General features: G+C 58.1%; 94 protein-coding genes and 4 pseudogenes. 50 read left to right on the top strand and 48 right to left on the bottom strand.

The window, feature by feature from the left end; all coding sequences use genetic code 11:
• Positions 1–282: 282 nt before the first annotated feature.
• The 6 genes from AACY18_RS19485 to AACY18_RS19510 form a co-directional block, all read right to left on the bottom strand.
• Positions 283–621: a HopJ type III effector protein gene (locus AACY18_RS19485; RefSeq protein ID WP_339432018.1), complete on the bottom strand. Its 339-nt coding sequence runs from the start codon at positions 619–621 to the stop codon at positions 283–285.
• Entirely contained in the window at positions 614–910 is a 297-nt protein-coding gene (locus AACY18_RS19490; protein ID WP_339432019.1) for a DUF1244 domain-containing protein, read from the bottom strand. The genes AACY18_RS19485 and AACY18_RS19490 overlap by 8 nt, the downstream gene beginning before the upstream one ends.
• 100 nt (positions 911–1,010) lie before the next feature.
• Positions 1,011–1,382 carry a dihydroneopterin triphosphate 2'-epimerase gene (folX, locus tag AACY18_RS19495; RefSeq protein ID WP_339432020.1) on the bottom strand — a complete coding sequence of 124 codons (372 nt, stop codon included), beginning with the start codon at positions 1,380–1,382 and terminating at the stop codon, positions 1,011–1,013.
• A complete protein-coding gene (folE, locus tag AACY18_RS19500; protein WP_339432021.1) occupies positions 1,383–1,943 on the bottom strand; it encodes a GTP cyclohydrolase I FolE in 561 nt (186 codons plus the stop codon).
• A 21-nt stretch (positions 1,944–1,964) separates the two neighbouring features.
• Positions 1,965–2,675 (bottom strand): dihydromonapterin reductase, encoded by a 711-nt coding sequence (gene folM / locus AACY18_RS19505; RefSeq protein ID WP_339465820.1) that lies wholly within the window; start codon positions 2,673–2,675, stop codon positions 1,965–1,967.
• Between the two features lie 110 nt (positions 2,676–2,785).
• Positions 2,786–3,361, bottom strand: a complete 576-nt coding sequence (locus tag AACY18_RS19510) for an antibiotic biosynthesis monooxygenase (protein ID WP_221730008.1) — start codon at positions 3,359–3,361, stop codon at positions 2,786–2,788.
• A 213-nt stretch (positions 3,362–3,574) separates the two neighbouring features.
• On the opposite strand from AACY18_RS19510, the gene AACY18_RS19515 reads away from it, so the two are divergent.
• Positions 3,575–4,534 carry a MerR family transcriptional regulator gene (locus tag AACY18_RS19515; RefSeq protein ID WP_339465822.1) on the top strand — a complete coding sequence of 320 codons (960 nt, stop codon included), beginning with the start codon at positions 3,575–3,577 and terminating at the stop codon, positions 4,532–4,534.
• Positions 4,535–4,552: 18 nt separating this feature from the next.
• Here the strand turns inward: AACY18_RS19515 and AACY18_RS19520 are convergent, their stop codons facing one another.
• On the bottom strand, positions 4,553–5,158 hold the full coding sequence (locus AACY18_RS19520) for a hypothetical protein (RefSeq protein ID WP_339432025.1): 606 nt from the start codon (positions 5,156–5,158) through the stop codon (positions 4,553–4,555).
• A gap of 72 nt (positions 5,159–5,230) precedes the next feature.
• Positions 5,231–5,689: a PAS domain-containing protein gene (locus AACY18_RS19525; RefSeq protein ID WP_339432026.1), complete on the bottom strand. Its 459-nt coding sequence runs from the start codon at positions 5,687–5,689 to the stop codon at positions 5,231–5,233.
• Between the two features lie 153 nt (positions 5,690–5,842).
• Here AACY18_RS19525 and AACY18_RS19530 point away from each other — a divergent pair, with 153 nt between their 5' ends.
• Positions 5,843–6,298 carry a flavodoxin gene (locus tag AACY18_RS19530; RefSeq protein WP_339432027.1) on the top strand — a complete coding sequence of 152 codons (456 nt, stop codon included), beginning with the start codon at positions 5,843–5,845 and terminating at the stop codon, positions 6,296–6,298.
• Here AACY18_RS19530 and AACY18_RS19535 read toward each other — a convergent pair.
• Complete coding sequence (locus AACY18_RS19535; RefSeq protein WP_339432028.1) at positions 6,288–7,175, bottom strand: LysR family transcriptional regulator; 888 nt, start codon at positions 7,173–7,175, stop codon at positions 6,288–6,290. The genes AACY18_RS19530 and AACY18_RS19535 overlap by 11 nt on opposite strands.
• A gap of 95 nt (positions 7,176–7,270) precedes the next feature.
• Here AACY18_RS19535 and AACY18_RS19540 point away from each other — a divergent pair, with 95 nt between their 5' ends.
• From AACY18_RS19540 to AACY18_RS19580, 9 genes and pseudogenes are all read left to right on the top strand, one after another.
• The gene (locus AACY18_RS19540) at positions 7,271–7,657 is read left to right on the top strand and encodes a CidA/LrgA family protein (protein WP_339432029.1); all 387 of its coding nucleotides are present in this window, start codon (positions 7,271–7,273) and stop codon (positions 7,655–7,657) included.
• Positions 7,647–8,334, top strand: a pseudogene (locus tag AACY18_RS19545) (LrgB family protein). Before AACY18_RS19540 ends, AACY18_RS19545 begins: the two are co-directional and overlap by 11 nt.
• Before the next feature lie 131 nt (positions 8,335–8,465).
• A complete protein-coding gene (locus AACY18_RS19550) occupies positions 8,466–9,248 on the top strand; it encodes a class II aldolase/adducin family protein (protein WP_339465824.1) in 783 nt (260 codons plus the stop codon).
• Entirely contained in the window at positions 9,248–10,150 is a 903-nt protein-coding gene (locus AACY18_RS19555) for an alpha/beta fold hydrolase (protein ID WP_339465825.1), read from the top strand. The genes AACY18_RS19550 and AACY18_RS19555 overlap by 1 nt, the downstream gene beginning before the upstream one ends.
• Before the next feature lie 157 nt (positions 10,151–10,307).
• Positions 10,308–11,219 carry an SDR family oxidoreductase gene (locus AACY18_RS19560; protein ID WP_339432032.1) on the top strand — a complete coding sequence of 304 codons (912 nt, stop codon included), beginning with the start codon at positions 10,308–10,310 and terminating at the stop codon, positions 11,217–11,219.
• Positions 11,220–11,734: 515 nt separating this feature from the next.
• Complete coding sequence (locus AACY18_RS19565) at positions 11,735–13,528, top strand: DUF1302 domain-containing protein (RefSeq protein ID WP_339465826.1); 1,794 nt, start codon at positions 11,735–11,737, stop codon at positions 13,526–13,528.
• Positions 13,529–13,551: 23 nt separating this feature from the next.
• Positions 13,552–14,919 carry a DUF1329 domain-containing protein gene (locus AACY18_RS19570; RefSeq protein ID WP_339432034.1) on the top strand — a complete coding sequence of 456 codons (1,368 nt, stop codon included), beginning with the start codon at positions 13,552–13,554 and terminating at the stop codon, positions 14,917–14,919.
• A 139-nt stretch (positions 14,920–15,058) separates the two neighbouring features.
• Complete coding sequence (locus AACY18_RS19575; RefSeq protein ID WP_339432035.1) at positions 15,059–17,617, top strand: LuxR C-terminal-related transcriptional regulator; 2,559 nt, start codon at positions 15,059–15,061, stop codon at positions 17,615–17,617.
• 175 nt (positions 17,618–17,792) lie between these two features.
• Positions 17,793–20,186, top strand: a complete 2,394-nt coding sequence (locus AACY18_RS19580) for a dermonecrotic toxin domain-containing protein (RefSeq protein WP_339432036.1) — start codon at positions 17,793–17,795, stop codon at positions 20,184–20,186.
• 7 nt (positions 20,187–20,193) lie between these two features.
• Here AACY18_RS19580 and AACY18_RS19585 read toward each other — a convergent pair whose 3' ends face one another.
• Positions 20,194–20,991 carry an IclR family transcriptional regulator gene (locus AACY18_RS19585; protein WP_339432037.1) on the bottom strand — a complete coding sequence of 266 codons (798 nt, stop codon included), beginning with the start codon at positions 20,989–20,991 and terminating at the stop codon, positions 20,194–20,196.
• A 163-nt stretch (positions 20,992–21,154) separates the two neighbouring features.
• On the opposite strand from AACY18_RS19585, the gene hmgA reads away from it, so the two are divergent.
• Genes hmgA through maiA form a run of 3 tightly spaced genes read left to right on the top strand, consistent with a single transcriptional unit; the run spans position 21,155 to position 24,415 of the window.
• Positions 21,155–22,459, top strand: a complete 1,305-nt coding sequence (hmgA, locus tag AACY18_RS19590) for a homogentisate 1,2-dioxygenase (RefSeq protein ID WP_339432038.1) — start codon at positions 21,155–21,157, stop codon at positions 22,457–22,459.
• A gap of 3 nt (positions 22,460–22,462) precedes the next feature.
• Complete coding sequence (fahA, locus tag AACY18_RS19595; RefSeq protein ID WP_339432039.1) at positions 22,463–23,767, top strand: fumarylacetoacetase; 1,305 nt, start codon at positions 22,463–22,465, stop codon at positions 23,765–23,767.
• A 12-nt stretch (positions 23,768–23,779) separates the two neighbouring features.
• Positions 23,780–24,415, top strand: coding sequence for a maleylacetoacetate isomerase (gene maiA / locus AACY18_RS19600; RefSeq protein WP_339432040.1), 636 nt, complete (start codon positions 23,780–23,782; stop codon positions 24,413–24,415).
• A gap of 99 nt (positions 24,416–24,514) precedes the next feature.
• Here the strand turns inward: maiA and AACY18_RS19605 are convergent, their stop codons facing one another.
• Positions 24,515–25,318 (bottom strand): SirB1 family protein, encoded by an 804-nt coding sequence (locus AACY18_RS19605; RefSeq protein WP_339465827.1) that lies wholly within the window; start codon positions 25,316–25,318, stop codon positions 24,515–24,517.
• Between the two features lie 185 nt (positions 25,319–25,503).
• Between AACY18_RS19605 and AACY18_RS19610 the strand changes: the two genes are divergently transcribed.
• Positions 25,504–26,523, top strand: coding sequence for a Glu/Leu/Phe/Val dehydrogenase family protein (locus AACY18_RS19610; RefSeq protein ID WP_339465828.1), 1,020 nt, complete (start codon positions 25,504–25,506; stop codon positions 26,521–26,523).
• Between the two features lie 145 nt (positions 26,524–26,668).
• Here AACY18_RS19610 and AACY18_RS19615 read toward each other — a convergent pair.
• Positions 26,669–26,923 (bottom strand): annotated as a pseudogene (locus AACY18_RS19615) (YebG family protein); the annotation flags it as partial.
• A 286-nt stretch (positions 26,924–27,209) separates the two neighbouring features.
• Here AACY18_RS19615 and AACY18_RS19620 point away from each other — a divergent pair.
• Both AACY18_RS19620 and AACY18_RS19625 read left to right on the top strand, forming a co-directional pair.
• Complete coding sequence (locus AACY18_RS19620) at positions 27,210–27,533, top strand: phosphate-starvation-inducible protein PsiE (RefSeq protein WP_339465829.1); 324 nt, start codon at positions 27,210–27,212, stop codon at positions 27,531–27,533.
• 64 nt (positions 27,534–27,597) lie between these two features.
• Positions 27,598–28,044: a phosphate-starvation-inducible protein PsiE gene (locus AACY18_RS19625; protein ID WP_339465831.1), complete on the top strand. Its 447-nt coding sequence runs from the start codon at positions 27,598–27,600 to the stop codon at positions 28,042–28,044.
• Between the two features lie 103 nt (positions 28,045–28,147).
• Here AACY18_RS19625 and AACY18_RS19630 read toward each other — a convergent pair whose 3' ends face one another.
• The 4 genes from AACY18_RS19630 to AACY18_RS19645 all read right to left on the bottom strand — a co-directional run bounded on the left by AACY18_RS19630 (position 28,148) and on the right by AACY18_RS19645 (position 31,466).
• Positions 28,148–29,500: a tetratricopeptide repeat protein gene (locus AACY18_RS19630; RefSeq protein ID WP_339465832.1), complete on the bottom strand. Its 1,353-nt coding sequence runs from the start codon at positions 29,498–29,500 to the stop codon at positions 28,148–28,150.
• Between the two features lie 83 nt (positions 29,501–29,583).
• On the bottom strand, positions 29,584–29,763 hold the full coding sequence (locus tag AACY18_RS19635) for a hypothetical protein (RefSeq protein ID WP_339465834.1): 180 nt from the start codon (positions 29,761–29,763) through the stop codon (positions 29,584–29,586).
• A gap of 15 nt (positions 29,764–29,778) precedes the next feature.
• Positions 29,779–30,270: a hypothetical protein gene (locus AACY18_RS19640; protein ID WP_339465835.1), complete on the bottom strand. Its 492-nt coding sequence runs from the start codon at positions 30,268–30,270 to the stop codon at positions 29,779–29,781.
• A complete protein-coding gene (locus tag AACY18_RS19645) occupies positions 30,270–31,466 on the bottom strand; it encodes a hypothetical protein (RefSeq protein WP_339465836.1) in 1,197 nt (398 codons plus the stop codon). The genes AACY18_RS19640 and AACY18_RS19645 overlap by 1 nt, the downstream gene beginning before the upstream one ends.
• A gap of 294 nt (positions 31,467–31,760) precedes the next feature.
• Between AACY18_RS19645 and AACY18_RS19650 the strand changes: the two are divergent.
• A pseudogene (locus AACY18_RS19650) lies at positions 31,761–32,024 on the top strand (phosphate-starvation-inducible PsiE family protein); the annotation flags it as partial.
• On the opposite strand, the gene AACY18_RS19655 reads toward AACY18_RS19650, so the two are convergent.
• Both AACY18_RS19655 and AACY18_RS19660 read right to left on the bottom strand, forming a co-directional pair.
• Positions 32,021–32,338, bottom strand: coding sequence for a DUF3509 domain-containing protein (locus AACY18_RS19655; protein WP_221729982.1), 318 nt, complete (start codon positions 32,336–32,338; stop codon positions 32,021–32,023). The pseudogene AACY18_RS19650 and the gene AACY18_RS19655 sit on opposite strands and share 4 nt — an antisense overlap.
• Before the next feature lie 258 nt (positions 32,339–32,596).
• On the bottom strand, positions 32,597–33,973 hold the full coding sequence (locus AACY18_RS19660; protein ID WP_339432044.1) for an L-serine ammonia-lyase: 1,377 nt from the start codon (positions 33,971–33,973) through the stop codon (positions 32,597–32,599).
• A gap of 135 nt (positions 33,974–34,108) precedes the next feature.
• On the opposite strand from AACY18_RS19660, the gene AACY18_RS19665 reads away from it, so the two are divergent.
• The 8 genes from AACY18_RS19665 (at position 34,109) to AACY18_RS19700 (ending at position 42,299) form a co-directional block, all read left to right on the top strand.
• A complete protein-coding gene (locus AACY18_RS19665) occupies positions 34,109–35,059 on the top strand; it encodes a LysR substrate-binding domain-containing protein (RefSeq protein ID WP_339432045.1) in 951 nt (316 codons plus the stop codon).
• Positions 35,060–35,255: 196 nt separating this feature from the next.
• Complete coding sequence (locus tag AACY18_RS19670; RefSeq protein WP_221729979.1) at positions 35,256–35,660, top strand: HPF/RaiA family ribosome-associated protein; 405 nt, start codon at positions 35,256–35,258, stop codon at positions 35,658–35,660.
• Between the two features lie 226 nt (positions 35,661–35,886).
• Complete coding sequence (locus AACY18_RS19675) at positions 35,887–36,192, top strand: DUF3649 domain-containing protein (RefSeq protein WP_339432046.1); 306 nt, start codon at positions 35,887–35,889, stop codon at positions 36,190–36,192.
• Positions 36,189–37,775, top strand: a complete 1,587-nt coding sequence (locus AACY18_RS19680; RefSeq protein ID WP_339465837.1) for a PepSY-associated TM helix domain-containing protein — start codon at positions 36,189–36,191, stop codon at positions 37,773–37,775. The genes AACY18_RS19675 and AACY18_RS19680 overlap by 4 nt, the downstream gene beginning before the upstream one ends.
• On the top strand, positions 37,775–38,101 hold the full coding sequence (locus tag AACY18_RS19685) for a DUF3325 domain-containing protein (protein ID WP_339465838.1): 327 nt from the start codon (positions 37,775–37,777) through the stop codon (positions 38,099–38,101). Before AACY18_RS19680 ends, AACY18_RS19685 begins: the two co-directional genes overlap by 1 nt.
• Before the next feature lies 1 nt (position 38,102).
• Positions 38,103–38,669 carry an RNA polymerase sigma factor gene (locus AACY18_RS19690; RefSeq protein WP_221729975.1) on the top strand — a complete coding sequence of 189 codons (567 nt, stop codon included), beginning with the start codon at positions 38,103–38,105 and terminating at the stop codon, positions 38,667–38,669.
• The gene (locus AACY18_RS19695; RefSeq protein ID WP_339465840.1) at positions 38,666–39,655 is read left to right on the top strand and encodes a FecR family protein; all 990 of its coding nucleotides are present in this window, start codon (positions 38,666–38,668) and stop codon (positions 39,653–39,655) included. Before AACY18_RS19690 ends, AACY18_RS19695 begins: the two co-directional genes overlap by 4 nt.
• Positions 39,656–39,869: 214 nt before the next feature.
• Positions 39,870–42,299, top strand: a complete 2,430-nt coding sequence (locus AACY18_RS19700) for a TonB-dependent siderophore receptor (protein ID WP_339465841.1) — start codon at positions 39,870–39,872, stop codon at positions 42,297–42,299.
• 120 nt (positions 42,300–42,419) lie between these two features.
• Here AACY18_RS19700 and AACY18_RS19705 read toward each other — a convergent pair whose 3' ends face one another.
• Positions 42,420–43,295 carry an AraC family transcriptional regulator gene (locus AACY18_RS19705; RefSeq protein WP_339432050.1) on the bottom strand — a complete coding sequence of 292 codons (876 nt, stop codon included), beginning with the start codon at positions 43,293–43,295 and terminating at the stop codon, positions 42,420–42,422.
• A gap of 139 nt (positions 43,296–43,434) precedes the next feature.
• Here AACY18_RS19705 and AACY18_RS19710 point away from each other — a divergent pair, with 139 nt between their 5' ends.
• Entirely contained in the window at positions 43,435–44,337 is a 903-nt protein-coding gene (locus AACY18_RS19710) for a DMT family transporter (RefSeq protein WP_339465843.1), read from the top strand.
• Between the two features lie 20 nt (positions 44,338–44,357).
• Here AACY18_RS19710 and AACY18_RS19715 read toward each other — a convergent pair whose 3' ends face one another.
• The 3 genes from AACY18_RS19715 to AACY18_RS19725 all read right to left on the bottom strand — a co-directional run bounded on the left by AACY18_RS19715 (position 44,358) and on the right by AACY18_RS19725 (position 47,043).
• On the bottom strand, positions 44,358–44,867 hold the full coding sequence (locus tag AACY18_RS19715; protein WP_339465845.1) for a DUF2165 family protein: 510 nt from the start codon (positions 44,865–44,867) through the stop codon (positions 44,358–44,360).
• 144 nt (positions 44,868–45,011) lie between these two features.
• Positions 45,012–45,986 carry a 2-hydroxyacid dehydrogenase gene (locus tag AACY18_RS19720; RefSeq protein ID WP_339465846.1) on the bottom strand — a complete coding sequence of 325 codons (975 nt, stop codon included), beginning with the start codon at positions 45,984–45,986 and terminating at the stop codon, positions 45,012–45,014.
• Positions 45,987–46,668: 682 nt separating this feature from the next.
• Positions 46,669–47,043, bottom strand: coding sequence for a DUF6124 family protein (locus AACY18_RS19725; protein WP_339432054.1), 375 nt, complete (start codon positions 47,041–47,043; stop codon positions 46,669–46,671).
• Between the two features lie 16 nt (positions 47,044–47,059).
• Here AACY18_RS19725 and AACY18_RS19730 point away from each other — a divergent pair, with 16 nt between their 5' ends.
• Positions 47,060–47,353, top strand: coding sequence for a hypothetical protein (locus AACY18_RS19730; protein ID WP_339465848.1), 294 nt, complete (start codon positions 47,060–47,062; stop codon positions 47,351–47,353).
• A gap of 96 nt (positions 47,354–47,449) precedes the next feature.
• On the opposite strand, the gene AACY18_RS19735 is transcribed toward AACY18_RS19730, so the two are convergent.
• The gene (locus AACY18_RS19735) at positions 47,450–48,418 is read right to left on the bottom strand and encodes a LysR family transcriptional regulator (protein WP_339432055.1); all 969 of its coding nucleotides are present in this window, start codon (positions 48,416–48,418) and stop codon (positions 47,450–47,452) included.
• 194 nt (positions 48,419–48,612) lie between these two features.
• On the opposite strand from AACY18_RS19735, the gene AACY18_RS19740 reads away from it, so the two are divergent.
• The 4 genes from AACY18_RS19740 to AACY18_RS19755 all read left to right on the top strand — a co-directional run bounded on the left by AACY18_RS19740 (position 48,613) and on the right by AACY18_RS19755 (position 53,528).
• On the top strand, positions 48,613–50,112 hold the full coding sequence (locus tag AACY18_RS19740) for an efflux transporter outer membrane subunit (RefSeq protein WP_339465850.1): 1,500 nt from the start codon (positions 48,613–48,615) through the stop codon (positions 50,110–50,112).
• A gap of 138 nt (positions 50,113–50,250) precedes the next feature.
• The gene (locus AACY18_RS19745) at positions 50,251–52,443 is read left to right on the top strand and encodes an FUSC family protein (protein WP_339465852.1); all 2,193 of its coding nucleotides are present in this window, start codon (positions 50,251–50,253) and stop codon (positions 52,441–52,443) included.
• Positions 52,433–52,633, top strand: coding sequence for a DUF1656 domain-containing protein (locus AACY18_RS19750; RefSeq protein WP_221729964.1), 201 nt, complete (start codon positions 52,433–52,435; stop codon positions 52,631–52,633). The genes AACY18_RS19745 and AACY18_RS19750 overlap by 11 nt, the downstream gene beginning before the upstream one ends.
• A 25-nt stretch (positions 52,634–52,658) precedes the next feature.
• Entirely contained in the window at positions 52,659–53,528 is an 870-nt protein-coding gene (locus tag AACY18_RS19755) for an HlyD family secretion protein (RefSeq protein WP_339465853.1), read from the top strand.
• Positions 53,529–53,618: 90 nt separating this feature from the next.
• On the opposite strand, the gene AACY18_RS19760 is transcribed toward AACY18_RS19755, so the two are convergent.
• The 3 genes from AACY18_RS19760 to AACY18_RS19770 all read right to left on the bottom strand — a co-directional run bounded on the left by AACY18_RS19760 (position 53,619) and on the right by AACY18_RS19770 (position 56,193).
• Positions 53,619–54,620 carry a sel1 repeat family protein gene (locus AACY18_RS19760; RefSeq protein WP_339432059.1) on the bottom strand — a complete coding sequence of 334 codons (1,002 nt, stop codon included), beginning with the start codon at positions 54,618–54,620 and terminating at the stop codon, positions 53,619–53,621.
• 248 nt (positions 54,621–54,868) lie between these two features.
• Positions 54,869–55,693 (bottom strand): SDR family oxidoreductase, encoded by an 825-nt coding sequence (locus tag AACY18_RS19765; protein ID WP_339432060.1) that lies wholly within the window; start codon positions 55,691–55,693, stop codon positions 54,869–54,871.
• A 35-nt stretch (positions 55,694–55,728) separates the two neighbouring features.
• A complete protein-coding gene (locus AACY18_RS19770; RefSeq protein WP_339432061.1) occupies positions 55,729–56,193 on the bottom strand; it encodes a multidrug transporter in 465 nt (154 codons plus the stop codon).
• Between the two features lie 314 nt (positions 56,194–56,507).
• Between AACY18_RS19770 and AACY18_RS19775 the strand changes: the two are divergent.
• Positions 56,508–56,696: pseudogene (locus AACY18_RS19775) on the top strand (RHS repeat-associated core domain-containing protein); the annotation flags it as partial.
• Between the two features lie 495 nt (positions 56,697–57,191).
• Here AACY18_RS19775 and AACY18_RS19780 read toward each other — a convergent pair.
• The 13 genes from AACY18_RS19780 to yaaA form a co-directional block, all read right to left on the bottom strand.
• On the bottom strand, positions 57,192–58,643 hold the full coding sequence (locus AACY18_RS19780) for a mannose-1-phosphate guanylyltransferase/mannose-6-phosphate isomerase (RefSeq protein ID WP_339432062.1): 1,452 nt from the start codon (positions 58,641–58,643) through the stop codon (positions 57,192–57,194).
• Between the two features lie 125 nt (positions 58,644–58,768).
• A complete protein-coding gene (locus tag AACY18_RS19785) occupies positions 58,769–59,425 on the bottom strand; it encodes an alginate O-acetyltransferase AlgF (RefSeq protein ID WP_339432063.1) in 657 nt (218 codons plus the stop codon).
• A 14-nt stretch (positions 59,426–59,439) separates the two neighbouring features.
• On the bottom strand, positions 59,440–60,615 hold the full coding sequence (locus AACY18_RS19790) for an alginate O-acetyltransferase (protein WP_339465854.1): 1,176 nt from the start codon (positions 60,613–60,615) through the stop codon (positions 59,440–59,442).
• Positions 60,616–60,625: 10 nt separating this feature from the next.
• A complete protein-coding gene (locus tag AACY18_RS19795) occupies positions 60,626–62,191 on the bottom strand; it encodes an MBOAT family O-acyltransferase (RefSeq protein ID WP_221729956.1) in 1,566 nt (521 codons plus the stop codon).
• Between the two features lie 132 nt (positions 62,192–62,323).
• On the bottom strand, positions 62,324–63,448 hold the full coding sequence (locus tag AACY18_RS19800) for a mannuronate-specific alginate lyase (RefSeq protein ID WP_339432065.1): 1,125 nt from the start codon (positions 63,446–63,448) through the stop codon (positions 62,324–62,326).
• 8 nt (positions 63,449–63,456) lie between these two features.
• Positions 63,457–64,917, bottom strand: coding sequence for an alginate O-acetyltransferase (locus tag AACY18_RS19805; RefSeq protein ID WP_339432066.1), 1,461 nt, complete (start codon positions 64,915–64,917; stop codon positions 63,457–63,459).
• A gap of 10 nt (positions 64,918–64,927) precedes the next feature.
• Positions 64,928–66,499 (bottom strand): mannuronan 5-epimerase AlgG, encoded by a 1,572-nt coding sequence (gene algG / locus AACY18_RS19810; protein WP_339465855.1) that lies wholly within the window; start codon positions 66,497–66,499, stop codon positions 64,928–64,930.
• 26 nt (positions 66,500–66,525) lie between these two features.
• Entirely contained in the window at positions 66,526–68,013 is a 1,488-nt protein-coding gene (locus AACY18_RS19815) for an alginate export family protein (protein ID WP_339465857.1), read from the bottom strand.
• A complete protein-coding gene (gene algK, locus AACY18_RS19820; RefSeq protein ID WP_339432069.1) occupies positions 68,010–69,515 on the bottom strand; it encodes an alginate biosynthesis TPR repeat lipoprotein AlgK in 1,506 nt (501 codons plus the stop codon). Before algK ends, AACY18_RS19815 begins: the two co-directional genes overlap by 4 nt.
• 15 nt (positions 69,516–69,530) lie before the next feature.
• The gene (locus AACY18_RS19825) at positions 69,531–70,700 is read right to left on the bottom strand and encodes an alginate biosynthesis protein Alg44 (RefSeq protein ID WP_339432070.1); all 1,170 of its coding nucleotides are present in this window, start codon (positions 70,698–70,700) and stop codon (positions 69,531–69,533) included.
• Positions 70,701–70,735: 35 nt separating this feature from the next.
• Positions 70,736–72,217, bottom strand: coding sequence for a mannuronan synthase (gene alg8, locus AACY18_RS19830; RefSeq protein WP_339432071.1), 1,482 nt, complete (start codon positions 72,215–72,217; stop codon positions 70,736–70,738).
• An 85-nt stretch (positions 72,218–72,302) separates the two neighbouring features.
• Entirely contained in the window at positions 72,303–73,619 is a 1,317-nt protein-coding gene (locus AACY18_RS19835; protein WP_339465858.1) for a nucleotide sugar dehydrogenase, read from the bottom strand.
• 811 nt (positions 73,620–74,430) lie between these two features.
• Positions 74,431–75,210 (bottom strand): peroxide stress protein YaaA, encoded by a 780-nt coding sequence (yaaA, locus tag AACY18_RS19840; protein WP_339432073.1) that lies wholly within the window; start codon positions 75,208–75,210, stop codon positions 74,431–74,433.
• A gap of 198 nt (positions 75,211–75,408) precedes the next feature.
• Between yaaA and AACY18_RS19845 the strand changes: the two genes are divergently transcribed.
• From AACY18_RS19845 to AACY18_RS19870, 6 genes are all read left to right on the top strand, one after another.
• Positions 75,409–76,533 carry a polysaccharide deacetylase family protein gene (locus AACY18_RS19845; RefSeq protein WP_339432074.1) on the top strand — a complete coding sequence of 375 codons (1,125 nt, stop codon included), beginning with the start codon at positions 75,409–75,411 and terminating at the stop codon, positions 76,531–76,533.
• A 348-nt stretch (positions 76,534–76,881) separates the two neighbouring features.
• A complete protein-coding gene (locus tag AACY18_RS19850) occupies positions 76,882–78,276 on the top strand; it encodes a PhoH family protein (RefSeq protein WP_339432075.1) in 1,395 nt (464 codons plus the stop codon).
• 235 nt (positions 78,277–78,511) lie between these two features.
• Positions 78,512–78,985 (top strand): cyclic pyranopterin monophosphate synthase MoaC, encoded by a 474-nt coding sequence (gene moaC / locus AACY18_RS19855; RefSeq protein ID WP_221729944.1) that lies wholly within the window; start codon positions 78,512–78,514, stop codon positions 78,983–78,985.
• Complete coding sequence (locus tag AACY18_RS19860; RefSeq protein ID WP_339432076.1) at positions 78,982–79,224, top strand: MoaD/ThiS family protein; 243 nt, start codon at positions 78,982–78,984, stop codon at positions 79,222–79,224. Before moaC ends, AACY18_RS19860 begins: the two co-directional genes overlap by 4 nt.
• A gap of 3 nt (positions 79,225–79,227) precedes the next feature.
• Positions 79,228–79,680 (top strand): molybdopterin synthase catalytic subunit MoaE, encoded by a 453-nt coding sequence (moaE, locus tag AACY18_RS19865; protein WP_339432077.1) that lies wholly within the window; start codon positions 79,228–79,230, stop codon positions 79,678–79,680.
• 278 nt (positions 79,681–79,958) lie between these two features.
• Complete coding sequence (locus AACY18_RS19870) at positions 79,959–80,735, top strand: ABC transporter substrate-binding protein (protein WP_339432078.1); 777 nt, start codon at positions 79,959–79,961, stop codon at positions 80,733–80,735.
• A gap of 124 nt (positions 80,736–80,859) precedes the next feature.
• On the opposite strand, the gene AACY18_RS19875 is transcribed toward AACY18_RS19870, so the two are convergent.
• The 5 genes from AACY18_RS19875 to AACY18_RS19895 form a co-directional block, all read right to left on the bottom strand.
• Positions 80,860–81,486: a helix-turn-helix transcriptional regulator gene (locus tag AACY18_RS19875; protein ID WP_339432079.1), complete on the bottom strand. Its 627-nt coding sequence runs from the start codon at positions 81,484–81,486 to the stop codon at positions 80,860–80,862.
• Positions 81,487–81,563: 77 nt separating this feature from the next.
• Positions 81,564–82,706, bottom strand: coding sequence for an NAD(P)/FAD-dependent oxidoreductase (locus tag AACY18_RS19880; protein WP_339465859.1), 1,143 nt, complete (start codon positions 82,704–82,706; stop codon positions 81,564–81,566).
• A gap of 149 nt (positions 82,707–82,855) precedes the next feature.
• Positions 82,856–83,800 (bottom strand): ornithine cyclodeaminase family protein, encoded by a 945-nt coding sequence (locus AACY18_RS19885; protein WP_339465860.1) that lies wholly within the window; start codon positions 83,798–83,800, stop codon positions 82,856–82,858.
• A 137-nt stretch (positions 83,801–83,937) separates the two neighbouring features.
• Complete coding sequence (gene rhlB, locus AACY18_RS19890; protein ID WP_339465861.1) at positions 83,938–85,416, bottom strand: ATP-dependent RNA helicase RhlB; 1,479 nt, start codon at positions 85,414–85,416, stop codon at positions 83,938–83,940.
• A 96-nt stretch (positions 85,417–85,512) separates the two neighbouring features.
• Positions 85,513–86,169, bottom strand: coding sequence for an alpha/beta hydrolase (locus AACY18_RS19895; RefSeq protein WP_339465862.1), 657 nt, complete (start codon positions 86,167–86,169; stop codon positions 85,513–85,515).
• Positions 86,170–86,635: 466 nt separating this feature from the next.
• Between AACY18_RS19895 and AACY18_RS19900 the strand changes: the two genes are divergently transcribed.
• The 4 genes from AACY18_RS19900 (at position 86,636) to AACY18_RS19915 (ending at position 90,797) form a co-directional block, all read left to right on the top strand.
• Entirely contained in the window at positions 86,636–87,667 is a 1,032-nt protein-coding gene (locus AACY18_RS19900; protein ID WP_221729935.1) for an amino acid ABC transporter substrate-binding protein, read from the top strand.
• A gap of 65 nt (positions 87,668–87,732) precedes the next feature.
• Positions 87,733–88,914: an amino acid ABC transporter permease gene (locus AACY18_RS19905; RefSeq protein WP_339432084.1), complete on the top strand. Its 1,182-nt coding sequence runs from the start codon at positions 87,733–87,735 to the stop codon at positions 88,912–88,914.
• Positions 88,915–88,924: 10 nt separating this feature from the next.
• Positions 88,925–90,022 (top strand): amino acid ABC transporter permease, encoded by a 1,098-nt coding sequence (locus AACY18_RS19910; protein WP_339432085.1) that lies wholly within the window; start codon positions 88,925–88,927, stop codon positions 90,020–90,022.
• 10 nt (positions 90,023–90,032) lie between these two features.
• Positions 90,033–90,797, top strand: coding sequence for an amino acid ABC transporter ATP-binding protein (locus tag AACY18_RS19915; protein ID WP_221729932.1), 765 nt, complete (start codon positions 90,033–90,035; stop codon positions 90,795–90,797).
• Positions 90,798–90,854: 57 nt separating this feature from the next.
• On the opposite strand, the gene AACY18_RS19920 is transcribed toward AACY18_RS19915, so the two are convergent.
• Complete coding sequence (locus AACY18_RS19920; RefSeq protein WP_339432086.1) at positions 90,855–91,343, bottom strand: type II toxin-antitoxin system MqsA family antitoxin; 489 nt, start codon at positions 91,341–91,343, stop codon at positions 90,855–90,857.
• Positions 91,340–91,645 (bottom strand): type II toxin-antitoxin system MqsR family toxin, encoded by a 306-nt coding sequence (locus AACY18_RS19925; protein WP_339432087.1) that lies wholly within the window; start codon positions 91,643–91,645, stop codon positions 91,340–91,342. The genes AACY18_RS19920 and AACY18_RS19925 overlap by 4 nt, the downstream gene beginning before the upstream one ends.
• 166 nt (positions 91,646–91,811) lie before the next feature.
• Here AACY18_RS19925 and AACY18_RS19930 point away from each other — a divergent pair, with 166 nt between their 5' ends.
• The 5 genes from AACY18_RS19930 to AACY18_RS19950 all read left to right on the top strand — a co-directional run bounded on the left by AACY18_RS19930 (position 91,812) and on the right by AACY18_RS19950 (position 95,723).
• The gene (locus AACY18_RS19930) at positions 91,812–92,471 is read left to right on the top strand and encodes a FadR/GntR family transcriptional regulator (protein WP_339432088.1); all 660 of its coding nucleotides are present in this window, start codon (positions 91,812–91,814) and stop codon (positions 92,469–92,471) included.
• Positions 92,461–93,747 (top strand): CynX/NimT family MFS transporter, encoded by a 1,287-nt coding sequence (locus AACY18_RS19935; RefSeq protein WP_339432089.1) that lies wholly within the window; start codon positions 92,461–92,463, stop codon positions 93,745–93,747. The genes AACY18_RS19930 and AACY18_RS19935 overlap by 11 nt, the downstream gene beginning before the upstream one ends.
• A gap of 143 nt (positions 93,748–93,890) precedes the next feature.
• Complete coding sequence (locus AACY18_RS19940; RefSeq protein ID WP_339432090.1) at positions 93,891–94,361, top strand: nuclear transport factor 2 family protein; 471 nt, start codon at positions 93,891–93,893, stop codon at positions 94,359–94,361.
• 39 nt (positions 94,362–94,400) lie between these two features.
• The gene (locus AACY18_RS19945) at positions 94,401–94,703 is read left to right on the top strand and encodes a GIY-YIG nuclease family protein (RefSeq protein ID WP_339432091.1); all 303 of its coding nucleotides are present in this window, start codon (positions 94,401–94,403) and stop codon (positions 94,701–94,703) included.
• Between the two features lie 84 nt (positions 94,704–94,787).
• Positions 94,788–95,723, top strand: coding sequence for a glutathione S-transferase family protein (locus tag AACY18_RS19950; protein ID WP_339432093.1), 936 nt, complete (start codon positions 94,788–94,790; stop codon positions 95,721–95,723).
• Between the two features lie 48 nt (positions 95,724–95,771).
• Here AACY18_RS19950 and AACY18_RS19955 read toward each other — a convergent pair whose 3' ends face one another.
• Together AACY18_RS19955 and yejK are read right to left on the bottom strand one after the other, a co-directional pair.
• Complete coding sequence (locus AACY18_RS19955) at positions 95,772–96,122, bottom strand: glutaredoxin family protein (RefSeq protein ID WP_339432094.1); 351 nt, start codon at positions 96,120–96,122, stop codon at positions 95,772–95,774.
• Positions 96,122–96,889, bottom strand: a complete 768-nt coding sequence (gene yejK, locus AACY18_RS19960; protein WP_339465863.1) for a nucleoid-associated protein YejK — start codon at positions 96,887–96,889, stop codon at positions 96,122–96,124. The genes AACY18_RS19955 and yejK overlap by 1 nt, the downstream gene beginning before the upstream one ends.
• A gap of 339 nt (positions 96,890–97,228) precedes the next feature.
• Between yejK and AACY18_RS19965 the strand changes: the two genes are divergently transcribed.
• On the top strand, positions 97,229–99,532 hold the full coding sequence (locus AACY18_RS19965; RefSeq protein ID WP_339465864.1) for an AAA family ATPase: 2,304 nt from the start codon (positions 97,229–97,231) through the stop codon (positions 99,530–99,532).
• On the top strand, positions 99,529–101,490 hold the full coding sequence (locus AACY18_RS19970; RefSeq protein WP_339465865.1) for a UvrD-helicase domain-containing protein: 1,962 nt from the start codon (positions 99,529–99,531) through the stop codon (positions 101,488–101,490). The genes AACY18_RS19965 and AACY18_RS19970 overlap by 4 nt, the downstream gene beginning before the upstream one ends.
• The last annotated feature ends 410 nt before the right edge of the window (positions 101,491–101,900 follow it).

Genomic DNA, 101,900 nt, shown 5'->3' on the forward strand with positions numbered 1-101,900 from the left:
CAGTTGATGGCGCTAATGGGCTGAAAGGCCTTTTTTCGTCTGTTGCCCGCACAAAAACAAACGCCCCGAACAAGTCGGGGCGTTTTGTTGGGCCTTCATCAGTGTGTTTTCACACAGTCTGTTCGGCCGGTTTTTTTGTGTCCGTTACTCACAGGCGCCACAGTCCAAAGGTGGGTGGGCTTGCTCGCGAAGGCGTCATTTCAGGCGATATTTTGGGTGACTGGCACACCGCTTTCGCGAGCAAGCCTGCTCCCACAAGGGACGCGGGTTGGCAATGCAGGATCAGCGGCGGCAAAGGGGCTGGGTTTCGAACTTCACGCCGGCCAGACCGTTGTTGATCAGCGCTCGAATATTGCCGTGATCGCTGCCTTCAGGCGCCGCCACCACCGAGCGGTAGTGCTCGCCGAACGCCAGCAGCGCTTCTTCATCGCTAAAGCCTTCCAGCAGCGCCAGACCGAGGGTCTTGCACGAGCCTTCGTTCTGCCCGGCAGCGTTTTCCACGCCGCCGTTGTTGAACGCCTGAGGCTGGTAGTCGTAACCGGCGGCGATGAAGGCCAGGGTGTCGGCAAAAAGGTGCTCGCCGCTCTTGAGGCTGGTGCGCAGGGTGTTCAGATCACTCATGAGGTTTTCCTTTGGCGAACGCCGCTTGTTGTTCGGCGCTGGCTTCTTGCTGAAATTGAGACTTCCACTCGGCGTACGGCATGCCGTAAACCACTTCGCGGGCTTCATCGAGGCTGACCTCGATCTGGCGCTCGTCGGCTTCGGCCTTGTACCACTTCGACAGGCAGTTGCGGCAGAACCCGGCGAGGTTCATCAGGTCAATGTTCTGCACGTCCTTGCGGCTGTCCAGATGGGCGACCAGCCGGCGGAAGGCGGCGGCTTCGAGTTCGAGGCGTTGTTGATCAGTCATGGGGGTCTCTGCGAGACAGCGTTGAGCGGCAAGCTTCAAGCTGCAAGATTTCAATGGTGGGGTGCCTGTAGCTTACCGCTTGCAGCACGAAGCTTGAAGCTCAGCGGCTTGCCGCAAGGGTAATCGACACCGACTCGGCAAAACGCAGCGCATGCGGCTTGTCGACTTCGACTTCGGCATACAGCACCGAGCCGTTACTCATCACCAGATCCAGTAGTTCCTGGGTCAGACGTTCGAGCAGCGCGAAGCGGTTGCCCTCGACGTGGGCGATGATCGCCTTGGTGATGGTGCGGTAGTTCAGCGCGTGATCGATGTCGTTGTCGCGCACTGCTTCCTGCGCCGCGTACAGGATGGTGAGGTTGATCAGCACATCCTGCTTGTTGAGGATTTCGTCCTCGTTGATCCCGATAAAGGTGCGCAAGCGCAGATCCTTGACCCGGATGCGTGCCATTCCCGGTTGAAGTTGTGCCATTTACTTGCTCCGTCCAATCAATTGCAGGAACTCCTGGCGGGTGTTGCTCGACTCGCGAAAGGCGCCGAGCATGACCGAGGTGTTCATGGTCGAATTCTGTTTCTCGACACCGCGCATCATCATGCACATGTGTCTGGCCTCAATGACCACGGCGACGCCGGCGGCATCGGTGACTTGCTGCACCGCATCGGCAACCTGTCGGGTGAGGTTTTCCTGAATCTGCAGGCGCCGGGCGAACATGTCCACCAGCCGCCCGATCTTCGACAACCCCAGCACCTTGCCCGTCGGAATATAAGCCACATGGGCCTTGCCGATGAAGGGCAGCAGGTGATGTTCGCACAATGAGTACAGTTCGATGTCGGCGACGATGATCATCTCGTCGCTGTCGGAGGCAAACAGCGCGCCATTGACGATCTCATCGACGCTCTGTTCGTAGCCGTGACACAGGTATTGCATGGCCTTGGCTGCGCGTAGCGGCGTGTCTCGCAGTCCTTCGCGTTCGGGATCTTCACCAAGACCGATCAGTATGTCGCGGTAATGCTCGGGCAGGGAGCGGGTCATCGAACATCCTCGCGGGCGTTGTTATTTGACGTGCCGTCCGCCGTTGACGGTCAGGGTCGTACCGGTGACATACGGGTTGTCGAGCAGGTAGCGCAGGCTCTGATAGATCACTTCACTGCCGGGTTCGATACCCAGCGCGGATTTGGCCAGCGCTTTGGCGCGGTACGCCGCGTCGTCGTCGGGATTGAACGATAGCAGGGCAGGGGCGATGCCGTTGACCTTGATCGCCGGCGCATAGCGAGCGGCGAACGACAAGGTCAGGCTGTCGAGCCCGGCCTTTGTGGCGCAGTAACCGATGTGCTTGCTGCTGCCCTTGCGGGTGACATCATCGCTGATGTGGATGATGTCCGCAGGCGTCGATAGCGTGAGCAGATCGGCGCAATGCAGGTTGATCAGATAGGGCGCGAGCATGTGCAGGTTGAACAGGCGTGTGAACGCTTCGGCTCCGTTGTCCGGGGTTTCGGCCAGCCATTCGGAGGCGTTGTGTACGATTGCCCGCAGGCTGTCGGTGTGGGTTTTCAGTTCGGCGATGAAGGCGAGTATGCCGGCTTCGCTGGAAAAATCCGCGAACACGCCGATGGCGCCCAGATCACGCAGCACTTGCACGCCGGGACGTTCGCTGCGGTAACTGAAGATCACAGCGTGGCCGTCTGCAAGCAAACGCTGCGCGCAATGCAGGCCGACACGCTGGCCGGCGCCGGTGATGAGGATCGGGGCGGAGGTTGTGGTCATGTACGGCTCGCGTCGCGGTTGAAGTAAAAACTATAACAGCGACACGAGCGACCCACCTATTGCAGAACCGACTTCAGGTGGGTTCGAGCAAGCCCGCTCCCCCAGAAGGATCAGCGATTTTGGGCGCAAGGGGTAACCGGCAAGGGGCGCGCTGGCGTGCGGTTCAACCAATTTGCCAGTAATCGGGTCGACAATGGAATAAAGAAATAAACCATCAGCGGCGTCAGGCATGCCGTGCTGATCAGCATCCGCGGCAGCAGGCTCATTTCACTGAGCAGCGGACCGAGGACAAAGTTGAACAGCAGCGATACCGGGAAGAACGCCAGCCAGATCGCGACAGCCTGTTTCCAGCGTGGCGGGCGCTGGCCGATCGCATCGGCGCCGAACCAGCCCTCAATGCCGCTGACGCGATGCTCCTTCGGGTGCGCAAACAGGTCGCTGCCACGATCCAGCCAGGCAGTACGCGAGGCCGAATGCTCCCACGCATGCAGTGTGTGCTCATCGGCAAACCGGAAAATGATTTGAAACTCGTTATCGCCGGGCGGTGGAGCGAGCACACCGGAGCCGAGATAACCGGGGAAGTCGGTGGCCAGTTGTTCACCTTCGCGCAGCCAGGCGATCAGATCCTGATAGCGTCCATCGGCGACGCGACGCGCAACCATCAGCGTGACGGGGGAAGTAGACATTGTATATCTCCGTATTTCGAGTGCGTCGCTCCGGGTAGGAGTTTCGCCTGACGCAGGGCCGGGGGTAGTGGCCAGCGTTTTACAGTATGCAAGGAATATTCCGGATTTTACCGATTTAACCAGCGACTTTGGTCGCTGTTCATCGCTTGAATCTTAATGCTCCATCAAGGTTAGAATAGGATCCAATTCGCCAACAAGGAAGTTGATTGTCTTATGTCTGTCATCACGGACAAAAGCCCTGCTTCGCAGGCATCCATTGCGCTGGAATGTGAAGATCTGTTCCCCATACGTGAAGTCGCACGATTGACCGGCGTTAACCCGGTCACGTTGCGTGCATGGGAGCGGCGCTATGGTTTGATTCAACCAACACGCACCGAAAGTGGGCATCGCTTGTATTCGATGGCCGATATCGAGCGCGTTCGCAGCATTCTCGACTGGATCGATCGTGGTGTGTCCGTCAGCAAAGTCGGCAAGATTCTGGCCAAGACCGAGCCGTTGAAAGTGCTGGCGCACATCATCCCCGACGATCGGGTGCAGGCCGATTATCTGCAATGGCAGGTGCAACTGCAGGATGCGATCAGTTCGTTCGATGATCAGCAACTGGATCTGGTCTACGGTCAGATCTTTTCTTCTTATACGTTGCCCGTCGTGTTCCAGGACATTCTGATGCCCTTGTGGCTGCAACTGCTGCAGCGACAAGATGCTTTTGGGCAAACCAGCGAATGGCTGTTCTTCGATGGGTTTCTCAGAGCGCGGGTATTGCAGCGGATCGTCATGCTGCGCGGCTCGAAACCGCGCAGGGTGATTGTCAGTGCCTTGGCCGGACAATGCCGAGAGCTGGAACTGCTGGTGACGGCACTGTTCCTGAGTGGTAATGGCTCAGGGATCCGCGTGCTGACCACCGGCCAGCCGTTCGATGAACTCACCCTGGTCTGCGAACGGACCCGGCCTGACGTACTGGTATTGTTTTCCAACCACGCACCGAGCGCCGACCTTCCGCGACGCTTGAGCCGGCTGGCGTTGAGCCTTGATTGTCAGGTGCTGCTGGCGGGGGATGCCTCCGATCTGGCGCAGGAGAGCCTGGCTGGAACGTCAATCGGTTGCATTGGTAATGAAGGGGCGACAATGTTTCAGTGGCTGACGCAGTTTCTGGCGGGCACGCTGGATACCTGAAGGCCAGGTTTTAAAGGCTCAGGTGTGCAGGGCCGGATGTGTCAGGCGATGTTGTTGCAGGATGAACTGGCGCAGACGTTCGGTTTCATCGGCATCGGTCTGGCTCAGTTCGTAGGCGAAGAAACCTTGCTCGGTTTCTCGTTCGAAATGGCCACGCAATGAAATCCGCTCATAACCCGATGGGCTGAACCACAGAGCGAAATGCTTGGGCGGTTTGGTTTTGTTGCGCACTTCCAGCAATACGCCTTTGTGCGAGATCTCGTGTACCCACAGCGGGCCCGGCTGGCCTTTGGCGTTCTCCAGTGCCACCGGTTCTTCAAGAGCCAGTCGCCATGGGCGAACCATCGGGCCGTCTTCGTAAATGCTAGGTACGCCGAGGCGCAGATGCAGCGCGTGAAACTCGTCCTCCACCAAATGCAGCGGGAAGGTCATCTGCTGATTTTCGAAGTTGGCCTGGATGGTGACCTGTTCGTGAGCGGCCAGACGCGTGAGCAAGTCACGGATCTGCGAACCACCATTCACCAGCAGGCTCGACGTCGCATCCCGCACATTCAATTGCGGGTTGTGTTGCATGGTCTGGATGAAATCCAGCTCATCCTGAGTGAGGAGGGCGTCGCGTTGCATGGCGGACTCGAAAGGAATAGTTACAAAGTCTTTGGTGATTGTAGTTAATGACAATTGGTTCGCTGTTTTGTTTTAACCGTTTGTCGCTTTCAGTTCAGCCAGTTCGGCTTTGAGTGCGGCGACCTGTGCTTCCAATTGCGCAACGCGTTGCTGGGCCTTGACCTGAACCGTCACATCTTTTTGAACACCGACGAAATAGGTTTGTCCGTCATCGGCGTTTTTAACCGTTGAAAGCGACAGTTCATTCCAGAACGGTGTGCCGTCCTTGCGATAGTTGCGCAGGATTTCCCGGCAAGATCCGCTATTGCGCAGCGCTTCGCGAATCAGTGTCAGGTTTTCCTGATCCCTGTCTCCCGATTGCAGAAAGCGACAGTCTTGATAGAGGATTTCCTCGCTGGCATAACCGGTCAAGCGCTCGAAGGCCGGGTTGACGTAAATCAGGATGTTGTCCTGTTCGCCTTCCTTTTCCGCGACCACAATTCCATCGTTCGATGCGTTGATTACCATTTGCAGCAGGCTGGCGTTGATCATCTTTGAATCCTTTCAGAGGTGTCAGTGACGGGCATTCTAGAAGATCGGCGGAGGCTGTCTATAGGTCATTGGCGCTTATTGGGAGTTAATCGCAACTTCACGGCTCAGGCTGTTAATATCGGCGCTCTTTTTTTCAGCTCCAGGATCAGATTGATGAAAGTCGCCATCCTCTCCGGTTCGGTCTACGGCACCGCCGAAGAAGTCGCCCGCCACGCCCAGAATCTGCTGAAAGCCGCCGGCTTTGAAACCTTCTACAACTCGCGCGCCAGCCTGACGGACCTTCAGTCTTTTGGCCCTCAAGCGCTGCTGGCGGTGACCTCGACCACCGGCATGGGCGAGTTGCCGGACAACCTGCAGCCGTTGTATTCGGCCCTTCGTGACCAATTACCCGCTGCCTGGCGCGGTTTGCCGGGGGCGGTGATTGCGTTGGGCGACGCCAGTTACGGCGACACCTTCTGCGGCGGCGGCGAGCAGATGCGCGAACTGTTCGGCGAACTGGGCGTGCGCGAAGTGCAGGAGATGCTGCGCATCGACGCCAGCGAAAGCGTGACCCCGGAAACCGACGCCGAGCCTTGGCTGGCTGAGTTCATCGGCGCGCTCAAGGGCTGATTGGTCGCTCGCGCAGCAGAGAAAGCCAGGCTTGCGCCGCTTTCGACAGATAGGCGCCCTGACGCCAGATGAAAACGATATCCCAGCGAAGCGAGTCCGGTGCTTTCAAGGTCAGGCGCACGACGCCTGGCCGCACCAGACCCCGCGCGACCACGCTGGGCAGCAACACCACGCCTTGCCCGGCGGCCACCAGTGACACCAGAAAATCCGCCTGCCCACTGCGTCCGCCTTCCTTCGGTGTGAAGCCCATCTGCTGGCACGCCTGGAGCAAGCGATCATTGAGCACAAAACTGCGCTGATACAGCAGAAACGGCGTATCGGCCAATTCTTCCAGACCGATTTCGCCCCGCTCAGCCAACGGATGATCCCTCGGCAACAGTGCATCGAGCTTCTCATCGCAGAACGGCTGATAGTCGAACTGCGCATCCTTGGGCAACAAACTGCCGCCCAATTCCAGTTCTGCACTCAACACGGCTTGCTCAATATGGCGGCTACCGCCTTCAAGTAATTGGATCTTGATATTCGGATAGCGCCGACGGTATTCGGCAAACAGCCCGGCGAACAACGTGTCACTGCCCAACAGCGGCAGGCCCAGGCGCAATTCGCCACGGGCCAGATGGCTGAGGTCGTCGAGTTCGCTGAGCAATTCGTTGCGCAAGCGCAGCATGCCCTCGGCTCGTTGCAACACCACGCTGCCGGCGGTGGTCAGGCGCAACTGCGAACCCAGCCGTTCGAGCAACGGGGTGCCCAGGCTTTGTTCGAGTTGCGCGACTTGTTTGCTCACGGCCGATTGGCTGATGTGCAGGGTTTTCGCGGCCTGGGTAAAACCGCCCTGATGCATGACTTCGACAAAACTGCGCAGTTGTTTGAATTCCATAGTCTGATTCCTTTTTGGAATGGCTTGGAGTCTAACAATTCGCTTCTGGGATGGGTGCTCGGTTCGTAAAATAAGCCCCTGTCAGGAGCAAAGCCATGAACGCCGCAACCCTCAAGTACCTTTCCCGCCTTGTTGTCGAACTGGCCGTGCTGCTCGGTCTCTACCTGCTTGGCTGCCAACTCGCCGCTTGGCTGGCGTGGCCGATTCCCGGTGGCGTGATCGGCATGGCGCTGTTGCTGCTGGCGTTCGCCTTTGGCTGGGTCAAACCGGCGGCATTGCAATTGGGCGCGGGGCTGCTGATGGCGGAGATGCTGCTGTTCTTCATCCCGGCGCTGATGAGCCTGCTTGATTATGGGGCGCTGCTGCGCAATGACGGTTGGCGGATTCTGTTGGTGATCGCCGCCAGCACGTTGATGGTCATGCTGGTGACGGCGTTCACCGTGGAATGGGCCGTGCGCCTGAGGCGGTCCCATGAAGCTTGAATTGATGCCGATGTTCTGGCTCGCATTCACCCTGCTGGCGTACTTGTTCAGCCGCTGGATTTATCGGCGCACCGGCCGTTACCTGCTGTCGCCGCTGATTCTGGTGCCAACGCTGTTGTTGGCGCTGGCCGTGCCGCTGCACACCGCTTACGCCGAGTATTCCAGCAACACCCACTGGTTGATGCGGGTGCTCGGTCCGGTGACAGTCGCCTTCGCCGTGCCGATCTGGCAGCAGCGGCATCTGTTGATGCGGCACTGGCCTGCATTGATGCTCGGCATGGTTGCCGGCAGCACGGCATCAATCGCCACCTCGTTCGGACTGGCCAAGGCCCTGGCACTGGACAGTTCGGTGACGATGTCGCTGGTGCCGCGCTCGATCACCACGCCATTCGCCATGCCGCTGGCTCATGATCTCGGCGGCGTACCGGAATTGACGGCGGTGTTCGTGATGTTTACCGGGGGTGTTTGGCGCGATGCTCGGCGGCGTTCTTTTGAAGTGGTTGCCAGTGCGCAGTGCCTTGGCCCGTGGCGCCCTGTTCGGTGTCGGTGCCCATGGCGCCGGTGTCAGCCGCGCCCATGAAGTGGGCGGTGAGGAGGGCTCGGTGGCGGGGCTGGTGATGGTCCTCACCGGGTTGCTCAATCTGTTCGCGGCCCCTTTGTTGGCGTCGTTGCTTTGACACGGATCCAAGCTGTTTGCCGGGCTGACTCGTTCAGTCATCAAGCTGGCTGCCAATGCAACTACGCGATGGCCTGCGCCTGACTAGACTGCTCACACGTGCAGAACAATAAGAACGCAGAGGTGCATACAGTGAGCGTAGCCCCCATCCAATCGTCCCTTAATGTCAAAGATCAGGTCAGCGCTGCGGAATGGCAGACCCGAGTCGATCTCGCCGCCTGCTATCGTCTGGTCGCGCTGCATGGCTGGGATGATCTGATCTTCACGCACATTTCGGCCAAGGTGCCGGGCACCGAAGATTTCCTGATCAATCCGTTTGGCCTGATGTTCCACGAGATCACCGCATCAAGCCTGGTGAAAGTCGATCAGGCCGGCAACAAACTCATGGACAGTCCTTACGAAATCAACCCCGCCGGTTACACCATCCACAGCGCCGTGCACGAAGTTCGACACGATGTGGTTTGCGTGCTGCATACGCACACGGCCTCGGGGGTTGCGGTGTCGGCGCAAAAGCAGGGTGTGCTGCCGATCAGTCAGCAATCGCTGTTTGTCCTGTCCAGCCTCGCTTATCACGCCTATGAAGGCGTGGCCCTCAATCACGAGGAGAAGGCGCGCTTGCAGGCCGACCTCGGCGATAACCATTTCCTCATGCTGCACAACCACGGTCTGCTGACCTGTGGCGGCACTATCGCTGACACTTTTCTGATGATGTTCACCTTCCAGCGTGCCTGCGACATTCAGGTGATGGCGCAGACCGGCGGCGCTGAACTCATTGCCATCGAACCGCAGGTTCTGGCCGGCGCCAAAGCGATGATCGCCGGCGTCACCAAAAGTGCTCAAGGCATGGGCGGCGCGCTGGCGTGGCCGGCATTGCTGCGCAAACTCGATAAACAGAACCCTGGATATCAACTCTGATGCCTCTTGCCGAGATTCCGTTGTGTGTCTGGCGCAAGCGCAGCCAGACCTTTGTTTTTGGTGGTCAGTCGATCCGTTACTGGACGACGGGGCAGGGTGAGCCGCTGCTGCTGATCCATGGTTTCCCGACCGCCAGTTGGGATTGGCATTACCTGTGGCAGCCACTGGCTCAACGGTATCGCGTGATCGCCTGTGACATGCTCGGTTTCGGCGACTCGGCCAAACCGGTCAATCACCGCTACAGCCTGCTGGAACAAGCCGATCTGCAACAGGCGTTGCTCGCGCATCTGCAGGTCGAGCAGCCGGTACACCTCCTCGCTCATGACTATGGCGACAGCGTCGCGCAGGAACTGCTCGCGCGGCATTACGAGGCGCACATCAAGGTCGCCAGTTGCGTGTTCCTCAACGGCGGGCTGTTCCCGGAAACCCACCGCCCGGTGTTGATGCAAAAACTGCTGCTCAGCCCTTTAGGCTGGATGATCGGTCGCGCCTTCACCCGAGACGCGCTGGTGAAAAGCTTCGGCCAGATTTTCGGCCCGCAGACCCGGCCAAGCGAGAGCGAGCTGGATGATTTCTGGAGTCTGATCGACACCCATCAAGGCCCGCGCATCATGCACAAGCTGATTGGCTACATCCCCGAGCGTCGCGTGCAGCGCGACCGTTGGGTGGCGGCCATGCAGCGTGGCGAAATCCCGTTGCGGGTGATCGATGGCGAAGTCGATCCGATCTCCGGTGCGCACATGGTCGAGCGGTACCGGGAGTTGATTGCAGACGCGGACACCGTGCTGTTGCCGGGTATTGGTCACTATCCGCAGACCGAAGCGCCGGTGCAGGTGCTCACGCATTACCTGGCGTTCCGCGACCGTTTGGCGCTGCCGCCGCGCAAAGTGGCGTGCTCCTGAAAGATCAATGGATCGCCGCCAGCGATCTATTGATCTTGCTTGGCATCATCCCCTCACCTTATCGCGCATCATTCAGCCTCAGCCGTGTTCGTTGTGACCCAAAGCCCCGTGCCTGACACTCGGGCTCTCTGTCCTTTGGCCTGCTGGAGTTGCCCTGATGAATGAGTCTGTGCGTTTCGAAGATAAAGTCGTGATCGTCACCGGAGCCGGTGGCGGTCTGGGACGGGCGCATGCACTGCTGTTCGCCAGACAGGGCGCCAAAGTGCTGGTCAATGACCTCGGAGGCTCGACCCAGGGCGAAGGCGCCAATGCTAGCGCCGCCGACCGCGTGGTGGCAGAAATTCGTGAGGCCGGCGGCATCGCCGAAGCCAACCACGACTCGGTCACTGACGGCGACAAACTGGTGCAGAACGCCCTCGACGTCTTTGGCCGCGTCGACGTGGTGGTCAACAACGCCGGGATCCTGCGCGACAAGACCTTCCACAAAATGGACGATGCCGACTGGGATCTGGTTTACCGCGTCCATGTCGAAGGCGCCTACAAAGTCACCCGCGCCGCGTGGCCGCACCTGCGTGAACAAAACTACGGTCGAGTGATCTTCACCGCGTCGACTTCCGGCATCTACGGCAACTTCGGCCAATCCAACTACGGCATGGCCAAACTTGGCCTGTACGGCCTGACCCGCACCCTTGCCATCGAGGGCCGCAAGAACAACATTCTGGTCAACGCCATCGCCCCGACTGGCGGCACGCGCATGACCGAAGGCCTGATCCCGCCGCAAGTATTCGAGCAACTGAAGCCGGAGCTGGTCAGTCCGTTGGTGGTGTATCTGGCCAGTGAACAGTGCCAGGAGACCTCCGGGCTGTTTGAGGTCGGTGGTGGCTGGATGGGCAAGGTGCGGTGGGAGCGCAGTTTGGGGGCCGGGTTTGATCCGCGTGCTGGATTTTCCCCGGAAGATGTCGCGGCGCACTGGCAGCAGATTTGCGATTTCGAAGGCGCGGCGCACCCCAAGGACAACATTGAGGCGCTGAAGGAAATGATGGCGAATTTGCAGAAATATTCGCTCTGAACCCTGCGCAACAATCGGCAGGGCTGCGCCAGCCCTGCCATCTCCCCGCTAAAACCCGTCACCCATAAAAAAGGCCGCTGCAAACGCAGCGGCCAAGGTAAGACGTTGGATCAAGGAGCTACAAATCAACGTCAGTGAACACCGGGGCGAGCAACCGAAGACCTTCGGTTGATCTGAAATCTGTCAGCAATGGCTTGAGTGGTTAAGGCGCCAAGGCCGAATGCTTTGCGGCGTGTCCCGTGAAAGCCCGCTCAGAATACGGATTTGAGTCTGTAGGAAAAATAGCGATTGCGGACATGAACTGTTACGGGGCATGTAACAGTCTGCCCCGTACCACATGCACCATGCGCTGCAATGATGTTCGACTATCCAGCGCACTCATGGCCCGCGCAAAGGCGCATCCCACCGGGGCATTCATCCTTTCGAGCGACAACGCGAATACCTCCTTGGTGCGCTTATCGACCCGGTCAACCGGCAGTAGGGTGGGGCCTTCTGTCACTCACCGGGGAAGACGCATGAAAACAAGAACAATGCGCGCCATCTTCACACCGCAGGCGCTGGCAGCCGCGGTGGCTATGGGCTGCTGCGCCCAGGCGCACGCGGTTTCGTTCAACATCGGGGAAATCGAGGGCACCTTCGACTCGTCACTGTCGGTCGGTGCGAGCTGGGGCATGCGCGATGCCGACAAGTCGCTGGTCGGCACGGTCAATGGTGGTACCGGGCAATCTTCGACGGGTGATGACGGACGCCTGAATTTCAAGAAGGGCGAAACCTTTTCGAAAATCTTCAAAGGCATTCACGACCTCGAACTGAAGTACGGCGACACCGGGGTGTTTGTGCGTGGCAAATACTGGTACGACTTCGAACTCAAGGATGAAGACCGCGAGTTCAAACAGATCAGCGACAAGGGGCGCAAGGAGGGCGCGAAGTCTTCCGGCGCGCAGATTCTCGATGCGTTCGTCTATCACAACTACGCCATCGCTGACTTGCCGGGCACCGTGCGTGCCGGCAAGCAAGTGGTGAGCTGGGGCGAAAGTACCTTCATCGGCAACTCGATCAACAGCATCAACCCGATCGACGTGTCGGCGTTTCGGCGTCCTGGCGCCGAGATCAAGGAAGGTCTGATCCCGGTGAACATGCTGTTCGGCTCGCAAAGCCTGACGGACAAGCTCTCTGTCGAAGGTTTCTACCAACTGGAATGGGACCAGACCGTCCTCGACAACTGCGGTACGTTCTTCGGCGTCGATGTGGCGGCGGACGGTTGCAACAACGGGTATACCGTCGGCAGCCCGGCGATTGCGCCGTTTGTGCCGTTGACCACGGCCTTCGGTCAGGGCATTGAGGTGACTCGCGAAGGCGTCGTGGTGCCCCGGGGTGGCGACCGCGATGCACGGGATTCGGGGCAGTGGGGCACGGCGTTGCGCTGGCTCGGCGACGACACCGAATACGGTCTCTATTTCATGAACTACCACAGCCGCACGCCGACGGTGGGCACCACCACGGCCGGGCGTTCGACGCTTGCCGCGTTGCCGGGCATGGTCGGCATCGCCAATGGTCTGGCCCCCGGCAGCGGCTCGGGACTGGCGCAAAGCGTGATGTTGGGACGCGGTCAGTATTACCTCGAATATCCGGAAGACATTCGTCTGTACGGCGCCAGTTTCTCTACCACACTGCCCACCGGCACCGCGTGGACCGGCGAGATCAGCTACCGGCCAAACGCGCCGGTGCAGGTCAACACCAACGACCTGACCCTGGCGTTGCTCAACCCGATTGCCGGGGGCGCTGCTTCGCCACTGGCGACTTCGCCCGGTGCTGACAACAAGGGCTATCGTCGCAAGGAAATCACCCAGATCCAGAGCACCCTCACGCACTTCTTCGATCAGGTATTAGGGGCCCAGCGCCTGACCGTCGTCGGTGAAGCAGCGGTGGTGCGGGTCGGCGGTCTGGAGTCGCGCAGCAAGCTGCGTTACGGCCGCGACTCGGTGTACGGCCAATACGGTTTCGGCGGCGACACCGATGGCTTCGTCACGTCGACTTCGTGGGGCTACCGCGCCCGGGCCATCCTCGATTACGCCAACGTGATTGGCGGGGTCAACCTCAAGCCGAACCTGTCGTGGTCGCATGACGTCGCCGGTTACGGCCCCAATGGCCTGTTCAACGAAGGCGCCAAAGCGATCAGCGTCGGCGTCGATGCCGACTACCGCAACACCTACACCGCGAGCCTCAGTTACACCGATTTCTTCGGCGGCGATTACAACGTCCTCGAAGACCGTGACTTCGTCGCCCTGAGTTTCGGCGTGAACTTCTGATCTGCCCGAGAAGGATGAATGCAATGCGCAAAATGATTCTGCAATGTGGTGTCCTGGCCCTGAGCCTGCTGGCGGCCAACGTGATGGCGGCAGTGTCACCGCAAGAAGCCAACAAGCTTGGCACCAGCCTCACGCCGCTGGGCGCCGAGAAGGCCGGTAACGCCGATGGCTCGATTCCGGCATGGACCGGTGGCATCCCGAAAAACGCCGGGGCGGTCGACAGCAAAGGGTTCCTGGCTGACCCGTTTGCCAATGAAAAACCGTTGTTCACCATCACCGCCGCCAATGTCGACCAGTACAAGGACAAACTCTCGGACGGTCAGGTGGCGATGTTCAAGCGTTACCCGCAAACCTACAAGATCCCGGTTTACCCCACCCACCGTACCGTCGCCGTACCGCCTGAGATCTATGAGTCGGCCAAACGCAGTGCGCTGAACGTGACCACGATCAATGACGGCAACGGCCTGGCCAATTTCACCGGCAACCGCTACTACGCCTTCCCGATTCCGAAGAACGGCGTTGAAGTGTTGTGGAACCACATCACCCGTTACCACGGCGGGAATCTGCGCCGGATCATCACTCAGGTCACACCACAGACCAACGGCAGCTACACGCCGATCCGCTTCGAAGAAGAGATCGCCGTGCCGCAACTGATGAAAGATATCGATCCGGAAAAAGCCGCCAACGTCCTGACCTTTTTCAAGCAGTCAGTCACCGCGCCGGCACGTCTGGCCGGCAACGTGCTGCTGGTTCACGAGACGCTCGATCAGGTGAAGGAGCCGCGTCTGGCGTGGGTCTACAACGCCGGTCAGCGTCGGGTACGCCGCGCGCCGCAAGTGGCCTATGACGGGCCGGGCACCGCCGCGGACGGTCTGCGCACCTCGGACAACTTCGACATGTTCTCCGGCGCCCCGGATCGTTACGACTGGAAACTGGTGGGCAAGAAGGAAATGTACATTCCTTACAACAGCTACAAGCTCGATTCGCCGAAACTCAAGTACGACGACATCGTCAAGGCTGGCCACATCAATCAGGATCTGACCCGCTATGAACTGCATCGCGTGTGGGAGGTGATCGGTACGGTCAAACCGAACGAGCGGCACATCTACGCCAAGCGCCACATGTACATCGATGAGGACAGTTGGCAGGTGGCGCTCGCTGACCATTACGACGGTCGCGGCCAACTGTGGCGGGTCGCCGAAGGTCACGCTCAGTACTACTACGATCACCAGACGCAGGCCTACACTCTGGAAGCGCTCTACGACATCATTGCCGGCCGGTACATTGCCCTGGGGATGAAGAACGAAGAGAAACACAGCTTCGAATTCGGCTTCGAGGCCAAGGCTGCCGACTACACACCATCGGCCCTGCGCGCAGCGGGTGTGCGGTAACGTTTGTGATACAACGGCTGTACAAAAGGCGACCGCACGGTCGCCTTTTTTATGGCTGCCAATCAGCGCGCTGAATATTTATCAACAAGCTGACAGCAGAGGGCTAGGGTGGCTGCAAAACAATAAGAAGGCTCACCCGATGACCGCCATGACGCCGTGTCTGGATCGCCCCGGTTTCCTGCCCAGACTGTCTTCCCATCACCAGCCACGTTTGCGATTGAGCGAACCACTGCTTGAGTCGATGGCGCGGGTCAGGCTGATCTGTGCGCCCCCCGGTAGCGGAAAAAGTGCGCTGCTTACCGAATGCCTGCTTCAGGCGCCCGCGACGTATAAGGTGCTCTGGTTGCCACTGGCAGGTGCGCAATTGAGCAACGGCGAGATGTGCCATCGATTGACTGCAGCGCTGGGCCTGACCGACACGGATGAGGCTGGTCTGATCGCGGCATTGACTCATTGGGAGGCACCAACCTGGCTGTTCATCGACGATTACAGCCGTTTGCCGGATCCGTCACTCGATGCCTTGCTCGACCGTTTGCTGACAATCAGCAGCCCCGCATTGACCTGGTGGATCGGCTCTCGCCGGCGTCCGCAATGCAACTGGCCGCGGCTGTTGCTGGACGACGAATTGTATGAATGCGAAAGCCCGACGCTGGCGCTGACCCAGGACGAGATCGCCCAGGCACTGAAACACTTGTCAGCCGAGCAGGCCGCCAATGTGGCTGGACGGATTGTTCATCGCACCGGTGGCTGGTGCGCCGGAGTGCGAATGACGTTGCTGCAAAAATGCGACTGGTCGCAAAGCACCCAACCGCAGCAACGTGTGGAAACCTTGCTTGATTATCTGCAGCACGAACTGTTCAGCGGTTTGACGCCGGAGCTGGCGGAAGTCTGGCGAGTACTGGCGAATTTGCCGCGTTTCAACGCTGAACTGTGTGAACACTTGTTCGGTGCCGGTGAGGGGGCTGATTACCTGCGAACGCTGCAAACGCTGGGTTGCTTTATCGAGCCATGGAATGAATCGTCGCAGTGGCTACAGATATTCGCGCCTTTGGCGCAGGTGATGCGCGATGAACATTGGCCCGCGTCTCGTTCATGGCATCGTCGGGCGTGCCAATGGTTCGCCGCTACCGGTGATTGGCGTTCGGCTTTCGAGCAGGCGTTGCTTGCCGAGGAATTCGAAACGGCAGTGAGCCTGTTGCAGCATTTCAACTTCGAGCATCTTTTTGAAGAGCAAACGGTGGTGCTGTTGTTGCGCCTGCATGAATCTCAGGGCGAAGGATTGACCTTGGGATCACCGCAGTTGGTCGGGCTGATCAGCGCAGCGCTGTTGTTTGCCGGCCGGTTCGAACAGGCCACGCAGTGCATCGCGCACCTGGCGAGGTTCATGCCACAGCCTTCGGCCACGCTCGAGCGGCAACTGATTGCGCGCTGGCAAACCTTGAATGGCTGGCTGCTGCATCTGGAAGGGCAGATGACTTGCGCTCAGGGTCATTTTTCCGAGGCGCTGGATTCGCTCGACGACGACCACTGGATGGCGCGGGTGATGTGTTTGTCGGGGGTGACGCAACAGGCGCTCTTGAGAGGGGCGCTGGATGTGGCCTACGCCCACAATCGGCAGGCGCTGTGTCTGGCGCGGGCGCAAAATTCGCTGGTTTTCGAGGCGCTGCTTGAGCTCGATCATGCACAAATACTGGAGCAGCGTGGCGCGGCGGCGCGGGCCGAATGTCTGTTGGCCGCAGTGCACGCTCTGCTCGGCAGACGACCGGATCGACCGACGCCGCTATTGGGCAGGATTGCACTGCGTCGGGGGCGTCTGGCTCTCAGTCAGGGGCAGGATGCCCTGGCGGCCGCTTTTTTTCAGTCCGGCCTCGACGATTGCAAGCGCAACCATGACAAGCGGGTCTTGTATGGCTATCTGGGGCAGGCACAACTGGCGGCCAATCAGGCGGATTTTGAAGGCGCATTTGTCTGGTTGCGCGATGCACAGCGGCTGATGCAGCAGCGGCAGATTCCGGAGACTGTCTATCGTGGGGTGTTGTTGCAGATCAGCAGTCTGTTGTGGCTTCAGCAAGGGCGTGCCGAACTGGCCAACGAGGCGATGGCACGTCTGCTGCGTCACTATCAAGGGGCCGGTGCATTGCAGGCACCGCCGGCGACCATCGAGTTGATTCCACGGGTTGAATACCTGCTGATCCTGGCGCAAACGGGTCTGCGCATCGCCAATAATCCGATCATCCGCCTTGAGCAGTTATTGGCGGACGCGAAGCAGTGCAGAATGGTCGCCCTCGAAACTGACTTGCTCCTGGCGTTGGCCGAAGTTGCCTTTCTGCAGTGCGATCAGGCCGGCGCGCAACACTATTTGCAGCAGGGCCTTGAATTGGTTGCTCATCACGGCCTGCACCAGGCGTTGCGTGAACTGGAATTGCGCCAGCCGAACGTGTTGCAGGCACTGAATAACAAGATCGCTGAAGATGCAGCCGCGCAGACATTAAGCAACTACGGCGTGCTGAGCCAGCGAGAACTTGAAGTTTTACGACTGATCGCCAAAGGCTATTCCAATCAACAGATTGCAGATGAACTGTTTATTTCGCTACATACCGTAAAGACTCATGCCAGGCGTATACACGGAAAGTTGGGTGTCGAACGAAGAACTCAAGCGGTGGCAAGTGCAAAGCTGTTGGGTCTCGATCTAAGTTGAATTTGTGACAGTCAAATGGAGGAATATTTATTTTGGCGTTTGTCTGAGATGTTTTATGACGTTTGAAAACTTGCAGTAACGGCTGTTGGATTTTGTTCGCTGTTTATATTCGATAACTTGCTCGCAATCGAAGTGGCGCAATGTCATTTCTTGATCGTGGACCAAGGAGTTAGGTATGAGCGTTATCAATGGCTTTTCAGAAGTTCGACCCGCATGGCTGTCAGGTGCCAGTGAACAAAATAAGCAGCGTCATGACCATTTGCTACAGCAAGTGCGCGCTGAGGAAACCCGGCGTGACCAGTTTCTGGATAAGGCAGCATCGCTGAAAGCCTATGCTGCTGCGCGAAGTAAAGAGTGGATCAACAGTGCATTGGGTGTTTCGGTTGATCCTGAAACTATCAAGGTCACCTGTCGCTATACCATCAAGGTCGGAGCGCGCACCCTGGTTCAGGAAGACAAGCGCACGTTTGTGGAACTGGCGCTGTTCGGCGTACATGATCGCAATCAACGCTTCGAGATGGCTTTTGAAGGGCCGGTTCCTTCCGGCTTGACACCTGTGCGCGTAGAAAACTGGCTGGCGTCTGTCAACATCCGCTCGGATTTCTGGGACACGCGCCGTAAAGCCTTTAACGATTACGACGTGCAGATGGCACTTCTGCAGGTCTTGGGGGCGCGCATCGCCTACAGCACTTTTTGCGCTGCCGTGCAGGGGCATCTCAATCAGCCAAACATGGCAATGGTCGAACGCTTTATGCAAGGAGACCGGAGTATTTCGGCATCGGCCTTCGTGATGAATGGCTTCCGGTTCGGTTTCCGCGATCTGATGGTTTTCCAGCAAAAGGCCAATCCTCACGGCAACTGCGTCTTGTACGCTCCAGGTTCGCCGGAAGAGCGCGACTGGTATCAATTTCCCAACAGTCGCGAACTTGAATTTCATGTGGCTGGCTGGGTGAGAACAGCCGAAGGGCAGAGCTATCTGGCGGCGCAAACCCAACCTGCGGAAAGGGCGCCACTGGCCAAATACGTGGCCACGCTGCGGCAGCTACCGAGTGCCTGGAAAGGGGTAACGTTTTCCGAATGGCCGGACGCACCGGAAGGCATTCTTGTCGAGGCAATCTTCCATCAGATCGCCTGGGACCTGGCACAGGAAACGCTCGCCCATCCTGCCGCCTATCGAAGCGCCCCTGATGAAATGCGCCAGTCGTTTGCCCGCTTGAATACGGAGTTGAAAGCGCTCTACACCATCGGCACTCGCGAAGCGGGCATCCTGACCTATGAGCGCTTCTGTTACGACTTGATCAAGCAACGGATCGAAGATCTTTTAAAGACCTTTGGAAAAACGGTGCAGGTAAACCCGGACGAGATCCTCCTTGATCTGAGTGAAAACGAGACGATTACACTCACCCGGTTGATCATCAAGGAAACGCAGTTTTATGCCCATGATCGTGGCGGCGAAGTGATTGGGATTTATCCGCGCTTTCGTGTAGGCGCGAAGCATCCAGCACTGCCCGACCTGGACATACGTCAACTGGCCAGTTGGTCGAGAACGTTGCGTCCGGGAGAGAAGTACATCGCCATGTTGCGTGCCGATTATTTAAACAGACAACACCCCGATTATGAATTCAAGAAAGACGTTCACTTCAAGTCTCGACAGGTTGAAATGCAACGTTCGGTGTTGTCGAGTTTTTATGCCGGTGCTATCACCCTCACGTTGGCTGAGCAATTGCGCACGTTGATCCTGAACTTCGATAAAGGAACGCCTGCCTCTTTTCCGCCTTTCGGAGAAGTGCCTTCGACCGTGCAGTTCAGTGCAGTCTTCAAGTTTCACGTAAAACGGTGTCTGGTTGAGGGCGTGTATGTTTTCAGGCTGGTACAGGGCGGCAAAGTCAGTGAAATTCTTTATACGCCTGACGCGCCGGACGGCGTCTACTTGCGACCGTTGAGCGGTTTTTTCGAGGCGATCAAGGAACACGGGCTGGGTCAGTATTTCTACGACCGGGTCAAGTACGTCGATCAACGGATCATGGGGACGTTCATCAATAACATTGAATTCAACAATGTTTCTGAAAAACTTCCCGTGCTTGAGCTCAACAGCCGCGTGCTGTCGTTGCGCGCGAGTTATAACGAACGTATTGAACGGATCATTGCTGATATTGACGCGCAAACCACCAGCCTGAACGAAATCATTGGCAAATTGGCCTATGACTCGGTGGCGTTGGCTGCGAGTGTCGTCAGTTTGGTAATACCGCCCGTTGGTTTCGCGCTGTCCGTGGTGCAAATCACCAAAAACGTACTGGAAGGCGCCGAGTCCTACCGATATGGCGATCGAGAAACGGCCTTCAACAGTTTCAAGGAAGCTCTACTGGACCTGGCGTCTTTGATTCCTGGAGGCAAGGAAGCAACCAAGGCGCAGAAGACGCTGATTCAACTCATGGGTGACGGCAAGGCAATCGTCGGCCTGATTGGATCGGCGACCGGCCAGACCCTCGGCCATGAACGTCTTTTGGCGATAATTGAAGAAATTCTCCAGGAGGAGCCAGCGGGGGACAGCAAAACCGTATTGCTGTAACCCCCTGTTAGCGAACCGGCGGCGCCGCTGCGTCGAACCCCATTCGCCAACTCACGGCCCGCGTCGCAGCCAGCAAGCGCTGCGCCGCCGGGCCGTTTTCGTCGGCGTGAAACAGTGAGGTCGGGCCGACGATGGTGATCACGGCGGCGATCTGTCCGACAGCGTTGAATACCGGGGCCGACAAGGCATCCACCCCCGGCATCAGCAAGCCATGCACATGATGCAAACCACGTTCGCGGATCTGCTCACACAACGTCGTGTAGGCGTGCTCGTCTTTTAATGGATGATCGGCGACGGCGATTTCCTGCTCGCGCAATTCGTCAACTTCCCGATGGGGCAAGTAGGCGCTGAACACCAACCCCGTCGAAGAGCTGAGCAGCGGCAGCACTGAACCCAATTGCGTCACCACCGTCACCGCACGCACCGCCGGCTCGATGTGCACCACAGTGGCCCCCTGATTACCCCACACCGCGAGGAAACAGGTTTCGTTGAGTTCGTCGCGCAATTGGGCCAATGGCAGGGCCGCAACTTTCAGCACGTCCATACTGTTGAGTGCGGCCAGACCCACGCGCAGCGCTTCGCGGCCGAGGCCGTAATGGTTGGTGGCGGGGTTCTGTTCGGCAAATCCCGAGGCGATCAACGCTTGCAGGTAGCGGTGCACCTTGCTTGCGGGCATTTGTACGTGCTCGGCCAGGCGCGACAAGGAAGTGGCGGGCGACAACTCGGCCAGGGCCTTGAGGATGTCGGTGCCGACTTCGGCGGAGCGGACTTTCTGTTTGCCGTGACTGTCGCTGGTTTTTTCCATGATGCTGCCGGGTTCCGGAACGAATGGGCGTCTTTATAGCTTGACGCTGGATAGCGAGCAAATTACGTTATGCGTAATCGAATTACGATAAAAACAACCCCGGCGTGCCGAAACCTCTGAGCCAGAGCGATGGGCCATGCCGACTCCCTGTTCAGGAGGCTCCATGAACCTCGATTCAACCGTGTCGACGCTGACTTATCAGTCCGGTTTCGGCAACGAATTCAGCACTCAAGCGTTGCCCGATGCGCTGCCCGTCGGCCAGAACTCCCCGCAAAAAGCCCCGTACGGTCTCTACACCGAATTGTTTTCCGGTACCGCGTTCACCATGACCCGCAGTGAAGCCCGGCGTACCTGGATGTACCGAATTCAGCCATCGGCCAATCACCCGGCGTTCGTCAAACTTGAACGGCAACTGGCTGGCGGGCCGTTGGGCGAGGTGACCCCCAATCGTCTGCGCTGGAACCCGCTGGATATCCCCAGCGAGCCGACCGATTTCATCGACGGTCTGGTGAACATGGCCGCCAACGCCGGCGCCGATAAACCCGCTGGCATCAGCATCTACCACTACACCGCCAACCGCTCGATGGAGCGTGTGTTCTTCAACGCCGACGGCGAACTGCTGCTGGTGCCGCAACTCGGTCGTCTGCGCATCGCCACCGAACTGGGTGTGCTGGAAGTGGCACCGCTGGAAATCGCCGTGCTGCCACGCGGTTTGAAATTTCGCGTCGAACTGCTTGACCCGCAAGCACGCGGCTACATCGCCGAGAACCACGGCGCGCCGCTGCGCCTGCCGGATCTGGGGCCTATCGGTAGCAATGGCCTGGCCAACCCGCGGGATTTCCTGACCCCGGTCGCCGCTTACGAAAACCTTCAACAACCGACCACCCTGGTGCAGAAATTTCTTGGGCAGTTGTGGGCCACCGAGCTCAATCATTCGCCGTTGAATGTGGTCGCCTGGCATGGCAACAACGTGCCGTACAAATATGATCTGCGCCGCTTCAACACCATCGGCACGGTCAGTTTCGATCACCCGGATCCGTCGATCTTCACCGTACTGACCTCGCCGACCAGCGTGCACGGTCTGGCCAACCTCGACTTCGTGATCTTCCCGCCGCGCTGGATGGTGGCCGAGAACACCTTCCGTCCGCCGTGGTTTCACCGCAACCTGATGAATGAATTCATGGGCCTGATCCAGGGCGAATACGACGCCAAGGCTGAAGGCTTTGTGCCTGGCGGCGCCTCGCTGCACAGCTGCATGAGCGCCCACGGCCCGGACGGTGAGACCTGCACCAAGGCCATCAACGCCGACCTCAAACCGGCGAAGATCGACAACACCATGGCCTTCATGTTCGAGACCAGTCAGGTGCTTCGCCCAAGCCGCTTCGCCCTCGACTGCCCACAACTGCAACCCCATTACGACGCCTGCTGGGCCACACTGCCCGCCACGTTCGACCCGACCCGGAGATAACCCATGACTCAGAATTCCATCACCCGCAGTTGGGTGGCGTCGGCCAACGACCACGCTGATTTTCCTCTGCAGAACCTGCCGCTCGGCGTGTTCAGTGTCGACGGTTCGGCGCCGCGCGCTGGCGTAGCGATTGGCGATCACGTCTTCGATCTGCAAGTGGCGCTTGAAGCCGGTCTGTTCGACGGCGCAGCGCGCAGTGCCGTCGAAGCCATGAAGGGCGGTTTGCTCAATGCGTTCTTCGAACTCGGTCGCCCGGCTCGCACTGCGCTGCGCCAGCGTCTGCTTGAATTGTTTGCAGAGGGCAGCACCGAGCGCGGCAACATCGAAGCCCAAGGGGCAACACTGCTGCCTTTGGCCGTGGACTGCCAGATGCATCTGCCGGCGCGCATCAGCGACTACACCGACTTCTACGTCGGCATCGAACACGCGCAGAACGTCGGCAAACTGTTCCGCCCCGACAACCCTCTGCTGCCCAACTACAAGCACGTACCGATCGGCTACCACGGTCGCGCCTCGACGGTGCGCGCCTCCGGCACCGACGTGCGCCGCCCCAAAGGCCAGACGCTGCCCGCCGGTCAGACCGAACCGACTTTTGGCCCGTGCGCTCGCCTGGACTATGAACTGGAACTGGGTATCTGGGTCGGTCAGGGCAATGAGATGGGCGACTCGATTGCCATCGGTGATGCGGCTGAGCACATCGCCGGTTTCTGCCTGCTCAACGACTGGTCGGCTCGCGACATTCAGGCGTGGGAATATCAGCCGCTGGGCCCGTTCCTGTCCAAGAGCTTCATCACCAGCGTCTCGCCGTGGGTGGTGACCGCCGAAGCGCTGGCGCCGTTCCGCACCGCGCAACCTGCGCGCCCGCAAGGTGATCCGCAGCCGCTGCCTTACCTGCTCGACAAACGCGATCAGGACGCTGGCGCCTTCGACATCGAGCTGCAAGTGTTGCTGCTTACCGAAGCCATGCGCGAGCAAAACCTGCCGGCCCATCGCCTGACACTGAGCAACACCCGCTACATGTACTGGACCGTCGCGCAAATGGTTGCGCACCACAGCGTCAACGGTTGCCAGTTGCAGGCCGGTGATCTGTTCGGCTCTGGCACTTTGTCCGGTCCTGAAAACGGTCAGTTCGGCAGCCTGCTGGAAATCACCGAGGGCGGCAAAAAGCCGATAGAACTGGCGTCCGGCGAAGTGCGCAAATTTCTTGAGGATGGCGACGAAATCATCCTGCGTGCGCGTTGTGCCCGTGACGGTTTTGCTTCCATCGGTTTTGGCGAATGCCGCGGCAAAGTGCTGGCGGCGCGCTGACAGGAGCGGCTCATGGATCTCTATACCTATTACCGTTCGACCTCGTCGTATCGGGTGCGGATCGCGCTCGCGCTCAAGGGGCTTGATTATCAGGCACTGCCGGTCAACCTGATTGCACCGTCCGGTGGCGAACATCGGCAAGCGGCGTATCTGGCGATCAATCCGCAGGGGCGGGTGCCGGCGTTGCGTACTGACGAAGGCGAACTGCTGATTCAGTCGCCGGCGATCATCGAGTATCTGGAAGAGCGTTATCCACAGATGCCTCTGCTGCCCGAAGACCTTGCTACCCGTGCGCATGTACGCGGCGTGGCGGCGGTGATCGGGTGCGATGTGCACCCGCTGCACAACGTCAGCGTGCTCAATCGTCTGCGTCAGTTGGGGCACGATGAGCCGCAGGTGGTGGAGTGGATCAGTCACTGGATCGGGCAGGGGCTGGCGACGGTGGAACAGTTGATCGGTGACAGCGGTTTCTGTTTCGGTGAGTGGCCATGCTTGGCGGACGTCTACCTGATCCCGCAGTTGTATGCCGCGCAGCGGTTCAATGTTTCGCTGCAGGCTTATCCGCGGATTCGCCGCGTGGCGGCATTGGCCGCTGAACATCCGGCGTTCATCAAGGCGCATCCCGCCAACCAGCCAGATACACCGTAAATTCCTGTGGGAGCGGGCTTGCTCGCGAAAGCACCGTGTCAGACACAGAGATTTTGACTGATACAGCGCATTCGCGAGCAAGCCCGCTCGCACAAGGGATCAGTGGACTATGGAATTGGGCGGGAGATGCCCGAGCCGTTCGGTCAGGCGCAAGCGCTGAATCGGGTCATCACTGAGCAGTAGCGCATGCTCCAGATCGAAGCGTTCGGCATTCGGGCAGTCGAGCCGCTGATAGAGACTGGCGCGGGCCAGGTAATCGGCGGCGTTGGCGTCGCCCAGTTCAAGCACGCGTTCGGCGTCGATCAGGGCCGCGATAAAGTCATCGTGAGACAGGTACAACTGGCGCAGGTTGCGTGACAAGCGTTGAAGCATCTGCACCGGCGTTGCAGTCAGCAGATGGTCGGCGTTGAGCTTCATGTTCGGGCCGTATTGGCGCTGCAACAGTTCTCGACAGTCGTTGGGGTACAGGCGTCGCCCCCCGCAGGGGTCAAGCAAGTGGTCGGCCCCGGGTACCCGGAGCAGGAAGTGCCCGGGAAAGTTGACCCCGGCCAGTGGAATTTCCAGCGCGCGCGCCAGTTCCAGGGCAATCAACGCCAACACCAAAGGCTGGCCGCGTCGGGTTTGCAGCACTTTGTGCAACAACGCGGCTTGTGGGCGCAGCGGGAGGAAGTCGTCCTGAGCGAAGCCTAGCTCTGTCATCCGCCGTAATAGCGGCTGTGCCAGTTCGCTGACCGGCAGCATCGGCAAGCCATAGCTGACCCGCTGCTGCAACTCCTTGAAGTCCTGCATAAGCGTCTCGGGATTGACCGTTTTATCGTGTTCGGCCGCGATCCACAGCGCGGCCTCGAACAGGGCAGGCGGTGAACGTTGCAGACACTCGAAAAAACGTTGGCGCGCACTCATCAGGATCTCCGGGTAATGCCCCGTTTTAGCCCCGTCCATGCCATTCGTCCAGTGCCTGGCTGCGCCAATCTGGGGTTATGCCGCAAATCCAGTGTCAGCGCGGGTGCTTATTCCGGTGCGCTGCAGCAATTTTCGGGCGCAAGCCTATACTGGCGTTCTACAAGAAGTGATTCGGGAGCCCAACGATGTTTGCGCTCATGCAAAGCACTCGCCTGGAATCGCTGCACCTGAGCGTTGATCCGGTCTCCGGGTTGAAGGCGGTCATTGCCATCCATAACAGTCGCCTCGGGCCAGCCCTTGGCGGATGTCGTTATCTTGCCTATCCCAATGACGAATCAGCCGTTGAGGACGCCATTCGTCTCGCTCAGGGCATGAGCTACAAAGCTGCGCTGGCCGGGCTGCCGCAGGGCGGAGGCGTGGCGGTGATCGTGCGCCCGGTGCATGTGGAAAATCGCGGGACGTTATTTGAAGCCTTCGGCCGCTGCATTGATCAACTCGACGGTCGCTACATCACCGCCATCGACAGTGGCACTTGCGTGGCGGACATGGATTGCATCGCCCAGCAGACGCAGCATGTCACCAGCACCACCTCGGCCGGCGACCCCGCGCCACACGCGGCCATGGGCGTGTTCGCCGGAATTCGGGCCACCGCCATGGCGCGGTTGGGCAGCGATAACCTCGAAGGCCTGCGCGTGGCGATTCAGGGTTTGGGCAATGTCGGTTACGCACTGGCCGAGCTACTTCACGCGGCGGGCGCCGAACTGCTGGTCAGCGACATCGACCACGGCAAGGTGCAACTGGCGATGGAGCAACTCAACGCCCATCCAGTCGCCAACGATGCGCTGCTCTGCACGCCTTGCGACATTCTGGCGCCGTGTGGGCTGGGCGGTGTGCTCAACAGTCACACGGTCACGCAACTGCGTTGCTCGGCAGTGGCGGGATCGGCGAATAATCAGCTGACGCATCTGGACGTGGCGGATCAACTGGAGCGGCGCGGGATTCTGTATGCCCCCGATTACGTGATCAATGCCGGCGGCCTGATCTACGTTTCACTGAAGCATCGCGGCGAAGAGTTGCCGACGATCACTGCGCATCTGTCGAAAATCAGCTCGCGGCTGACTGAAGTGTTTGCCCATGCCCAGGCGGAAAAACGCTCACCGGCGAGGGTGGCCGATGAGTTGGCGGAGAAAGTGTTGTATCGCTGAGTTTCATCGGCATGAAAAAGGCCCTGAGCCATTCGACTCAGGGCCTATTCAATTCGGGCATTGATTACTTCGCAGCTTTCACCGCTTTTGCCGGTTTCAAGGGCGCTTCGGCAGATTCCTCGGCCTCGGCTTTCTCGACCGGCTCAGCCGGTGCATTGATCAGCTCCGAGAGTGCATCAGGCTGGTTCTTGAACGCCCGGGCGAACACATCGCGGTTCTTCGCCATGTAGATCCCGGCTTCTTCCACTTGCTGCTCAGTCATGGACGGAACGGCTTTTTGCAACACATCGGCCAGATATTCGGCCAGTTCGAGCATTTTGTCATGACGGTCAGCTTCGGCTTTATCCATGAACAAGCGCTCCAGATCTCGGCTGCTGCGGTATACCACTTCGACGGCCATTCACCACCTCACATGCCTTCACGTTAAGTTGTCTTCACGACTACTGTATCCATATACAGCGAAAAGGATAAGCGAATCCCTGCGTTATGGGTAGTGGCTTTTCAATGTAGACCGGATTCAGGGTTTGTCAGCCTTGCGCAGGCACTGCGACGAAACGCCACGGCGCGCGCTTCGTGGCACCTCGCCATGATGGCGTGGCCTCTTTTCTGCATGAAACCCAAAGCATGCAGAAAAACGTCATGTCCAACACGCATCATCCGCTCGAATCGGGCTAAGGAACATCATCGTGAAAATCAACTGGGCCGAGAAACTGCGGCAAAACGTGCATCAACTGGCCGAGTCCCTGGGCAACCTGTTCGTCGAAACTTTCCACTACCTGGCGCTGTTCGCCATCGGGGCGGTGACGGCGTGGGCGGCGGTGATGGAGTTTCTCGGGATGCTCGAAGAGGGGCATATCAAGATTGATGACATTCTGTTGCTGTTCATCTATCTGGAACTGGGCGCGATGGTCGGGATTTACTTCAAGACCAAGGGGTACGTTTCTAACAATTATTTCTGTACTGCTGGGGTGCTTGCAAGCCCTGTAGATGCTGATGCATGGCGTGCTTGACCCGCTTTTGACTGCGAGCGCTGGCTTATCTGATTGACTATTTATTGCACAAGGTATTTGAGAAATGACAGAAATAAAATGGGCTGAAGACCTGCGCAAAAAGCTTCATAGTGGCGCTGATTCAATCGGCAATTTATTCGTAGAAACTTTTCACTACCTCGCCCTTTTCGCAATTGGACTAATAACCGTTTGGGCAGGCGTTTCGACATTCATAGGAATGCTTCAACAGCCTAAAATTACAGTTGATGACATTTTGCTTTTGTTTATTTATTTAGAACTTTTGGCGATGGCGGGCATATATTTTAAAACTAATCATATGCCTCTGAGATTTTTGCTATACATCGGCGTAACGGCATTAATTAGATTGTTGATAAGCGATGTTTCTCATCACAATGCACCTGACACCGGAATTCTTTATGTATGTGGTGGCGTGTTGTTGCTGGCAATCTCGATTTTGGTGGTTAGGTATTCATCTTCGAAGTATCCTGCCGTTAAGGAAAGATCAGAATAACTAAATCCGTGACTTTCGGAAGTGGACGTCTAGTGCCGTCGCTTCCGATATTTATTTTTCTGATCAGGATGAGTTTTAGGTCTGTATATTTTGCTTCATCTGGTTATCGTATTTTGAAATCATATTCAAGCATGGTTATGTAGCTTGTTAAATTCAGCTTTTTCATGACTTCGAGTGCTTCTGTTGCACAGTCTTTTGCTTCCTGAACGCTGTTAAGTTTTAAGTGTGTGTATGCCATATTCATGAGTGTCAAGGCATACAGTTTAGGATAAAGTTCTGCCGAGTTTTGCTCTTTACTTTCCTTGAAGTTTTTAATTGCCTCTTGAAGGTTTCCTTCTACTGCAAAAGCTCTCCCTAAATTCATTCGTGATGTTAATTCATCTTTTAGTGAGTGGTTGTTTTGGAAGGCTATAATTGATTTCTCTATGTATTTTCTGCTGTTTGCTAAATCTCCTTTTAGTCTTAAAACATTGGCAAGATTTCCATAGTGTCTTCCGAGGCCAATGCTGTTGTTTAAAGTTTCATCAATTTCTATTGCTGCAAGTAGATGTGTTTCGGCTAGCGCTAAATAGTTCGTGTCATTTGTGTCTTTATATTGCCTTTGTGCTGTAATTGAAAGATTGGTAAGGATGTTTGATTTTACTGATTTTATCGCTTGTTTTTCTAAAGTACTAGTTGAGTTTTCTACTGCTATTTTTGATAGGTTGAGGGCTTCACTTAAGTATTTCTCAGCGTTTTGTGTATTTTCTATGTTGTTATAGCAGGAGCCTATATTATTTAAGTGCTTGCAAGAGCCTAGGGTATTTTGGCTTGCTGTCGCTAGCTCTACAGCTTTAAATAAGTGGGATAAGGCTTCGGAGGTTTTTCCATTGTTTTTGTAGAGTACTCCTAAGTTCCCATGAACTTTTTCATTCACTTCGTTTTTGTTTGAGTTGGCTAGTATTTCATCGAAGATTGCTAGTGCTTCGTCTTGGCTTCCCTTCTCAAGCAATAAAAGTGCAAGTATATTTAAAGTGTCGTAATCGTTATTTTGTATTGAGGTGGATTGTGTGTAGCAGTAAATAGCTTTATCCCTGTTAATCTTGGCATACAGATTTCCTGCATTTCGAGCTTTATTGGCGTAGTCATTGCTGGTATCATTAAAAACTGAATCGACTAAAGCCTCCGCCTCTTTAACTCTCCCATCTTCGATTAATCTCAATATATGTTGGCTCTCTGCGTCATTTGGAACTGCAGCCTTGCTGAGTAGGTCCCTAATATCTTCGCTAATAGACGACATGTCTACAGTTAGATTTACGTCGCGCCCAGCTTGGACGTTAAAGCTGCGCTCCCCGGATGTTTGGGTTTGTCCACTGCTTACTTTGTTGATGTCGCGTGCCTGAGGTAATCTGTTTAATAGGAACGCTCTTGAGCAAAATATAAAAATTTTATGGGCTAATTTCATCAACGCTTTCATCAGGCATTGCCTATATCAGTTAACTATAATGCATTGGCAACATGACTTTAAAAGTCTCTATGGCAGCGGGGGAGCTGGAAAACTCAATCCATATCATTTTTATCTATTTTTATATCTCTTCCCGCTTGTAAGTTTTTAGATCCGTCTCCGCTTTTTTGATACATTGTCCTATCCTTTCTCTTGCGCACAATAAAGAAACTGATAGCAAATACGCCGATTCCGCTGAAGATCCATTCTTTATTTTCTATTAAGTATGTAAGCATGTGTCTGCCTTAGTATTAAGTGTCCCAGTCTCTAGCTCGGGATTTGTTTTTGCCTTCTAGAAGTTTTACGAAACTTGAGTTTATATGTATTACGCTAATTATTGCGGATACTTGGAGTCCACTGAAAAATACGAGAAGAAACTGCATTATAATTATCGCGACTCCCTGAGAGTCTTTGCTCGTTCCAGTATAGAAGCTGACAAAAACCATCGCTATTATTGAGAACGCCATGGATACAGCTGATTGAATAATTACTCCGATTATTATCTTTAGTCGCGTAGTGTCACCATTGCTTGAACTGAAGTCAGCGTTTACTAAATTCTCGCCTTTTAATGTTCTAAGTATGTTTGGATATAAAAACGCCACCCAAATGCTCATTATTGTGAAAATTGCTCCAGAAACGCCAACAAGTAATCCGAGCGAAGAGGGAATTGCGTCAGGATTTAATTTCCACCCGAGTGCAAACGATGCCATGGCTGGAAGCAGGCAAAGTAATACAATGAGCATTAGGCTATTTCCAGTTTTGAAGTTTCCGTAGTTTCTTCTGGTAAAGAATCTCCTTTGATTTTTGAAATGGTACTAAGATAGTTTTCACGATTACCTTTGAGGGTGCTGAATAATAAGTTTGCTGAATAAGTTTCACCGCTCTTGGCTAGCATGATTCTCTCAATAAGACGATGTTTTTTTATTGAGGTTTTAGTTTCATTCTCGTCAATGAAAATCACATCTGCCCAACCGTCTTCCGGGAGATCGGCAGAGTACTTCATGAAGTCCTGCATTTGCTCATAAGTGGGCGTCGCTTCAAGTTTTACCTCTACTCGCCGTTTTCCTTCTTCTGGGGTTTCATCGCTAATGTCCGGTCCAAAAAATTTGCCTAGTAGCTTTTGAATCACATCAAAGATTTCTTTGTTAGCATTGTTCAATGTGACCATTGACTTATGGTCTGTCGATTTTTTCTCGTCGGCGGCATCAGCGCTCACGATGACTTCATTTCGTAAAAGAATATGTTTAGTTGATTCGCAAATTCTTTTTAGGTGTGCTTCGCTAGTTTTAAATTCTTTTATCTTCTTAGAGAATCTATAGAGTAGATTGTGGTTTTCAGGCGATTCCTTTGTGCTGAAGTAAATAGTAGTTGCTGATTCTCCGGGTATTCTTTTATTGTACCCCTCGACTTTTAAGCGATATCTAACGCAATAGTTTATCCATTTTTGCATCAGGTCGGAGTCGCACTTGGAGTCCTCAAATTTTATCGATACTACCAAGTTGGAGTCAGGGATTATCCAGTAATAACATGGATGACCCCAAACGACGTCATCTCCCGTATCCATTGAATTATTGTTGATATAGCCGATTGGTTCGCCATTTTCATTTAAACGAAGTCCGCGATAGCTTTTCGAATCGCTAGGATCATGCTTCCATAGCGTAAGTAAAAAGTCTCCGTTCTCAAACTCTTCTATCTCCCTGCAGTAACACATTACAGATGTGTCGCCCGACTCACCATATTCCGCCCAAGGAGACGTTTCTTTAAAGCGCCGGGACTCAACCCACTTTTTAATGTTTTTTAATACAGTTGAGGTGTCTAATCCGTAGCTATTAGATTTTATCTCGTCATCAGATTTTTTTTGAATTGTATATAAGCCGCTGTCTGTTATTTCAAAAAAATTCAGATAACCATAGTTGTGATCTTTTTTTATGAACGACATCCGTTTCTCTCTAGTTGGTTCTCGATTACCTTAAATAGATTAAGCTCCGAGATACACTTAAAATGGCCTATTGCCATGATAGATTGAGATGCCAGATTGTCAATCATCGCAACCCTTGATTACTGAATGGCTTCAACCGGTAGCACTGTCGATGAGCAACGACTCGGGACTTATTTTACGTCGTACGTAATGGCTCAACGGCGAAATGCATGGAAGCAGAAGGGCGCTTCGGGATTAGAAGCACCATCAAAAAGCTAGAAATATTTTCTCAGAAATTAGGGAAATCCCGCCGTCAAGACCAACCACATGCCAGTGCGCTTCCTGATCTACGTGGCGATCACCGCGCTGACCCGTCTGCTGATCTCCAACGTCTCGCACCACAACCCACCGGACATGGGCATCATCTACCTGTGCGGCGGGATTTTGCTGCTGGCGTTTTCGATTCTGGTGGTGCGTTACGCCTCGTCGCAATTTCCTTCGGTGAAAATCGACAAGCCGCAACGCAAGCTCGGAGCAGGTTCCGGTGAACACCCTGAGATCGAGAAGGGCGAGCTTTAAAGCCCGGCAGCCTGCCGAGGCTCACCGCTGATTCGCTGCGGTGGCGGGGTCAGGCCGTCGCCGCTGGTCATCGCTTCAAGGATCGCCATGGCACTGTGGCCTTGTTCGATGGCGATGCCGAACTGGATGCTTTGCACCAGACGCTTGAGGCGTTTGGGGTCGTTGCGTTGTTCGGTGCTGATCATGCGTTTGGCCACGATGCGGCCGCTGTTGGACAGGGTCAGCATGATGCTGCCATCCAGGCCCTGAATGCTCAGGTTGATCTGATAGTCCGGCGCGAAGGCATCGGTAATGATCTGAAAAGGATTGTCCATGATGCGTCACCGCCTGATTGAACGTGCAGTTGTTGACCGGCCGCGATCGGGTTGGTTCGCCCATCCAGACCACCGGCCATTCCGTGGCCATTTCGCCATATCGCTTTATGCAAGTGCTGTAGCAAGGGCTATGCCGGAATAATTGTCGAACAATGAACACGGACAAAAACAAGGCGAGCCATGGGCTCGCCTTGTTCATTGACGTCCTGTTTCAGGGCAGGAACGCGTCGATGATCGCTGACAGTGCAGTCAGGCTGATCAGCATTCCACCCAGTTCACCGCCAGGCCACCCCGTGAAGTCTCTTTGTATTTGTCGTGCATGTCGGCGCCGGTATCGCGCATGGTGCGGATCACCCGGTCGAGGGAAATGAAGTGGTTACCGTCACCGCGCAGGGCCATTTGCGTGGCGTTGATCGCCTTCACTGCGGCGATGGCGTTGCGCTCGATACAGGGCACTTGCACCAGCCCGCCGACCGGATCGCAGGTCAGGCCCAGGTTGTGTTCGAGGCCGATCTCGGCGGCGTTCTCCAGTTGCTCCGGGGTGGCGCCGAGCACGTCGGCCAGGCCGGCAGCGGCCATCGCGCAGGCGGAACCGACCTCGCCCTGACAGCCGACTTCGGCGCCGGAAATCGAGGCGTTTTTCTTACACAAAATGCCGACAGCGGCGGCGCTCAGGAAGAAAACGACGACGTCATCGTCGGACGCGTCCGGGTTGAATTTCATGTAGTAGTGCAGAACCGCAGGAATGATCCCGGCGGCGCCGTTGGTCGGTGCGGTAACCATGCGCCCGCCCGCGGCGTTTTCTTCGTTGACGGCGAGGGCGAACAGGTTGACCCACTCCATCGCCGACAGCGTCGAGCTGATGACATTCGGTTTGCCGATTTCCAGCAGACTACGGTGCAGTTTTGCCGCGCGGCGCGGCACATTGAGACCGCCGGGCAACAGGCCTTCGTGGCGCAGGCCTTGCTCGACGCATTCGCGCATCACCGACCAGATGTGCAGCAGGCCCTGACGAATTTCGGTGTCGCTGCGCCAGGCCCGTTCATTGGCCATCATCAGCTCGAAAACCCGCAGGTTGTGCTGCTTGCACAGCGACAACAGTTCGGCGGCGCTGGAAAAGTCGTACGGCAATACCACGTCGCTGGCCGGCGCCACGCCGGATTCGGCTTCTGCCGCTTCGATGATGAAACCGCCACCGACCGAGTAGTACGTTTGCGTAAACAGTGCAGCGCTTTCGCCAAAGGCTGTCAGGGACATGGCGTTGGGATGGTAGGGCAGGCTCTCGTCGAGCAGCAGGAGATCGCGTTGCCAGTTGAAGGCAATTGACCGCTGGCCGGCGAGGGACAGTTGGCCGGTCTCGCGCAGTTGCTGGATGCGTGGGTCGATGGTCGACGGATCGATGCTGTCCGGCCACTCGCCCATCAGGCCCATGACCGTGGCGCGGTCGGTGGCGTGGCCGACGCCTGTGGCGGACAACGAACCGTACAAGCGGATTTCCACGCGTTGCACATCGTTGAGCCAATGCTCGTCGATCAGTGCCTGAGTGAAGGTTGCAGCAGCGCGCATCGGGCCGACGGTGTGGGAACTGGACGGGCCGATGCCGACTTTGAATAGATCGAAAACACTGATAGCCATGCTAAAGCCTTACAAGCAATGGTGTAGGAATCGCTGCCATTTTTTGTAGGCCAAGCGCAAGGTCGGCGATACTGCCTACCTCGGTCTTGTGTGACCAACGAAATTTCCTAAGACAGCCTTTAGCAGGACTAAACGATGAGTCGTCAATTGCATGCCCAGACTTACGTCTGGCTGCAGGTGTTTTCCTGTGCCGCGCGGCACCTGTCCTTCACTCGCTGTGCAGAAGAACTGCACATCACGCCGGGGGCGGTCAGCCAGCAGATTCGTCAACTGGAGGAGCGTCTTGGTTTGCGTTTGTTTCATCGTCGTGCGCGAGGGGTGGAACTGAGCGCCGAAGGGCAGCGGTTGGCGATGACGGTCAACGAGGCCTACGGCAGCATCGACGCCGAATTGCGGCGCCTGGATGCGGGGATGATCAGTGGGGTTTTGCGGCTGCGTTCGATTCCGTCGTTCCTCAGCAAATGGCTGACGCCGCGCCTGCCACGCTTGCAGCAACGATACCCGGACATCCAGTTGCGGCTGGTGGCTGAAGACAGCAGTGTGCCGCTGCACGAGGGCGATTTCGATCTGGCGATCGATCTGAACGACGGCAGTTACCCGGGATTGTTATCCACAGCCTTGCTCGATGAGCAGATTTTCCCGGTGTGCGCGCCGAGCCTGCTGCGCGGGCGTCCGCCGCTGCATGGGCCGGCGGATCTGGGGCATTTTCCGTTGCTGCACGACATCACCGCCTGGCGCGGCAGTTATGAATATGCGGAATGGGAGTTTTATTTGAACGCGATCGGCTTCGAGGGCGCGGACGTGCGACGAGGGCATACCTTCAATCGCAACCACCTGACCATCGAAGCGGCCATCGCCGGTATGGGGGTGGCGATTGCCCGGCGCACGCTGCTCAACGATGAGCTGGAGCGGGGCACGTTGATGGTGCCGTTCGGGCTGTCGGTGCCCAATCACAAACGTTACATGTTGCTGTATGCGCCGGGGGCGTTGAGCCATCCTGGCGTGCGTGCAGTGCACGATTGGCTGGTGGAGGAGGCAGGGATTTTTCGCAGTTTGCACCCGTTGAACGAGGGCAATTGTGAGTAAATCTTGCAGGATGACAAGTCGACCCAACTCCCGACATTACCAGTGACTTACTCGGTTGTCCGGCTTTTTTTGCGAATGAATATTTATCTTTTTTCAGGGGTTGAAATGTTCGTCAGTGGGGCCGATTGTTGTAATCAAGGGGTCACGAAATCCTGATCAAGGCCTCTTGCGAGCTAGCTGAAATAAGGGATGAACTATGCAAATCCAAGTCAACAGCGATAACCATATTCAAAGCAGTAAACGACTGGAGGAGTGGGTACGTACAACCATTGAGAGCACGCTCGACCGTTATGAAGAAGACCTGACCCGTGTCGAAGTCCATCTGAGCGACGAGAACGGTGACAAACCTGGTCCCCATGACATGCGCTGCCAACTGGAGGCGCGGCCAAAAGGCCATCAACCGATTTCCGTCACCCATAAAGCCGATACGCTGGAACAAGCGATCGATGGTGCAGCCGAAAAACTGGAGCATGCGCTGGATCACCTTTTCGGCAAACTGCGGGGCAAACCACGCGCTGCTGTGGTGCCATTTAGCAAGGCGAATGACGCACTGCTGGAGGAAGAATTTCTTGAGAATGAACAGGCAGCGATCAACAGTTGATACGCTGATTTTTTAAGCCATCCCCAGAAAACGGGCCTGCGAAAGCAGGCCCGTTTTGTTTTCAGCGCATTTTGCCAAGGCAAGCCACGGCCCGGCTTGCCAATTGAACGGGTAAAACCCTGCGCCGGCAATCAGATGCTTTTGCGTATGAGAATATTTATCATTAGTATTGCTCGCCTGTTGGTTCGGCTTGTCGGCCGAGCGTTTTCCGTTTCAGGGTCGAAACATGAAAGGCAAACTTGCCACTCTCCCCATGTCCTATCGTCTGGCCGTTACCTCACGGGTGTTGGCCGCGGTGTTCGGCGGCTATCTGGTTGCGGCGCTGGCCAGCGTGACCTTGACGATGTGGCTGCCACTGAGCCGTGCTGAAGCCGTGGTCACCGGCATGACCCTCTCGTTTCTGGTCTATCTGGTCGCTGTGCTCTGGTGCTTTGCCTGTCGCACGGCGTGGTCGGCATGGGTTGGCTTGCTGGTGCCGAGCGTGATTCTGGCGACCATTTGCGGCGCGGCACGTGGGTTGGGTTTTGCATGAAAGAGGGTTTTCGTCAGGCCATGGCCTGGCTGCACACGTGGGCCGGACTGCTGTTCGGCTGGCTGTTGTTCGCGATTTTTCTGACGGGAACCCTGGCTTATTTCAAGGATGAAATCAGTCACTGGATGCAGCCGGAAATCCCCGCGCGGCCAATCAATGCCGAGGCAAGCCTGAGCCTGGCCCAGGATTATCTGCAACAACACGCTGCGGGTGCCTCACGTTGGCTGATCGACTTGCCCGATGCTCGCGATCCCGGCTTGACCGTGCGCTGGCAGCAGGCACCTGCGAAGCCTGGCGAGCGCGGCCGCTTCGAATCCAAAACCCTCGACGCGCAAACCGGCACCGAAGTGCTGGGCCGCCAAAGCATGGGCGGCGAGTTCTTCTACCGTTTCCACTTCCAGCTACACATGCCATACCCGTGGGGCCGCTGGCTGGCGACGATCGCCGCGATGGTGATGTTGGTCGCGTTGGTCACCGGGATCATCACCCACAAGAAAATCTTCAAAGACTTCTTCACCTTTCGCCCGCGCAAGGGCCAGCGTTCCTGGCTCGACGGGCATAACGCCGTGGGCGTGCTGGTGTTGCCGTTTCACTTGATGATCACCTACAGCAGCCTGGTGATTTTCATGTCGATGGTCATGCCGGCGAGCATTCTGGCTTCTTACGGCGGCGACGTGCGGTCGTTTTACGATGAGGTGTTTCCCGCCTCGAAGGCGCCGGAACGGGCCAATGTCCCTGCTGCACTGGCACCGCTGGCACCCTTGTTGGCCAAGGCCAGTGCGCAATGGTCCGGTGGCCACACCACGCGGCTAACGGTGAATCATCCCGGTGATGAACATGCCTCGGTGGTGCTGTCGCGCGCCGGTGATCGAGTGGTGCACGATTTCGGCAGCGCAGTGACCTTCAATGGCGTTACCGGAAAAATGCTCGGGCGCACACCGGCGCAACCCGTGGCGATGGCGGTGAGCGGCACTTTCTATGGTTTGCACATGGGCCATTTTGCCGGGCCGGTGCTGCGCTGGCTGTATTTCATTTGTGGTTTGGCCGGCACGGCGATGATCGGCACTGGGCTGGTGATCTGGCTCGGCAAGCGCCAGCTCAAACACGCCAAAAGCGGTGTAATGCCGTTCGAGTTGCGGCTGGTTGAAGTGCTGAACGTTGCCAGCATGGCCGGGTTGCTGACGGCGGTTGCGGTGTACTTTCTGGCCAATCGGCTGTTGCCAGTGGCTCTGACCGGGCGGGCAGATTGGGAAGTGAATGCGTTTTTCATCGCTTGGGGGTTGAGCGTGGCGCATGCGCTATTGCGTGTCGGGCGCAAGGCATGGATCGATCAGCTCGTGCTCGGTGCTGCACTGTTTATGGTGGTGCCGCTGATCAATGCGCTGACCACGCCGTGGAATCTCGGCGTAACGCTGAGGCAGGGCGATTGGGCAATGGCCGGGTTTGATCTGACGTGTCTCGCCGCTGGGTTATTCCTGGCTTGGGCCGCATGGAAAATGCAGCGCGCCGGCAACACCGTGAGCGTTAAAAAAACGCGCCGCGAAACGCTTCGACCGATCACGCTTGAACAAGGGGCGAACTGATGCTGCTGGCGCTGTTGCTGTGTTACGCCGGGTTCACGGCGCTTTGCCTGTCGATGCCTCGACATCACGATGAACTGCTCGGCCACAAACCCTCTGCCCGACGCCGTCGTGGCCTGCTGCTGGCGGGAGGGTTGCTGTTGTGTGTATCGCTCTGGGCGGCGGTGACGGCCAACGGCTGGAGTTTCGGTCTGGTCGACTGGGTCGCGGTGTTGATGATCAGTGCGTTGACGCTGGTCCTGTTGCTGCCGTATCGACCGCGACTGGCAATGACGCTGGCCGGGATGAGCCTGTTGGCCAGTCCGGTTGCCGCATGGGCGCAGGGCTGACGTGCTGATCGGTCTGCCCCCGGAATCGCGCGACGACGAGCCGCGTGGGGCGCGTGCACATTTTCTTCAAGTGTTCCTGTCCCAGCGCTCGCAAATGGAAGCGCTGGTCACTCGCCGTGTCGGTTGCCGGGCGACGGCAGCCGACCTGGTTCAGGATCTGTTTCTGCGTTTCTGGCGGCGTCCGCTGGTGCAGGTGGAAGAACTCAGCACCTACCTGTTGCGCTGCGCCGGCAACATTGCCATTGACCATCTGCGCAGTGAAGGCACGCGGGTGCGCGTCAACGAGGGCTGGCAACCTGAAGAGCCGGACAGCCGGGGCAGCGAACCGCAAGCCGCGCTAGAAGCGGGCAATGATCTGCGTCATGTCGAAGCGGCGTTGCGCGCTTTGCCCGAGCGCACCCGGCAAATCTTTTTGCTCAATCGCATTCACGGGCGCAAGTACGCGCAAATCGCCAAAGCCATGGGCCTGTCCCAAAGTGCCGTCGAAAAACATATGATGCGCGCCCTCGAGGCCTGCAAGGCCAGCCTGCGCGAACCCGCGCCACGCCTGCCAGGGAAAGCACCGTGAATCCTTCAGAGCCCATCATCCCGACCCTTGCGCAGGAACAGGCAGCGTTTGCCTGGCTGAGCCTGTTGCATGATCGGCCTAGCGCTGGCGATCAACTCACGTTCAGCCAATGGCTGCGCGCTGATCCCGCCCACGCCGAGGCCTATGCGCAGGCGCAAGTGGTCTGGGAATTGAGCGAAGGCCCCGCGCGAACATTGGCCGATGAGCAGGCGTTGGCGCTACAGGGCTACCTCAATGCGATGGATCGCCCGCGCCGTTCGCTGCTTTTGCGTGGGGGCGGGGCTTTGGCGATGGCCGCGTGCCTGCTGTTGATGGTCAGCCTCGGTACGGGGTGGCAGCCGCAGCGCTGGTTCGATGATCTGGGCGCTGACTATGTCTCGGCGCCCGGTGAGATTCGCACCGTGACCCTGGCCGATCAATCGCAAGTGACCCTCGATGCCGACAGCGCCATCGCGGTGGACTTCAGCCATGGCGAGCGTCATGTGCAATTGCGTCGCGGTGCCGGTTTTTTCAGCGTCACGCACACTGGCGAGCCGTTTGTGGTCGAGGCCCGCAAGGGCGAGGCGCGGGTGCTCGGCACGCAATTTGAAGTGCGTCTGCAACCCCATGGCGCGCAGGTCACGGTGTTGTCCGGGCGGGTCGGGGTGACGGCAGATCGCGATGGCGAGCAGCAGATTCTTACGGCCGGCCAGCAAGTGGCCTACGGTGAAGGTGCTGCGCAAAAACTCCACGCCGTCGACAGCGAGGCGCAGCTTGCCTGGCGTCAGGGCTGGCTGACTTATTACAAGTCGACGCTGGGCGATGTGGTGGCGGATCTGCGTCGCTATTACCCCGGACGAATTGTGTTGCTCAACGATGAGCTGGCGGCGCGCAAGGTCAGTGGCAGTTTTCCGAGCAGGGATGCGCAGGCTGTGCTGAGTTCGCTGCAAGGGGTGTTGGGGTTTGAGCAGCATCAGGTGCTCGGGCAACTGATCATTGTGCGTTGAGGTCACTGGCCTCTTCGGGAGCAAGCCCCCTTCCCACAATTTGAAATGTGGTGCCCTTGTGGGAGGGGCTTGCTCCCGAGGGCGTCGGCACATACAACACGTCGTCCAAAAATATTTTCAAAATTGTGGTGAGGTAAACCCGAGCCCCATCCGTGTAGTGACTGAAACTGCGAGTCATTCGCATCCGTTGCGGTTCTACACAGGTCATTGAGCAATGAAGTCCAGGGCAAAGTCGGGTTCGGTCAAACAGTGGTTCGGTGCGTCGGCGTTGAGTTTTTCGGCATTGGCGTTGTTGCCGATGAGCGTGGCGCTCGCCGCTGAAACCACCAGCAGTCAGGCGCAAAAGCAGTTCAGTTTCTCCCTGGCCGCCCAACCGCTGCCGCAAGCCCTGAGCGATTTCAGCCGTGTCACCGGGCAGAGTGTGGTTTACACCGATGAAGCGCCCTACGGCCTGAACGCTCCGGCGGTCAACGGCCAGATGAGTGCCGAGCAAGCCTTGCGGCGCCTGCTCACCGGTTCCGGCTTGAACGGGCGCCGCACCGACAGCCACACCCTGGTGCTTGAACCGCAACCCGCTGGCGGTGCGTTGAACCTCGGCGCCACCACCATCACGTCGGTGCGCGACGAGTCGATGAGCTACCAGCCGCCGCACACCAGTTCGGTGATGCGTTCTTCGGCGTCGCTTCAGGAAATCCCGCAGACCGTCAACGTCATCCCGGCCCAGGTCATTCGCGATCAGGCGCCGCGCAATCTCGACGATGCGCTGGCCAACGTCAGTGGCATCACCCAGGGCAACACCTTGGGCAGCACTCAGGACTCAGTGATGACCCGCGGTTTCGGTGATAACCGCAACGGCTCGATCATGCGCGACGGCATGCCATTGGTGCAGGGGCGGGGCATGAACGCCACCGTGGACCGGGTCGAAGTGCTCAAGGGGCCGGCGTCATTGCTCTACGGGATTCAGGACCCGGGCGGTGTGGTCAACATGGTCAGCAAGAAGCCTGAGCTGACTCAGTACAACGCCCTGACCCTGCGCGGCTCGACCTACGGCGAAGGCAAGAATGGCAGCGGCGGCACCTTCGACAGCACGGGTGCGCTGGGCGAATCCGGGCTGGCGTATCGTCTGGTGATCGATCACGAAGACGAGGATTACTGGCGCAACTTCGGCACTCACCGCGAAACCCTGATCGCCCCGTCGCTGGCCTGGTTCGGCGAGCGGACCAAGCTGTCCTTCGGCTACGAGCATCGTGAATTTCTCACGCCGTTCGATCGTGGCACGGTCATCGATCCACGCACCAACCACCCGCTGAACATCTCGCGCAAGGAGCGTCTCGACGAGCCGTTCAACGATATGGAAGGGCGTTCGGACTTGTATCACGTCGAAGCCGATCACGAACTCAACGACGACTGGAAAGCCCACTTTGGCTACAGCTGGAACCGCGAAACCTACGACGCCAGCCAAGTCCGTGTCACAGCGATCGACACCAACAAAGGCACGCTGACCCGCAACATGGATGGCACGCGCAACGCGATCACCACCGACCGTTTCACCACGGCCAGCCTCGAAGGCAAGGTCAACGTGCTGGGCATGCAGCATGACCTGGTGTTTGGCGTCGATGACGAGTACCGCAAGATCTACCGTGCTGACCTGATCCGCCAGAAAAGCCTGAGCACCTTCAGCTACGTCAACCCGGTGTATGGCCGTGAAGTCGAAGGCACCACGGTCAGCGCGGCGGACAGCGCGCAGACCGATCTGCTGCGCAGCGACTCGGTGTTTTTGCAGGACTCGATCCACCTTGATGACCAGTGGATTCTGGTCGCCGGTGCTCGTTTTCAGGCGTACGACCAGTACGCTGGCAAAGGCGTGCCATTCAAGGCCAACACCGACAGCAATGGCCAGAAATGGGTGCCGCGCGCAGGTCTGGTGTATCGCTACACCGATGAGCTGTCGTTCTATGGCAGCTACACCGAATCGTTCAAACCCAACTCGACCATCGCCCCGCTGAGCGGCAGCAGCACCGTGCTCGACGGCAGCATTGCGCCGGAAGAGGCCAAGTCGTGGGAGCTGGGCGCACGGCTGGACATGCCGGGGCGCATCACCGGCAACATCGCGCTGTTCGATATCAAAAAACGCAACGTGCTGGTCGCCAACTCTGAAGGCCCGACGACGATTTACAGCGCTGCCGGTGAAGTACGTTCGCGGGGTCTTGAAATGGATTTGACCGGCCAACTCAGCGACCGCTGGAGCCTGATCGGCAGCTACGCCTACACCGATGCCGAAGTGACCGAGGACCCGACCTACAAGGGCAAACGTCTGCAGAACGTGGCGAAAAACAGCGGCTCATTCTCGGCGGTGTATGACTTCGGCAGTGTGATCGGTGGCGATCAATTGCGCGTGGGTGCCGGGGCGCGGTATGTCGGCGAGAGAGCGGGTAACGCGGTGAATGATTTCGACCTGCCGAGCTACACCGTGGCCGATGCCTTTGCGACTTACGACACCAAGGTAGAAGGGCAGAAGGTCAAATTTCAGCTCAATGTGAAGAACCTGTTTGATCGCACGTATTACACCTCGTCGGCGAGCCGGTTCTTTGTGTCCATGGGGGATTCGCGGCAGGTATCGTTGTCGAGCACCCTGGAGTTCTGACCTGAGACCGCGTCATCGTTCTTCGCGAGCAAGCCAGATTTCACAGGAGGGAATACATTTCCAAATGTGGGAGCGGGCTTGCTCGCGAAGGGGCCATGACAGGCGATAAAGACTTTGGCACTAACGCAAAAACGCCTGCCGATACTCCCCGGGCGTCCCGCCCGAAATCTGCCGGAACCGATTGGCGAAGTGACTGGCGCTGGCAAACCCGCACGCCAGCGCAATCTCACCCAACGGCAACGTTGTATTGCGCAGCCATTCCCGCGCCCGGCTCAGACGTCGCGCCAACACGTACTGATGCGGTGGCAGTCCGAAACTCACGCGAAACATCCGTGCAAAGTGGTACTCCGACAGGGCACACAACCCGGCCAATTGCCCAAGGCTGATGGGCTCGGCCAACTGCGCATCAATGAACTCCACCAATTGTCGGCGCTGGTGCGGCGCCAGCCCGCCCTTGAGGCGCAAGCCCTGACGAACACCAACCTGACTGAGCAAGGTATGGCTGATCAATTCATGAGCAAGGCTACTGGTCAGCAAACGTTCGGCGGGTTCGTCCCAGTTCAGCGTCAGTAACTGTCGGAAACGTTGCGCCTGGTGTGGGTCTTCAAGAAAGGTCTGCTCGCGCAACTGCATCTGTCGCGGTTCGCGATCAAGCAAGGTGATGCAACCAAGGGCAAATTGTTCAGCGCTGAAATACAAGTGTGCCAGGCGGATATCGCCGTTGATGACCCAGCCCGATTCGTGATCGGCCGGCAGGATGCACAACTTGTCCGGGCCACCTTTGTGCCCCGGTTGACCGCGGCGAAATGTGCCGGTGCCACCGGCGATGTAGCACGACAGGGTGTGATGACTCGGTGCTTCGTATTCCTGGGCGTCGTGGTGGTTGGTCCACAGGGCCGCAGACAAACCGTCGCCGAGCTCGGCGCTGTGCAGCAGGCGAGAGTTCGGCGAGCGGTTAAGCGCCTGGAAGACTTGCAGGTTATCGATGGCGGACATGATCGGTTCTCTTCAACGCCTTGCATCGTACTCCGTAGCCGTCCCGCTGCCAGCCGGCCGCCCGACAAAAGCGCAAGTTTATGCAAGCGCTTGTCACCTGCCGCAACTGACACTCAAGGCCTATCTAGGAGTGTTTACCATGAACCTGTCGTTGTATCTGCTGACGGTGCTGATCTGGGGCACCACATGGATTGCCTTGAAATGGCAATTGGGTGTGGTGGCGATCCCGGTGTCGATCGTCTACCGCTTTGGACTCGCCGCGCTGGTGTTGTTCGTGCTGTTGCTGTTGAGTCGTCGACTGCAACCCATGAACCGGCGCGGCCATTTGATCTGCGTGGCCCAGGGCTTGTGTCTGTTTTGCATCAATTTCATGTGCTTTCTCACCGCCAGTCAGTGGATTCCCAGCGGCTTGGTGGCGGTGGTGTTTTCTACCGCCACGCTATGGAACGCGCTCAATGCAAGGGTGTTTTTCGGTCAGCGTATTGCCCCAAACGTGCTGATGGGCGGTGCGCTGGGCCTGTTCGGGTTGGGCATGTTGTTCTGGCCGGAGTTGGCCGGTCATCAAGCCAGTCCGCAAACCTTGCTCGGCTTGGGGCTGGCGCTGTGCGGCACCTTGTGTTTCTCGGCGGGCAACATGCTGTCGAGCCTGCAACAAAAGGCGGGTCTCAAGCCGCTGACCACCAACGCCTGGGGCATGGCCTATGGCGCGGCGATGTTGTCGGTGTGGTGCCTGGTCAAAGGCATTCCATTCAACATGGACGGGTCGCCGCGTTATGTGGGGGCGCTGCTGTATCTGGTGATACCGGGTTCGGTCATCGGTTTCACCGCGTATCTGACGCTGGTCGGGCGCATGGGGCCGGAGCGCGCCGCGTACTGTACGGTGCTGTTCCCGGTGGTGGCGTTGAACGTCTCCGCGTTTGCCGAAGGGTATCAGTGGACGGCGCCGGCGCTGTTCGGACTGGTGTTAGTGATGCTGGGCAACGTGCTGGTGTTTCGCAAACCGAAAGCGGTGGCGCCGCCGATGTCGGGAAAGTTGGTTTGAAATAAAACGAGCGCTGAACTTCAGCGCTCGACTTTCAAGGTGATGTAAATCATGACAGGGAAGATGAAGTCAACGATATGCCGTGCCCAGTCCTTGGCATTCCATGATTGCGAAGTGTCCATGTCAAACCATTCCACCCCCACGGTTTGCAGGCACACGTAATAAATGAATATTGCCGCGAGGATGCCCATGATCGAGAACTTTTTTGCCTCGTGGAATATTTCGGCGGAGGCGTTGATGTTGCGATAGAGCTGATAGGTGCCTATCAGGCACAACACTGTATACGTGACTTCCAGGGTGATAATGAACCAGTAGATCCGGTGATGAATCATCGGCGACTCGATGGCTCGATACTTGATGGTGTCACTGGCAGTGGTGGTGTCCATGCTCAGGATGTGCGCCACGTAAGTGTAGTTTGAATCATAGTCGGTGAAGTTGTGAGTCATCACCAGTAGGCCAAAGAAACTGATGTAAGCCATCAATATAATTTTGCTGTAACGGATAAGTCTGTCGGTGGTCAGGGCGTTCAAGGTTTTAGCTCTCCATTGCATTGTCGATTATTCGACAATTCGGAGAGCTTATAATTTTGTTGTTTAATTAGGTTTGTTGTTCAATTTCAAGTTGTGTATTAAACCAACTAACGGGCAAGTGCCATGGCGCACTTTCCCGTTTTTTCAGCCACGCCAAACTTGCGGGTTTACCAGGTCTTGCGGGCGTTCGCCGAGCAACGCGCTGCGCAAGTTGGCCAAGGCGCGATTGGCCATGGCTTCGCGGGTTTCATTCGTTGCCGAGCCGATGTGCGGCAGGGTCACGGCATTTTTCAACTGGAACAGGGGCGACTCGGCCAGCGGTTCTTTCTCGTACACGTCCAGGCCGGCACCGCGAATCCGGTTGTTTTGCAGGGCTTCAATCAGCGCCGGTTCGTCGACTACCGGGCCACGGGAGATGTTGACCAGAATCGCGCTTGGCTTCATCAGGCCCAGTTCGCGATGGCTGATCAGGTGGCGGGTCTTGTCACTGAGCGGAACGACCAGGCAGACGAAATCGGCTTCGGCCAGCAGTTGATCGAGGCTGCGAAATTGTGCGCCGAGTGCTTGTTCAAGTTCGCTCTTGCGGCTGTTGCCGCTGTAGAGGATCGGCATGTTGAAACCGAAGCGACCACGGCGGGCGATAGCGGCGCCGATGTTGCCCATGCCGACGATGCCGAGGGTTTTGCCATGCACGTCGCAGCCAAACAGCGGGGCGCCGACGCTGGCTTGCCATTGCCCGGCCTTGGTCCAGGCGTCGAGTTCGGCGACGCGGCGGGCGCTGCTCATGATCAACGCGAAGGCGAGGTCGGCGGTGCTTTCAGTGAGCACGTCCGGGGTGTTGGTGAGCATGATCCCGCGTTCGTTGAAGTAGTCGAGGTCGTAGTTGTCGTAGCCGACAGAGACGCTGGAGACCACTTCGAGTTTTGTCGCGTTTTCGAGTTGGGTTTTGCCGAGTTTGCGGCCGACGCCGATCAGGCCGTGGGCGTGGGGCAGGGCTTCGTTGAATTGGGCGTTGATGTCGCCGTTCTTTGGGTTGGGGACGATGACGTCGAACTCTTGCTGGAGGCGTTCGATCATGGGCGGGGTGATGCGGCTGAAGGCCAGGACTGTTTTTTTCATCGTTTTTGGCTCTTGTTCGGGCTTGATGCCAAGCAAGCTAACATTTTTGTTTTGGGGTGTCTTGGCGGCCTCTGGGCCGACCAGGGTTTGGTGGGTGGGGTGAATATCCGGTTTGTTTGTGATGGCGGCTTGAGGTTTCGCCCTTACGGCGACTCACTTTTTTTACAAACGCCTAAAAAAAGTAAGCAAAAAAACGCTTGCTCCTACGTGCGGCCCGCTCGCTGGGGCTCGGGGTGCCTTCGCTCCGGGATCGATCCGGGGGCATCGCTTCCGGTTTGCTTCGCTGCACCTCCTTTCGATGTGTTTGGCTGCGCCAAACGGTCGCTGCGCTCCCACCCCCGGATCAATCCCTCCGCTCAGCCTTCCGACGTCGCCCGTGGATCAAGATCAAGAGCTGCAGCCGAGCTAACGCTCATCCTGTTGAGTGGGGCGGCATTCGCCGCGTGCGGGTTGTCCTTGCCTCCTTTGTAGGAGCTGCCGAAGGCTGCGATCTTTTGATCTTGCTGTTGCTTTTGTGTGGAGTTGGCCTGCCAGCGATGGCGGCCTGACAGCCGATCGATTTTTAGCAGGTTGTATGCGATTCACATTGTAGGAGTGAGCCTGCTCGCGATGACGGTGTGTCAGGCACCTACGATGTTGAATGTGAGCCTGCAATCGCGAGCAGGCTCACTCCTGCAAGGGGTCAGCTGTGTGGCGCGGGTTGGGGGATGTCGACGTTATCCAGTACGCGATTCACGGCCAGTTCCGCCAGCATGATGATCTGCTGAATCGCCAGTATTGTGCGGCGTTGCGGGAGGTCGACGTAGGCGGCGATGTCGCTGCTCATGATGTTGGCTTGGGCCAGTGATTCGCAGGCGTGGACGAGGAGGCTTTCGTTGTCTTGGCCCGGCGCGACCTGAAACATGGTGCTGGGTTTGTGGAAGCGCAGGGTCAGGGCGTTGGGTTTGAGGTAGTGGTCGAGCGCTCGCTCGGCGGCTTCGTGGAATTTCTTCGAATCAGGCGATTCGTAGGGAGAGGTGTTATCCGCTCCGGGCGGATTCGGGCTGTGCTTTTTCATGACAAAGATCCTTTAGATGGAAATGGAGCTGCCATGTTTCGTTTTCCAGGCGAAAGGGTGGCAGCTGTACGCGGACTGGAAAAACCGGCAAAGGATCAAACCCGGCAGACCCGAAGGTCTCCCACGTACAGCCGCCATAACTCAAAAACCGGCGCTGAAAAAGCGCGGCATTATGTCATGTGCTGTGATCCTGCGGGTTTTCCAGACCCGGTCGCTGATTCGTCAGCGACACCCAAAGCCTATCCACCGCACTTCCGACGGACAACCTGCAAAACACGTCGGAAAGTTCCGCGAAAAGCCCGAAATGTAGGAGCTGCCGTAGGCTGCGATCTTTTGATTTTTAAACATCAAGGTCAAAAGATCGCAGCCTGCGGCAGCTCCTGCAGGTTTCACGGTGTGTTGAAAATCAGTTGGCTACGCGTGCTCCGGCGAGGCTGCCGCTGAGTTCGTAGGCGGCCAGTTCTGCCTGGTGTGCAGCAAGGATTTCCGGCAACGAGCCGCGCAGGTACTCGACCCACGTCTTGATCTTTGCATCAAGGTATTGCCGCGATGGGTAGATCGCGTACAGGTTCAGTTCCTGCGAGCGGTAGTTGGGCATGACCCGTACCAGCGTGCCGTTGCGCAAGCCTTCGATGGCGGCGTACACCGGTAGAACACCCAGGCCCATACCGCTGATGATCGCGGTTTTCATGGCGTCGGCGGAGTTCACCAGGAACGGGGAGCTGTTGATGGTGACCATTTCCTGGCCTTCGGGGCCGTCGAAGGCCCATTTTTCCAGAGGGATTACCGGGCTGACCAGGCGCAGGCAGGCGTGGTTGAGCAGGTCGCTGGGCTTTTGTGCGCAGCCGTTGGCTTTCACGTAGGCCGGTGAGGCACAGACGATGCTGTAGGTGATGCCCAGGCGTTGCGAGACGAAGCCGGAGTCCGGCAGTTCGCGGGCCAGCACGATGGAGACGTCGTAGCCTTCATCGAGCAGGTCCGGCACGCGGTTGGCCATGGTCAGGTCGAAGGTGACGTCCGGGTGGGTCTTGCGATAGCGGGCGATGGCGTCGATGACGAAGTGCTGGCCGATGCCGGTCATGGTGTGCACTTTCAACTGCCCGGCAGGGCGCGCGTGGGCTTCGCTGGCTTCGGCCTCTGCCTCTTCGACGTAGGCCAGAATCTGCTCGCAGCGCAGCAAGTAACGCTTGCCGGCTTCGGTCAGGGCGATGCGCCGTGTCGTGCGGTTGAGCAGGCGGGTTTGCAGGTGGGCTTCCAGGTTGGAGACCGCGCGCGAGACGTTGGCTGTGGTGGTGTCGAGTTGCACGGCGGCGGCGGTGAAGCTGCCTGCTTCGGCCACACAACTGAAGGCGCGCATGTTTTGCAAAGTGTCCATGGGGTGCTCTCAAGGGAGATGGCAAATTGTGACACGAAGTTTCGGGGGCTGAGACCCCCGACCAACGGATTATCTCGTTAACGGTAACAAAGATTCACAGGAATCCCAGCTTATCGCCGCCAGGTCGCCCCCCTAGAATTGCGCCGTTCCCTATACACCTCCCCGCCATACCCCTTTCTCAGGAATTCGCAGCTGTGCCGCGTCGCATCAACAGAGCGCTTTTGCCGCTCAGTGTTCTGGCTTTTTCCCTGGCTCTCGGCGGCTGCATCGGTACCGAAGGAATTGCCCCACAGGGCAAAGCGTTGGAGGCCAATGCGCTGGCCACCGACGAGGCCATCGCCCACGCCGCCCGTGACGCCCACTGGCCCACCGCACAATGGTGGCAAGCCTACGGCGACCCGCAACTCAATCGCTGGATCGACCTCGCCGTGCAAGGCAGCCCGAGCATGGCCATGGCCGCTGCGCGGGTGCGTCAGGCCAAAGCCCTGGCCGGCGTCGCGCAAGCGGCCGAGTCGTTGCAGATCAATGGCGAGTCGACCCTCAAGCGTCACAACTGGCCAACCGATCCGTTCTACGGTCCCGGTGATCTGGCCAATTCCACCACTTGGGACAACAACGCTGCGCTGGGTTTGAGCTACGCGCTCGACCTCTGGGGCCGCGAGAGCAACGCCAGCGAGCGTGCTGTGGATCTGGCGCACATGAGCGCCGCCGAGGCGCGGCTGGCGCAGTTGGAGTTGCAGAACAACATCGTGCGCGCTTACATCCAGATGTCGCTGCAGTACGCCCAGCGCGACATCGTCGCCGCCACGCTCAAGCAGCAACAGCAGATTCTCGATCTGGCGCACAAGCGTCTGGACGGCGGGATCGGCACGCACTTCGAAGTCAGTCAGGCCCAAACGCCGTTGCCGGAAACCCATCGACAACTCGATGCGCTGGACGAGGAAATTGCCCTGAGCCGCAATCAACTGGCCGCATTGGCGGGCAAGGGGCCGGGCGAGGGGGCGCAGTTGCAGCGTCCGACCTTGTCTCTCGGCGCTGCATTGAAATTGCCCGGCGCGCTGCCCGCCCAATTGCTCGGCCAGCGTCCGGACGTGGTTGCCAGTCGCTGGCAAGTGGCGGCGCAGGCGCGGGGGATCGATGTGGCGCACGCCGGGTTTTATCCCAACGTCGACCTGGTCGGCAGCCTTGGTTACATGGCCACCGGCGGTGGCGCGCTGGAGTTTTTGACCGGCAAGAAGCTCAACTACAACGTTGGCCCGGCAATCTCGTTACCGATCTTCGACGGTGGACGACTGCGTGCCGAATTGGGAGAAGCGTCGGCCGGTTACGACATCGCCGTGGCGCACTACAACCAGACCCTGGTCAATGCGCTGAAAAACATCTCCGATCAATTGATCCGCCGCGAGTCGATGGACAAGCAACAAGGGTTCGCCGCCGAGTCGGTGGCCGCTGCGCAGAAAACGTACGACATCGCGATGATCGCCTATCAACGGGGCCTCACCGATTACCTCAACGTGCTGAACGCGCAGACGTTGCTGTTCAAGCAGCAGCAGGTGCAACAGCAGGTGCAGGCGGCGCGGCTGAGTGCGCATGCCGAGTTGGTGACCGCGCTCGGCGGCGGGCTCGGTGCCGGCAACGACGTGCCGACTGCCGAACAAACCCAAGCCCCGAAAACCCCGGCCCTTTTACGGTGAACCCAAAACCTGTTGTGCGAGCCTGCTCGCGATGAGGGCGCGTCAGTTGGCTTTTTCGTCGACTGACACACCGCTGTCACTCGCACGCTAGCGCCCACATGTTTTGCGACCTGACTGAACTTCATTGAGCACAATCAAATGACTCCCTTGCCCGCCCCGCTGCGCTGGCTCTACTCCCTGGAATGGCGCCGGGGTGTGTTCGACTGGGCGCGCAGCGATGGCGTGACCTGGGTCTACATCTTCAAGGTGCTGTTCGCCGCTTTCCTGACCCTGTGGCTGGCGATGCGTCTGGAACTGCCGCAGCCGCGCACCGCGATGATCACGGTGTTCATCGTCATGCAGCCGCAGAGCGGTCATGTATTTGCCAAGAGTTTCTATCGCTTCCTCGGCACCCTCGCCGGGTCGGCGATGATGGTCACGCTGATTGCGTTGTTTGCGCAGAACACCGAGTTGTTTCTCGGCTCGCTGGCAATCTGGGTGGGCATCTGCTCGGCCGGTGCCGCACGCTGCCGTAACTTCCGTGCTTACGGTTTTGTGCTGGCCGGCTACACCGCTGCGATGGTCGGTTTGCCAGCGTTGGCGCACCCGGATGGCGCGTTCATGGCGGCGGTATGGCGGGTGCTGGAAATCTCCCTAGGGATTGTCTGCTCGACCGTGATCAGCGCCGCGATTGTGCCGCAGACCGCCAGCGCCGCTATGCGCAACGCGTTGTATCAGCGCTTTGGTGTGTTCGCCTTGTTCGTCACCAATGGCCTGCGCGGGCGAAGCAAAGCGCAAGACTTTGAAGCCAGCAACGTACGGTTCATCGCCGAAGCCGTGGGCCTGGAAGGGCTGCGCAGCGTGACTGTGTTCGAAGACCCGCACATGCGTCGGCGCAACGGTCGGCTGAGCCGTTTGAACAGTGAGTTCATGGGTATTACCACCCGTTTCAATGCGCTGCATCAGTTGCTCGAACGCTTGCGTGGCAATGACGAAGAACACGTCGTGGCGGCGATCAAACCCGGTTTGCAGGATCTGGCCGAAGTGCTCGATGGCTTCAGTGGCCGTGCCTTGACCAGCCCCGATGCGGCACGGCTGGTCGCGGCGCTGGCGACCTACAAAGAAGGCTTGCCGGCGCGGGTGCGCAGCTTGCGGGCAATCTTTCAGGAGTGCGAGCCGAGCGACGCCGAGCAACTGGATTTTCACACCGCGTACGAGTTGCTCTATCGCTTCGTCGATGACCTGCACAGTTATGCACAGACCCACGCCTCGCTCGCCGATCACCGCCACGAACGCGAGCGCTGGGACGAGCCGTTCACCTCGCAAACCAACTGGTGGGCAGCCGCGGCGTCGGGCATTCGCGCCTCGTTTATTTTGATCGTGCTGGGCAGTTATTGGGTCGCGACGGCATGGCCGAGTGGTGCGACGATGACGCTGATCGCCGCGGCCACAGTGGGCCTGTCCGCCGCCACGCCAAACCCGAAACGCATGGCCTTTCAAATGGCTTGCGGCACCTTCCTCGGCGCACTGATCGGCTTCGTCGAAATGTTTTTCATCTTCCCGTGGATCGACGGTTTCCCGTTGCTGTGCGTGATGCTCGCGCCGGTGATCGTGCTGGGCTCGTTCCTGACCTCGCGGCCGCAGTACGCCGGTGTCGGCCTCGGTCTGTTGATCTTCTTCAGCACCGGTTCTGTACCGGACAACCTGACTGTCTACAACCCGTACGCCTTCATCAACGACTACATCGCCATGGTCATGGGCATGCTGGTCTGTGCGGCGGCTGGCGCGATTATCCTGCCGCCCAACAGCCGTTGGTTGTGGCAGCGTCTGGAGCAGGATCTGCGTGGCCAGGTGGTCTATGCGATCAGTGGCAAGCTCAAAGGCCTGGCGTCGAGTTTCGAGAGCCGTACCCGCGACTTGTTGCATCAGGCCTACGGTCTGGCGACGGGCCAGCCGACCGTGCAAAAGAACCTGTTGCGCTGGATGTTCGTGGTGCTCGAAGTCGGTCACGCGATCATTGAGTTGCGCAAGGAACAGGCGATCTTGCCGGTGCACCCGGCCTATGCCGAATCGCAGCCGTGGCGTCAGGCGATCCGCGTGATGGGCCGGGCGTTGGTGCGGCTGTTCTTGCAGCCCAACCCAAGCAATCTGGAGCGCGCACTGGTGGCGGTTGATCACGCGATCAGCCGGGTCGCGGCCACCGATGAGCCGTTCGCACCGCACTTCGACACCTCCGCGCTGCGCCGGGTGAAGAGCTATCTGCACTTCATTCGCACCTCATTGCTCGACCCGCAATCACCGCTTGCTGCGCTCACGCAAGCCAAGCCTGAAGGACTTGCCCATGCCCCGTGAAATCGCTTTCCACGGCGTGTACATGCCGACCATGACCCTGATGTTTTTCATCGCTGCAGCGCTGGCCTGGGCGCTGGATCGGTTTCTCGCCGGGTTCGATCTGTACCGCTTCTTTTGGCACCCGGCGCTGCTGCGCCTGAGTCTGTTTACCTGTCTGTTCGGCGCCTTGGCGCTGACGGTTTACCGTTGATTCTCTATCTCTGAAGAAGGCATTGATGAAAAAGTTTTTCAGTCTGCTCGCGACCCTGTTGGTGCTGGCCGTCGCGCTGTGGATCGGCCGAACCCTGTGGGTGCATTACATGAACACGCCGTGGACGCGGGATGGGCGGGTTCGTGCGGACATCATCAACGTCGCCGCCGATGTCACCGGTGAAGTGATCGACGTGCCGGTGCGCGACAATCAGTTGGTGAAGAAGGGCGACTTGCTGATGCAGATCGATCCCGAGCACTACCGCATTGCGGTGAAACAGGCGCAGTCGCTGGTGGCTTCACGCAAGTCCACCTGGGAGATGCGCAAGGTCAACGCCCACCGCCGCGCCGACCTCGACAACCTGGTGATCTCCAAGGAAAACCGCGACGACGCGAGCAACATCGCCGACGCTGCACTGGCCGACTACCAACACGCCCAAGCGCAACTGGAAGCCGCTGAACTCAACCTCAAACGCACCGAAGTGCGCGCAGCGGTGGACGGCTATGTGACCAACCTCAACGTCCATCGCGGCGACTACGCACGCATCGGCGAGGCGAAAATGGCCGTGGTCGACATGAACTCGTTCTGGGTTTACGGCTTCTTTGAAGAGACCAAACTTCCCCACGTACGCGTCGGCGATAAGGCCGACATGCAACTGATGAGCGGCGAGGCATTGAAGGGGCATGTGGAAAGTATCTCGCGCGGCATCTACGACCGCGACAACCCGCAAAGTCGCGAGCTGATTGCCGATGTGAATCCGACCTTCAACTGGGTACGACTGGCCCAGCGTGTGCCGGTACGGATTCACATTGATGAAGTGCCGGAGGGCGTACTGCTGGCGGCGGGGATGACTTGTACGGTAGTGGTGAAGCAGGACGCTGTGGATAACGGATAGACCGCGTGGCTGCCATCGCCAGCAGGCTCCCACAGAGGTTCTTCGGTGTGACACAGACCTGTGTGTGAGTGAGCCTGCTCGCGACTGAGCTTATCGGTAGAACGTGTTGACTACCCGCAGTCCAGACTCGATGGCTTCGTCCACCGACAATGCTTGATCTTCCATGAGGGCGACGATCCGCGGGTCTGTTGCGATATTCGCGTCAGGCTTTTTCAACTGAGCGGCGCGGTTCAGTACGATGTAGGCCACAACGTCGCCACGGTTTTTGGTGAAGGGCTGCTCGATAGCAGTGCGCATGGTTTGCTTCACATAGTCGTAACGCTCGACAGATGACATGCCCTTGAAGGTGTCCGGATAGTTCTGATAGATATCGGCGGAGTAACGTCCGACGTCTTCTTCGCGTGCTTCAGCGAACAATGTTTTCTTGCTGGTGACCTGGGTGACAAGTTCGCTGTAAAGCTTGTCGCCTTCGGCGATCTGAGCGGCGTTCATCTTGGCTTTCAGGTCAGCGCCCGCCGTGGTGTCTTCGGCTTTGGCCATGATCCTGGTCCAGGCGTAGGCGGCGCTCAGGTTACCCAGTTCCTCGTATTGCTCGATCAATATCTGCTGGGATTCGGCATAGCCATGCAGCGAGGAACGCTCCAGCCAGCGAGTGGCGAGCGCAGCATCTTGCCGGGTCCCGACTTTGCCGTATTTGTAGCTCTCGTACATACCGTATTCCGCGCACCAGTCGTTCTGCGTCGCTGCGTAAGCCATGTAGTTGAAGGCTTCGGTGTTACGTTGGTCGGCGGTCAGGGTTGAGTCATAGCGGGTGGTCATCGACAGGTAGCAAAACGCGCGAGTGTGCTTGGGGGCGGCCATGACCATGCAGGTTTTGGCGTCCTTGTACTCTCCGTTTTCGTACAACCGGTAGCCGACGCCATACAGAATGTCGCTGTCCATCTGCGCGTTGCAATGCTCGTTGGCGGTCACGACCGGCAGCACGTTTTGCAGGGTCAGTTTGGGCAGCGTGTCATTGAGGGGCAGTTCTTTGGTCGCGCAGCCTGCCAGCACCGTGAGCAATGCCAGAGGCAATACGTTGAAGAGTTTCAAGGGATGTTTCCTGATCTGAATTGATGCGTGTGAGCAGAGCTCGCGTCAGGCAGGTCAACAAAGCAGCGACCGCTTCGGGCGGAAACAGTCGGGGAGGGGGAGATCAGTGTTCAGCAATTCCCTTGCTTCGATGCTTGCCCCAGCGACTCCATGCGCTATCGGGTTTCGGGTTCACATGAAGCGTCGGGTACTTCATGCGCGGCGCATTCTACGTAGATCGACCGGTTTGGCCATTTCATCAGTTGTAATCAAAAGTTTCCGCGCAAGCCGAACCGCTTCATCAACGCCGATTCCAGCAACCCCTTGGGCAACAACGTTGCCAGCAACGGTAACGCCCGGCTGCCATTGCCGAGACGGATCAGGCGTGGCGGCTTGCGCTGCTGCACGGCCTTGAGGACCCCGGCGGCAAACTCACTGGCCGGTGTCGGCTTGTCCTGCGAGGCCTTGGCCCGTGCGCGAATGCCTTCACGCAGGGGAAACCATGGCGATTGCTCGTTGATCAACTGCTCAGCCTCATGCCCGGCGCTTTTGGCGAAACTCGATTGAATCGCCCCCGGTTGCACTTCCATCACGCGAATGCCCAACGGCGCCAACTCCATGCGCAGCGCATCGCTCAAGGCATGCACCGCCGCTTTCGAGGCGCAGTAGGCACCGGCGAACGGCGTGACCAAAACGCCGGAAACGCTGCCGATATTTACCACCAGCCCTTTGCCCCGGCGCAGGGCGGGGAACAGTGCGCGGGTGACACCGATAATGGAGAAAACATTGGTTTCGAACTGGCGCTGCATGGCGGGCACACCGCCGTCGAGCAACGGGCCCATGGCGCCGTAACCGGCGTTGTTAATGAGCACGTCGAGGCTGCCGTGTTGCTGGTTGATCCGTTCGCCGAGTTGTTCCAGTGCCGCGCCGTCGTTGACGTCCAGTTGAATCGCGGTAAACCCGGCGACGCTGAGCGCGGCGATGTCTTCAGGCTTGCGTGCAGTGGCCCAGACTTCAAAACCGGCGCTTTTGAACGCATCGGCCAGCGCACGGCCAATGCCGCTGGAACAACCGGTAATCAACGCAACGGGCATGGCGCATTCCTTGTGCAAAAAAGTGGGGAAGGGGATCAGTCGGAGAAACTGCCCTGCAATCGCTCGGCGCGAAACTCCAGGGTTTGCGGGCGATAACCGGGGCGCAGGGGCGGCATGGGCAGGCAGTCTTCCCAATCAGCGCCGGCCTGTAACTCGCCGGGGCCGCGATAACGCGGGGCGGTGTATTGGTTATCGGCCAGATTCACGGTGTCGCCGGGTGCGTAGGCACCGATGCGCCAGCGCAGTTCGGTCAGTGGCACATCGTTGCCGTTGTTCATCTTCAGTTGCAACGGCCGATCCGCGGGGCATTGTTCCGGTGCGTAGCTGATGCGCATCTCCAGGCGAGCCAATTGCTTGACCTCGCGGTTGTCCAGCCAAACGACCCACATCGCCACCAACCCCAAGCCGATAGCCGCCGCTACGGAGACAGGCAGGGCCTTGGCCGGATAGCGCAACAACAGGATCAACCAGGTGATGATCAGCAAGATGCCGATGAACATGTTTGAACGCTCCTTGAACACGTGCCCACCATCCTACCGAAGGGGCGCGGGAATGGACATTCGGCTGTTAAACCGGGCACCGTCGGTCGGGACTGTAATTTCTGACAGTTGGCAGGGCCGTTCGCCGCTGCTCTGATGTTCGAGGTAAAGGGATGCCGGCGCGGCGCGGGGCGTGCCGGCAGCGATCGCCAATTACTCACAAAGCTATCGGTATGACGCTGGCGGCAATCTGCTCAAATTGATTCACGTCGGTGCACAAAACCCGGGCCATGACCTGCAAGCCGCCCGCTACAGCAATCGCTGTCTGCCCTGGCGCAAGTTACAAGAACATTCGCTATTCGGGCAAGGAACGCGATGCCACCGGTTTGTATGACTGCGGCCATCGCTATTACATCCCGTGGTTGCAGCGCTGGTTGAATCCGGACCCTGCCGGGGCCATCGATGGCCATAACCGCTACCGGGCGATGCGCCACAGACCTGTGGTCTATCGAGACAGCGACGGACGCAAGCCAGAGAAGAAACTCGATGATCGGGTCTATCACGATCTGGCCGAGCAAAAACTGGTCAGCCCGATCCAGGCTGCCGGCATGCAACCGGTGCGCAATTATTTTCAGAGCAATCCGGACCCGAAAGTGCAGGACTACCGACGGCAAATTCCCGTTGAACTGGCAAAGCTGGGGGCCAAAAGCGGCGCGCTGCTCAATACCCATGAGGCCCACGTCAGGGCCGTCGTGATCACCGAAACTTCTCCGCCGTCGGGCCCTGTGATGTATCACGGCGGCGAAGTGCTTTCAGCGGGACTCAGTACGCTCCTTGGCGAAGCGATCGTGCAGGGTGGGAACGTTATAGACCCGCGCGGGAAGAGCAAGCGGTCAAGACTGCCCAGTCCTCTGGGTGAAAGGCTGGCTGAATGTAGAGACCTGCAAAAAAGCCCCCGCCCAACCCACTGCGGATAGGGGACGCAGTGGGCTGGACGAGGGCTTTTTATTGCAGGTCGATCACTGCGCGATGGTTTTCACCGACACGCCGCGTTCGATCGGGGTCGAGCGACCGTAGATGTCTTCGAAACGCTCGATATCGTCTTCACCCAGGTACGAACCGGACTGCACTTCGATGATTTCCAGCGGGATCTTGCCGGGGTTGCGCAGGCGATGCACCGAGGCGATCGGGATGTAGGTCGACTGGTTTTCGCAGAGCAGGAACACGTTTTCATCGCAGGTCACTTCGGCGGTGCCGCTGACCACGATCCAGTGCTCGGCGCGGTGGTGGTGCATCTGCAGCGACAGGCACGCACCCGGTTTGACCGAGATGTGCTTGACCTGGAAACGCCCGCCCATGTCCACCGAGTCGTAAGAACCCCACGGACGATAGACCTCGCAGTGGTTCTGGGTTTCGCTGCGGCCCTGCTCGTTGAGCGTGTTGACCATCTGCTTGACGCCTTGGACCTTGTCCTTGTGGGCGATCATCATGGCGTCCTTGGTTTCGACCACGACGATGTTTTCCAGACCGATCACCGACACCAGTTTGCCGTTGCCGTGGATCATGCAGTTCTTGCTGTCCTGAATGACCACGTCGCCCTTGGTGACGTTGCCGTTGGCGTCCTTCTCGTTGACTTCCCACAGCGACGACCAGCAACCGACATCGCTCCAGCCGGCGGTCAGCGGCACCACGCAGGCGCGCTGGGTTTTCTCCATCACGGAGTAGTCGATGGAGTTGTCCGGGCAGCAGGCGAAGGTGGCTTCGTCCAGCGTGACGGTGTCGGCGTCTTGCTCGCTGCGCTCAAGGGTCAGCAGGCAGGTGTCGTAGATGTCCGGGTCGTGCTTTTTCAGTTCTTCGAGGAAGCGGCTGGCGCGGAACAGGAACATGCCGCTGTTCCAGTAGTAGCCGCCGGACTCGACGTACTCGGTAGCGCGTTTCACATCGGGTTTTTCGACAAAGTGCGAAACGCGGCTGACGCCTTCTGGCAACAACGAATCGTTGCTGGACTTGATGTAGCCGTAACCGGTTTCCGGTTTCGTTGCGGGTACGCCGAACAACACCATTTCACCGTTTTCGGCGGCGACGGTGGCCAGAGCCAGTGCGCGTTGCAGGGCTTTCTGATCTTCCAGAACGTGATCGGCCGGCAGCACCAGCATCAGTTCGTCGCGACCTTCATTGACCAGCATCATCGCCGTCAACGCCACAGCCGGCGCGGTGTTGCGGCCGAACGGTTCCATCAGGATGCGCTGGCATTCCAGGTTACGGTTGCTCAACTGCTCGTTGACGATGAAGCGGTGATCCTTGTTGCAGACCACGATGGGCGTGTCCATGCCTTCGAACACCAGGCGTTCCAGGGTTTGCTGGAACAGCGTGTGTTCGCCGGTCAGGGCGAGGAATTGCTTAGGGAACTGTTTACGCGAAAGCGGCCAAAGACGTGAACCGCTACCACCTGACAAGATCACCGGAATCATATTGTTTACTCCATAAAATCGATTGGGTTAGAGCCACGAACCTGTGTCGTTTCACTCTTGTTTTTGTCTCGTATCCGAACTGACAACCCTCCCACAGCGGGGACGGGGTCAGGCAGGAAAAATTGTTAGCGCGTCGACACCGGGCGTTTCACCCAGACTGGCGACAGGTTGCTGCCGTTACCGGTGACGTACAGCACCGCGGCTTCACCGCGTTCCAGCGCGACCGGTTTCACGTCGCTGACTTTTTTGTCGCCCTCAAACAGCGCCAGGCTGACTTTCACCGGGTTGATTTCACGTTCGCCACGGCCCTTGGCGGCGACGCTCTTGACCACTTCGGTCTTGCCGTCGGCGGTTTTCAGGGTCAGCGGTTTGTCGCTGAGGTTCTGCACGCGCACCAGGGATTTCTGCTTGTTTTTGAACGGCGGTTCTTCGATCAGTTGCGGCGCGCCGGAAGCGTTGTTGACCAGGGTGTAGTAGTGGTCACCGGCGAGTTTCACCGCCAGGCTCTGGCTGCCGACTTTGGCGCTGTAATCACCGCCCGGCATGAAGCTGAAGTCGCTGCTGGCCAGTGGTGCGATATCGCTCAGGCTGGTGCTGCCGACAGTGGCGCTGACTTCGGCGTTGCTGGCGTTGTAGACCCGCACGAAGGTCGAGCCTTTCGGTGCGGTCGGGCCGTAGAGCGCGGCGTCGCCACCGGCAAAGGCCTGGACCGACAGCACGCTCAGACCTGCAACCAGTGCAATGCGTTTCACGAGACTTTGATGATTGGTAGTGAAAGTCATGGTGTACCTCTCTTTCAGTTTTGCGCCCGGTCGGGCGTCTCGGATTGAGTGTTTACAGCGACGTTTTGTTGGCGGGCGCCGGCTTGTTTAAGCTCTGCGACCCACTGCGGGTCGGCGTCGCCGATTTCGTTGTTCACAGGCAGATAACGTTCAGGAAACTCCCAGATCAGCACCTGTGGCGAGCTGTTCTTGAAGTCATCGCTTTTGAGGTAGCTGAGCATCGGTCGAATCGGGCCGTGGCCGTCCTCGGCGTAGCTCACTACGTCGCTGTGCAGCGCTTGTTTGAGTGCGCCGACGAAGTTCCAGTTGGGGTTGGCGCTGTAGCTGGTACCGACCAGTGCCACCGGTACTTCGTTGTTGGCGAACAGGGCGTCGTCACCGGCCGGCTGATCACCCGCGGCCACGGTGTTGCGCTTTTGCAGTGGCTCTTGCGCCGGCATCAGGTTTTCGAACAGCGGGTCCAGCGGCAGGAACAGACGCAGGTCGCCCTTGTGCGTGACCTTCTCGGCCGGCGTGGTGACAAAGCGCTGCGGCTCGCCGCTGAGCGGGAACTTGTCAGTGATGGTTTTCGCCAGGGTGTTGGCCGCAACCTCGGCGCCCTCAGGCGTCCAGTGCGTGTCGGTGCGCAGGAACACTTGCTGACCGTTCTGCTTGGCCTGTTGCAATGGCTTGAGCAGGTCGGGGGCGAGGATCTTGTCCGCCGCCACGCGGGCGTGGAAATCCTGATAGAGGTTTTCGTGGATGCTCGCCGGTTTCACTTCACCCAGGTGCTCCGGGTACAGGCGAACCTTGGCCGGCACGATCGCCATCACCAGTTTCACGCCTTTGGCTTTCAAGGTCTGGCGCACGCCTTCGACCAGCGCGTAGTTGCCTTGCAGGTTCAACTCTTCGTTGACGATCGGGTTGAATTCCTCGTCGCTGTACAACCACTGATCGCGACCGAGCACCACGCCCGGACGACCTTCGTTGAACAGTTTGAAATCCAGCGCGGCCCAGAGATTGGTGCCCAGACGCTTGATCGGGAATTCATCGTCGTAATGGGTTTCCACAGCCTTGGTCCAGCGGCCGTTGAGCACTGTCGCGTCGGCGTTGGTGCTGAAACCGAAAAAGCTGCGCACTGACCACAGACCCAAGACCAGCAGAGTCACCAGGAACAGGGCGATGTAGAAAATGCGTAATGAGCGGGTCATGTCAGATCCCTCAGAACTGGAAGTAAAGGAACGGCGAGAAGCTTTGCGCCGAGAGTTTGAGAATCGAGGCGATGAACAGCAGCAGGATCAAGCCGCGCATCACGTAGCGTGACCAGTCCGCCGTCCAGTAGGCCGCTTGCACCTGGGCTTCAACGCCGACGGTGTAGCCAGGCTCGTGGATGCTCGCCGGGTTTTCGCCGGGGGCAGCCTTGATCATTCCTGGGGTCGCAGCGGCCGGGCCGTCGGTTTCGACGTTGACCGCTGGCTTGGTTTTGACCGGTGGCTGGTTGGTGTACAGATCACGCAGACCGAAGAACGCCAGCGTCACGTAAGCCACCACCAGCGTCGCCACTTGCAGGCCGGTGAGGCTGGCCTGATTGAGTTCCGACAGCGACCAGTCGCCGAAGCTGAACATCGCGCCGTACATGCGCCCGGCAACGTGCAGGTTCTCGGCACGGAAGATCACCCAGCCCATCACCACCAGCAGGAAGGTCAGCGCCCAGCGGATCGGGTTGAGGCTGCGCGGCGAGGTATTCAGGCCCAGCGCTTTTTCAATCGCCAGCCACATGCCGTGCCAGGCGCCCCAAACGATGTAAGTGATGTTCGCGCCGTGCCACAGACCGCCCAAAAGCATGGTCAGGAACAGGTTGCGATAGGTCATCAGCGTGCCTTTGCGGTTACCGCCGAGGGTGATGTAGAGGTAGTCACGCAACCAGGTCGACAGGCTGATGTGCCAGCGGCGCCAGAACTCGGTGATCGACTGGCTGATGTACGGCTGTTTGAAGTTTTCCATGAAGCGGAAACCCATCATCAAACCCAGGCCGATGGCCATGTCGCTGTAACCGGAGAAGTCGAAATACAGCTGCGCGGTGTAGGCCAGCGCGCCGAGCCAGGCATCGCCCGTGGTCGGGTTTTGCAGGGCGAAGCAATGGTCGGCCACCACCGCGAGGGTGTCGGCGATGAAGACCTTCTTGATGAAACCCTGCATGAACCGCGTGCAGCCTTCGGAGAATTTGTCGAGGGTGTGCGTGCGGTTGTTGAACTGGTCGGCCAGGTCACGAAAACGCAACACCGGGCCGGCAATCAGGTGCGGGAAGATCGCCACGAACGCGGCAAAGTCGATCAGGTTGCGCGTGGCCGGGGTGTCGCCGCGATACACGTCGATGATGTAGCTGATCGACTCGAAGATGTAGAACGAGATACCGATCGGCAGCAGTACATGGGTGAGGATGAACGGCTCAAGACCCACCGAGGTCATCATCGCGTTGATGCTGTCGACGCCGAAGTTGGCGTATTTGAAGTAGCCCAGGATGCACAGATCCACCGCGACGCCGGCCAGCAGCCAGCGCTGGGCCGGTTTGGTACGCACGCCGGCGGCACCGACTTTGAGGCCGATCCAGTAGTTCCACAGCGTCACCGCTGCAAACAGGGCGAGGAAGTCCACGCGCCACCAGGCATAGAACACGTAGCTGGCGATCAGCAGCAGCAGGTTGCGATAGCGTTGCCCGCTCAGGTAGTACAAGCCGAGAAAGATCGGCAAGAACAGAAACAGGAACACGTTGGATGAAAATACCATCCCGATCTCTCCATGTTTGAACCAACAGTCAAGGGCCAAAGCCCCCCCAAACCCCCCGTGAAAATTCAGGGGGCGACATCACTTCACTGTGAGAGCGAGCAAGCCCGCTCCCACAGGGGATTGCATTCCTTCTTACGAACCCTTGTTGCCCTTCTCATGCGCCGGGTCGTAGACCTTGGTCAGGTCGCCACCCAGGCGGAAGGTCTTGAACGGTTGCATCCCGTGCTTCTTCTCCAGCACATCCGCCGAGCAGGTGTAGAGGGTGCAGAACGGTTCGAGCCAGGCGAATTTCATGTCCTCTTTCAGGTCGGTCATGTCCTGTTTTTTGCCGTTCTTCTTCTCGAATTCATCCGGGTTTTTCACCCCGGACAGCACGCGATCAGCCAAGCGTTTCAGTGCGCCATTGTTTTCCTGGCGCAGATCGACACCGTTGACCTGGGCGAAACTGGCGATCATCGCCAGCGGCGGCAGGGCGTAGTTGTGATAGGCGAGGGCGCGTTGCTGGCGCTTGAGTTCGTTCGGCAGGTAGCCGTCGGCGTCGATCTGATTGGCGCCGACCTTGTATTCCTTCACTGCCCAATCGAACAGGTCGCGGCGGTTGGTCGCGACCGACGTCGCCATCACCGACCACGCCGCCCAGTACGAATGGTTGTTGGTTTTTTCCAGCGGCAGATTGTCCCAGTCGCTGATCACCTGATCGGCCATTTTGCTGAACCAGGCTTCGATCACCTGCGCTTGCTGCTGATGCTCCGCCAGTGGATGCGAGTCGGAGAATTTCAGGCGAATGTACGAAGAGGCCATGCTGCCCAGCGCCCATTTGCGCATCGATTTGCCGGTGTGGTTGAAGTCTTTCGACATCAAGGCGTCGGACTTGGCCCACGCGGCCAGCCAGTCCAGCGTGCAATCGAGCTGCTCCGGGCGACCATCACGCATGAACTGCATGACGCGTTTGGCGGTGCCGCGTTCCAGCGTGGTGATGTCTTTGGTGGTGTCGCGGAAGGCTTTTTCCGATTGCACATTGAGCGTCGCGCGGGCCTTGTCCGAGCCTTCGTATTTGCTGCGAAATTGCAGCGGGCCGGTGTACGGCGTCGGCATTGCGTCGCAGCCTTCGCTTTTGTCGCTGGTCTTGAATTTATCCACAGGGGCGAAGTAGCCCTGAGGTGGACGCAGTGGCGCCGCGGCCTGAGTCGCCCCGGCGAACATCGCCAGGGTGAGCAGGGATGGCGCAAGCAGGTGTTTGATCGTTCGATTTCGCATAGCAGACCTCATTGCCCGACCTGAGCGGTGTGTTGCCCAGCGCCCGGGAATACGTTGCGTTTGCAGATTTTCGCTTCGACTTTCTGTGGCGCGGTGCCCGCTTCGGGGCCCTGAACTTCGACTGCCAGCAGGTTTTGCGAGCCCCAGTCTTCGTCGGTGCGCAACTCAAAGGCGAAACGACCGTCGGTGTCGGAGGTTTCCGGTTTCTCGATCTTGATGTCCTCGTGGCGACCGTTCATGTACCAGAGGGTGGCTTGCAGGGTTTTCACCGAGGTGTCGGCGAAACGGATGTCGACCTGATGACTGCTGTTTTGCAGGTTCATGTTTTTGCTGTTGACCAGCAGTTCCTGTTTGCTGCCCGGTTTCAGCGTGGTGCTGGCGCTCATCTGAGCGTCTTTGCCTTCGCAGCCGTTATCGAGCAGCGCCATCATCTGGCGGTAGATGGTTTCCTGATCGAGGCGATACAGCGGCGAGAACTCCCAGATGAGAATTTTCGGCGGGCTCTTCTGGAATTCGTCGCTGCCCAGGTACTGCAACATCGAACCTTCCAGACCGCCGCCGGGGAAGGCAACGTTGAGAATGTCGGCACCGATGTCTTCTTGCAGGAAACCGGCGAAGTTGTAGTTCTTGCCGCTGTGAGACGTACCGACCAAGGTGATTTGCGGGTTGCCGGAATCGCCGAACAGATCGCCGTCAGCGGCCTCGCCTTTCGGCTCGGTGGTGAACTGATCCATGTACTGGATCGCGTAACTGGTGCCGCACAGTTGCCCGGCCATGTTATGCAAAGTGCCGGTTTTGCCCATGCGGCCGGACCGCTTGGTCTCGAACTCACGCTTGGGAATGTCGGCGAAGGCCGGGATCTGCTTGACCTTCTCGGCGACGATTTTTGCCGTGCGCTGCGCGCCGTATGGCGTCCAGTGCTGGTCGCCACGGAAATAGAAATCGTGGGCGGGCAGGGTGTCCGGCAGCGATTCGTTGGTCAGCGGCGACAGGTCCGGCACCACGTAGCCCATCTGCGCAAAACGGCCGAGCATGGTCTTGTAGTTGCCCAAAGCCTTCTCGTAATCGAACGCGGCTTTTTCCTGCGGGTTGAGTTTGTTGCGGTTCACCAGGCCCCGGGTCGGTTGATAAACGATCACCAGTTCCACGCCTTTGCTCTTGAACGCATCGTGCAACTGTTGCAGGCGCTTGTAGCCGGCCGGGGTGGTGTTGAATTCGGTGCGCAGGTCTTCCTGAGTCCGGAACAGCCAGTCGCCTTGCGCCTGCACCAGGGTGGTGAAGTTCTGCTGATAACGCGTGGTGTAGTTCTTCGCGTCATGGGCGGCCGGGCACAGGTTGCAGCACGGCTCGGCGGTGAACCTGGGCGGGGTGACACCGGCAGCCTCGTCGGCGCGAGCGCCATTGCTGGCGGCCAGAATGCCCACGGTCAGGGCCGACAGGCTGAGTAATCTAATCAAGTGTGGGTGCATAAAATTATCCTCAGTCCTGCAGTTCGGTCTGGCGTTCGACAGGGTCGATCAGCACGGCTTTCTGCTGGCGCACCAGCAGGTCGAGAATTTCATCCTGGCGCTCGCCGAGGATGCCGTTGAAGCTGATGCCGCTGGATTTGGTCGGCGCCAGCATCGACACGCGATACAGCTCGACACTCAAGGGCGAATCGATCGACAGCGGGCCGCTGCCGTTGGCCGCGAGTTCACCGCCCACCACGATCAGCGAGACCTGGGCGTCGAACGGGTCGAGCTTGATGTCACGGTCGGTGTCGGTCAGGTCTTTGATGTGGCCGTAGACGCCGGTCAGGCCGTTGGCCATGGCGATGTTCTCGTAGAGGCGGATGTTCACGCTGTTACGAATGCGGATGCCGTGGCGCTTGTTGCTGATGACCTTGTTGCCCCACAGCAGGTTGTCGGCGGACTCGTAGAGGGTGATGCCGTCGGTGTGGTTCTTGTAGATCTCGTTGTAGGCCACGATGTTGTTGACGCTGTTACGGTCGATCACCAGGCCCGAGAGGTGGTTGTCGTAGCTTTTGTTGTTGAAGATGAAGCTGTCGTTGACCTCACGGGAAATGATGATCCCGTGCTTCTTCTTCGTGCCGTGAACGGTGTTCTGGGCAATGATCAGGCCGTGCGAGCGGTCATGCGGGTCGATGCCGTAGACGATGTTGTCTTTGTAGGTGTTGCCCTTGACCACGAAGTCGCGGGTCTCGTAGCAGTAGAAGCCGTACCACATGTCCGAGAACTCGGAACCGACGATCCAGCCGGTGGGCTCGGGACGCTTGAGTACCTTGGCCATGTTCGGCGTGTACTGGGAAATGCTCACCCCGTACGACTTACTGTTGGCGTAGCCGAAACTGGCCATTTTGCTGTTGACGATGTAGGTCTCGGTGCCACCCCAGGCGAGCAGGAACGGCCGGAATTCCTTCGGCGAACGGAAGGTCGCCGGGCCGTTGTCCTTCTCGCGCCAGCCCGTGACTTTGGTGTCACGCACAAACAACTGGCCGTCGTTGACCAGGAACGAACCGGCCTCTTGTGACAGGCGCAGCTCCTGGGTCTGGCCGTCGATTTCGAGGATGCCTTTACGGCCAACCACGATCGGCAATTTGGCCAGGTACACGCCCGGTGAGGTTTCGCTGAAGTACTGCTTGGGCAGCTTCTGCGCCAACTCTTTGAGGTTCATGTAGCCGTCGTCGACGAAGATCGCCTGCGGGATGCCGTGCTGACGCACCACCCATTCAGCCATTTTGTTGTCGCCGCCGATGAAGTCCTTCAGGGCGTCTTCCTGCATCATCCGGCGCACGCTGATCTTGCCCGGTTGGCTACGGACGATTTTCGCGGCGGCGGCTTCGGCGGTGTAGCCGGAGAGGTCGGGCAGTGTCGGCCTGGCCAGTTCCAGTTCCTCGGTCGGCGCGCTGCTGACGGTATAGGTCTTGGCTTGCTGCAACTCTTTGGCAACGGTGACAGGCTTTGCCGGCGCACCGGTGGCGAAGGCGCCAGCGGAGGACAGCAGCAGGGCGCCGGCCAACAGGCTGAGCGAGCCTTTCCTTGCGTTATTCATGTCGGGCACTCCCTTCGCGGTTTGCATCAGAAGCGCCAGATCACGTCGATGAACGCGCGGTGCATGTACGAATCAACCTGCTTGCCGTAGGCGTCGCCCGGCTTGAACACGCCACCACGCAAACGCACCAGCGCCGAAGGTTCGTCGATCGACTGGCTCAACGCCGCCGGCAACAGGCCTTGTTTGAAGTACTTGGTGACCACCAGATCCATCTCCTGACCCAGATCCTTGTTGCCGTCTTCAAGCGGCAAAGAGGTGCTGGAAAGGATCGCGCCAGTGACGTCGTCGGTGTTGTTTTGCACGGCGTTGATGCCGTTGCTGCCGACCGGTTTGCTACCGTCGACACGCCAGAACTTGTGGTAGATCAGGCTGGCGTCGTACTCGTCGTTGAGCATCCACGAACCGAACAGGGTGGCGGTCTGCATGTTGTTTATTTCGCCACGGAAGGCTTCGCCGAAACGGTGAACGCGCGAACGCGTACCGGTGTAGTTCGAGCGGTTGCTTTCCAGGCCGTTCTGTTCGTAATCGGCGCTGGCGCGGGCATACGCGGCACCGACCTGCCATTGCGGATCGAGGCGCAGACGCACACCAATGTCTGTGGCCCAGCCATTGACGTCATCGCTGCGTTTGGCTTGCGCCGGGCGTGAGCCATCGGCGTTGAGGGCGTTGATCGTGTCGCGCTCGCCGCTCATGCCGGTGATGCTGCCCCAATAGTTGACGGTGTTGGTGTTGCGCCAGTTGTAGGCGTCGCTGTCGGCGGTCAGGCCGAGCCAACTGATGTCGCCGTTCTCGGTCTTGTCCAGCGAGTCGCGGGGCACGCCCGGTTCGGCGTAATCGAGCTTGCCGTCGTCGTGGGTGTGGTGACCGCGAATGCCGACCCATTGCCCCGGTGTCCACTGGTAAGCGGCATCGGCGTAGGCGTGCAGGCGATCCTTGTCTTTGGGCGCCAGCTCTTTGAGGTCGGTGCGGTATTCGCTGAAGCGTTCGGCAACACCGGCGTTGGCGCGCAACAGGGTGGTGTCGAAGGTCCAGTTCAGCGCTTCGATGTTGGTGTCGCGCCATTGGCCGTCGTCATTGCGCAGGCGCTGGCGACCGAACTTGAGCATCTCGCCCGGGTAAGGGGTGAGGCCGCTGTAGCCGACCCAGAACTCGCGCATTGCCAAGTAGTTTTTCTTGGTCTTGCGGTCACCGTTGTCGGTGGTCTGCGTACCTTCGCTGTCGGACTGCTGCAGGGTGTCGGTCTCGATGATGTCGGTCGAGGTCACGGCCTGACCCATGGCGTAGGCGCTCCACGCGCCGCTTTCGCCGTAGACCCACGGACGCAGGTCGAGCCCGAGGCCGTTGACGTCGCCGCCACCGGCGGTGCCGAGGTCGCGGTCGTCTTCGGACTGGCCGGTGATTTTCACTTCCAGGCCGAAGTTTTTGCTTTCAGTCATCGCAGCCAGTGTCGGGCAAGACCAGATCAGCGCGAAAGTGAGGCCAATGCCGGCCTTCACGAATGGATTGAGCTTCATAGTTTTTCCTCGCCGTCTTCTTCTTGCAGGGCGTGCAGTTGCAGCGTGTTCGGGTTCAGGGCACCACGACTGGCCTGCTCTTGCTGCAGCAGGCGCTGGGCTTGGGCCAGACGCTCGGGCGGCAATTGCGCCTCGAGGGTGGCGGCCAGTTCATTGGCTTGCGGGGTGTTTTGCGCCTTGGCCAATTGGCTGAACACATAGGCGTTGACCGGGTCGGGCTGGGTGCCTTTGCCTTGGGAGAACAGTTGGGCGATGGCGAAGTCGGCGCTGTTCTGGCCGTTGCGCGCAGCGGTCAGCAAGTGGTCGAGAGCCTTCTGCGGATAGACCTTGCCCAGGTAACCACGGCGATAGATCTGGCCGAGGTAGTAATCGGCGGCGACTTCGCGGCCGACGGCTTTCTGGAAATGTTCCTCGGCGACTTTCGCATCGGGCGGGACCATTTTGCCTTCGTAGTAGAGCTTGCCCAGCAACAGTTCGGCACGCGGCTGGTCGGCGGCGCGGCCGTTATCCAGGTACTGCATCATCTGATCGATGTCGCCCAGTTCCGGGAAGTCGTAGAGCAATTGCGCAAGCGTCACCCACGATGCCGGGTAGCCCGGAGCAATCGGTTCGAGCAACGACTGCGCGGTTTTTTCGTCGGTCGTGCCCAGGGTCGGATCGGCCAGCACACGGGCGACCGAATCGACGCGTTGAGCGGTGACGGTGCCACGGCTGTAACCGGCCTGCATCTGCTTGATCAGCTCGGCCTGTTGTTCAGGCTGGGCACGTTTCTGATAGACCGTGGCCAGTTCGACGTAGCAGATGTCGGTGGTGTTGAGCGCGGCTTTGCATATTCTTTCCACGTCATCCAGATGCTGGTCGTAAGTGCCTTGGGTGCGATAGAGCAGCACTTGGGCCAGACCCGCCTCGGGGTAACCGGATTGGCGCCACTGATCGATCTGTTGCTGAGCGTTGATGTTCGGAAAACTGTGCGGGTATTGCAGGTACAGCATCGCCAGCGGGATCAACGTGTTGCCTTCGCCTTGGGCGGCCGCCTTTTTCAGCAGGCTTTCGGCCTCCTGACGCTCGGCTTCGGTGGAACCGGGTTTGGCTACCAGCAAGCGGCCGAGTCGCGCCTGGGCTCGCGATGAAACACTGGCCGCTGCGCGGTAAGTCGCTTCGGCCTGTTTCATTTGCTCGGGGTCGTGGCTGTCGACCTGAATATCTGCCAGGCCCACTTGCGCTTCGCTGTAACCCAGATCGGCCAGTTGCTGATAGTTCTGCGCAGCGGTGGCGGTGTCGCCACGCTTGAGTGCTTCGTTGGCCAGGCGCTGGTCGGGCAGGCCGGCGCAACCGGCCAGACTGACCGCCAATGCCACTGCACACAGCGGCCCCATGTGGGAGCGGGCTTGCTCGCGAAAGCGGTGTGCCAGCCCACATTGATTTTGAATGTTCAACCGCATTCGCGAGCAAGCCCGCTCCCACAAGGGCTGCGGCGTGTTCAACAAAACAGGAATCGTCACAGGCATGTCCTCGACTTAAAGACCGGCAGCCATGGCTTTGTCGATCAGCCAGTTCAGGTTCGGGCCCCGGTCGCTGTTCACTTCCACCGGGCGGCCGGCGAAGCGGCTGTCGAGCGGCTCGTCAGGCTGGATCTGCACGCGGATGTCGGAGGACAGGTCTGCGCTTTTCAGGCTGGTGCTGCTGACAATCTTGCCGGTGCGGGTCTGGTCTTCGCCGGCGATCTGGAAGCTCACAGGCGTACCCGGACGCACGTCGCCGAACTGGCGATAGGAGAACCGCGCATCAACGGTGGCCTGGGTGTTGCGCGGCACCAGTTGGAAGATCACGTCGCCCTTGCTCGCGTATTGACCGTCGGCCACCAGTTGCTGAGCCACGGTGCAGTCGCACGGCGAAGTCAGGGTGCCGGTCATTTGCTTGCCGAACAGTTCCTCGACCTTGGCCGGGGTCAACTGGTCTTCTTCCAGGTGGCCCTTGAGCACGTCAAGCATGCTGGTGCTGAACGTCGCCAGTGGTGCACCTTTGGCGGCGACGCCGTCGGACTTGACCAGGCTCTGCACGGTGCCGTCACGCGGCATGGTGATGTTCATCCCCGGCACGCTGACCAGGCCAGCCTGCGCGTGGCTGACGAAGTACATGCCGTACACCGATTTGAAAATGAAACCGGCGGCGACCAGGCCGACGACAAAAACACCGGCGCTGAACGTCACGGCCTTCAAACGGCCGAACGGCGTCATGCCGGAGCCGCTGTCCTTGACCTTGCGGGCCTTGGTGAAGTTGTCGCGCTGCAGGGTCGCCAGCACTTCACCCATGCTGACGATGTCGCCAGCCAGGTGCGAGGTGATCAAGTGGCGCAGGGTGGAGATATCCTGCGGCTCAAGGTTCTGAAACTGGCAGCCAACGCGACCGCTCGGGCGGTCGTAAGAGCGAACCTGCAGTTCAACGTCCATGGCCAGGCCGAGGTTGTCGATGACAAATTGCAGGCGGGCCTTGTACACCTCGCCAATAGTCAGCGGCAGTTGCCCGGCGTTGAACGCCAGGCCGCCGGCCGAGAGGTCCAGGACCCGCGTTTCAACGGGCGCCCGGTCAGGGCCGAAGAAACGCAGTTTGGCCGGGATTTTCACGCGGGCGTGCTGACGCTGGGCTTCGGATTCATGCACTACATTGGCGTTGACGGCGGTATTCATAGGGGCGATTTCCTTGTTAATTCAAGAGGGGCGGGTCAGACCATCATCAGCAGCACGGCGACGAAAATGCTGCCGGCGGAGAAGGTCATGGTCCGAGACGACCAGGTGTTGAACCAACGTTGAAAGCTGGCGAGATCACGGGTCAGGGACGTGGGCTGGCGAGTCCAGGACTGTTGGTCGAGGCGGAAGAACACGTAGATCTTCACCAGCGCACCGACGATCTGGTTGTAATAGAGAATCGCCGGATAAGCCGGGCCGATCCGGTGACCGGAGCAGGACAACAGCAAGGTCAGAATCAGGCGGGTGATGCCGATCCACAGCAGGTAAACCAGAATGAATGCAGTGCCGTACTTGAAGCTGGCGATGATCGCCACGGTCAGGCCGAGCAAGGACGTCCACATCGATACGCGCTGATCAAACAGCACCACCGAGGTGAAGGCGCCGAGGCGTTTCACACCCAGACCCAACGCGCGGGAGTTCTGCCGCAGGTTGTTGCCGTACCAGCGGAACATGAGTTTGCGGCTGGCCTTGATGAAGCTCTTTTCCGGCGGATGTTCAACGGTGTTGATCGCCGCGTCAGGCACGTAAAAGGTGTCGTAACCCAGACGCATCAGGCTGAACCAGCTCGACTTGTCGTCGCCGGTCAAAAACTTGAAACGACCCAGGCGCCAGTGCTGCAGCGAGTCGCTCTCCACGTCGGCGATGAATTCCGGGTTGGTCACCACGGTGGCGCGGAACACCGACATGCGCCCGGTCATGGTCAGTACGCGCTTGGACAGGGCCATCGAACACATGTTGATGTGACGCTGGGCGAAGCGCAGCTTGTGCCATTCGCTCATGATGTAGCCGCCGCGCACTTCGCAGAACTCGTTGGTGGTCAGGCCGCCGACGTTGCCGAACAACTGAAACCACGGCACGGTCTTGCGCACGGTGCCTTCGCCGAGCACGGTGTCGCCATCGATCACGGCGACCACGGCGCGGTCGTCCGGCAGGTGACGGGAGATCGCGCGGAAACCGTAGGCCAGGCCATCACGTTTGCCGGTGCCGGGAATGCGCACGAAGTCGAGCTTGACGCGTTCGGGCGGATTCATCCGCGCCCACAACGCTTTCACCAACAGCTCATCGGACATTTCGACGATCGAGCAGACCACAGTGGTCGGCAGTTCGCAGTCGATGGCTTCGCGGATCACCGAGCTGTAGACCTGCGCGGTGGTGAGCGCGTCGATACGGAAACTGGTGACCATCAGAAACACATGCGAGGGGTCCGCTGCTTTACCCAGCTTGCGCACTTTACGGCGCAGGTGCGGATAAACGATGTAGAGAAAAATCATGCCGCGCACAAAGTGCGTTGCACCCATCGAGTAGCGCCAGATACCCACGGCGCCAATCAGGAAAATGAAGTCCTTCGACTCGGAGTCGAATGTGGACGCGGGCAGCATCAAGGCCAGGCCCATCAGCAGACTCAAATAGAAAAGCCAGCCGGCGGATTGCAGAAAAAAATGTTTGAGCTTGGTCATCAACGTCATCCGAAGGTATTGGAGGCTTCGAGCTGCAAGCCTCGAGCTGTAAGCCGCAGCTCGAGGCTTTTCGCTTAGGGCTGCGTTACCAGCAAATGCCTTCGGTGCGCGTGCCGGCGTCGGTGGCTTTGGCCATGAAACCGACCAGATCGATGACCTGTTTGCCGTGCGGTGCTTGCTGGGCCAGCGAACGGAATTTCTCGTCGCGGTTGCCGAGGATGATCACGTCGGAGTTATCGATGACCGAGTCGAAGTCCGCGTTGAGCAGGGACGACACATGCGGAATCTTCGATTCGATGTAGTCCTTGTTCGCGCCGTGAACACGGGCGTACTCGACGTTGCTGTCGTAGATGCTCAGGTCGTAACCCTTGCCGATCAGCATTTCAGCCAGCTCAACCAGCGGGCTTTCGCGCAGGTCATCGGTGCCGGCCTTGAAGCTCAAACCGAGCAGGGCGACTTTGCGTTTGTCATGGCTTTCAACGATGTCGAAGGCGTTCTGCACTTGCGATTCGTTGCTGCGCATCAGCGAGTTGAGCAGCGGCGCTTCGACGTCCAGGGAGCCGGCGCGGTAGGTCAGGGCACGCACGTCTTTGGGCAGGCACGAGCCGCCGAACGCGAAGCCCGGACGCATGTAGTACTGGGACAGGTTGAGGGTCTTGTCCTGGCAGACCACGTCCATCACTTCACGGCCATCGACGCCGACGGCTTTGGCGATGTTGCCGATCTCGTTGGCGAAGGTCACTTTGGTCGCGTGCCAGACGTTGCAGGTGTACTTGATCATCTCGGCGACGGCGATGTCCTTGCGGATGATTGGCGCGTCGAGTTCTTCATACAGCGCTTGCAGAACGTCGCCCGAAGCCTTGTCGAACTCGCCGATGACGGTCATCGGTGGCAGGTCGTAGTCGGCGATGGCGGTGGATTCACGCAGGAATTCCGGGTTGACCGCGACGCCGAAATCAACGCCGGCCTTCTTGCCGGAGCAGTCTTCCAGGATCGGGATCACCACGTTGGCAACGGTGCCCGGCAGTACGGTGCTGCGAACGACGATGGTGTGGCGGGTGGTTTTTTCTCGCAGGACAAAACCGATCTCGCGGCACACCGCTTCGATGTAGTTCAGTTCCAGATCGCCGTTCTTCTTGCTCGGCGTGCCGACGCAAATCATCGACAGATCGGTGTCACGAATCGCCTCGGCGAAGTTGGTCGTGCCACGCAGACGACCGGTCTGGACACCCTGTGCCAGAAGTTCGCCCAGGCCCGGTTCAACAATCGGCGATTTGCCGGCGTTGATCATGTCGATCTTGTCTTTGGCAACATCGACGCCAACCACGTCATGGCCCCGTGCAGACAGGCAACCGGCACACACTGCGCCAACGTAACCCAAACCAAATATGCTGATGCGCATCGCAATTACCTCTGTATATATCAGGCCGTTAGAGGGCCGGAGTTAATGGTGTTCAGCGTTCATTAGTGCACTCGAAAGTGCGGCATACAGGCGCCACAATGCCGTGTGCAGGCATACTAAGTTTCGAGTGTCTAAATAAGTGCACTCAAGATGTGCGCAACCAGGCCTTGTTGTTATGACGTGCCCTGTTTTGCAGCCAATCTTCATGTTTGAAGATCTTGGTACAGTCGTTTTTACGCGCTTGATCTCAGGTTTAAGCCTTGTGTATCAAGCGGTTGGGTGCTCAGACGAGCACGTTTACAGGGGCGCGGCCATGGCCTTGCAGGGGATGTTAATGGTGCTTATCTCCTGTCCATCAAGTTGCTTTCAGACTAGTTAGTCATCTAGGCAAGTTGCTGTGACAACTTGGTTACATGGCTATCTGCCTAGCGTAAGTTATCTCGTACAAACTCGGCGAGAATCGTTACCGGTGGTATGAGCTATGCATTTGGACATAGTTCCAGCCCGCTCATCGCGAAATCTGAAATTTCTTGAAATATTGTCAAAGATGGCACTAATCTCAATTTGATAGCACTTTCGTTTTCGACCTTTATTAACAGGCGAATAATCACGTTAGATAGTTTTGTGCCACTACCGTGAAAAAATTCAGGTGCCACTACTGAAAAAAATGAAGAGTGTCGAGTGAAACTAATATTAGAAAAGAGGGTGTTGATTTTATGGCGCCATTAAAATGGCGATATCGAGGGAGGGATTTTTGACATCGTGCTCAATGCACGACTCTTTATAGAAAGCGTCGTGCATTGAGCATGCTTTATTCGGGGGCGTGGTCGCGCAAGAACACCAGCGTGTCCGGTTTCGATTGCTCGGTACTGTAGCGATAACCCTGCACATCGAATTGCTTGAGCAGGGCTGGGTCGTTGATTTTTTCCTGGATCACGAAACGGCTCATCAGGCCTCGGGCCTTTTTCGCGTAGAAACTGATGATCTTGTACTGGCCGTTCTTCTGGTCCTTGAACTCGGTGTTGATGATCCGCGCGTTCAGGGCGCTGCGTTTGACCGCCGAGAAGTACTCGTTGGAGGCCAGGTTGAGCAGCACGTCGTCGCCCTGATCTGCGAGCGCCTGGTTCAGCCATTCGCTGATGCGCGTGCCCCAAAAGGCGTACAGATCCTTGCCACGGGCGTTGGCCAGTTTGGTGCCCATTTCCAGGCGATACGGTTGCATCAGGTCCAGTGGACGCAGCAGGCCATAAAGGCCGGAGAGCATGCGCAGGTGCTTTTGCGCGTAGTCGAACTGGGCTTCGCTGAAGGACTGCGCGTCGAGACCGGTGTACACGTCACCCTTGAACGCGAGCAGGGCTTGCTTGGCGTTTTCCGCGGTGAAGGCGGGCGTCCAGCTGCCGAAACGCGCGGCGTTGAGGCCGCCGATCTTGTCGGAAACGTGCATCAGTTCGCTGATCTGCGCCGGGCTCAGTTCGCGCAACTGCTGGATCAGCTCCTGGGAGTGGTCGAGGTATTGCGGCTGGGTAAAGCGCTGGGTCGCCGGCGGTGTTTCGTAGTCGAGGGTCTTGGCGGGGGAAATCACCATCAGCATGAAGTCGTCTCCTTTAATCGTGGGGGCGATTCTAGGGGGTTGGAGCGGATGACTCCAGCTATCAAGTCCATAGGTGATCGACGGCCTGCAGCGTAACCCCGGTGGGAGCGGGCTTGCTTGCGAAGGGGATGGGGGAGTGCGGGAAGTCGGGCGGGATCAGCTATAGTGCCGCGCGGGTTTTGTTATGGAGACACCTCTTTGCGCATTGTTCTTTTATTCACCGCGTGGCTATTGAGCTTCGGTGCCGTCGCGGCGCCGGGCGATGTGGCGACGCTGGATCGCAGCACTTGGCCTGAGCAACTGACCAGCCCGACCCTGTTCGATGTCGCTTCGCGTGCGGAAATCCTTATGTTCGCTCGCGGTTTGCTCGGCACCGAGTCCATGGGCGAAGCTGCACTGGCTCAGCGCCTGGGGCTGCGTACAGTCAATATCGACGCGATCAACAGCCTGCGCCAGCGTCTCTGGCAGCGCTTGCTGAGCAGCTATAACTACGCCCAGCAAAGCTGCGATCAGGATGCCTCGTTCTGCTTCCTCGTTGAGGACTTGCCGACGTTGCGCGAGCAGGCCGCCAAGTTTGTGGTCAGTGACGACAGTTTTTACACCCAGTGGGCAGAGCCGAGCCGGATCTTCCATTTGCAGTATCTGGACGAGCTGATGCGCAAGGCTGCGCTGTCACCGCAGACCAGCAATGAATTCGATCGTTTTGGCGACTACGAGCGTAATGGCGACGAGATGCACGACCGGCTGTTTCTGCTGACGTTCGACAGCGCTGCCAATGTGCAACCGGACAACACCGACTGGCTCACCGAGTACCTGCGCAAGGCAAACTTGAGCGGTACTTTCTTCATGCTCGGCAAGGATATCCAGGCGCGGCTGGCCGATCGTTCGGTGAGCAGCCTGCAAGCGGCGTTCTCTCAACAGTGCGTAGGCGTGCAGGGTTGGGAGTTCCGCTCCCATAGCTACTGGCAGGACTGGCAGGATTCGGTGCGCCGCAGCGCCGATCTGGTGAGGAACAAGTTGCCGGAAAACTACGTGCCGCTGTTCCGTCCACCGGAAGGTCAGCGCCGCAGCGACGCACAAGGGTTCTTCAATACCCAGGGCCTGCACGTGGCGCTGTGGGACATCGATGCCCAGGACGGTGCGGGCAAGCTCAAGGGCAACCCAAGCGCGCAGCGAGTGCTGACCCTGATGTTGTTGTGGCGGCACGGGGTGATCAATTTCAACATGAAACAGGATGCAGTGAAGACCTCGCTACCGTGGCTGATCACGCAAACCGCGCAAAGCGGCATTGGTTGGGAAGACTGCCAGGACGGGTTTCGCTGAAAAACGGAAAAAGCCCGGAAACATTGGGCTAGAGGTGGTTTTTTTCGAGGAATCGATGCAGGCGGACTTCCGACTCTAACGGTGTCGACAGAGTCCGCCAAGGGCTTTTCGTCACTTTGCAAAATAAACTTAAAAAAACCGTCAAAGTGCTTTTTTATGTCATGGGTTTTGGAGTATTACGAAGACAGACCGCCGAAACCTGCAACACAGGTGGCGTCTTCCAAGACCCATTTTGTGTGCAGTTCATCTGCTCCTCACCGAGAGCTTCGCAGATGAATTCGGTAGTCACTTCGAGGCGCAGCACCGCCCAGGTATTGCGTCGAATGGCTCCCACAAAGGTGACCGAGTATGGATGATCACGGACGTAGCCCTTCTTCCAACCAGCCAATCCTTTATGTACTCGATACCAACGTATTGATTCACGATCCAAACGCCCTGCTTAACTTTGAAGAACATCACGTCGCCATCCCGATGACCGTGCTGGAAGAGCTCGACAAGCTCAAGAGCGGGCATCACAGCGTGGCCGCCGAATGCCGTCAGGCCATCCGGCTGATCGACAAGACCCTGGGCGATGCGTCCCCTGAAGACGTTGAACTGGGTGTGCCGATCCAGCGCGGCAAGGGCGGGCCGAAGGGCTTGCTGTCAATTTTGATGAGCAAGCACGCCGAGCCGCATCTGATTCTGCCCGAGCACCTGAACGACAACAAAATCATCAACCAGTTGATCGACCTGCACGCGCGCGATCCGAAAAAACCTGTGGTGCTGGTCACCAAAGACATCAACATGCGCCTCAAGGCGCGCGCCTGCGGCATTGCCGCCGAAGACTACAGCACCGACCAACTGGTCGATGACGTCTCCCTGCTGCCCAACGGCTATCACAACATGACCGGCTCTTTCTGGGACCGCGTGAGCAAGGTCGACACCCGCCAGGACCACGGCCGCACCTGGCATCAGGTGCAACTGATCGACAACCTGCCGGCGGTCCACATCAACGAGTTCATCATTGACGAACAGGGCTTTGTCGGCTGGATCAAGGAGATCGAAGAAGACAAGCTGCTGATCCTCGACCTGCATCAGGAACCGCTGCTCCATCAAGAGGCTTGGGGGCTCAAGCCACGGGACATCTATCAGAGTCTGGCGCTGTACGCGCTGCTGGACCCGGACATCCATCTGGTCAACCTGTCCGGGGCTGCCGGTTCGGGTAAAACCATTCTGGCGCTGGCGGCTGCGATCGAGCAGACCATGGTCAGCAAGCGCTATCGCCGCATTATCGCGACCCGCAGCGTACAAGGGCTGGATCAGGAAATCGGCTTCCTGCCCGGCACCGAAGCGGAAAAAATGGAGCCTTGGCTGGGCGCCATCACCGACAACCTCGAAGCCTTGCACATGGATGACGAAAACACCCATGGCAGCGTCGACTACATCCTCAGCAAAGTGCCGCTGCAATTCAAATCGCTTAACTACATTCGCGGTCGCAGCTTCCAGCAAAGCCTGATCCTGATCGACGAATGCCAGAACCTCACGCCGCACCAGATGAAAACCATCATCACCCGGGCTGGCGCCGGCTCCAAAGTGGTGTGCCTGGGCAACCTGGCGCAGATCGACACGCCTTACCTGTCCGCGACCAGCTCCGGGCTGACGTACCTGACCGAACGCTTCAAAGACTTCCCCAACGGAGTGCACATCACCCTGCAAGGGGTGCCTCGCTCGATCCTGGCCGAATACGCCGAATCGCACCTGTAACCCCGCAAACAAAACCGGGCGGCCCAACAGCCGCCCGGTTTTTTATGGGTAAACACAAAACCAAATGTGGGGCTTGCTCGCGAAGGCAGTGTCTCAGGCCATATTACTGGTGACTGACACTGCGCTTTCGCGAGCAAGCCCGCTCCCTCAGTAGATTTGCGGTGTGGCTGTAATCAAACTCGCGGAAATTTGACTCGCAGGTTTACAATCCCCGCTCCTGATCAGGAGTAATCCCGTGCTGACTCATCTCGATTCCCAAGGTCGCGCCAACATGGTCGACGTCACCGAAAAAGCCGTGACGTTCCGTGAAGCGACGGCCCAGGCGCTGGTGCGCATGCTCCCCGAAACCCTGCAAATGATCGTCAGCGGCGGCCATCCCAAGGGTGATGTGTTCGCCGTGGCGCGTATTGCCGGCATTCAGGCAGCGAAGAAGACCAGCGATCTGATTCCCCTTTGCCACCCGCTGATGCTGACCGGCGTCAAAGTCGAGCTCAGCGCTGAGGGCGATGACGCCGTGCGTATCGTTGCCCGATGCAAGCTCTCCGGCCAGACCGGTGTGGAGATGGAAGCGCTGACCGCTGCCAGCGTCGCCGCCCTGACCATCTACGACATGTGTAAAGCCGTGGATCGCGGCATGACCATCGAAAGCGTGCGCTTGCTGGAGAAAGTCGGCGGCAAGAGCGGGCATTTCCAGGCGGAGCAGCCATGAACCTGACCGTAAAGTTTTTTGCCCGATACCGTGAAGCGCTGGGTATGGACTCACTGCAGGTCGAAGGTGATTTCGCCACGGTCGATGACGTGCGTGCGTTGTTGGTCCAGCGTGACGGCGCCGACGTGCTGGGCGAGCAGAACCTCATGTGTGCGCGCAACGAAGACCTCTGTCAGCTCGACGAACCGGTGGCCGAGGGTGACGAAGTGGCGTTCTTTCCCACCGTGACCGGAGGCTGAACCATGGCGATTCGCGTGCAGGCCACGCCGTTCGATCCGGGCGCTGAAGTCAATGCGATGCACGCGGCCAATGTCGGGGTCGGGGCCGTGGTGAGTTTTGTCGGCTACGTGCGCGACTTCAATGATGGGCTGGATGTAGCGGGGATGTTCCTCGAACACTATCCGGGCATGACCGAAAAGGCCCTTGGCAAAATTGCCGTCGAAGCCGAACAGCGCTGGCCGTTGTTGAAGCTGGAGGTGCTGCACCGCATTGGTGCTCTGGAACCGGGTGAACCGATTGTGTTCGTCGGCGCCGCCAGCGCCCACCGTGAAGCCGCGTTCGATGCTTGCGCCTTTGTCATGGACTACCTCAAAACCCGTGCGCCGTTCTGGAAGAAAGAAAACACCAGCGACGGACCACGTTGGGTTGAGGGGCGTGACAGCGATCATGCCGCCGCAGATCGCTGGAAGGTTTAAAACCGGCGTCACCCTCAAGTCAGTCTTCGCGAGCAAGCCCGCTCCCACATTGGAATGCGTTCCTTTGTGGGAGCGGGTTTGCTCGCGAAAAGGCCCTCAGTCTCACCGTATAAACATCCTGAATCACCCGACCACCGGCCGCTACGATCTGCGCACACCCGATTGACGATGTATACATTAAAGTCCAGTATGGAATTATAAGTACAAAAAAGGCATTCCCCTGTTTCAATTCTTTCTTCTGTCTTGCCAAACCAACAACAACCCGCGAGAGAACGAATATGAAGAAGCTCCCCCTCATCACCGGTCTGGCGTTCAGCCTGCTGGCGTGCAGCAACGTATTCGCTGCCGAGAAAACCCTGCGCATCGGCATCGAAGCCGCTTACCCGCCCTTCGCCTCGAAAACCGACAAAGGTGAAATCGTTGGTTTCGACTACGACATCGGTAACGCCCTGTGTGCGCAGATGAAGGCCAAGTGCGTGTGGGTCGAAGGTGAGTTCGACGGTCTGATTCCTTCCCTGAAGGTGAAGAAAATCGACATGGCGCTGTCGTCCATGACCATTAACGAAGATCGCAAAAAATCGGTGGATTTCAGCCACAAGTACTACTTCACGTCATCGCGTCTGGTGATGAAGGAAGGCGCCACGGTCGATGACCAGTACGCCAGCCTCAAGGGCAAAAACGTCGGCGTGCAGCGCGCAACCACCACCGACCGTTACGCGACCGAGGTGTTTGAACCCAAGGGCATCAACGTCAAGCGCTACAGCAACAACGAAGAAATCTACATGGACCTGGCGGCCGGGCGCCTCGATGCGATTTTTGCTGACACCATTCCACTGAATGACTTTCTGTCGATGCCGCGTGGCAAGGGGTATGCGTTTGTCGGGCCTGAGTTGAAGGATCCGAAGTACGTCGGCGAAGGCGCGGGGATTGCGGTGCGCAAGGGCAATAAGGAATTGGTCAGCGAGTTGAACAGCGCGATCGACGGGATTCGCGCCAGTGGCGAATATCAGAAGATTTCCGAGAAGTATTTCAAGTCCGATATCTACGGCGACTGATCATCCGCCTTCGGGAGCAAGCCGCCTCCCACAGTGATGGCGTCGTACATGAAACCTGTGTACGGCTCGGTCACTGTGGGGGCAAGCTTGCTCGCGAAAAGGTCGCTACGGTCTCTGCAAATCTTTAGCCCTTCAATTCCTTCAAATGCTTGTACACCGTCGCCCGCCCCATGTTCAGCACATTGGCCACGTAGTTCGAGGCGCTCTTGCCCTTGAACGCGCCTTCGGCGTGCAGTGCCAGCACCAGTTCTCGCTTGTGATCGCGGGTCAGCAGATTCAGGCTCAGTTGCCGTTCACGCAGCCAGGCGTGCAGGAAGGTGTTGATGCGCTCCTGCCAGTCATCGCGAAACAATGAGTCTGGTTGCGGGATCAGTTTGCTCGGCGACAGAAACAGGTCCAGCGCGGCCTTGGCGTTCTCGAACAACGAAATATTCAGATTGATGCACAGCACCGCCTGCGGATGGCCTTCGCTGTCACGCAGCACGGTACTCAGGCTGCGAATTTTCTGACCGTCCCAATTCAACTTTTCGTACGGGCCGATATTGCGCTCGCTGACCTCCTCGCTGAGCATGTCCTCCAGTGATGAATCGTCGCCGATTTCCCGTTTCGACAGGTTGTTGGCGATGTAGTCGACTTTCTGCGTGCGCAGGTCGTGCAGCACCACTTCGGCGTGCGGGAAGAACAGGGTGGCGATGGCGTCGGCGATGGCGCGGAAGTTATCCAGTGCCGGATCGAGTTCGTTGGCGGTCATGACAGTGGAGCTCCAGGCAGCGTCAGCGCCCCCGTAAACAGGAGGCGCTGCGAGTTTGCCGGAATCGGTGGAGCGCGTCATCCGGGGTGTTGCTCAGACAGCCGGGCAGGGGAGAGCATGGCGCTGCTCAGACCGAACTGGTGCAGATGCTCAGGCAGTGGCTGACCGCGCACCAGCGCCGCACTGGCCTGACCCATCGCCGGTGAAGTCTGAATGCCGTAACCGCCTTGCGCCGCGACCCAGAACAGCCCCGGTACTTGCTGATCGAAGCCACTGATCAGGTCGCCGTCGGCGACGAAGCTGCGCAGTCCGGCCCAGGTGCGGGTCGGTCGGCGGATGGTCAGGGTGGTCGCTTCTTCGATCTGGTAGATGCCCATGGCAATGTCCAGTTCTTCCGGCTGTACATCGTGGGGTTCGACCGGGTCGGCATTGGCTGGCGAGCCGAGAAACATCCCGGCGTCGGGTTTCATGTAGAAGGATTCGTCGAGGCTGACCAGCATGGGCCAGTGATGAATGTCGACGCCTTCGGGACCGGCAAAGATGAACGCGGCGCGGCGCTTCGGTTGCAGGCCCAGCGGTTTTGCCCCGGCCAGTTCGCCGATCTTGTCGGCCCAGGCACCGGCGGCGTTGATGATCACTGGCGCGCTGAACGTCTGATCCTGGGTTTGCACTTGCCAGAGGCCATCGGCATCGCGGTTCAGACTGAGCACTTCGCAATCGGTGTGCACTTCGCCATTGTTCCGGCGGATACCGCGCAGATAGCCCTGATGCAATGCGTCAGTATCAATGTCGCTGGCGCTCGGATCGTAGATCGCGCCGTGGACTTTTTCTCGGCGCAGGATCGGCAGCCGTGCACACGCTTCGTCGGCGCTGAGCAGTTGCATCTGCGGCACTGTCGCTTTTGCGCTCAGGTACTGGTTGCTCAGTTCGGCGGCGTCACCGGTGAAATCCACGGTCATTTCGCCGCGTGGCGTGAGCAATGGGTGCTCGCAGAAACCGGCGGGCGGGTGGTCGAAGAATGCGCGGCTGGCTTGCGTCAGAGCGCGTACTTGCGGCGTGCCGTAAGCGGCGGTGAACAGCGCCGCGGAGCGTCCGGTGGAGTGATAGGCCGGGTGCGATTCACGTTCCAGCACAATCACTTTGGCATGCGGCGATAGCCAGAAACCGGTGGAGGCGCCGGCAATCCCGCCGCCGATGATGATGAAATCTGCCTGGCTCATGAATGTCTCCAGTAAGGCGCAATATCGGGAAGTTCGACGATTTCCCTGTGGGCGCGGGCTTGCTCGCGAAAGCGGTGTGTCAGACGACACCAACGGTGCCTGACACTCCCTCTTCGCGAGCAAGCCCGCTCCCACAGAGAGGCGAGGTGTCAGTGCTGCAGGTGGTAAACCGCATTGGCCACGGCGATATCTTCCAGACCCAGGCCGATTGAACGGAAAAATACGTGACGTTCGTAACCGGGGCGCTGCACTTTTCCACTCAGCAGATCTGCCAGATCGCCGATGATCGAATCCTTGTCCCAGCCATGCTGTTCAGCGGCAATCAACATCTCACCCGCCGAGTCTGGCGTGGTCAGTCGATAGTCGCAGAACACCTGCATGTCGTTGAGGCTCTGCGGCGGTATTTCATGGGCGCGCGGGGCGTTGGTGCTGATCGAGGTGATCAGCGCCGGTTTGCTCAAGGTTGCCGGGTCGATCACGGGGCCTGCGGACGAGGTGCACAGCATGATCACGTCCGCATCGGCGATGGCGGCTTCACGGTTGTCGGCGATCTTCAGGCTTGGGGCAAGGGCTTTCAACACGGCCTGTGTTTCAGGATCTTCACGCAGGCTCGGCGAGTAAAGGCTGATACTCTGCCAGTCGCGCAACGATTTGACGTCATGCAGATGCGCCTGGGCGACCTTACCGCTGCCGATAATCGCCAGACGCCGCGCATCCAGCGGGGCGAGCGCATCGACGGCGACAGCGGTGGTCGCGGCCGTGCGTGCGGTGGTCAGTTGACCGGCATCGCAAAGCAGCAACGGTTGACCGGTTTTCATCGACATCAGCAGCGTCCACGCCGTGACCAGCGGCCCTTGCTCGTGGACGATGTACGGCGACGTCTTCACGCCGTACACACCGTCCTCGGCCAGCACGCCCAGATAGTTGATGAAGTCTCCGGCGCCCTGCGCGAATTCCACCCGTTGCTGGGCCGGTTGCACCGCATGGCCAGCAGCGAGATCGCGGAACAGCTTGCGCAGAATCTGCGGTACATCGATGCGGGCCAGCAGTTCCTGAGCCTGGGCTTGGTCGATCACGTAAGGCGTACTGGACATATCTGGCTCCGGAGACAAGAGTTAAACTAATTTGTCCATTATGGACTTTTAGTTCTGCCTAGCAAGCGCCTGTTGAAAAAAATCAGGCGAAAAAAAAGCGCAGTCCGTTACCGGCTGCGCTTCTTTTATGGCGTCGCTTACTGTGGACGCTTGCGCTCAACGGCGCGCAACAGATGCGTTGGCGGCGTTTCACAACTGATCTTGCGGCCCAGTTTTTCTTCGATGGACGGCAATTGATAGGAGTCGTCCTCGCCGGCGAAGCTGATCGACACACCATCGGCGCCAGCACGACCGGTACGGCCGATGCGGTGCACGTAGTCGTCCGGCACTTCCGGCAGGGTGAAGTTGATCACATGGCTGATACCGTCGATGTGGATGCCGCGACCGGCAACATCGGTGGCCACCAGCACGCGAATCTTGCCTTCGCGAAAGCCTTCCAGCGTCTTGATGCGTTTGTGCTGCGGCACGTCGCCGGACAGTTGCGCGGCGTTGATGCCATCACGCACCAGGCGTTCTTCGATGCGGCGTACTTCGTCCTTGCGGTTGGCGAACACGATCACGCGTTCCCAGCCGTTATCGTTGACCAGGTTGAAGAGCAGTTTGTACTTGTCGGCGCCGGCCACGGCATAAATGTGCTGTTCGACGTTTTCGTTGGCGACGTTCTGCGACTCGATCTCGACGATGGACGGGTCGGTGGTCCACTGCTTGGCCAGGTTCATCACGTCTTCGGTGAAGGTCGCGGAGAACAGCAGCGTCTGGCGTTCGCTTTTCGGTGGCGTCTGGCGAATGATCTGGCGTACTTGCGGGATGAAGCCCATGTCGAGCATGCGATCGGCTTCGTCCAGCACCATCACTTCGACCATGTCCAGGTGCACGTCGCCGCGCTGGTTGAAGTCAAGCAGACGGCCCGGTGTGGCGACGAGAATGTCGCAATGGCGTGCTTCGAGGTGTTTGAGTTGCTTGTCGAAATCCATGCCGCCCACAAACGTCATCACGTTCAGGCCGGTGTACTTGGTCAGGTCGGCGGCGTCCTTGGCGATCTGCACCACCAGTTCGCGGGTCGGCGCGATGATCAGCGCGCGGGGTTCGCCCATGTAGCGCTCTTTGGGCGGCGGCGTCTGCAACAGTTGAGTGATGATCGAGATTAAAAACGCGGCCGTCTTGCCAGTGCCGGTCTGCGCGCGACCGATGGCGTCTTTGCCGGCGAGGGTGAAGCCCAGCACTTGCGCCTGGATCGGCGTGCAATACGGGAAGCCCAGGTCCTGGATGGCGTGCATCAGTTCCGGGGACAGCTTGAAATCGTGGAAGCGGGTTTTGCCTTCCTGAGGCTCGACGACGAAGTCTTCGAGTTTCCAAGGGATGACCGGTGCCTTGGGCTTGGGCTCGCGACGCGCTCTGGCCGGTTTTGGCGCTTCGCTCATTGCCGGCGTTGCGACAACGGGTACGGTCGGGGCAGGTTTTGGCACTTGCTTGGGTGGCGCTACAAAAGCCTGGCGGTCGACCGCAGGCACATCGGTGCGATGACCGGGGGCGCTCGAGGGCGCACTGGGAACTGGCGCGAGCTGCTCAGCCTCGCTTTTACCGAACATTTTCTTGAGTGCTTTGAGCACGGTCATCTCATCAATTGGTTAAGGAATGTACGCCGGCCAGTGTAATGCAAGAATCGGGCGCGGCGTAGTGGGATGATCAAAGGGCAGGGCTTGCGCGCAAAATCAGCGCAGACGTTCGCTCAACCAGACGCCGATGTCGCGAATTTCTTCGGGTAACACTTCGTGCTCCATTGGGTATTCCTGCCATGTCACGGTGACACCATGCTGCTTTAAATACTCAAATGCGCTACGCCCCATCGAGTTCTGCACCACACCGTCGAATTGACCGTGCAGGCAAAGCGCCGGGATGCGCTGCTGGCTGGCGGACAACTCCAGTGCATCGCTGAACGTTGGCGCATACGTCGACAGCGCCAGCACCCCGCCCAATGGGCCCTGCCATTTCAAAAACGCGGTGTGTAAAACCACGGCGCCGCCCTGGGAAAAACCGGCAAGAAAAATTCGCGAGGCGTCTATTCCGCTGGCTCGCTCGCTTTCTATCAACTCGATAATGTCTTCGGCAGAGGCTTCCAGTTCATCGCGGTCGATCGCTCGCGCCGGGCTCATGGCTTTGATGTCGTACCAGCTCGGCATGGCATATCCACCATTAATGGTAACGGGCCGGGTCGGCGCCTGAGGCAGCACGAAACGCGTGCTCAAGAGGCTTTCCTGCAACGCTTCAGCCACCGGCAGGAAGTCATAGCGATCGGCGCCGAGGCCGTGCAGCCAGATCACGCAGGCGTCTGCGGGCTTAACAGGCTGAAGAATCAAGTGCTCGGTCATGGCTGCTCCAATTGTGTGCGGGCGCTCTCATTGAGTGCGCGATTTGCGTGCGCGCCCGGTTTATCTGTTAAGAATATGTCGCAAGGCTGCAAGTTTTGCTATTGACCTGTCGCTCAGTCGCTTCAGCGGCCGGTGTGGTACGGGCTTTGCTTTGAGGTAGTCGTGCAATCGATCTCGCGCCTGGCGGTAACACTATCAGTGAACGCCTGATGACGGGATAGCAAAGAATCCGGTGATGGATGTTCGCCAATGGCCGCTTCGGGCTTAGCGAACGTGAAAGGGCTACAGCCCGTTCGGCCGACTGGTGAGAAGTGAGTTGTCCATGATGTGGATTTTCTCCTACTAGACTCATAGCGAAGGTCATACGTCGGTTGACCCCAAAAAAGCCAACACGGGTCAACAACGCCTCAAAAGGGTGCGACAGGACTCAAGCTCCGACACAACAAGAGCAAAACTGGAGGTTTGAATGAAGATGTTGAAATCCACTCTGGCGATCGTGACTGCAGCAACGGTTCTCGGCGTCAGCGGGTTCGCTCAGGCGGGTGCAACGCTGGATGCCGTGCAGAAGAAAGGTTTCGTGCAGTGTGGCGTGAGTGACGGTCTGCCGGGCTTCTCGGTGCCGGACTCTACCGGCAAGATCCTCGGGATCGACGCTGACGTCTGCCGCGCTGTGGCCGCTGCTGTTTTCGGCGACGCGACCAAGGTCAAGTTCAGCCAGTTGAATGCCAAGGAGCGCTTCACCGCGCTGCAATCCGGCGAGATCGACGTTCTGTCGCGCAACACCACCATGACCAGCTCGCGTGATGCCGGCATGGGCTTGAAGTTTCCTGGCTTCATCACTTATTACGACGGTGTCGGCTTCCTGGTTAACAAGAAGCTGGGCGTGAAAAGTGCCAAGGAACTGGACGGTGCGACCATCTGTATTCAAGCCGGTACCACCACCGAATTGAACGTTTCCGATTACTTCCGTGGCAATGGCCTGAAGTACACCCCGATCACTTTCGACACCTCCGATGAAAGCGCCAAATCGCTGGAATCCGGTCGTTGCGACGTGCTGACTTCCGACAAGTCGCAGCTGTATGCACAACGCACCAAGCTGGCCTCGCCGAAGGATTACGTAGTTCTGCCGGAAACCATTTCCAAAGAGCCTCTGGGTCCGGTCGTGCGTAACGGTGACGACGAGTGGCTGGCCATCGTTCGTTGGGTTGGCTATGCAATGCTCAACGCTGAAGAGGCCGGCATCACTTCGAAAAACGTTGAAGCCGAAGCCAAATCCACCAAGAACCCGGACGTTGCCCGTCTGCTGGGCGCTGACGGTGAATACGGCAAAGACCTGAAACTGCCCAAAGACTGGGTCGTGCAAATCGTCAAGCAAGTCGGTAACTACGGCGAGATCTTCGAGAAAAACCTCGGCAAGAGCACTCCGCTGGAAATCGACCGCGGCCTGAATGCCCTGTGGACCAACGGCGGCATTCAATACGCACCACCAGTGCGCTGATGGTTCTATCACCCGGTGGGCCAACCACCGGGTGATGTTCTGTTCCATTCTTTGCGGGGCACTTCATGCAAAATTCAATCGGCGCACCAAAGCAGAGGTTCAGCCTCAGCGATCCACGTGTGCGTGCGTGGCTGTTTCAGATCATCACGGTTATCGCGGTGGTCAGTATGGGTTGGTATCTGTTCGATAACACGCAAACCAACCTTCAACACCGGGGCATTACTTCCGGTTTCAGCTTTCTGGAACGCAGTGCCGGGTTCGGCATCGCACAACACCTGATCGACTACACAGAATCGGACAGCTATGCCCGGGTCTTTGTCATCGGCCTGCTCAACACCTTGCTGGTGACCATCATCGGCGTGATCCTGGCGACAATCCTGGGCTTCATCATCGGTGTGTCGCGGCTGTCCAAGAACTGGATCATCAACAAGCTGGCGACAGTTTACGTTGAGGTTTTCCGTAACATCCCACCGCTGCTGCAAATCCTGTTCTGGTACTTCGCGGTGTTTCTGACCATGCCAGGGCCGCGCAACAGTCATAACTTCGGTGACACCTTCTTTGTCAGCAGTCGCGGCTTGAATATGCCCGCGGCGTTGGCGGCGGACGGGTTCTGGCCGTTTGTGGTCAGCGTCGTCGTGGCCATCGTTGCTGTTGTGCTGATGTGCCGCTGGGCCAACAAGCGCTTTGAAGCAACCGGTGTGCCGTTCCACAAGTTCTGGGCCGGGGTGGCGCTGTTCTTTGTGATTCCTGCGTTGTGTGCACTGATCTTCGGCGCGCCGCTGCGTTGGGAATTCCCCCACCTGCAAGGTTTCAACTTTGTCGATGGCTGGGTGCTTATTCCGGAACTGCTGGCCTTGACCCTGGCCCTGACGGTCTACACGGCGGCCTTTATTGCCGAGATCGTGCGGTCGGGTATCGCCTCTGTCAGCCACGGGCAAACCGAAGCGGCGCACTCTCTGGGTTTGCGAAACGGCCCAACCCTGCGCAAGGTGATTATCCCGCAGGCTTTGCGCGTGATCATTCCACCGCTGACCAGCCAATACCTGAACCTGGCGAAGAACTCCTCGCTGGCGGCCGGTATCGGTTATCCGGAAATGGTTTCGCTGTTCGCCGGCACCGTGCTCAACCAGACCGGTCAGGCGATCGAAGTCATTGCCATCACCATGAGCGTGTACCTGGCGATCAGTATCAGCATTTCCCTGCTGATGAACTGGTACAACAAGCGCATTGCGCTGATCGAGCGGTAAGGAAAAGCGCATGAGTACTCATACTTTCAAACCCGACATGCCTCCACCGAGCAGTAGCATCGGTGTGATTGCATGGATGCGCGCGAACATGTTCTCCAGCTGGCTCAACACCCTGCTGACCCTGTTTGCGTTCTATCTGATCTATCTGGTGGTTCCTCCGATTCTCAGTTGGGCGATTCTCGATGCCAATTGGGTCGGCACCACTCGCGCCGATTGCACCAAGGACGGCGCCTGCTGGGTGTTCATTCAGCAGCGTTTTGGCCAGTTCATGTATGGCTATTACCCGACGGCCTTGCGCTGGCGGGTGGATCTGACCGTATGGCTGGCGGTCATTGGCGCGGCACCGCTGTTCATCTCGCGTTTTCCGCGTAAAGCGGTGTACGGGCTGAGCTTTCTGGTGTTGTACCCGATCATTGCCTACTTTCTGCTGCACGGCGGACTCTTCGGCCTGATCAACGTCCCGACGCCTAAATGGGGTGGTCTGATGCTGACGTTGGTGATCGCCACCGTCGGTATTGCCGGTGCGTTGCCGCTGGGGATCATTCTGGCACTGGGCCGTCGTTCGAACATGCCGGCGATTCGTGTGGTCTGCGTGACCTTCATCGAGTTCTGGCGCGGCGTGCCGTTGATCACGGTGCTGTTCATGTCTTCGGTGATGCTGCCGCTGTTCCTGCCTGAAGGCATGAACTTCGACAAGCTGCTGCGGGCGCTGATCGGCGTGATCCTGTTCCAGTCAGCCTATGTCGCTGAAGTGGTGCGCGGCGGTCTGCAAGCGATCCCCAAAGGTCAGTACGAAGCCGCTTCGGCGATGGGCCTCGGTTATTGGCGGGCGATGGGCCTGGTGATCCTGCCCCAAGCCCTGAAAATGGTGATTCCCGGGATCGTCAACACCTTCATCGCGCTGTTCAAGGACACCAGCCTTGTGATCATCATCGGCCTCTTTGACCTGCTCAACAGCGTCAAGCAAGCCGCTGCCGATCCAAAATGGCTGGGCATGGCCACCGAAGGCTACGTGTTCGCCGCCCTGGTGTTCTGGATTTTCTGTTTTGGTATGTCGCGCTATTCCATGCACCTGGAACGCAAGCTCGACACTGGCCACAAGCGTTAGGAGTTGTGTAATGACTGAAGCAAGCAAAAAGCCTGTGAGCCCTGAAGGCATCATTCAGATGCAGGGCGTCAACAAGTGGTACGGCCAGTTCCACGTGCTCAAGGACATCAACCTCAACGTCAAGCAGGGCGAGCGTATCGTCCTGTGCGGCCCGTCGGGTTCCGGCAAGTCGACCACCATTCGTTGCCTCAATCGCCTGGAAGAACACCAGCAGGGCCGCATTGTTGTCGATGGCGTAGAGCTGACCAACGACCTCAAGCAAATCGAAGCGATCCGCCGTGAAGTCGGCATGGTGTTTCAGCACTTCAACCTGTTCCCGCACCTGACCATTTTGCAGAACTGCACCCTGGCGCCGATGTGGGTACGCAAGATGCCCAAGCGCAAGGCCGAAGAAATCGCCATGCATTATCTGGAGCGCGTACGCATTCCGGAACAGGCGCATAAATTTCCGGGGCAATTGTCCGGCGGTCAGCAGCAGCGTGTGGCGATCGCCCGCGCCCTGTGCATGAAGCCGAAAATCATGCTGTTCGACGAACCGACCTCGGCGCTCGATCCAGAGATGGTGAAAGAAGTTCTGGATACCATGATCGGCCTCGCCGAAGACGGCATGACCATGCTCTGCGTGACCCATGAAATGGGCTTCGCCCGTACCGTGGCCAATCGCGTGATCTTCATGGACAAGGGCGAGATCGTAGAGCAGGCTGCGCCGAACGACTTCTTCGATAATCCGCAGAATGAGCGGACGAAGCTGTTCTTGAGTCAGATTTTGCATTGATCGAGTCCAGGCATTGAATTAAACCCGGATTGAGTTCCGGGTTTATTTTGTCCGGGGTCAGGAGGTCAATACAGGTTCGTGTTCTGGGTAACGCGCAGCCATTAGCTGCTTGAGATCGTTACCTTGATTGACTGCCTGTACGTCGGCCAACAAATGCGGGTGGCGATCCAGTAGTTGCATCAAGGTGAGCAGCGGTTGAGGAGGAGCAAGCTCGCCCCGCTCGTAGCGTGAAAATGCATTGTGTCCTCCACCCGATAACAACTTCACCGCGTTCTTTTGGGTGAGATGAAGCTTAAGTCGGATGCGTTTCATCTCGGTGCCAATAAGTCGAAGGGAGTCTTCGAGCAAACGATCCCCGGCATCCACGTAGCGTTCAGCGCTGTCGGTGTCGTTGTCAAAAATGATTTCACCGCAAGCCCTGCACTCCCAACCGGCAAGAGTGTGCACGAGCCGCGAAAACTGTTTGTAATTGACGGTGAGACTGCGATTTCGAAAATGACTCATTCCGTCTTCGGTGCCGCAACTGATGCACGGTCTTTTGCTCATGTGTTTTTCTCCTTGAAGGAGATTCCCGGGGGCCCACCGCCAGAGCAGTAAGTCACTTTGATGTAAATCTCCAAACCACGAAACGAGGTGTGATCGTGCCAGTTGCGATGGTTGGCGTAGGACGTCATGGATTTGTAAAGCATGCGCCGCTCAAGCGAGCAGACGATATGCGTCATTGATTCATATGACATGCCCATTTCCCTGCCAGTCTCCAGCGCGCGTCGGGTGAAGGCTTCTTTGCCGCGTCGCACGACATCCGCCTTAATCACCGCCACGTCGTAATGGGGTGTGTTCTTTTCCATAAGAAAGCAAAACCCTGTCCCTAAAATTACCCTTAAAGGGTAATTTTCACCAATCGAAAATACCGCTTCATGTGTCTCCGATTGACCCTAGGCGGTTGCCGTCCTACATGAGTCTGACTAACATGTCAGAAAATTCATCCCATGATTGGATGAAAGGGCGAATCCTATGTCAGACATTTCTCCACTCATTAAACGATCCCTGGTTGATCAGGCCTTGGATCAGTTGCGTCAGCGCATCAATAGCGGCGTCTGGCAGGTCGGTGAGCGTCTGCCCACCGAACCTGAGCTGTGCGCCGAACTGGGCATCAGTCGTAACACCGTGCGTGAAGCCATGCGCGTTCTGGCGTTTTCCGGGCTGATCGAAATCCGTCAGGGCGACGGCAGTTATTTGCGCGCGGTGGTCGACCCGATGGACACGCTCAAGGCGCTGTCGCGCTGCTCACTGGAGCAGGCCCGGGAAACCCGGCACATCCTTGAGGTCGAGGCCATTGGTCTGGCGGCGTTGCGCCGCAGCGACGAAGACCTCGTCGCATTGCGCGAGGCGCTTGGCACCAGCGGCAGCCATTACCACGGCGATCTCGATACCTACATTGCCTGCGATCTGGTGTTCCATCGTCGGCTGGTGGACGCCGCGCACAACCCGACCCTCAGCGAGCTGTATCGCTATTTTTCCAGCATCGTCGGCGCGCAATTGCGCCAGACCCTGAACATCTCCCCGCGTCGTCAGGAAGTGTTCGATCTGCACATCGAATTGCTCGATGCGGTCGAGCGACGTGACCCGGAGCGGGCCAAAGCCATATCGAGGCAGTTGATCAATGAATCTTGAAAGCGAAATAAACCTGTCCGCTCCCAAGCGAACAGCCGAACTTGAAGAGCTGCTGATCGACGCCGAGGCCGATGACGAGCAGGTGCAACAAAGCCACCCCCTGGTACGTCGGCCGTGGCTGTTGCTGCTGGGCTTGATTCTGGTGGCGCTGAACCTGCGCCCGGCGCTGTCGAGCATGGCACCGTTGCTCAGCGATGTTTCCAAAAGCCTCGGGCTGTCGGCGGCGCAGGCGGGTTTGCTGACCACGCTGCCGGTGCTCTGCCTCGGATTGTTTGCACCGCTGGCACCGATTCTGGCGCGGCGTTTTGGTGCAGAACGGGTGGTGCTGGGGATTCTGCTGACACTGGCTGGCGGGATCATTTTGCGCAGCAACTTTGGCGAGATCGGCTTGTTCGCCGGCAGCGTATTGGGCGGCGCCAGCATCGGCATCATCGGCGTTTTGCTGCCAGGCATCGTCAAACGCGACTTCGCCAAACACGCCGGCACCATGACCGGTGTCTACACCATGGCCTTGTGCCTGGGCGCAGCAATGGCGGCAGGTTCGAGCGTGCCGCTGAGCGAACACTTGGGTCACAACTGGACCATGGGCCTGGGCTTTTGGGTCATTCCGGCGCTGGTCGCCGCGGTCTTCTGGTTGCCGCAAGTCGGGCGCAAACACGGTGCGCATAACGTCGCCTACCGCGTGCGTGGTTTGCTGCGTGACCCGCTGGCCTGGCAGGTGACTTTGTACATGGGCCTGCAATCGTCGCTGGCCTACATCGTTTTCGGCTGGTTGCCCTCGATCCTCATCGGTCGTGGGCTGACACCGACTCAGGCCGGCCTGGTGCTGTCCGGCTCGGTGATCATCCAGCTCGCCAGTTCGCTGGCCGCGCCCTGGCTGGCGACCCGTGGCAAGGATCAGCGTCTGGCCATCGTGGTGGTGATGGCGCTGACCCTCGGCGGTTTGTTCGGTTGCCTGTATGCACCGATCGAAGGCCTGTGGGGCTGGGCGATTCTGCTGGGGCTGGGGCAGGGCGGTACGTTCAGTCTGGCGTTGACGTTGATTGTGTTGCGCTCGCGGGATGCTCATGTAGCGGCGAATCTGTCGAGCATGTCCCAGGGCTTCGGCTACACGCTGGCGTCGATGGGGCCGTTCGCGGTCGGTGTGGTGCATGACTGGACCGGCGGCTGGAATGCGTTGGGCTGGATCTTCGGCATCATTGGCTGTGGCGCGATCCTCGCCGGCCTGGGGGCCGGTCGTGCGTTGTACGTTCAGGTCACAAGCGAAAAAATCTGAATGCGCTGATTTCAAATGTGGAACCGAGCAGGCTCGCACATAGGTTTTGTGTGCTGCGGGTATTCGGTTTACGAATGCCGATAGTGTTTGCGCACTTTGCGGATTATCGTACTGGCAATCTGTCCATTTTTTGGAGTTTGCCCATGAGTGAAGCCCACGCCGCGCTGATCACCCGGTTCTACCAGGCCTTTGAGAACCTCGATGCCGACGCCATGGCCGCGTGTTACACCGATGACGTCGTGTTCAGCGATCCGGCCTTCGGCGAACTGCGCGGGCGCGATGCCGGCGACATGTGGCGCATGCTCACCACGCGGGCCAAAGACTTCTCCCTGACCTTCGACAACGTTCGCGCCGATGAGCGCAGCGGTGGCGCGCACTGGGTCGCGACCTACCTGTTCAGCCAGACCGGCAATGTCGTGGTCAACGATATCCAGGCGCGCTTCGTATTTCGCGACGGCAAGATCTGCGAACACCACGACCACTTCGACCTGTGGCGCTGGTCACGTCAGGCGCTGGGCTTCAAAGGCTTGCTGCTGGGCTGGACGCCGCTGGTGCGCAACGCCGTGCGCGCCCAGGCGCTGAAGGGACTGAAGGCATTTCAGGCTGGTCGCTGATAAGATCGCCGCCTGTTTTCTACACGCCTAAATCCCAAAGTGACCAACCTTAGCGAAAAATCTGTCGATGTTGGCGAGCCGGTGAGCAAGTCCTGGTTCGTCTACCTCGTGCGCGCCGCCAACGGTTCGTTGTATTGCGGGATCAGCGATGATCCCGTGCGCCGTTTTGCCAAGCATCAGAGTGGCAAAGGCGCGCGATTCTTCCTCTCCAGCCCGGCCATGGCGCTGGTTTATACCGAGCTGTGCCGCGATAAAAGCGATGCGTTGCGCCAGGAGCGGTTGATCAAAAAGCTCAAAAAAAGCGCCAAGGAATGCCTGGTGGCGTCTTATCAATCCGACTGATTGGTTCCTATCAGCCAGACCTGTAGGTTGCCAAGCCAATGCACGCTAAGCTGCCTGCTTACTATCTGAGCGGCGGAGCCGAGCATGTCCGAGTTGATTCTGCATCATTACCCGACCTCCCCATTTGCCGAAAAGGCCCGCCTGCTGTTGGGGTTCAAAGGCTTGTCGTGGCGCTCGGTGCATATTTCGCCGGTGATGCCCAAGCCTGACCTGACGGCCCTGACCGGTGGTTACCGTAAAACGCCGGTGCTGCAGATTGGCGCTGACATCTACTGCGACACTTCACTGATCGCCCGTCGTCTGGAGCAGGAGAAAGCCCTGCCGGCATTTTTCCCTGAAGGTCAGGAAATGATTACCGCCAGTTTCGCTGGATGGGCGGATTCGGTGGTATTCCAACATGCGGTCAGCCTGGTGTTTCAACCTGAATCGGTGGCGGTGTGTTTCGGCAAACTGCCGCCGGAAGCCATCAAGGCCTTTCTGGCAGACCGTGCCGGGTTGTTCAGCGGTGGCAGTGCTACGCGTTTGTCCACCGAACTGGCCAAACACCAATGGCCGACGATCATGGCGCGTCTGGAGCAGCAGTTGCTGCGCGAGCAGGGTGACTATCTGTTTGGTGAGCCATCGATTGCTGACTTCGCCTTGGTGCACCCGATGTGGTTCCTCAAGGCGACGCCTGTCACCGCGCCGCTGGTGGATGAGTATCCGGCGGTGTCAGCATGGGTGGGCCGCGTATTGGGCTTTGGCCATGGCGCCGCGAGCGAGATGACGGCCGAGGAGGCGCTGGAGGTGGCACGTAACTCGACGCCACAAGCGTTGCCAAGTGAGCAATTCGAAGACCCGAACGGCTTCAAGGCCGGGCAGCCAGTGGCAATTGCCGCGACGGATTACGGGGTTGATCCGGTGGTTGGGGAGTTGTTGTTTGCAGGCAGTGAAGAGTTGATCCTTCGTCGCGAAGACCCACGCGCTGGTGTGGTGCATGTGCACTTCCCACGCTTGGGTTTCCGTATCGAAGCGCGCTGATTCACCCCGTCATCTGCCAACCCCGTGGGAGCGCGTTTGCTCCCACATTCATTTCAGGGCGGCGAGGATTTCGTCCGGGTCGAATCCGCGAATCAACGTGCCGTTCACATCAATCAGCGGAATCCCGCGCCCACCCAATGCCTCATACGCCTTGCGCGCCTCGGCATCCTTCTCGATATCGAATTCCTTGAACGCAATGCCCTTGCTGTCGAGAAAGCGCTTGGTCTGCTTGCAGTAGCCGCACCAGTCGGTCGCATACAGCACGACATGGGCACTGGCACGGGTCTGCTCGGAAACCATTTGTGACGGATTGAAAACCCGCTCGATCTTGCCCCAGTTCTGATAGACCACCACCACGAGCAGAACCAGCGCGACCTTCTTCAGTACATTGGCGAGCATCAGTTGCGGCGCTTCAGCTGATCGGTGAGCGACGTCGGCAGGCCCTTGATGACCAGGGTGCCGGCCTCTTCGTCGTACTCGATCTTGGAGCCCAGCAAGTGCGCTTCGAAACTGATCGACAGGCCCTCGGCGCGGCCGGTGAAACGGCGGAATTGATTCAAGGTGCGTTTGTCTGCCGGAATCTCCGGCGAGAGGCCGTAGTCCTTGTTGCGGATGTGATCGTAGAAGGCCTTCGGACGTTCTTCGTCGATCAACTCCGACAGCTCTTCCAGGCCCATCGGTTCGCCGAGCTTGGCCTGGCTGCTGGCGTAATCCACCAGTGTCTTGGTTTTCTCTCGGGCCGAATCTTCCGGCAGGTCTTCGCTCTCGACGAAGTCGCTGAACGCCTTGAGCAGGGTGCGGGTTTCGCCCGGGCCATCGACGCCCTCCTGGCAGCCAATGAAGTCGCGGAAGTATTCCGAGACCTTCTTGCCGTTTTTGCCTTTGATGAACGAGATGTACTGCTTGGACTGTTTGTTGTTCTGCCACTCGGAGACGTTGATCCGCGCCGCGAGGTGCAGTTGACCGAGGTCGAGGTGGCGCGACGGCGTCACGTCCAGCTCATCGGTCACCGCCACGCCTTCGCTGTGGTGCAGCAGGGCGATGGCCAGGTAGTCGGTCATGCCTTGCTGGTAGTGGGCGAACAGCACGTGGCCGCCGACTGACAGGTTCGACTCTTCCATCAGTTCCGGAGCCTTGTTAACAGTTACATGCGTTTTATCATCCATAAATCAGATGCTTACCTAATTTAACTTTTTTGATGTTATTGCATGCAGCTCAGACGCATCGACCTGTCCATGGCTTTCTCTGAAAATGATTTAGCCACTGTATCCCTAGGTTTGGACGCACGACAATTATCGGAATCCCATCGCCAGTTCGGATGAGCTACCTCCATGCGAATTATGCCGTGTTAAGGGTGGGACAGTTAAGGCCTGGCTTTCTGTTTAGTGCTTGAGCTGCGCGGCTCATTGAGGCGTGGCGTATTGCAATTGATTACATGTAGGATTGGTTCGACGCCAAGGCTATTTTTGCGCTCGGCATCTCAAAATTCGCAGGGAGGCGTGCCAATGTCAGCAATTCCTGAGATTCCTGTATCTGGTGACATCAAACTCCGATTCATCGAACTCTGTCAATTTCGTCGGCTGAATAAAGCCCAACTGGATATCGACCCCAAAACCACAATTTTGGTCGGTGCAAATAACAGCGGAAAGACTTCAATCCTTGCTGCTTTGCGCCACTTCCTCGCAGATGGATCTCCATTCGGTGCTTTCGACATCAGCCTCTCGCAATGGCCAAAATTGCGATCGCTTGGCAAAACTTGGGAGTCGCTTACTGAAGACCCCTCTACAGTAGCCGGAGAAGAGGATCGATGGGAGACGCAACTCCAAATGCTTCTCGGGGCAATGCCTACTTTGGACCTTTGGTTCGACGCTGAGGCAGGCATGTACCATTACGTGGCACCATTTCTGTCTAAGTTCAGCTGGAAAGGAGGAGCAGTTGGCGTTCGCCTTAGGCTTGAGCCCGCCGCCAGTGTCGATGACCTCAAACAGCTGGCATGGACGTATCACGTTGCTCGTTCACCAATTAAAGATATGGGCGCAGACTCGCTTGCATGGCCTATTGATCTTCTTGATTTCTGGTTGCGAGAACCATCTAGGCTCGGTCAAGTTCGTGCGTATAAGCTTGACGCAGAGAACGACCCATTAACCAATTTCTCGTCTTATTCAACACAGATTCTCTCAGGCGCAACTGCAATTGAACGTAAGCACCTATCGAGATTGATTCGGGTTGACTTTGTCGCGGCTCAACGCGGGCTTGGCAGCGAAGAGGCGGATTCACGATCCGCGTCAGGACCACATCGGGTTGGTATGTTTTCCAACCAGCTTCTCAAGTTTGCTCGACAGCATTTGAATGTCGCGAGCACTGGTCACGGCCACCGAGCAGATCTGATCAAGGCTGTCGCTGAGGCGCAGAGAGAACTGGACAAAAAGATTCACGAGGCCTTAGCAGGCTCTGTTGAGGAAGTGAAGGAACTCGGCTATCCCGGGCTGCATGACCCTCAGGAGATTCGCTTTCGTACACGTATCCAAACAGCAGATCTACTCGACCATGGAACTGCTGTTCAATACAGTATGCAGAAGGAGTCGCTTGAAGAGCTTCTACCTGAGTACTCCATCGGTCTTGGCTACCAGAATCTTCAATCCCTTAGCTATCAACTGGTGTCTTTCAAAGCTGCCCGGCTTAAGCCAGAAAAAGGATCTCCCGCACCCGTTCATTTGGTGATGATTGAGGAACCTGAGGCCCATCTGCATGTTCAGGTTCAGCGTATCTTTCCTGGAAAGGCGCACAAACTCATCAGTCCGAATGAAAAGGACGCATCGGGGCTTAAAAGTCAGCTACTCATCAGTACCCACTCCAGCCATCTTGCACATGCTGAAAGCTTTGACCGGCTTCGATACGTACGCCGTATCGCGAAGAGTTTAGAAAGCCTCATGCCGACGACTGAGGTCGTCAATCTTGGACAGGTTTTCGGTAATGATAAAAAGACACGTCAGTTTGCTGAACGCTACTTCCGCGTTCAGCATACCGACCTGCTGTTCGCTAACGCGGCGATTTTCGTTGAGGGTGTTGCAGAGCGCATGCTCGTACCTCTATTCATCGAGCGCGATTTCAGTGCATTGAACAGCCGGTATGTGTCTTTTCTAGACATTGGGGGAAGTCATGCGCATCGGCTCAAACCGCTTGTAGAAAAGCTTCAAATTCCCACGGTGATCATTACAGATATTGATCCCGCTGAGGAGAAAGAAGGAAAACCGAAGAAAAATGGGGATCTAACCAAAAAACTCGTTGCTGTTGCGAACACTGGGCAGGCCGGTTTGCAATGTGGCAATCAAACCCTTCGTGGATGGCATCCGAAGCTGCGCCAACTCGATGATTTCAAGAATCCGACTGTTGCCCAACTGGTCTGGAACGAGACTGGAGATTGCGCAGTGCGATTCGCTTGGCAGTTGCCTGTAGCAGAGGCAGGTAACAGTTGGCCCAGTACTTTTGAAGACTCACTCGTCCTCACCAACATTTCTTGGTTCAAGCAACTGATGGATGAAAAAGTTGGTGAGGGCGGCATGGAAACTGAGCCGCTCACTGGGGCACTTGCAGCAGTCGCCAAAAAAGTTGTCGAGGCCGGGAGTGTCCCAGAGCTGTTGGGTACGCTTCATGCCTTAATGCATGGCTCTTTCAATAAAGGTGATTTTGCGGCAAGCATTTTCGAGATGGTTTCATCAGGGGAGCTTGTCGACTGTCCGAAGTACATTGCTGATGCCTTGAACTGGCTGCAAGGGCAGCTAGAGCCAGGTCAGGAGGCTATGGTATGAGTCAGGCTCCCATTTTGGCTGGTAATAACCGCGATGCTGGGGTCGTCGAAGAAATCTGCGGCTACCTTACTGAGGTGCCTCCGCGTAGTTATTTCCTATTCGCGGGCGCGGGCTCCGGAAAAACACGCACGTTAGTGGAAGTCTTGCGTCGGATGACAGGTGTTGTCGGGCATGAGAAGGGCGCTCAGGTAGCTCGAAGGTTGCGAATGCATGGACGCTCAATACGCGTGGTCACCTATACAAAGAACGCGGTGGCGGTCATCAAAAGCCGCCTTGGGGACAACGATTTGGTGGGTGTTTCAACGATTCACGCTTTCTGTTGGGAACTCATCAGCGGATTCAATGATGACATTCGTGCCGCGCTCATCGCTATCAAGGAAGCACAGCTTGAAAAGGAAACGGCTGAAGCGTTAGCAAAACCAAGAGGAATCACAGCAGCGAAACAGCGTGACCTGGACGAAATAAAGGATGACATCTTAGCCTTTAGAACCACGGATGTGTTTCTTTATCACCCGGATCGCGAGACGTATGGTCCTGGAGCACTCGCTCACCAGCACGTTCTAAACGCAACTGCATGGCTCCTCAGGAACAGACCTACCCTCCAGATTATTCTCAAAGACCGGCATCCTATCGTCCTGATTGATGAGTCACAGGACACCATGAAGGGAATGCTCGATGCTTTAATTGAGCTTTCATCGCCGGCTGGGAGTGGGCTGACTCTCGGTTTGCTGGGCGATCACCGACAACGTATCTATCAGGACGGGCACATTGACCTTCCAAGTTTAGTGCCCGCTAAATGGGCGACACCTGAACTGCAAATGAACCACCGAAGTCAGGCCCGAATTGTGACCCTTATCAACAAAATATGGGGTGCGAAGCTTGAAGGGCGGACTCAGCCTGCAAATGGCGTCGAACAGCAGCATCGAAGTGAAAAAATAGGTGGGGTTGTGCGAATATTTGTCGGTGACACATCGTGTTCTTCCGACGATAAGGTGCTTGGAGAGAACTGGTGCGCAGAGCAAATGCTGAAAGCTAGCGGGATGGTTGCCTGGGGGCAAAATGAATATCAAATGCTTGCTTTGGAGCACAAGCTTGTCGCAACCCGAGGCTCGTTTCTCGATGTGTACAGTGCGATGGTCCTGCTGGATCCTAACGCAGCGGCGCCCACAGGAAGCGGCGAAAATAAAGGTCCCGCTGCAGTACAATTTCTGTTCAATGAGTTAGCGCAGCTAGACGCATGTATCGATGCTGATGGCGTAGCTGATGAGTTTAAGGCCACTGAAGTTTTTCGCCGTTTTGGCCGACTTGAGAAAATGCCCGAAAATTTGCAAGAGCGGGCAAGCAGGACAGGCGAGATGTTGAAAGCTATTGAGAGTTTCGCCTCTATTCGGGCTAATCCCTCTGCAACGATAGAGCACGTGCTTGAACCAGTTCTGCGCGCGAATCTGTTTGAGGTTGATCAGCGGCTCGGGGTGGCACATGCGGATAAGTCGCCACCGCCTCCGGCTCCAGGCAGAGGAGAGGAGGAGTCCAAGCATGACCGGATGCGTCGCGGGTGGTGTGCGCTGTTCGCTTGCCCTTGGAGTCAGCTGCAAAAGTACAGTAAATATCTATCAGGAAATTCGTTGTTAGCTACCCACCAAGTCGTTAAGGGATCCGAATTCTTGCACGTCATGGTGGTGATGGATGACAAGCTCGCGGGCAGTAATCAAATCTCATACGACAAGATTTTTGGTGGCACGGAGCTCGGTAAAACTGACATAGAAAATTTTGGAAAAGGTAAGGAAACGACTATCGATCGTACGTTGCGCTTGTTATACGTCACGTGCAGCCGAGCTCAGGAGTCGCTGGCCCTTGTTCTTTGGTCGTCCGACCCTGCAGCGGCTCTCGCCAAAATTAAGACCAGTGGCTGGTTTGTTGATGGTGAATTTGAAGCGATCCAATTTGGGACGAACTGATAACAGAGCAGCAAAGGTCCACAAAGGGCCGGGAAAACGCTCAATATGGCGAGTAGGCATTTCCAACGCTGGTAGTGCTTGTATTCGGGGCAGCTGAAAATTCGAAATTCAAAAATCGGCCGAAATTAGCCAATCACGGCCAACGGCTACCTCTCAAGGCAGATGTTTTTGAGGATCAACAAAGGGTGAGAGGCGGATGCGGTTTAAAGTCACCCCCTAATCCGGCAGTTCCAATGTCCTGGCCCCAATGGAAGGAGTTCTCGCGGGATTCACTGGGCCAGCCACCCCCGGTGTCAGGATAGTTGTCGCCTCTCCGGTTTTTCCAAAAAAAGCATATCGGGGGCGGAAAGAGACTGGTCGTGCCGTACTATTCACCTGAACGCAGAGCCGCATTACTTAAGATGCTGCTT

This window comes from Pseudomonas sp. EA_65y_Pfl2_P74 (assembly GCF_963970575.1).
Taxonomy (GTDB): domain Bacteria; phylum Pseudomonadota; class Gammaproteobacteria; order Pseudomonadales; family Pseudomonadaceae; genus Aquipseudomonas; species Aquipseudomonas baetica_A.

Excerpts from the sequence above, each read along its gene's own strand:
- alg8 (WP_339432071.1), bottom strand. The coding sequence starts at position 72,217 with ATGACCAAGCTCAAACATTTTTTTCTGCAATCCGCCGGCTGGCTTTTC.
- algG (WP_339465855.1), bottom strand. The coding sequence starts at position 66,499 with ATGAATAACGCAAGGAAAGGCTCGCTCAGCCTGTTGGCCGGCGCCCTG.
- folM (WP_339465820.1), bottom strand. The coding sequence starts at position 2,675 with ATGACCACAACCTCCGCCCCGATCCTCATCACCGGCGCCGGCCAGCGT.
- AACY18_RS19570 (WP_339432034.1), top strand. The coding sequence starts at position 13,552 with ATGCGCAAAATGATTCTGCAATGTGGTGTCCTGGCCCTGAGCCTGCTG.
- AACY18_RS19685 (WP_339465838.1), top strand. The coding sequence starts at position 37,775 with ATGCTGCTGGCGCTGTTGCTGTGTTACGCCGGGTTCACGGCGCTTTGC.
- AACY18_RS19870 (WP_339432078.1), top strand. The coding sequence starts at position 79,959 with ATGAAGAAGCTCCCCCTCATCACCGGTCTGGCGTTCAGCCTGCTGGCG.
- AACY18_RS19525 (WP_339432026.1), bottom strand. The coding sequence starts at position 5,689 with ATGATCAACGCCAGCCTGCTGCAAATGGTAATCAACGCATCGAACGAT.
- AACY18_RS19950 (WP_339432093.1), top strand. The coding sequence starts at position 94,788 with ATGTCCGAGTTGATTCTGCATCATTACCCGACCTCCCCATTTGCCGAA.
- AACY18_RS19725 (WP_339432054.1), bottom strand. The coding sequence starts at position 47,043 with ATGAAAAAGCACAGCCCGAATCCGCCCGGAGCGGATAACACCTCTCCC.
- AACY18_RS19605 (WP_339465827.1), bottom strand. The coding sequence starts at position 25,318 with ATGAGTGCGCGCCAACGTTTTTTCGAGTGTCTGCAACGTTCACCGCCT.
- AACY18_RS19860 (WP_339432076.1), top strand. The coding sequence starts at position 78,982 with ATGAACCTGACCGTAAAGTTTTTTGCCCGATACCGTGAAGCGCTGGGT.
- AACY18_RS19935 (WP_339432089.1), top strand. The coding sequence starts at position 92,461 with ATGAATCTTGAAAGCGAAATAAACCTGTCCGCTCCCAAGCGAACAGCC.
- AACY18_RS19705 (WP_339432050.1), bottom strand. The coding sequence starts at position 43,295 with ATGTCCGCCATCGATAACCTGCAAGTCTTCCAGGCGCTTAACCGCTCG.
- AACY18_RS19895 (WP_339465862.1), bottom strand. The coding sequence starts at position 86,169 with ATGACCGAGCACTTGATTCTTCAGCCTGTTAAGCCCGCAGACGCCTGC.
- AACY18_RS19835 (WP_339465858.1), bottom strand. The coding sequence starts at position 73,619 with ATGCGCATCAGCATATTTGGTTTGGGTTACGTTGGCGCAGTGTGTGCC.
- AACY18_RS19970 (WP_339465865.1), top strand. The coding sequence starts at position 99,529 with ATGAGTCAGGCTCCCATTTTGGCTGGTAATAACCGCGATGCTGGGGTC.
- AACY18_RS19885 (WP_339465860.1), bottom strand. The coding sequence starts at position 83,800 with ATGTCCAGTACGCCTTACGTGATCGACCAAGCCCAGGCTCAGGAACTG.
- AACY18_RS19515 (WP_339465822.1), top strand. The coding sequence starts at position 3,575 with ATGTCTGTCATCACGGACAAAAGCCCTGCTTCGCAGGCATCCATTGCG.
- AACY18_RS19625 (WP_339465831.1), top strand. The coding sequence starts at position 27,598 with ATGACAGAAATAAAATGGGCTGAAGACCTGCGCAAAAAGCTTCATAGT.
- AACY18_RS19485 (WP_339432018.1), bottom strand. The coding sequence starts at position 621 with ATGAGTGATCTGAACACCCTGCGCACCAGCCTCAAGAGCGGCGAGCAC.
- AACY18_RS19910 (WP_339432085.1), top strand. The coding sequence starts at position 88,925 with ATGAGTACTCATACTTTCAAACCCGACATGCCTCCACCGAGCAGTAGC.
- AACY18_RS19610 (WP_339465828.1), top strand. The coding sequence starts at position 25,504 with ATGTTTGCGCTCATGCAAAGCACTCGCCTGGAATCGCTGCACCTGAGC.
- hmgA (WP_339432038.1), top strand. The coding sequence starts at position 21,155 with ATGAACCTCGATTCAACCGTGTCGACGCTGACTTATCAGTCCGGTTTC.
- AACY18_RS19780 (WP_339432062.1), bottom strand. The coding sequence starts at position 58,643 with ATGATTCCGGTGATCTTGTCAGGTGGTAGCGGTTCACGTCTTTGGCCG.
- AACY18_RS19675 (WP_339432046.1), top strand. The coding sequence starts at position 35,887 with ATGAAAGGCAAACTTGCCACTCTCCCCATGTCCTATCGTCTGGCCGTT.
- AACY18_RS19875 (WP_339432079.1), bottom strand. The coding sequence starts at position 81,486 with ATGACCGCCAACGAACTCGATCCGGCACTGGATAACTTCCGCGCCATC.
- AACY18_RS19660 (WP_339432044.1), bottom strand. The coding sequence starts at position 33,973 with ATGGCTATCAGTGTTTTCGATCTATTCAAAGTCGGCATCGGCCCGTCC.
- AACY18_RS19655 (WP_221729982.1), bottom strand. The coding sequence starts at position 32,338 with ATGGACAATCCTTTTCAGATCATTACCGATGCCTTCGCGCCGGACTAT.
- AACY18_RS19940 (WP_339432090.1), top strand. The coding sequence starts at position 93,891 with ATGAGTGAAGCCCACGCCGCGCTGATCACCCGGTTCTACCAGGCCTTT.
- AACY18_RS19700 (WP_339465841.1), top strand. The coding sequence starts at position 39,870 with ATGAAGTCCAGGGCAAAGTCGGGTTCGGTCAAACAGTGGTTCGGTGCG.
- AACY18_RS19930 (WP_339432088.1), top strand. The coding sequence starts at position 91,812 with ATGTCAGACATTTCTCCACTCATTAAACGATCCCTGGTTGATCAGGCC.
- AACY18_RS19920 (WP_339432086.1), bottom strand. The coding sequence starts at position 91,343 with ATGAGCAAAAGACCGTGCATCAGTTGCGGCACCGAAGACGGAATGAGT.
- folX (WP_339432020.1), bottom strand. The coding sequence starts at position 1,382 with ATGGCACAACTTCAACCGGGAATGGCACGCATCCGGGTCAAGGATCTG.
- rhlB (WP_339465861.1), bottom strand. The coding sequence starts at position 85,416 with ATGACCGTGCTCAAAGCACTCAAGAAAATGTTCGGTAAAAGCGAGGCT.
- yejK (WP_339465863.1), bottom strand. The coding sequence starts at position 96,889 with ATGGATGATAAAACGCATGTAACTGTTAACAAGGCTCCGGAACTGATG.
- folE (WP_339432021.1), bottom strand. The coding sequence starts at position 1,943 with ATGACCCGCTCCCTGCCCGAGCATTACCGCGACATACTGATCGGTCTT.
- moaE (WP_339432077.1), top strand. The coding sequence starts at position 79,228 with ATGGCGATTCGCGTGCAGGCCACGCCGTTCGATCCGGGCGCTGAAGTC.
- AACY18_RS19765 (WP_339432060.1), bottom strand. The coding sequence starts at position 55,693 with ATGCCCGTTGCGTTGATTACCGGTTGTTCCAGCGGCATTGGCCGTGCG.
- AACY18_RS19665 (WP_339432045.1), top strand. The coding sequence starts at position 34,109 with ATGAGTCGTCAATTGCATGCCCAGACTTACGTCTGGCTGCAGGTGTTT.
- AACY18_RS19730 (WP_339465848.1), top strand. The coding sequence starts at position 47,060 with ATGGAAATGGAGCTGCCATGTTTCGTTTTCCAGGCGAAAGGGTGGCAG.
- AACY18_RS19735 (WP_339432055.1), bottom strand. The coding sequence starts at position 48,418 with ATGGACACTTTGCAAAACATGCGCGCCTTCAGTTGTGTGGCCGAAGCA.
- AACY18_RS19815 (WP_339465857.1), bottom strand. The coding sequence starts at position 68,013 with ATGAAGCTCAATCCATTCGTGAAGGCCGGCATTGGCCTCACTTTCGCG.
- AACY18_RS19560 (WP_339432032.1), top strand. The coding sequence starts at position 10,308 with ATGAATGAGTCTGTGCGTTTCGAAGATAAAGTCGTGATCGTCACCGGA.
- AACY18_RS19670 (WP_221729979.1), top strand. The coding sequence starts at position 35,256 with ATGCAAATCCAAGTCAACAGCGATAACCATATTCAAAGCAGTAAACGA.
- AACY18_RS19585 (WP_339432037.1), bottom strand. The coding sequence starts at position 20,991 with ATGGAAAAAACCAGCGACAGTCACGGCAAACAGAAAGTCCGCTCCGCC.
- AACY18_RS19645 (WP_339465836.1), bottom strand. The coding sequence starts at position 31,466 with ATGTCGTTCATAAAAAAAGATCACAACTATGGTTATCTGAATTTTTTT.
- AACY18_RS19755 (WP_339465853.1), top strand. The coding sequence starts at position 52,659 with ATGAAAAAGTTTTTCAGTCTGCTCGCGACCCTGTTGGTGCTGGCCGTC.
- AACY18_RS19825 (WP_339432070.1), bottom strand. The coding sequence starts at position 70,700 with ATGAATACCGCCGTCAACGCCAATGTAGTGCATGAATCCGAAGCCCAG.
- AACY18_RS19785 (WP_339432063.1), bottom strand. The coding sequence starts at position 59,425 with ATGACTTTCACTACCAATCATCAAAGTCTCGTGAAACGCATTGCACTG.
- AACY18_RS19630 (WP_339465832.1), bottom strand. The coding sequence starts at position 29,500 with ATGAAAGCGTTGATGAAATTAGCCCATAAAATTTTTATATTTTGCTCA.
- AACY18_RS19905 (WP_339432084.1), top strand. The coding sequence starts at position 87,733 with ATGCAAAATTCAATCGGCGCACCAAAGCAGAGGTTCAGCCTCAGCGAT.
- AACY18_RS19635 (WP_339465834.1), bottom strand. The coding sequence starts at position 29,763 with ATGCTTACATACTTAATAGAAAATAAAGAATGGATCTTCAGCGGAATC.
- AACY18_RS19580 (WP_339432036.1), top strand. The coding sequence starts at position 17,793 with ATGAGCGTTATCAATGGCTTTTCAGAAGTTCGACCCGCATGGCTGTCA.
- AACY18_RS19555 (WP_339465825.1), top strand. The coding sequence starts at position 9,248 with ATGCCTCTTGCCGAGATTCCGTTGTGTGTCTGGCGCAAGCGCAGCCAG.
- AACY18_RS19880 (WP_339465859.1), bottom strand. The coding sequence starts at position 82,706 with ATGAGCCAGGCAGATTTCATCATCATCGGCGGCGGGATTGCCGGCGCC.
- AACY18_RS19720 (WP_339465846.1), bottom strand. The coding sequence starts at position 45,986 with ATGAAAAAAACAGTCCTGGCCTTCAGCCGCATCACCCCGCCCATGATC.
- AACY18_RS19710 (WP_339465843.1), top strand. The coding sequence starts at position 43,435 with ATGAACCTGTCGTTGTATCTGCTGACGGTGCTGATCTGGGGCACCACA.
- AACY18_RS19795 (WP_221729956.1), bottom strand. The coding sequence starts at position 62,191 with ATGGTATTTTCATCCAACGTGTTCCTGTTTCTGTTCTTGCCGATCTTT.
- AACY18_RS19900 (WP_221729935.1), top strand. The coding sequence starts at position 86,636 with ATGAAGATGTTGAAATCCACTCTGGCGATCGTGACTGCAGCAACGGTT.
- AACY18_RS19915 (WP_221729932.1), top strand. The coding sequence starts at position 90,033 with ATGACTGAAGCAAGCAAAAAGCCTGTGAGCCCTGAAGGCATCATTCAG.
- AACY18_RS19955 (WP_339432094.1), bottom strand. The coding sequence starts at position 96,122 with ATGCTCGCCAATGTACTGAAGAAGGTCGCGCTGGTTCTGCTCGTGGTG.
- AACY18_RS19805 (WP_339432066.1), bottom strand. The coding sequence starts at position 64,917 with ATGCACCCACACTTGATTAGATTACTCAGCCTGTCGGCCCTGACCGTG.
- AACY18_RS19770 (WP_339432061.1), bottom strand. The coding sequence starts at position 56,193 with ATGTTCATCGGCATCTTGCTGATCATCACCTGGTTGATCCTGTTGTTG.
- yaaA (WP_339432073.1), bottom strand. The coding sequence starts at position 75,210 with ATGCTGATGGTGATTTCCCCCGCCAAGACCCTCGACTACGAAACACCG.
- fahA (WP_339432039.1), top strand. The coding sequence starts at position 22,463 with ATGACTCAGAATTCCATCACCCGCAGTTGGGTGGCGTCGGCCAACGAC.
- AACY18_RS19745 (WP_339465852.1), top strand. The coding sequence starts at position 50,251 with ATGACTCCCTTGCCCGCCCCGCTGCGCTGGCTCTACTCCCTGGAATGG.
- AACY18_RS19925 (WP_339432087.1), bottom strand. The coding sequence starts at position 91,645 with ATGGAAAAGAACACACCCCATTACGACGTGGCGGTGATTAAGGCGGAT.
- AACY18_RS19750 (WP_221729964.1), top strand. The coding sequence starts at position 52,433 with ATGCCCCGTGAAATCGCTTTCCACGGCGTGTACATGCCGACCATGACC.
- AACY18_RS19520 (WP_339432025.1), bottom strand. The coding sequence starts at position 5,158 with ATGCAACGCGACGCCCTCCTCACTCAGGATGAGCTGGATTTCATCCAG.
- AACY18_RS19565 (WP_339465826.1), top strand. The coding sequence starts at position 11,735 with ATGAAAACAAGAACAATGCGCGCCATCTTCACACCGCAGGCGCTGGCA.
- AACY18_RS19850 (WP_339432075.1), top strand. The coding sequence starts at position 76,882 with ATGGATGATCACGGACGTAGCCCTTCTTCCAACCAGCCAATCCTTTAT.
- maiA (WP_339432040.1), top strand. The coding sequence starts at position 23,780 with ATGGATCTCTATACCTATTACCGTTCGACCTCGTCGTATCGGGTGCGG.
- AACY18_RS19965 (WP_339465864.1), top strand. The coding sequence starts at position 97,229 with ATGTCAGCAATTCCTGAGATTCCTGTATCTGGTGACATCAAACTCCGA.
- AACY18_RS19575 (WP_339432035.1), top strand. The coding sequence starts at position 15,059 with ATGACCGCCATGACGCCGTGTCTGGATCGCCCCGGTTTCCTGCCCAGA.
- AACY18_RS19680 (WP_339465837.1), top strand. The coding sequence starts at position 36,189 with ATGAAAGAGGGTTTTCGTCAGGCCATGGCCTGGCTGCACACGTGGGCC.
- AACY18_RS19535 (WP_339432028.1), bottom strand. The coding sequence starts at position 7,175 with ATGGAATTCAAACAACTGCGCAGTTTTGTCGAAGTCATGCATCAGGGC.
- AACY18_RS19790 (WP_339465854.1), bottom strand. The coding sequence starts at position 60,615 with ATGACCCGCTCATTACGCATTTTCTACATCGCCCTGTTCCTGGTGACT.
- AACY18_RS19510 (WP_221730008.1), bottom strand. The coding sequence starts at position 3,361 with ATGTCTACTTCCCCCGTCACGCTGATGGTTGCGCGTCGCGTCGCCGAT.
- AACY18_RS19540 (WP_339432029.1), top strand. The coding sequence starts at position 7,271 with ATGAACGCCGCAACCCTCAAGTACCTTTCCCGCCTTGTTGTCGAACTG.
- AACY18_RS19530 (WP_339432027.1), top strand. The coding sequence starts at position 5,843 with ATGAAAGTCGCCATCCTCTCCGGTTCGGTCTACGGCACCGCCGAAGAA.
- AACY18_RS19800 (WP_339432065.1), bottom strand. The coding sequence starts at position 63,448 with ATGCGAAATCGAACGATCAAACACCTGCTTGCGCCATCCCTGCTCACC.
- AACY18_RS19490 (WP_339432019.1), bottom strand. The coding sequence starts at position 910 with ATGACTGATCAACAACGCCTCGAACTCGAAGCCGCCGCCTTCCGCCGG.
- AACY18_RS19640 (WP_339465835.1), bottom strand. The coding sequence starts at position 30,270 with ATGCTCATTGTATTACTTTGCCTGCTTCCAGCCATGGCATCGTTTGCA.